Source organism: Bacillus sp. FJAT-26390 (assembly GCF_001682865.1).
Lineage (GTDB): Bacteria > Bacillota > Bacilli > Paenibacillales > Paenibacillaceae > Pristimantibacillus.
The window spans coordinates 346,029-461,371 of record NZ_MAQX01000033.1; the positions used below are offsets into that span (position 1 = coordinate 346,029).

Sequence of the window (115,343 nt, forward strand, 5' to 3'; positions counted from 1 at the left end):
AAAAATTCAATTTAATGGCTATAGCAGGACAAAGACATTTAACAAGAAAAAACCTAATTAATCATTTTAGGAGTAATAGACGAGGTGCGTTCTGATTGAATATCGCTTTCACATTCACATTATGCCTAAATATTTTCAGCGGTTTAGTGCTTCTTTCCTGCTTGTACTATGAATTTAAACAATATCAGATGAACAAAAATTCCAATTATATCGTACATATTCATCATCACACTTTGTTTATAACAAACATGAAGCTAGTTATACTAGTGCTCGCTTACACAGCTGCTATTACAGCATTATGGCTGCTATTTTTCTTTGGCGTAAGCGAGATTATTCATAAACACTGGTTTGCATTTGGTTATCTTTTATTTCTTACGCTAATCATCTCTCGCGATAAAATAACGTTTTCGATTGGGCATGACGGAATATATTTGAATACCAAGCTGACGCCTTGGCACGATATTGTACAGTATCATTTAGAGGAATCTAACCGTTTCGAAAATAAGCTTTCATTAGAGATCAAAACAAAAAATGATGTTTTAAGAGGAACTATCCCCGCCGATTCAAAAACAAAACTGATTGATCTGCTTCAACATATTCCAAGCAATGCTTAATCATTAAACAAGCAATCTTGCCATTACATCCTCAAAAACAAAAAAAACAGCAGCCCCAGGTCCCCCCTCGGTCTACTGTTTTTGCTTTTTACACCCGTCCGCGAATCCCATCTATATAGGCTTTTGACTGTGCCATTTGATGCTCCTTCGCTTCCTCCATAATGATGTGTACATGCGGCTTATATTGATTAAGAAGCTTCATATACAGCTCATAATTCATCTGCCCAAGCCCAGCCGTAACGGTTGCAAGCTCGCCGCTGTCTTGAAGAATACGATCCTTCGCGTGAGCCGCAATGATGCGGCTGCCCAGCAGCTCGAATGCTTCCTCAATGACATGGTCCTGCTCTGCAAAATTAGCGGCCGTCAGCAGATTGCCGGGATCAATCACGACACCGATATTGGAGGATGGAACCTCCTCCAGCATGCGGGCAAGCTCGGGGGCAGATCCAATCAAATGGCCGTGCGCCGCTTCTAAGCCAACAAAGACGCCCCATTTCTCGGCTTCCCAGGCAAGCTCCTCAAGCGTGGCTTTCATGACTGACCAGTCACGTTCGGTGTAATCGTCGCCTTCATTCCGCCCCGTTTCCGCTGCAACCATAGGCGCCCCAAAAAACTTGGCATAGCGCAGAAGCTCCTTGAATCGGTTCACGTTAGCGCGGCGAACCTCCTCGTTGCGATCGAACAAATGCACGTAGCAGCCAAGCACCGATATCGCTACGCCGTTCTTATCGAATTGCTCGCCGATTGCATTTGCAAGGCCCGGACTTATGTTGCCGGGCTTGCTGAAATCAACGTCGCTAATTGCCTTCCATAAAGCAAGCTGCACATGGCTGAAGCCGCTTGCCGCTACTTTTGGAGCAAGCTCCTTATAGGGCAAGCTTCCGAATAAATGGGCCAATACACCGACTGACATCTGATCGTCTCCTTTTAAACGCTGCCTTTAAGCGCAACCTCCACCTTCGGCGAGTACACTCTTTTGGCTAGGTAGGATTGCGCAATCATGAACAAACCGCCTGTTACCCAGTAAAGCGAGATAGCCGCAGGCGCTGACAATGCAAACACACCCATTAGAATCGGGGATAAGTAGCCCATGAAAGCAAGCTGCTTCTGCTGTGCGGCATTTGCGTTCGGCTGTGCCGTTTGCGACACCTTGAATTGGACAAAGTAAACGAGCGCCGCAACAATAGGAAGCACAATATCAGGCGAGCCAAGCTTAAACCAAAGGAAGGAATGATCCGCCAGCTCCGGAGTCAGCTTGATCGCTGAATAGAGACCCATTAATATCGGCATTTGAATGAGCATCGGCAAACAGCCAATCGCAAGCGGATTTACCTGATGCTTCTGGTACAGCTGCATCGTTTCCTGCTGCAGCTTCTGTTTGGAAGCGGCATCCGTTTTGCTTTTGTATTTATCTTGGAGCTGCTTCAATTCCGGCTGAAGAGCCGCCATCTTCGTTTTCATTTGATTTTGCGAGCGATACTGGCGCATCATAAGCGGCAGCAAAATAAGTCTGATAATAAGCGTAATGCCAATAATCGCGAAGCCGTAATTACCGCCGAACATATCGGCGAGATATTGAAGCACCGTTGATAGCGGGTAAATCACATAGTGGTTAAATATCCCTGGCGTGCTGCCGTCAATCGTACCGCTAGCCGTACTACATCCGCTTACCAATAGTAAAACTGCCAGCATCATGCCGGCCAATAACACACGTCCATATTTTAATGAAGGGAATACATTGCTCTTTTGCATAAAAATCCTCCTCGTTTGTTTGAAAGTTTCTGAGCAAACGAGGCGGAGCAATCTGCTATGTCGTCATCGGGTGATTCCTTTCGCTTCACCTTCCTTGCGAGCCAGTGATGCAGCGGAACGGTATGAATCAGAACTTGCGGCAGCGAAATATATAAAACACTGATGACTTGGTTTCGCTCCCAATACTCATAAGCGCCAGTATGCAAGTGAGAAGCATAAGCATAGGCCAAGGAACAAAGGAGACTAATCGAAATCAAATACGGTATGACGTCATGCAGCTCGAGTTCGAACAATGTATTCACCTCCCTTCCTTATTAGCTATCATCCAATACGGCTTGCGAAGAGCACCGTTTCGCCCCGAAGCTATATTCATCTAAAATAGATTTCATTCTATCTGGATATTATAACAGTTATTCTCACTAAGTTACGAATAACCAAATTACGAAAATGTTACAAACCCTCAATAGTTGGTTATTTACAAAGGATAGCGAACACCCTATACTTTCTAATGTTGCAGTCACCAAAGACAATTACAGAAGAAGAAAGAGGACGACATGAATCGAAAAAAGCTAAAAATCATTTATTTATCACTCATAACCGCAACGATTCTGTTTCTTGCCCTTGGACAAGTCTTTCCCATGGGAGCAGACGGCTCTAATTCCGTAAGCGCAGAAAGCGCATCTAATACGGCGAGTGCCGGGCAGAAAAAGAAGCTCATCATGGGCACCTCAGCCGATTATCCCCCTTACGAGAGCGTTGACGCTAAAAATAGCGGCGAAATCGTCGGCTTGGATATCGATATAGCCAAGTATATCACCAGCCAGCTCGGTTATGAACTGGAAATCGCAAACATGGATTTCAATGGTCTTATTGCCGCGCTGCAAACCGGCCGCGTCGACTTTGTGATGTCCGCAATGTCCGCTACGGATGAGCGAAAGAAGAGCATCGATTTCTCAGACAGCTATTACGCAGCCCGCAATACGATCGTATCTAAAAAATCTGCGCCGCTCGAAACGGAAGAGTCGCTCTCCGGCAAAAAAATCGGCACCCAGCTAGGCTCCACGCAGGATCTATATGCGGAAACCATTAAAGGCGCCGTTCTCAAAAAACTCAATAAAATTCCCGATCTCATCCAAGAGCTTAACTCCGGCCGCATCGATGCAGCGATCGTTGAGGACGCCGTAGCGATTGAGATGACTAGCCTTAACCCGGATCTAGTGATGAATTTCCTGCCAGCAGAATCTGCGGAAAACGGCTATGCCATCGCATTTCCAAAGCAATCGGCCATCGTAAGCGAGTTTAACGGCGTGCTTGCCGAAATGAAGCAAAAAGGCGAGCTCGATAAAATCGTGGAGAAATGGTTTCCTGACGGCAAGGATAAGTCCGCTTCCCTTCTCAACATCGACTTCAGCATCCTTAAGGGCTACATTCCCTATATTCTGAAAGGCGTATACGTAACTTTGCTCTTTACACTTGTTTCGGCGCTTTTTGGACTGGTGTGGGGAACGGTTTTGTCATTGTTCAAAATATCCGGCGTTAAGCCGCTCGAATGGTTCGCGACTGCCTATACGTCTGTATTCCGCGGCACGCCGCTGCTTATACAGCTGATGATTATTTATTACGCGACACCGCAGATTTTCAATTATGACATTCCTGCGTTATTGGCCGCCGGCCTTGCTTTCGGCCTTAACTCATCTGCTTATTTATCCGAAACGATTCGCGGCGGCATTATGGCCGTGGACAAAGGGCAGCGCGAGGCTGCCATCGCGCTCGGCATTCCTTATCGGACCATGATGCTGCGCATTATTTTCCCGCAGGCGCTTCGTACGATTTTGCCGGCGCTCGTGAATGAATGTATCGCTTTGCTCAAAGAATCGTCGCTCGTATCCGTCATTGGCGTAGCCGATTTGATGCGGCGTGCAGACGTTGTACGCTCCGATACATTTAGATCGCTAGAGGTTCTCTTGTTTATTGCAGCTATTTATTATGTGCTAGTCCTTATCTTAACTTCGTTTGCCCGTAAGCTTGAAAGGAGGCTGCGTCGCAGTGATTAATGTTACCGACTTAACGAAATCCTTCGGCAAAAACCAAGTGCTAAAAGGCATTACCACTACAGTAGAACGAGGAGAGGTCGTTGCGCTGATCGGACCATCCGGCTCAGGCAAATCCACCTTCCTTCGTTGCTTGAATATGCTGGAGACACCAACCTCCGGCACGATTACGATCGACGGCACGTCCATTACGGACCCAAAAACGGACATTGCAAAGGTCCGCCAGCGGATCGGCATGGTGTTCCAGCATTTTCACCTGTTCCCGCATATGACGGTCATCGATAACATTACGTTTGCGCCAACCCAGGTAAAAGGATTGACTACCGAGGAAGCCCGCTCCAAAGCGAAGGAGCTGCTTGCGCGCGTTGGGCTCTCAGACAAAGCAGACAGCTATCCTTCACGCTTATCCGGCGGGCAAAAGCAGCGGGTGGCGATCGCCCGCAGCCTTGCCATGGAGCCGGACATTATGCTGTTCGATGAGCCGACCTCGGCGCTCGATCCCGAGATGGTAAAGGAAGTGCTGAACGTTATTCGCAGCCTTGCCGACAGCGGCATGACGATGCTGATCGTGACGCATGAGATGAAATTCGCCCGCGAAGCGGCGGATACGATCTATTTCCTCGATGACGGCAAGCTGGTTGAACGGACAAAGCCTGAGCAGTTTTTCACGCAGCCGCAAAGCGAGCGCGCAGCGCGGTTTTTGGAGCAGGTGCTTTGATCATAATCAGTCACATCCAGCATGTAAATTGACAGTGGATGATCCATAATCCAAATAAAGCTCTGCGGCTGCAACAGCCGCAGAGCTTTTTCTTTACATCAGCGACTCCATCTCTGCAGTCCATAATGTATCGAGGAGCTTATCCCTTTTGAACAGCGGCTTGCGCCCGTTATCATGGATCAAACGATCGTCACGATCATCGGCAGCACGGAATCTGATCTGGATGCTTTTCACAATGCCAAATACGCGCTAACCGAACATCTCCAGCAGCAGATTGCGAGCTACCTTCATGTGCAGGCCAGCCTTCACTATAACGCGAACTATTTGAGCAGCGTTTTCCGCAAGGAAACGAACTACTCCTTTAGCGAATATTTGTCGATGTACCGGTTCAAAATGACTAAAAAATGGCTGGCGGAAAGCGAGCTGCCAATCAAGGATATCGCGGCTAAGCTGCGCTACAACAACCCGCAAAACTTTATTCGCTCCTTCCGCAAGCAGGAGGGGATTACGCCGGGTCAATACCGGGAGAAGAAACGCTCTATATAGCTGGAAATAATAGCAATTTATTTTGGAAGAACCTGTGCTATAATCTTCAAAATGAGAGGGAGGCTATGCGCATGCAGCAACGACCATCAAAGGAAGAATATATGCCTTACCATGAGCAATATATTGGACTGGTAGGCGAAGGCTCAGTAACGGAAATTCTTGAACAGCAACTGGCAAGTACAACCGAATTGCTCTCGGATATTCCTGAAGCGCAAGCTGACTACCGCTATGCGGAAGGAAAATGGTCGCTGAAAGAGGTCATCGGCCATATTACGGACAACGAACGCGTGATGAGCTACCGCTTGCTTCGAGCAGCGCGCGGCGACAAAACGCCGCTTGCCGGCTATGATCAGGATGAATTTATGAGCGGCTCTACCTTCCAAGACTGGACGTTCTCCCAAATTATCGAGGATTACATTTCCGTGCGCCGAGCAACGCTTACGCTGCTGCGCGGCTTATCGGAAGCGGCATGGCATCGCTTCGGAGTATCTAACGGATCGGAAATTACGGTTAATGCGCTGGCTTATATCATTGCAGGCCATGAGACTCATCATTTGAACATTATTAAAGATAGATATTTAGTGAAGTAGCGTATTGCCGTTTATCTTTGCCCCATAAAATCATGTATGTAAACCTATTGATGTGATAATATGGTTAACATACATGATTTTTTAGTTTAAGGAGCTGTAAAGGGATGACCATTCGATTGCGCGGGCACCATCTGCTTTGTTTACTCGGCTACCGAGGCATGGGGTATTCGGATGATTTTTGCGTCAATATGACTGCCATATATGAAAAGCTGCGCGTGGAGCCGGAAACCGAGGTTGAGATTATAACAGGTCCCGACGACGTATGCAAAGCATACCCGCCAGATAAAGCTTATCACTGCGAAGGAACGGTATACGGCCTCGATGCGGACGTACTTGCAAAGCTTGGACTAAGAGCAGGCGAGCGCGGCAGCTGGCAGTCCATCTGCGACCGCGTAGCCAAGGTTATGGTGCCGGAAGATATCAGCCATCTCTGCACCACCTGTCCATGGGAGAAATATGGCGTCTGCGCGGAGGGAGTCGGACTGCTTGCAGAGGGCAAGTCGCTTCCGAAAGTAGGCGCGTAAAAAGATGAATGCGGTAAGGAGATGCCTTAGCATTGCTCCTTGCCGCATTTTGCATTTAATGGATAGCTAGCCGCTTCATCCCGTTCATATAAGGCTGAAGCGCCGCTGGAATACGAATCGAGCCGTCCTCCTCTTGATGGTTTTCCAGAAGCGGAATGAGGATGCGCGGGCTCGCCACGGCCGTGTTGTTAAGCGTGTGGCAGAACCGTAACGCGCCGTCCTCGGCACGATACCGGATATTCGAGCGGCGCGCCTGAAAATCAAGCAGGTTCGACGACGAATGCGTCTCCCCGTAGCTCTGGCGGCTTGGCATCCATGTCTCGATATCGTATTGCTTATACGTTTTTTGCGACATGTCGCCCGTACACACCGCCATTACCCGATAGGGCAGCACAAGGCATTGAAGCAGCTCCTCGGCGTTCGCGGTTATTTCCTGCAGCAAAGCCTCCGAAACCTCGTGATCCGCCTTGCACATGATGACCTGCTCGACCTTGGCAAACTGGTGAACCCGGTACAGCCCATGGACGTCTCTGCCTGCCGAGCCAACCTCGCTGCGGAAGCAGACCGATGCGGCAGCAAGCTTGATTGGCGTCTGAGCGTCTACGATTTCATTCGCATAGTAGGTGATCATCGGCACCTCCGAGGTGCCGACCAGCCATTTATCGTCACCCGCAATCCGGTAGCTCTGATCCTCGCCGAGCGGAAAAAAACCCGTATTGCTCATCGCATCGGTACGAACCATTAGCGGAACATCGAGCGGCGTAAAGCCCTTTTGCAGCAGCAAATCAAGCGCTAGCTGCTGTACGGCGCGGTGGAGCAACACGCCCGCTCCCTTCAAGAAGTAGTTGCGGCTGCCCGCAGCCTTCACCCCGCGCTGCACATCCACCATATCGTGCAGCTCGCCGAGCGCCATATGATCCTTCAGCTCGAACGCAAAGCTTGGCGCTTCGCCAACGCGTCTCAGCTCCACATTGTCAGCATCCGAACGGCCGAACGGCGTATCCGGCGATACGATATTCGGAACCATTGCAAGCAGCTCACCGACATGCCGCTCCGCCTCTTCAAGCTCTGCCTCCACCTCATTCAGCTTCTCATTCGTTTCCTTTACGCTTTGCTTCGTTTGTTCCGCTTGTTCCTTAGCCCCTTGGCTCAGCAGCGTGCCGATATAATGCGAGAGCTTATTGCGGTTCTCTCGCAGCCCTTCCGTCTCCTGCAGCAGCAGGCGCTTCTTCTCGTCCCACGACAGCAGCTCTGCAATGGAAACCTTGATCCCCTTCTGATTTGCCACCGTCTGAACCTGCTCGTGATTTTGCCTCAACCATCTCATGTCCAACATGTCACCGCGCTCCTTTTCGTTTAGAAAAACACAAAAAACGCCCTCATCCCATATGGGACGAGGAGCGTTTTTGTACTCGCGGTGCCACCCAAATTGACCAAACAGACAAGCTGTCTGATCCTCTTTGCTCCGCGATAACGGGCGGGCCCGGTAAACTTAGGGGGAAGGCGCTTCCCTCCCCTTGACGAGAACGCCTCCGAGTTGGATTCTCTTCACTGGCGTGATCCGATAATTAATTTTGTAGTAATATAACATATTCAACATGAGAAACACAAGTGTGCTTTTTGGAGGAAAACCGTTTATTGCCGCAGCGGAATGCTTTCCTAGGCGGTCTAAAAAGGTTTTGCCTTGCCCATTCACGAATATTAAAAATACCATAAAGCATAGATCGGAGGAACGGAAGCCGTGACGAATGATCTCCATGTGCAAGAGCTGACCACGCTCAAAACGATAGCGGAAACGTTAAACCAATCCAATGATTTGGATTACATGCTGGACACCGTATTAGGCAGGCTGCTTGAGGTGACGGGGCTCTCCTTCGGTTGGATCTTTTTTGTAAATGAGAACCACGACTATACATGTGTAGCCGACCGCAATTTGCCGCCTGCGCTGCTATTCGAAGAGAAACGGTTCATGAAATGCGGCTCCTGCTGGTGCTTGGACCGCTATCAAGCCGGAAAGCTTAAAAACGCGGTCAACATTTTGAACTGCAAAAGGCTCGAAAATGCCCGAAGGGAAAAAAAGGGAGATACATGCGGCTTTACCCATCACGCCACCGTTCCCCTTCGCATCGGCGGTCGGCTATTTGGCGTCTTAAACGTCGGCTCGCCGGGCAAGGAGCATTTTACGGACGAGGAGCTGGCACTGCTGCAAGCTGTCGCGTTCCAGATCGGCGTAGCCGTCGAGCGAATGAGGCTGCATGAGGCCGAGCAGCGGCGGGCGGAGCTTTTTTCCCGGCTTGGCGAATTCAGCCGTTCGCTCACCATTACGCTCAGCGGAGAAGATGCCGGCGGACAGCTGAACTTGCACGCCATGAAGCTGATCGGGGATCATTTTGATTGGCCGTTCGTTGCTTTATTGGAGCGCTCCGGGGACTATTTTGTTGTCCGCAGCCTGCGCTATGACGATTTGCTGCTTACTCCTAATTTGCGTATTCGGACTGCTGACGCACCATGGCTTGACCAAGCGGGCCGCGCGCAGGGCTATCAAGAGATGGATGCCGCCCATATTTCCGCGCTGATCGAAAGCGGGATGCAGCAGCAAATAACGAAGGCGCTTCAATCCGTCATCGCGGCTCCCGTTACGTTCGGCGGAACCGAGGCTTGCGGCGTCTTGGTCATTGCGCATCCCGCAAGCTGCGGACTCAACCAAGTAGACGGCGCCGTGCTTGAAGCAGTGGCGGAGCATCTGGCTATAGCACTCGAAAATGCCCGGCTAGAGGAGGTTCGCCTGGATCTTGCCCGGCTTGAGGAACGAAACCGGCTGGCGCGTGATTTGCACGACTCCGTATCCCAACTGTTATTTTCCATCAGCATGACAGCTAAGGGCGTCGAATCTTTGCTTGGCGGCGAACAGGTGGCTACGGCCATAAGCGCCGTTAAGGATATGCAGGCATTGTCCCGGGATGCCTTAAAGGAAATGCGCGCGCTCATCATCCAGCTTCGGCCCGCGGGCGTGGAGAAAGGAATCGTAACCGCGCTCGCGGAATACGGCACTAGGCTCGGCTTGCAAGTAAACGGGCAGACGACCGGGAATGCGGCGCTGCCGCAAGGCGCGGAGGAAGCGTTATGGCGGATCGGCCAAGAAGCGCTAAATAACGTCTCCAAGCATGCGGGCACATCCAAGGTCAGTGTGGCGCTTGCGGTGCAAGCAGAGGAAATTTTGCTTACGGTCACGGACTATGGCCGCGGCATGAATACGGGCGGGACGCCCGACGCGTCAAACACGTCTACTGGGCAGCAATCATTTGGGTTATCCAATATGCGGGAACGCGCCGAAATGCTTGGCGGCCGTTTTCGGCTTACGAGCAGAACGGGAAAGGGAACATCGATTGAGGTGATGCTTCCTCTTTCCGCTGATGCAATAAGGAAGGTGCCGGAAAAATGACGATCAAATTGTTATTGGCCGACGACCACGCGATGGTACGGAGAGGCTTGCAGGTTTTTTTATCGACGCAAACGGATATTAAGCTGATCGGCGAGGCGGCTACCGGACAAGAAACGCTGGAACAAGTCACTGCGCTGCAGCCTGATGTCGTATTGATGGATATCAACATGCCCGGAATGAGCGGGATCGAAGCTACGAAACAAATCAAGCTTACCCATCCCGACGTCAAAGTGATCATTCTGACTTCCTTCTCCGATCAGGAGCATGCGCTCCCGGCGATCCGCGCCGGCGCCAAGGGTTACTTGCTCAAGGATATTGAACCGGAGGATCTCGTGCGCGCTATTATAAATGTGCATAACGGCAAGGTTGAGCTTCATCCTGACGTGGCTGGCCAGCTCATGAGCCAATATGCCGAAGCCGATTCTCCCCGGAGTGCCGATCAGGGCATTTCCGAGCTTACAGCCAGAGAGCAGGACGTGCTGCGGCTTATCGCATCGGGCAAAAGCAACCGAGACATCGCAAAGGAGCTGTTTATTTCGGAAAAAACAGTCAAAAGCCATGTTAGCCACGTTTTGAGCAAGCTCGGGATGGCCGACCGCACGCAGGCTGCCATCTACGCCGTGAAGCATGGGCTGGATCAATAGCAGCCCCTTTTTCTCAGACTAAAGTCGTAGAGCATTCAGCCAATGGTTGAATGCTTATTTCATTTTAAAATCAGTCCTATTGTGGACGTCATGCCGTTGCGGAAGTGATACGATTATACCAATCAAATCGCAAGGCGAAAGGAAGATTATTATGAAAGTTACGATTTTAACCGGAAGCAATCGAGATTCTGCAACAAGCACACGTCTAGCCGTCCATGTAGGGCAATTGATTTCAAAAAAAGGGCATAGCGTTCTGCTGCATGATTTATTTCAAACGCCGCTTCCCTTCTACTCACCCGATGAGATCGGCCATGATCATGCAGCCGTCCAGCAATTGCAGCAAGCGATGCGCGAAGCGGACGCCATCGTGCTGGCATCCCCCGAATATCACGGCAGCATTTCGGGCGTGCTCAAAAACGCGCTGGACTTCCTCGGCCAGGACCATTTTCGCGGAAAAGCGGTGCTATCCTTAAGCTCCTCGGGCGGCGCTGTCGGAACAAGCTCCTTGCAGCAGCTCCAAGCCATCGTGCGCAATCTTCACGGAATCAACTCGCCGGAGTGGATCTCCATCGGAGGCGCCCAGCGCAACTTGCTTGCGGACGGATTAGCCGCCTACGAAGGCGGCGGCCACGAGATCCACGATCGCATCCATCGCTCAACTTTGGCGTTTCTGGAGCTTGCTTCGTTGGTTAAGGGAGGTTAAGCAGGCACTGAGCTTACCTCGGCCCTCTCCCCCTCTAAATAGCGGGACCTTTCAAGATAGTGATTGAAACTACTCCAGTAGGTTTAAACTAATAAAGGGAAATGAAAGGTTACCGCAAATTTTAGAGGAGGATCATCATGCTGAACAACATGGCGACGTTTTCGCTAGTGAAACGGAAAAGGAAGAGCTTCGCCGCTTTTGCGGCTTTTGGCATAGCAATGACCTTATTGGCTGGATGCGGACAAACGGGGGCGAGTAACAGGAACGCTGATTCAAACAAAGACGCTTCTGCAATCGCCCCTTCGAATCAAGCTGAAGCAGCGAATGCAATGGCTGAGGAGGATAACCCTTACGCAGCAGCAGGCATTAATGATCCTAAAGCTTTTGAGAAAATGTTCGAGTTAGCGAAAGCAGCAGTTGCCGCCGATGAGAGGAGCGCTGTCGCCGAGCTTATTCTGCTCCCGCTTCAAGTGAATGGAGAAACACCCGTACAGATCAAATCCAAAGCGGAATTCATAGAGAAGTATGACCAGATTATAACCAAATCCGTCAAAGACGCGCTGGCAGCGCAAAAAGTCGACAATCTATTTGTGAGAGACCAAGGCGTTATGGTCGGAAGCGGCCAGCTTTGGTTTGGCGCGTCTGCCGAGGAGCCTCAGGTTTACGGCATCATTGCCGTTAATCCCGACATCGCTCCCGCAACGAAATAACCGCCGAAACGCGGCATTCCATTCCTAACTCGCATCGCTGACAAATAAAAAGGACGCCAGCTCACCGAGCTGGCGTCCTTTTTCCATTATTATTTAGCCGGCAGCCCATTCGCGCTGCGAATCAGCGAGAAATACTGATCGGCGCGAACCGCTGCGTACTCCGGTCCAAGCGAAGCTTGCAGCTCGGCAATATCAGACGGCGTAAGGCTCCAAGCAAGCAGGCCCAAGGAAACGAACAACGGCGATTTCCCGTCCCACTTAGCCTTGGCGTCAGCGAGAATCTTCTGGCCGTCCTGCACCGTACTGATGCCTTGAATCGTCGATACCGGAAGCTTGCCGCCAACAATCTCTACGCCATGGCGGTCTTCCCAGCTTAGGAACAGCCCCTGAGGCTTATATTCCTTGATATAAGCTGCTGCATGGGCGTCACTGAGCGGCACATTCTCACTATTGACGCGGTTCAACACGTAAGGAATCGTCATGCCCGTCTTCTCCATGTACGAATACGATTGTTTCAAGAAGGCGGTAAACGATTCTGCCGGCCATGCGTTCGGGTAGAAGTAACCTGCGCCGGACGGTCCTGCGATCAGCAGGTCATTATCCGTAGCGGTTTCCCTGAAATAATTCAGCATCGCAGGAGCGCCATCATAGAGCAGTGGGCTGGATGTCCAGTTGAGCGGCACCTTGCCGCGGCTTGGGTCATCCCACAGAATGCGCATTTTATGCTGATTGTATTGGAAATTGTCACCTTCGCTGAATGTATACGTGACATAAATCTTGTTTTCCAGCTTCGGCGCCTGCGCCGCTTTTTCTTTGAAAGCATTCGCCTTCGTGCCGGAGAATACAGTCAGGTTGCTGAACCAATCGGCAGCGAGCACGTACACGCCGTGATTGGACGTAATCTCTACGCCGCTGAATTCACCGTCAACGTCATTGCTGAACCACCCTAGGTAAGGCGTGCCCGGCTTCACGTCCGATAAAATTTTCTCAAACAGCGCCTTTTGTTCGGGTACGTTGGAATCAAGCCAGAACACCATCGCTTTGTTCGCAACGGCATAATCACGCAAGTAGCCATAAGGCTCCTTCTGCTCGGAGGATACCGGCTGTTCGTTGCCTGCAGAAACCTTATATTGATTCCACATATCCACGGATGCCGTCAACTGCTTCGCACCAGCTGGAGGCGTGAATTTATAAATAAAGTAACGGTTGTTGTCTGCAAAGCGGTGTCCGCCGTTGCCTTCGGATACCTGCGAGCTTTGCGCGTCATACAAGAAAGGCTTTTCTTCCGGCGTGCCCGGAATGAATTTTGCGATGGTATTGCCGTCCGCCTTGATCGTAACCTCATGTACCGCCGTTCCCCAGCCATCCTGCGCGAACGCATCGTCGAAGCGCAGATATACATCTGATTTGCCAAGGCTTGCGCTCAAATCGAGATCATAGACCTTTCTATTCTTTCCGTCCCGCTCCTGCGTCGTATCTTGCGCGATGACCTTGAACAGATCCCCTTGATTGTCCGGAAGCCTGATCGAGGTGTCCGGGCTAAGGCCAACGAGCATCCGATGCGTCGTCTGGCTCCATAAATTTTCATACTGCCACGTATAAGCGTCCAGCCGATCCTTGAATTTCCCTTGGAGATCATCCAGCACCTTCAAGCTGTAAGGCTCGGCTTGCAGCTTCTTCGCCAGTTCAGGGCTTGCGACCACGGCGCCCTTTAAGCCGGCAAGCGTCGTAGCCACATTGACGGAGTCAGGCACGTTCGGATCGTATACAATCATGCCGTTTATTTCTTTCTTGTAAGTACGGACGATCTGCCAGTAGTCGTCCCTCACCTTGTAAGTCACGTTCAAGTCGTTCAGCCAAGTGAACTTCCCTTCCTCCTTGTTCTCCAGCAAATAGATCCGGGGCTCGGCTCGATTGACAACGCCTTGCAGAGTCGCCATAAGAATCTTTATGTCGCCGGGCGCATCATATATATCCGCCACATCCAGCTGTTTAATCTTCGAGAAGCTTGGAAGCGCTTGCTTTTCTGGCCAAGTAATCGTGCTTGCCTGCGGCTTCTCCTTGGAGTCAGCCGCTGATGCACCAATGGACATGGACAATGTACAGACGATCGCGAGTCCGATAACGGTAAGCTTTCGTATCATGATTACACCTCGGTTTGTATTGGTATGGAGGACAACCTTCTGGCGCTCGCCTTTCCCTGTACCCTCCTTTACTTGGCAGCGCGTCTTCGCTTCCTCACAAATATATATTTATTATATTGATAATACTATTACAACCACTTCGACAAAAGCTCTCATTTTATTCCTTTAAATTGAGTCTCTTTATTCAGATATGAGCGTTATTTTTAGTCATAATATACTACCTCTTAGAACACTCATCACCGCATACAAACTCCATCATTGTATATATTATACATAACAAATAACCATGAATTTCCTTTTCCCTTCCCAAACGCTCCGTGAACGATCTAGATACAAAAAAAACGCCTGCGGCTATGAGCCGGCAAGCGCCTTTCGAACAGCTAAAATATATTTGGATTGGTCCAGCGGATTAACGCCTCGGCGCACCCGCTCCGCCTTCACATCGGGCGGACATTCGCGATAACCCGCGAAGAAGGTTGCCAAAGCACCCCTCCCCTTCGTAAGCGAGCCGAAACGCGCCGGAAAATCGAGCGATGTAGCTACTGGCAGTATGCCCTCGATCTCCATCCTCTCCTGCCTGACAACCGGCGTTTCAAACTCTCCGCGCATAAGTATAAGCTCATTCATCAGCTTGCCGCCTGTCTCCTCTGGTACGGAAATACGGAAGGACAGCATGGGCTCCAGCAGCTTTACCCCTATCCGAGACAAGCCGTCCATAATGCCCATCGGCGTGGCTACCGCAAAATCAAGCGGATGCGTATGCCACACATGATGCTCCCCTTCAACAAGCGTAACCTTCACGTCCGTTACTTCCCAGCCAAAAAGACCCTGCTGAAGCGCCTCGGGAACGCTTCTGGCAACCTCGTTCTGATAGCGGTCGAGCAGCCGCTCCGAGCGTACAACGGAGCTGAAGGCGATGCCGCTTCCGCGCTCCCCAGGCTCAATATGGAACCGCAGAATTGCCCAGCACGGCTTCGGCATCGTATACGCAATGAAGCCCTCGCCCGTCTGAGCCGGCGTCTCTTTATAAATAACCGATGGCTCGCCAAAATCAGCCTTCAACCCATAGCGATTGTGCAGCAGATGCGTCAGCACCTCGATCTGGATCGGCCCCATAACTTTAAGATGCAGCTCGCGCTGCTCCTGCAGCCATTGCAGATCAAGCAGCGGGTCCTCATCCGCCAGCTCTTGCAGCGCCGCGACGACTGCCGGATACTCCGCCTCGTTGCCCCAGCGCACCTGCACCGTCAGGAGCGGCACCGCCAGCCGCGTCTCGCCGGGAACATAATCGCCGCAGCCGATAATATCGCCAATGCGCGCTTGGTTCCAGCCGCAAACGGCTGCAATATCGCCCGCTGCAAGAAGGCCCACATCCTCCGCCTTTTGCCCGTCGATTTTGCGGATTTGCGTAACCTTCTCTTCGATTTGCTGCGTCTCATTCCGAACCGAATCGCGGTTGCGAATAACGCCGCTATACAAACGAACATAAGCGATGCGCCCCATCGCCGCATCACGCTCAATGCGGAATATGACCCCCGATACCGGCCCGTCCGGGACAGCCTCTGGCGGCGGCAGCAGCGCGACCATCGCTTGCATTAACGGCTCGATGCCGATTCCTCTATTCGATGCGCCAAATAAAATCGGAAACAGCTCCCCGCTTCGCGTAAGCGAGGGCAGCATTTGGTTCAGCTCCGCCTTCGGCAGCGTGCCGCTGTCCAAATAATGAAGCAGCAGCGACTCATCCTGCTCAGCCACCGTCTCCTCCAGCAGCTGCAAATAAGCTTTTGCCTCGCCCAAATCACCGGCAGTATCGTCCAGCACGCTCACCGCGCCGCTAAAGCTATCCTCCACGCCAAGCGGCGCCTGCACCGGCGCCGCTTGCGGCGAAAGCAAACGACGAATTTGCTTGATCGTTCCAAGCGGATCGGCTCCGACCCTATCCAGCTTGTTCACGTAAATAAGCGTTGGCATGTTCCGTTCCCGCAAAGCATGCCAGATAACCTCCGTCTGTGCCTGTACACCTTCAACGGCCGAAAGGATAAGCACCGCGCCATCCATCACGCGCAGCGACCGCTCGACCTCGGAGAGAAAATCGACATGCCCCGGCGTATCAACCAAATTGACTGTCGCGCCCTGCCAAGTAAAACGAGTCGCCGCCGCCCGTACCGAAATTCCCCGTGAGCGTTCCACCTCAAGAAAATCCGTTTGCGCCGTTCCCGCATCCACGCTTCCCAGCGACCGAATGCGCCCGCTGCGAAATAATATCTGCTCTGTCGTTGTTGTCTTCCCTGCATCGACATGCGCGAAAATGCCAATATTCCGTATATGTTTTGAATCATTAGGCTCCATCTCGTTTGTCTCCCTCGCTCGCTGTTCCTTTCCTTATCGTACCTCTGAAAGCGCATTACAGCAACAAAAAAGCGGCTCGCCCTGGCAATTGCAAGGTAAGCCGCTTTTATAGGAAGGCTGCCATTAAAAATTAGCCTTGTTGAATAGCTTCGATATCGATGGTGAACTTCACTTCATCGCCGATTAGAACGCCGCCTGTTTCCAGCGCTGCATTATAAGTTAAGCCATAGTCGCTGCGCTTCAGGCTGCCTGATGCGCTAAAGCCCACTTTTTCATTGCCCCAAGGGTCTTTGCCAGCGCCTTCAAAGTTAACGGCGAATTTCTCGGAACGCGTTACGCCATGCAGACTTACGTCGCCAATAACGGAATACTCGCCATCATCGGTTTTTGTAATCGCAGTCGAAGTGAATACGAGCGAAGGATATTTCTCTGTGTCGAAGAAATCAGGATTGCGAAGATGTGCGTCACGGTCTTTGTTGCGCGTATCCACGCTGTTGAGATCAATCGTAAGCTGGATCTCAGCCGAAGTCAGGTCATGCGCGTCAGCGACCACATTTGCTTCGAAAGCGTGGAAAGAGCCTTTTACCTTAGCGATCATCATATGCTTTACTGAGAAATCGATGCTGCTGTGCGTCGGATCAACCGTCCATTGTGATTTTGCCATTTTCATATCCTCCTATAATCGCTCAATTCATAGTTTACTTACTTTTTATAATGTACTAACTTATATTATGTATGTTTATATTCTATTGCGCCGCCCTGTTTTTGTCAATTGCCTTTTTCAACGATTCGGAGAAAATAGCCAAGCTTTTATGCCCGCAAAAAAAAAAGACGCCCCAGAGGCAAAAATAACCTCTTGGACATCCTTATCAACTACCGCAATGCTCGCCCGCTGTCCTGCTACGAATGCAGCACAGCCGCTTTTTCCTTGCTCTCTCGCTTAACCAGCGCATGCTTCTCCCACGCCCTGCTTCTCCAGCGGAAAAACATAATGAATGCGCGCACCCATTCATCTGCCGCAATCGCAAGCCAAATGCCAGCCAAGCCCATATCCAGCGTGAAAATAAAGAAATAACCGAGCGGCAAGCTCATCGCCACCATCGAGCCCATGCCGATCCAGAGCGGATATTTCGCATCTCCCGTCGCCCGCAGCGAGTTGACGAGCACGATGTTAATCGTTCGCCCGGTCTCCAGCACGATGCTTAGCAGCAGGACGCTAACTCCCAGCCGTATAATCTCCTCGTCGTCCGTGAACATGCGCATAAGCGGCTCGCGGAACGCAATGACGAGCAACACCGCGAACAAGGTTACGCCGCTTGCCCAGCGAACGCTCTTCCAAACGCGATGATAAGCTGACGTTTGCTCGCCGGCACCCACAAGCCTGCCGACGATAATCGACGTGCCCATCCCAATGGCGAAAGCGAATAAATACGTAAACATCGAAATGTTATTCGCATAGTTTTTTGCTGCCAAGGACGCCGCGCCAAGATAGGTCGCATAATAGAGGAAAACGATTTGGCATGCCTGGTACATCACCTGCTCAAGCGCAGAAGGAATGCCGATTTTTAAAATTTTAGAGATGTATTCCTTGGTCAATGAGAAATAGTAAAGCAGCTCCACTCTCACCGACATAATTCGGTACAGCAGCCAGAAGAAGACAACTAGCGCCAGCGCCCGGCTAATGACGGAAGAAATCGCCGCACCTTGCACGCCCATCTCCGGAAAACCGAATTTCCCAAAAATAAACAAGTAGTTTCCGATAATATGAACGATGTTCATACCAAGCGATACATACATCGCTTCCTTCGTAAATCCATGTACGCGAATAATGGCGGAAATCGAGTTAATAATCGCTTGCAGGAAGATCATCCCGCCTACGATCGATAGATAGCTTTTGGCATGGACAAGTATCTCGCCTTGCAAGTTCAACACTTGCAGCAAATGACCGCCAAACAGCACGAACGTCAAGCTGATCATCAGCCCGACAACTAGATTGAGCGTTACAGCCAGCGCTGATATTTTGGCAGCTTCAATAAATTTCCTTGAACCTATATATTGCGCGACGACGATGGATGCCCCGTTGCCGATCACTTCTAATAGTAGAATCGCAATATGCAAAAATTGATTCGATGCCCCGACGCCGGATACCGCGTTATCCGAAATCGCGCTCAGCATCAGCGTATCCGCAATACCCATGAGCATAAACAAAAAGATTTCCAAAAATATGGGCCACGTCAGAAAAAATAGATTCAAGCCTTTCTGCTCGCGCTGCCCCTGGTCATTACCGGCCTCTGCCGCTGTCATGATGTCACCTTCTTCTAAATAGGAAAAGTAAAGCACAAGGTATCGTAGCATATTAAGGTATCTATTGCACGCGTGTTTTGCACATTTACATGAACAAAATGTTGGGAAAATCTATGAAAACGCATAAAAAAAAGACCGTGCCAAGGTTCGCCAAAACGACCTTTAGAACAGTCTTCCTCTTTATAATTTAAAATGATAGATATCATTATTGCTCTTCAGACGCTTCCTCTGCAGCTTCTTCCTCAACCGCAGCAGCCGCTTCTTCTACTTCCTCTTCCAATTCAGCCTCAACAGCTTCTACTGCTTCTTCCGCTGGAGCCTCTTCGGAAATCAGTTCTGCGGACTCTTCCGCGCCTTCTTGAACTACTTCTTGTTCTTGGCTCATTTTGTTCACCTCCTACTTCTTAATACCTTAATTGTAGCGCTTTCATAGAACTAAACAAGAGGTGTAAAATGTCGTTTCATAAGAACTATTTCCGCATTTTGTAGCGTTCGAGCCCATTCGCGCTTCTTCGACCAAGGTTCCCCGCCAGAGGTCTAGGACTGCGTTCCGACTTACGGCGGTTTTGCGCAGTTAGTGAACTAGATAAGATGAATAACGACTAGTAACCGGCTTCTCGGACCGCATGCTGAGACATAGACATTCCAACGCACAGGAGGCTTATACGATGTATTCACTGCTTATTAATTTGGAGCTCGGCGCCATCATCCTATTTGTTATTTTCTCGTTTATAGCCGCAGGCAAAGCTTCCAAGCTTGTCTATTTTGACACGGAGAAAATGCTTTACCGCAAAACCCGCAAGCTGCTCTTTTGGTCCGTCAGCCTCAGCCTGCTCGCCGCTGTGATCACCGCAGCCGATACGATGCTCGCCGCAACCGCTCATCCATTATTTTGGATGGATCGACTGCTCGTTCGGACTCCGCTTGCGGCAATCCCTGCCCTTCTCATTTGGCTTGGCTCCTTCCCTAGAATACGCAAGCTCATGCACCGTACCTATGGACGCACGGAGTCGGCTCCTGATGTTGCCCGCCGCCGCCAAGCTTCCGACCCCGCTTTTATCGTTCCGTTCCAGCTTGCTGCACTTTGCTCGTTGGCATTGTTCTACTTTGCTTTTGTTCCGCCAATCCCGTTTCACTGGACGGCTATCACGATGCCTACAACCATTCTTCTATTTATAGCCTGCCTGTTATGGATGCTTCAGACTCACCGCAACCAGCTTGCCGCGCAAGCTCCGCTCGTTTATCGCCCATGGCGGCGCAGACTGCAGCATACCGGCGGGCTTCTCGTTATTGCAGCTATCCTCAGCATCCCTCTGCTCACAGCTATGGAGAACAGCAAACTGCCTGAACATTTGAGCATGATGGCAGGCAATGCCGATTATGGCTTGCCCGCATCCGCATCTCAGCACGAAAAACGGATCGGCCACAAACATAACCAAACCGCGATACCCGCAAGCACAGCCCAGAATGCCGCTGAGACTCCCGTTACAGCGCTAACGGGCCCGCGTGCGGGCGAGCCGGATCGCAAGTTCACCTTAACCGCGCAGCATAAGAGCATCGCCTTAAGCTCTGGCAAGCACATTGATGCATGGACATACAATGGGGAAATACCCGGTCCCGAGCTTCGCATGAAGGAAGGAGAGCTCGTTGAGGTCACGCTCATCAACAAAGACATTGAAAGCGGCGCAACGCTCCACTGGCATGGATTAGATGTGCCAAACGCGGAGGACGGCGTTGCCGGCGCAACACAAGATGCAGTTATGCCGGGAGAGACCTTTACGTACCGTTTTGTAGCGGAGCAGGTCGGCACCTTCTGGTACCATTCTCACCAAGAGTCGAAAACAGCCGTACAAAAAGGGTTATTTGGCGCACTAATCGTCGAGCCTAACGAAGCTGAAGCACAAGCAGGCGAGGATATTACCGTCATCACGCATAACTGGCGCGGAGCCGGCATGTCCATCGGAGCCGATCCATCCGTGCAGCGCAGAGCGATAGCGCCCGGAACGCACGTTAAGCTGCGCCTGATCAATACGGATGATTGGGTTAGGCAATCTTATATTTTGACCGGAGCACCGTTCAAAGTAACAGCCATTGACGGCACCGATCTTACCGGACCAACTGAAATGAGCGATAAAAGCTTGGATCTGCTGACCGGAGGGCGATACGACGTTGAATTCATAATGCCCGAGCATCCGGTCTTCCTTCGCGTTGGAAAGGGCGATTCATTGGGCATATTGATAAGCAAAGACGGCAGCGGGGATATTCCGAAGCTGCCTGCGACGACCACCTTTGATCCGACCCATTACGGGACAGCGGCCGGAGCTGCTCCTTTTGACATAAACAGTCATTTTGACCGGGAATTCACGATGATACTGGATAATCGCTTCGCTTTCTATAACGGGGCATTTGCTGCTTACGATACGATTAACGGCGAAGTCTTTCCGAATACGCCAATGTTTGTCGTGAAGGAGGGCGAGCTTGTGAAAACAACGATCGTCAACCGCAGCGCAACCGAGCATCCGATGCATCTGCACGGTCATCATATGCTCGTATTATCGCGCAACAACGAGCCGGTGACCGGCAGCCTGTGGTGGTCCGATACGCTTGATGTCGCTCCAGGCGAAGTGTATGAGGTTGCCTTCCGCGCCGATAATCCGGGCGTCTGGATGGATCACTGCCACAACCTGGTTCACGCGTCTGCAGGCATGTCCATGCATCTTATGTATGAGGGCGTCACTTCGCCCTTCGAGGTCGGCACGGCCACGATGAACCATCCGGAGTAGATGAAACTGGACTTTAGTCCAGTTCCCCATTTTACCTACAGCAGGAGGACAGTTATTTTCATTGTATGCTATGCTGAATGCAGCTAATAAAACGATGATTGGGGTGCTTTAAAACGATGAATTTAAGAACAATTGGCGGGCTCGTCCTCCTGCTGCTCGGTGCATGTTTATTTCTGAATCAAGGCGAAGCTTTTGGCCCAGGCAAAATATTTGCTTACTTCTGGCCTTCGATTTTCGTCATCCCGCTCGGACTATTTTTCCACTGGCTGTACTTCGTTATGATCGGCAGAAAAGGAATTGGCGTCTTGATTCCGGGAGGCATCTTGCTCATGGCAGGCGTCGTGTGCCAAATCGCTATGCTTTTCAATAACTGGGTTTACATGTGGCCAGGCTTTATCCTTGCAGTGGCTGTCGGCTTGTTCGAATTTTATTGGTTCGGCAACCGCAACAAATGGCTGCTTATTCCGATCAACATTTTAACCGTGCTCTCGCTTCTCTTCTTCGCAGTGTTCTCAATCGGCTCCATCTATAACAACTTCATCCTTAGCCAGCCAATCATCGCCATCGTGTTCATTCTCGCCGGCGCCATCATGCTGCTAATGAAGAAGAAGGATATTTAACAGCTCCCTCCTGCTGTGTGGTATAATCACAAGCATTGCTGCAACTGCTGAGCAAGCCTAGGCTTATGCTTACGAAGTAGTTTGCTACGCAAACTTAAGCTCATGCTTACGGAGTGGTTTGCTTCGCAAACCTAAGCTCATGCTTACGAAGTGGTTTGCTTCGCAAACTTAAGCTCATGCTTACGAAGTGGTTTGCTTCGCAAACCTAAGCTCATGCTTACGAAGTAGTTTGCTACGCAAACTTTTAGGAGGAAAAATCAACCGATGTTATCTTTTGAACAAAAGCTTGCTATAATCGAGTCCTTTCCACAATTGCAGCGTAAGGACGTGTCTCTTGGCCGCACGAACTTCCATTACGAAGAGAGCGCCCATGAGAAGAAATCAGTTGTGCACCATCTGCACCCGAACGGCAACGGTTATGTATTCGCCGGCTTGGTGCGGGGCGTCGCAACCGATGACAAAGGTCTAGTCAATATCCGGGATTACAACGAGGATGAGCTGCGCTCCCTTATCGAGAAGTCGATCAGCTCGCTTGCGATTGCGCCGCCGGAGAAGCCTGAGTCAAAGAAAAAGAAGAAAAACAAAGCTCCGCAGGAGGAGCGCTGGATCGGGCCAAACAATGCCGTGCTAACGCTTCTGTTCGAGGAGGATCTTTGGTATTTGTATGCTGATCTCAATCTGGAATCCGCGTTCGAAACTTACGAGGAAGCGGAGCAGTACTTGGAAGAAGAGCATTTCTCGCGCGAATAATGGAATAAAGCGGGAAGCCTTCACGAAGAGGCGATATAACAGTAAATACCGATGGGGAAACATATTTATGTTTCTCCCTTTTTTATTGCAAACTCATACAGGATTTTTGTCGACCCGTGTCAAATTGTAGTATGTGCACCTTAGATTTTGGGGGGAGATCCTGATGTCCATTAAAGCTAAACTATCTTTTTCAATCTCGGTTATTGTCGCTGTTATACTGGCGCTTTACATATCAATCTATTATGTTTCGTCTAAAGCAGAGGTGCAGTCTACCCTCGAGCAGCAAGTGAACAATATAGCGAAGCAAATCAGCCTCACGCTTGAAGCATCGGAGAGCGCAAGGCAGTCTATGGAGGATACGATTGGCGAGAAGCTGCGGATGGCTGCCATCGCAGCAAAAGAGCAGCTTGATCCCGATATAGACAATGTCACAAACGAGCAGCTGATCGAAATTGCCCGCAAAATCGGCGTCGACCATATCACGTTATGGAAGAAGCTAGACGATGATGTTGTCGTGCTGAAATCATCAGATCCGAACGAAATCAACATGAGCTCCAAGACCTGGGATTACTGGTACCGTGCGTTCCTACAGCTTTTTAAAAATCATAACGTAACCATTCCCGAAGGGCAAAAGCTTGAAAACTATTGGTCGGGACCGTTTAACTTCTCCACCTCCGATCCCAAAAAAATTAGAAAATGGGGCAGCTATTTCGACGGTACGACTAACTACATCATCAATCCTTACGTGAATGCGCAGGTGCTCCTTGATTTTGACTATACGATCGGAACAGATGCCATCGTGAACAAAATCATTGCAGACCAGCAGGATATTCTTGAAATTACCGGCTTTGATCCGCAGTTTTTTGGAAAAAGCCCGATTATAAAAATCAAAAAAGGCATTCCCGTGTACAACTTGGACGTTCGCGACATTCCCTTTGGCCAATACACGTACAAGGATCAAGAGAATGATTCCATTAATATTCAATACGCTTTGAAAAGCGGCAAGGCCGTTAACGTCAAAAGCAATCTAAAGGGCAAGCGCGTCATGAAGACGTTCATCCCGATTACAATCGACAAAACATATGTCATCTGTATTAGCTTCGATCAAAATTCGATTTTGAAGCCGCTTAACCAGCAGCTTATCATGCAATCTGTCATCTCGCTCGGGCTTGTGCTTGTCACTATGATCGCCAGCTATTTCATTGCGGGTTTTATGATACGCGGCTTAAATCAAATTCTGAACAAAGTCAATGCGATCGCAGCCGGAAATTTCGGTGAAGTCATTACGATTCGCAGCAACGATGAATTCGGACTGCTCGCGTCACGGATTGATACGATGGGCAGCAATTTGCACAGCTATACAACGCAGCTTAAGGATGCAGCGGAAGAGCTGCGCAGCACGAAGCAGTATTTGGAGTCGTTCGTGAATCACACGTCCGATGCGATTCACGTAGCGGATTTGAAGGGCGATGTCATTCAGGTTAATCGTGCCTTTGAGACGATGTATGGCTGGTCGGAGAAAGAAGCTTTAGGCAAGCCGCTTGACAATGTGCCAGACGACTATCTCAGCTCTCACCATGAGCTGCAGGCTACCGTACTCCAAGGCGGCTCCGTTACCGACTTCGAGACCGTGAGATATAGCAAGTGCGGCAAGCTCGTTGATCTAAGCATTACGGTCTCTCCCATCCGGGACGAGCTCGGCGAGATCATTGCGATAGCCACTATTTCAAGGAATATTACATCGCGCAAGCAGACGGAAGAGATTATTAGGCGCTCCGAGAAGCTGTCGGTCGTCGGCCAGATCGCAGCAGGCGTCGCGCATGAGGTGCGCAACCCGCTTACGACGCTTCGCGGCTTCGTGCAGCTGCAGCAGCAGACCGGCTCGCTGTCTCCGGCCCACCTCAAGGTCATGCTTGGGGAGCTTGATCAAATCAATATGATTGTGAGCGAGTTTCTCGTATTCGCCAAGCCGCAAGCGAACCTGCATCAGCCGATAAATGTGCTCGGCATCGTTAGCGACATTATGATGCTGCTGGATTCCGAAGCAAAAATGAGCAATGTTCAGCTTGCCCTGCTCGCTGACGCCAATCTTCCCGAGGTTATCGGCGAAGCCAACCAATTAAAGCAGGTTTTCGTAAATGTGATGAAAAACGGAATCGAAGCAATGCCGGGCGGCGGCGTATTAACCGTGAAGCTTGAGTACAGAGTAGACCATATGCTAACCTTGCAGTTTATTGACCAGGGCTGCGGCATCGCGGAAGAAGATGTGCTCCGCCTAGGGGAGCCCTTCTTTACGAAAAAAACGAACGGCAACGGCCTTGGCCTCATGGTCAGTCAACAAATTATAGCCGCACATAAGGGATCCATCGTCTTCCGCAGCGAAGTTGGCAAGGGCACCTGCGTCGAAGTTTCGCTACCTACGGGCAGCTAGGGAAATTTCCCAAGCTGCCTTTTTCATAATATTTTGAAGAAGAACAAGCTACTATGGTAAAATGTGTCCGTAGCCTTTGTTCTTTTACTTCAAGAAGAACCAACTAATTCCGCTACACCCGGGAGCCGCTTATGCCGATGACCTTTAATTCCCCTATTTCCCAGTATATTATTATTGTCGTTATTTCCGGCGTTCTTAGCGTGCTGCTTGCCATATATGCTTACTACAACAAGACGAATTTCACAGGCATGAAAGTATTTATGTGGTCGACTATTTTATCCGCCGTTTATACCTTTGCTTTTGCTTTCGAGCTGGCAAGCGATTCGCTTAGCGAAATCCGTTTCTGGTTAAATATCGAGTATATCGGCATGCCATTTATCGCCCCCTGCAGTTTGCTGCTGATTATGCACTACGTTGGGCTTGATAAGTTCATCGCTCCCAAAAAAACTTGGGGGTTGTTCGTCATTCCAGCCATCACGCTGCTGATGGTCACGACCAATGATTATCATCATCTGTTCTATAAGGCGCTTATTTTGAGGCCGCATGTGCCAACGCCGATGGTTGACGTGGTGCCGGGCCTCTGGTATTACGTCCATGGCAGCTATACATCCGGATCGATGTTCGCCAGCTTATTTATTTTGGCACGCCATTGGAAGAAGACGAAAGCAGTCTATCGCAAACAATTGATTACGCTTGCCATCGGTATCGCACTCCCTATGCTGGGTGCGCTCTCTTATGTGCTAGGGCTTACGCCGCTTGGGATGGATCCCGTTCCGATTCTGATGTGCATAACGTCAGCGCTGTACCTTGTATCCATCTTCTCGACGTCGCTCTTAACCGTAGCACCCATCGCGCGCGAGCATATCTTCGAGAGTATGCGCGACGGCGTGCTGGTGCTCAATTTAGAAAATCAGATTATGGACTTCAACGGAGCCGCCACGCAGATCATTCCGTCGCTGACGCCCGCGGCAATCGGCCAGAGGCTTGAGGACATATGGAAGCGCGGAGCCGAATCCGGCGCGTTCTCGTTTGGCGTAGACCCTTCCATTTTGCATGAGCAGGAGCTTAAGTGGATACGGGGCGGGGAAACGTACTATTACCGAATTAGAGCATCGAACCTATTAAAGCCTAACGGGCAGCTAGCAGGCAAAACGATCGTTATGATCGACGTGACGGAGCATACGCTGCTTCAGAACAAGCTGCGCCATCTCGCCGAAATCGACGGGCTGACGTCCATTTATAATCGTACTTTTTTTATGGAAAAAAGCAGGAAGCTGCTTAGCACCGCCCATCAAACGGGTGAGCCGATCTCCTTTATTTTGTTTGATATCGATTATTTCAAACAGATCAATGACCGCTATGGCCATAGCGTCGGTGATTTTGCCCTTCAGCATGTCGTCTCGATTTGCCAACAAACGCTGCCGGGCAGCGCACTGCTTGGACGCTACGGCGGAGAGGAATTCGCCATCTGCCTGCCGGGAGCAACTCTTGCCGACGGCGGACAAGCCGCGGAGAAGCTTCGCATGGAAATAGCCGGCAATCCGTTGTACAGCTCTGCCAAAGCGATTACGATTACGGCCAGCTTCGGGGTTGCGCAGGCCAAATCGGCGGATGTGCCGCTGGAAGTGCTGCTAAGCGAGGCGGATATCGCCCTCTATCGTTCCAAGCATAGCGGACGGAACGCCGTCCATCTTGCAACGGACGACCAAGTACAAGCAAACGAAGAAAAATAACCATACTAGCACGAAAGAGATAGGTGGAGTTGATGCTATGCTAAAGATAGCTTCCCTGCGCAACAAATTGCGTTTCCGACCAAGCCCGCCGCAGGTGATGACCTTCGGCTTTATTTTAATCATCTTTATTGGCGCTCAACTGCTATCACGGCCAATCGCGTTTACCGATGAAAGATCCATTTCCTATATAGACGCGTTGTTTATGTCTGCCAGCGCCACTTGCGTCACAGGCCTGACAGTCCTTAGCACGGGCGAGCATTTCTCCACCTTTGGTCAAGTCGTTATTATCGTACTCGCCCAAGTCGGCGGACTGGGATTTATGACGATGGCGACCTTATTTGCGCTTCTGTTCCGTAAACGGATTTCGTTTCGCGAGCGGCTTGTGCTTCAAGAATCGATGAACTATGGCTCAACCGAAGGCATTGTGCGCCTAATTCGCAAGGTGTTGATCTATGCCCTAGTCATCGAGCTCTCGGGAGCCCTATTGCTGAGCAGCTATTTCATGCTGGAAATGCCGATCGGGAAGTCGATATATTTTGGCATATTCCATAGCATTTCGTTCTTTAATAATGCGGGCTTTGATTTGTTCTCCCAATTTCCGGACAGGGCAAGCAGTCTCATTCATTACGTAGAGGACCCGTTCGTCAATATCGTATCGATGCTGCTGATCTTCTTCGGGGGGATTGGCTTCATCGTCATATCCGAGATCGTAACCTTTCCAAAAAACAGAAAGTTCAGCTTACATAGTAAAGTCGTATTATCCGTAACGGGTTTCCTTACTGCTTTTGGCGCGATCGTTATTTTTGCGCTGGAGTTTTCCAATCCGAACACGCTCCAGTCGTTATCTGGCATCGGCAAAATTTTGAGCTCGTTATTTCAGTCGGTTACTGCCCGTTCTGCCGGTCTAAGCACTGTCGATCCGAGCATGCTGAGAGAGGTTACGCAGTTCTTCCTTATCCTGCTAATGTTTATCGGTGCAGGTCCAGGCTCTACAGGCGGCGGCATACGTGTGACGACCTTCGCGATCCTCATCGGGGCGATTATTGCGATGATGCGCGGAAAAGACGACGTCGTCCTGTTCCGTTACCGCATTGCCAAGCAGCAAATTCATCAGGCGATTATGTTTACGATGATTGCCTTCTCGATTATTTGCGGGGCGACCATGCTGCTCTCCATAACCGAGACAGGCTCGTTTTTGGCTATCCTATTTGAAGCAACGTCTGCTTATTGTACGGTGGGCATGTCGGCAGGCTTAACGAATCATCTGAGCGAGGCAGGCAAAATCATCATTATATTGCTTATGTTCGTCGGACGTTTAGGACCGGTTACGCTCGCTTTCGCGCTCAATACGCGATCGAAGAAAGAGCTGTATCGTTACCCTGAAGGCAAAATCACGATCGGCTAACGTCATTTGCATCCGCAATCTAGCGAGTGATACGATAGATAAATGCAAGCTGATAGGTTACAAAAGGAGATTACGGAATGATGCCATCACATTCACATAATGATTCTGTCCACATGACTCATGAACGCGAACAGCGTGTTTTGATCGTTACCGCTGTTGACGCTGAGCGGGATGCCGTCCTTCGCGGACTGCAAGGGCTAGCAGGCGTTGACGTCATTGCGGCTGGCGTAGGCGTGGCAGCTGCGGCAGCAGGCACTGCCTTTGCGCTTGCCAAATCAGCTGCCGATTACCGCCTCGCCATAAGCGCCGGAATCGGCGGCGGCTTTGTCCAAAGAGCTGCGATCGGCTCGCTTGTCGTTGCCGATCTTATCGTTGCCGCCGACTTAGGGGCGGAAACGCCGGACGGGTTTCTCAGCGTAGACGAGCTCGGATTCGGGTCGACTTACGTTACCGCAAGCGCCGATTGGAATAAGCGTCTGCTTGAAGCCATTGAATCGGCTGGTTTACCGGTTAGCAGCGGCGCTATTCTGACCGTCACGACGGCAACCGGCTCCGCTGAGACTACCGCTGCGCTCGAAGAGAGGATTAGCGGCGCTGCAGCCGAAGGAATGGAGGGGCACGGCGTTGCAGTCGCCGCCTCCAGCCTCGGCATCCCTGTCGCCGAAATCCGGGCGATCTCGAACGCGGTTGGCCCGCGTGATCGCGCCGCGTGGCGAATAGGCGAAGCATTAGCTGCATTAGAAGCAGCAAGTAAAGCTATACGGGAGGTATTACAATGAATATTGCTTACTCACCATGCCCGAATGATACATTTGTCTTCCACGCTTGGGCGCACGGACTTATCCCCGGCGCGCCCGAACTGGATGTAACCTATGCGGACATCGACATTACGAATAATTGGGCCGCCAAATCCAAAGGCCCCGAAGTGATGAAAATTTCATATGCAGCGCTTCCTTGGGTTTTAGACGATTACAAGCTGCTGCCTTGCGGCGGCGCTCTCGGCAGAGGCTGCGGCCCGCTCGTACTAACGAACAGCAGCGAGGAAGGAGCAAGCAATCCCGCTGCTCTTTCCGGCAAACGGGTAGCGGTTCCTAGCGAACGCTCAACCGCCTATCTTTTGTTCCGCTTGTGGGCTGCCCGCCATGTACCAGGCGGCGTTGGCGAAATTGTCGTCATGCCTTTCCACGAGATCATGCCTGCCGTGCGAGATGGCCAGATCGATGCCGGGCTCGTTATTCATGAGGCCCGGTTTACTTATCCATCCTATGGACTCAGCATGCTCACGGATCTGGGAAGCTGGTGGGAGTCCGATACGGGCCTGCCTATCCCGCTAGGGGCAATCATAGCCCGCCGCTCGCTGGATACGGATGCGATTACCGATTGGATCCGCGCATCCGTCGACTATGCGTGGACGCACCCTGAGGAATCCCAAGCTTATATTATGATGCACGCCCAAGAGCTCTCGCCAGAGGTGGCTCAGGCGCATATCGATCTCTACGTCAATGAATTTACAGCGAACCTAGGCGACGATGGTTACGCCGCGATTACCGCTCTACTTGGCCGCGCGGCAGACGAAGGCCTAGTGCCAAGCTTCGACCTATCGCTGCTGCGGTGAATGACAAACAAGAACGAGCCTTCAGAAGCGTCGCTTCTAAGGCTCGTTTTCGTTTAATCGGAGTCGTGAATTTCGTAGAACAGCGTCCTCACATATGAAATAACAGGAAAATATCCAGCTAATTTTCTGCTGTAGGTGATGGCTAAGCAAGTTAGCTGGAAAAACTCGCGTTATATGCAGCATTTTCGCCCAATCCGACTTGGAAATCGAAAATTAGCGGGAGAAATTCCAGCTAACTACGGATTCCCGCTCGAAATTTGTTATAATAACGGGAGTTTTTCCCGTTAAGTTTGCTAAGCTCGCTTCAATCGCACCTTCGGCAAATTTGGACGGCATCTGCGTTTGGTCGAATGTATGCACTAGTAAGCTTCCTCACGGACCAAATAATAACGTTCCAAAGAGCATAAAAACGAAATATAAGAAGAAGACGAAAATATTGAGCATGACAAGCCATAAATCCGTATTCGAATCTGTCTTTCTTAGCGCTAGGATAGCGAAAACGATACCGATTGGCGGAATGATAAACGTAGCTGAAATGCCAAAATTATCGAACCAATGACCATCATGAACAAATAAACCGTCCAGCACAAACAAAATAATCGTTATAACAACTGTTCCTATTGCAATCATGCGACTCTTTTGAAAACTCAGCTTATCAACACCTCCAACTTGTTTTCAATCCCAAATATTAATTTTACCATTTATCGCCAAGAGATTTCTATCTCAATAGCATGCTCCACAACAGTTGCCGCATTGCGTCTATTTTCTACGCCTTTAACCGACAAAAAAAGCAGGAGCCGCCCTTCAAGGCTAACAGCCTTGCAAGACTACTCCTGCTTGATTCGTAAAAGGATATCTCACCTAATCGCTTGAATCCCGATCTCGATCTGCCAACGAGAGCAGGCCAAATGATTCAACGCCTTCGGCATCCCCATCCGCTTCGACAAAACGTTTAAGTGCAAATAATTTATTTTCCCAATAACGCTCGTAATAGGCGAGCCATCGCTTGAGTTCAAGCAGCGGCTCCGGGTCCAGCCGGTAGCGCGTTTCCCGTCCAACCTTGCGATCCTTGACTAGCCCGGCATCCGCCAATACGCGCAAATGCTTCGATACCGCCGTGCGGCTCATCGTAAAATGCCCGCTTATAACGGTGACCGGCAGCTCCTCGTCGCCAAGAAGATGCAGCAGCTTCCGCCTGGTCGGATCGGCAATGGCCTGAAACACATCATGCTTTGGTGCGGCATCTGCCATCTTAGGCCTCTACATACTTGCCGAGTCTTCCCACAAGACCGGTCCAGCCTTCCGACATATGCTTGCGAATCTCACCATGCGGCTGCCCGAATTCAGTAACCTTGGCTGCATCCCAACCTGCATGGATAAGCGTAAATTCTGTTTTGCCTTCCAAAGCGATAAGCTCGAATGTTAATGACCAATCCTTGCCCCATGCAAAAGTGAGACGGTTGGGAGGATCAAGCTCCGTTACCTTGCATGGTGATTTCCCGAATGGCCCTGCCTCTAGATGAAACTCGTAGCCAAGCTCAGGCTGAAAATCATTTGGCATAAACCATGCTGCGATGCCGTCAGATGTCGCCACCGCATCCCATACCTTTTGAATCGGCGCGTTAAGTACAATCGTTTGTCGGATATCCGGCAAAGTCTCTTGCGTATTATTGGTTCCCATTTGATGACCTCCATTTTATGTTTCCGTGCCGTCTAATTGCGATAATACGAAACCTTTTGGTTTCACATCGCTATTATATGACACCTTTAGGTTTCGTGTCAAATGGCATGGCAACCGCATCCGCTAGTCATCCCTTTTTCCGGTACCCTATGCCATTACGCTTATCCCTTATTGAAACCCTGGGAACTGCGCCAGTTCTCCGTATTGAATGATGAATATAACGGCAGCAAGGATAAATAACACGACGGATGGCATCGTTTCCTTCGCTTTGTCCTTCAGGCGAATATGAACAAGAATAGCGCCAATCATCGTTACGCCGAGCAGCAAGCTGCCTGCAGCAGCCCAGCTAGGCTTCCAAATGCCAAGAATTAACGCCGCGGCTCCGATTAACTCAACTAAGCCAGTGACGACGCGAAACCATTGCGGCAAGCCCCATAGCTTAAAGTGATCGACATGCATTTTCAAGCCGCCAACCTTTCCGATTCCCGCCATTAAAAATGCTAAGCCAAGCAAGCCTTGCAGTACAATCGTTACGATATCCATTATGATTCCTCCCTCATTCATTAACTGAGCTTGTTCCAAGCACAGTATGTCTCAAAAAAAATCGCATCCCCGCTAGATAAATGCAATCTTTATAAGCACATATTAGCCCGCCGCCTTTTAAAAGTCAATCGTTTCCAACGTACCCACGGTATAATTTCATTCCAGCTCCTGAGCCATGCAAAAAAAGGGCTGGCAAGCGCCAGCCCCTACTTAACGTCTTATACACGAACGTCGAATGTCCGGTCTGAATTAGCGACTGCACCGGTTACCGCTTTAGGCGTGCCAACACGCGAAGCAGCTTCTGGCCGACTAGCTTCATCGGCGCCAGCTTTCGCTTTCTGCTTTGCAATCTCCTGCTGCAACTGCTGTATTTGCTGCTGAATGGCCTGAGCCTTCTTCTCCGTTGTTGCTTGGTCGTCTTTGCTGTCATTCACCTTTTTGAGCTCAGCCTGCAGGCTGGTCAATTGCTTCTCCAGGCTAGACGTATCCGCTGGTCTAGATGAGTAAGATGAATTGCTGCTTGATACAGATGATAGGTTCACGGTTTTTCGCCCTCTCTATGATCGCTTTATGCTTGAAAGCCAATCATAGAAAAGAAATGAACCCAGCATGAACAAGCATGCCGGCCGGCTTAAATCATTAAGCCGGCATGGTCAGCCTTCGGCAGCGCCTCTGCCCATTTGCCGCCTGCAAGCTTGCCGCTGGAGAAAGCAGCTTCGCGGACAGGTGCGGATGCCATGGCGTGTTTCGTGTTCACCGCCGATACGAGCATAAAGCTGGCCGTGTCGCCCACCTCCGGCGTAAGCTTGCCTGCTGAAATAAGCGGATACGTTTGCAGCAGCGCTTCATCTAGTATCCAGCCGAACTTCTCGGCAAGCTTCGCTCCTCTAGCAAGCAAGTCCCCGTTGCCAAACGGGCTCCACGCATCAAGAATATTATCCGAACCGACATGCACCCGCACCCCTTCGGCTACTAGCTGGTCAACGCGCGGCATCGGTCTATCGAGCGGAACGCTCGTAATAATCGCTACATTGCTATCTTTAAGCTGCTTGGCCAACTCTCCTGACTCTGCCTCCGTTACTTGCCCCAAGCAATAAGCATGGCTGACCGCCGTTCTGCCGCCCTTGCCCGCTTGGACCGTTAAGTCCGCGAACCGGCTAATCGTGTACAAGCCCAAATGTCCGGGGTCATGCAGATGGAGATCAACGCCCGCATTAAACTCCGCGCTTAGCTCAAACATCGTCTCCAGACTGCGATCGACCTGGCGATCAAGTCCAGCCGGATCAACGCCGCCAACATACTCGGCTCCCGCGCGCAGCGCTTCCTTCATAACGCCCAGCGAATCCGATCGCAGCAATCCCTGCTGCGGGAATGCGACGATCTCGATTTCCATGATGCCGCGATACTCCTCACGAACCTGCAAAACATGCTCCAAATGCGAAATGCCGATTTGCGGATCAACGTCCACATGTGTCCGAATTTTGGTCGTGCCGTGGGTGAGCAGCAGATCAATAAGCCGGCGTGCTCGCTCGGATACCGTTGTCGGCAGCGATGCTAGCATTGCTTTTTCAAACGCTAATTGCCCGGGCAATGTTATAAACGGCTGCAGCGGCTTCCAAGGCTCGCCCAAAAAATGTTTGTCCAGATGGATATGCATATCGGTCGTTGCCGGCAAATAAAGCAAGCCTTCGGCATCCTTGACTCCAGCCGATTCACCGGCTGAGCTTTTGTCGCTAGGCGCTATATGTGAAATAATACCCTTCTCTGCATCCAACGTGAGATCAAATAAGCTGTCATTTATACGAATTCGGTTAATTTTTGTGATGGTCACGTTCTTCACCCTCTGCTTCAACTTTTTGTTAATGTGCTCCTAGATAAGCTTTAATCATACGGTCGTCATTCAAAAGCGCAGTGGACGATCCATGCAAAGCGATGCTTCCATTATCTACAACGTATCCGCGCTTCGCAATCGACAGCGCTTTATGCGCCATCTGTTCAACTAGCAATATCGAAGTTCCGTCATAGGCCAGCTCTTTTATAGTAGCAAATATTTCGTTCACGATAATGGGCGCAAGACCGAGGGACGGCTCATCAAGCAACAGCAGCTTTGGTTTGCTGATCATCGCCCGCGATAAAACCAGCATCTGCTGCTCGCCGCCGCTTAGCGTGAAGGCAAGCTGGTTTCGCCGCTCATGCAAACGGGGAAATCGTTCAAACACCAGCTCCAGCTCCTTCTCGAACTGCTGCCTCGAAACCGAGCCAATCTTTCTTTTTAGCCCCATCCGCAAATTTTCGACAACCGACAGCGTGCCGAAAACCTCACGCCCTTCCGGTACGAGCGATACGCCAAGATTCGACGTTTTGTTTGCAGACAGATGGGTGATCGGCTTGCCATCCAGCTCAATGACGCCTGCGTTTGGCCGAACAAGGCCAAGCACCGATTGGAGAAGCGTCGTCTTGCCAGCGCCGTTCGAGCCGATGACCGCTACAATCTCGCCCTCCTGAAGCTCCACGTCTACTCCTTTTAACGCGTGGATCGCCCCGTATCGAACGTCTAGCCCTTTAATGCTCAGCACTGGCAGCCACCTCCTCTCCGCCTAGGTAAGCCTGGATGACTCGTGGATCGCTTAGCATCTGCTCCGGACTTCCGGTACCGATAATTTTGCCAAAATCGAGCACCGTAACCGTATCGGAGACACGCTGCACGAAGTCCATATGATGTTCAATTAGAATGACCGTCATGCCATGCTTAACCAGCTTGCGAAGCAGCTCCTCCAGCTGCTCAATCTCAGCCGCCGTCATGCCTGCCGCCGGCTCATCAAGCAGGAGCAGGCTTGGCGCGGTCGCTAGCGCCCGGGCAATCTCCACCATCCGCTGATGGCCGTAAGGCAATTGGCTTGCCGGCATGTGCCGGTCACCTTCATAGCCGATCAGATCCAGCAGCGCATGGGAGCGTTCCTCCATGACCCGCTCCGCACGAAGCTGCTTAGGCGTTCGAAGCAGCGACGATCCAAACCCGCTGCGCTCGCGTTTCGTCATGCCGGTCATCACATTCTCAAGCACGGACAGCTCCTTGAATAACCGGGAGTGCTGGAACGTGCGTGCAATGCCAAGCTCTGCAACAGCAGAGAGCGAACGCGGCACCAGCGTCTTCCCATGAAGCGCAAACGAGCCTTGATCAGCGCTGTACAGCCCGGAGATGACGTTAAGCAGCGTTGTTTTACCGGCGCCATTTGGCCCTACCAGCGAATGGATCGTGCCGGATGCCACGGTAAGACTAACGTCCTTCAGCGCATGCAGCCCGCCAAAATGCTTATTGATGCCATCGAGCACCAGCATATGCTTCTCCCCCGCTCGCAGGGATGCGGAGAATAACCCTTTTTCAAGACCAGAAATGGCTATTGTCCTTCTATCGTCCTTGCCGGCGAACTTGCTCAGCCGCGGCGAGAGCCAGCCGGCTAGCGTACCGACGATCCCTTTCGGCAGAAAGAACAGCACCGCGAACATAATACCGCCGTACAAAGCCATCCGAAGCTTCTCCATATCGAGTACCTCAGGCAAAAATACGATAATGGCCGCTCCGATGACCGGGCCAAGCACTCGCCCCGCACCGCCTAAAATAACGATAAGCACCAGCTGCACGGACGTTTGGAAGTTATACGTATCCGGGCTAATAAAGCTATTCGTATGCGCGTAAATCGCGCCCGATAAACCCGCCAGCACAGCGCTTATCGCAAACCCTGCGTACTGTACGGTAAACTTGCGGATACCAAGCGAAGCTGCGGCAATTTCGTTCTCCTTCGTCGCGATCATCGCCCTGCCCCATGAGGAGCGGCGCAGGTTGCGTGCAAGCAGCAGCGCGATGACGGCAAGGGCAAGCACGAACAAATACATGCCTTTTAGATCGAATGTATAAGCGGCGACTTGCGGCTTCGCGATGCCAGAGATGCCCAGCGGACCGCCCGAGAAGGCGTCCCACCGAATAAGCACCTCATGAATCACGACGCCAAAGGCGATTGTAATCATCGATAGGTAAACGCCACCCGCCCTAATGGTCGGGATCGCAATCAAGCTCCCAATCAGCAGCGAAACAAGCATGCCAAGCAGAGCAACGGTCCAGAAGGATAAACCATACTTGGTGCTGAGAAAGGAGGACATATACGCGCCAATCGCCATCACCCCTGCATGCCCGATGGAGACAATGCCGCAATAGCCGATCAAAATATTCATGCCCGTGCAGGTGATTACAAAAATCCCGATCATAAACAATAGATTCAAATAATACGTATCGACCATCCAAGGCCCTGCGGCAAGCAGCCCGATCGCTGCAAGGCCGGCAATCCATCCCGCAGCCGCGCGATAGCCAAAGCTTTGTCTTATAAGTTGATTCATCTGCGCACCCCCTGACGATCCGAAATTACACTTTAACGATAGTTTTGCGTGCATTAAAGAGACCCATCGGCTTCCAATACAGCACAAGAATAACTAAGCCGTATACGAACATCTCCCGGAATGCCGTCGAAATGTACTGTCCGATGAACGCTTCCGATATGCCCAAAATAAGTCCCGCGGCAACGATGCCCTTCGGATTGTTCACTCCCGCGAGAATTGCCACCGATATTGCCTTAAGCCCGAGCGGCAGCCCGATATCGACGGAAACCGCGTAATTAGTAGACATCAAAGCGCCGCCGATTCCGGCCAGCAGACCGCTAAGCACGTAAGCGACCGCCACGATTTTGTTGCTGCTGACGCCCATAATCTCTACAGCCGTCCGGTTGTCCGCCGTCGCCCGGAGCCATAAGCCCCAATGCGATTTTTTGTAAAATAAAATAAGCAGCAGAAGCAATACACCGACTACCGGAAGAAAAACAAACTCCTTCCAATAAATGCCCGCTCCAAAGATCCGCAGCATCTGGTCGCCCGCCGGGGAAGGCGTTACGCCCTCGTCCGGGCCGTTAATGTAGAGGGCAACGTCTTGAATAATAATGCCGACCGCAATCGTGCTGAGCACCCACTCGATCGAATTGGCGCCCTTGTCGAACTTGCGGATCGCAAGCCGCTCAATTCCTAAATTCAACAGCCCAACGATGAGCGCGGCCAGCGCGAAAGAAGCGAAGAAGGGGAGGTGCAGCAGTTCGGAAAAACCGAACATCAGCACCCCGCCAAGCATGACCAGCTGTCCCTGCGACATATTCAGCGTCCCATTCACTACAAACGTCAAGCTGTAGCCAAGCGCGATCAGGGCGTATAGGCATCCAACCGAAAGCCCGCTTATGACGAGCTGAAGTATAATCGACATGTCCATCCTTCTTTCCTTTATTGTGACTTATTGCTTGTCGGAAATAACGAGCTTGCCGTCCTTCCAAACGCACATGAGGTACGAGTTCACATCAACCGCATCGTGATTTTCTGGCGTGAACGCTTGCTCCCAATCCTTAATCACGCCGCTATACGTGCCCAGATTCGTCTCCAGCGTATTTTTGATTGCCTCGCGATCCTTCGCAAGATCACCGCTGAGCCCTGCCTTCTCAATTGCTTGGAACAGCATCATCGCGCCGTCATAGCCTTGTGCCGCAGATGCAAAGGTCGTAGGGATATGCCCGAATTTTGCCGTAAAGTCTGCCAAAAACACCTTTGCCGTCTCGCGCGTTTGGTCCACGTTGAAGTTAGCCGTTTGAATCGCATACGTGCCTTCCGCCAGCTCCTTGCCTACCTCTTGTGCGCCTTTGTTCGCCATGCCGTTCTCGCCGACAATCGGCACCTTCCAGCCGAGCTTATCCATCGCTTGCAGCACGTAGCCATTCGCTGCGCCTTGGCCGAACAAGTAAATGACCTCTGCTCCCGCTTCCTTCGCGCGGTTTACCTGTGCCGTCATATCCTTATCCTTCGCGTTATCAAAAGACTCCACCGCTACCGGCTTCAGCCCTTCCGCTTCCAGTACCTTGGTCATCGCTGCCGCAGCGCCCTTGCCATATCCGCCATTCTCGTGCAGTACCGCAATATTTGTCGTTTTAAAATGTTCTTTGATGAACTTGAGCGCATACTGCGCCGTAATGTTCGCATTCATCCGTACGCCGAACGTCCAAGGCATGCCGGATTCAACCGAAGCTGGAACGTTCGAGGTCGCAACCATAAACGGGAACTTTTCCTCCATAATGATTGGGGATTGCGCCAGCATAACCGTGCTGTGAAAGCCGCCGATAGCGGCAAGCACTTTTTCCTTCTGGCTAAAATCACGAATGATGCTGATGCCGCGCGTCGGATTTTGCTCCGTATCGCGCACGACAAGCTCGACTAGACGGCCGTCGATGCCGCCTTTCGCATTCACCTGATCAACCGCCACTTGCACGCCTTGGTAGAGATTGACCGAGTTCATCGCGTTATCGCCTGTCGCTTCCGTAGACATCCCGATCAGAATCGGTTCCTTGCTTTCGGCGCCTTCACTGGCAGCAGGCGCATTCGCTGCCGTTGACTTCGCATCGTTATTGCCGCCGCCACAAGCCGCCAGCACCCACGTCATGACAATAACCAGCAATCCTAACGTCCATTTTTTCCCCGAATGCTCTCTCATCTCAAAACCCACTCCTCTATTTGGTCTTTTATAAAAGCCCTTGCAAGCTGCTCGCAACATGCGTCTCCGCTACTTTAACGCCACGCTTCCATACCGTTCTCTGCTCTGGCTTATCCAGCAGAATGTCGCGCTCGGACGCTACCGCGAACAGCACCATATCCGCTTGCGCCCCTATTTGCAGCCCGTAATGCTGAATGCCTAGCGCTCTTGCCGCTCCATCCGTCAGCATCTCTATCAATTGGCGAGCGTCGGCTTCGCCTCCCATATAAGCGGTAACCGCAAGCAGCCAAGCCGTCTCAAGCGGGTCCGCTTTGCCAAACGGCGTAAACGGGTTGCGCACGTTGTTGACGCCGATGACAACGTTCACGCCTTTCTCCCGCAGCAAGCTGATCGGCGCAAGCCCTCGCCGCTGCTTCTCCTGATCGCCCCTGCCGTTAATGAACAAATCGGTAGCCGGCAGGCTCATAATATGAAGATCGGCTTCCTTGATCAGCTCGGCTGCCTTAGCCGCTTGCCCACGCTCGAGCGAACCTAACGAGGTTACATGCCCCGCCGACACTTGCCCTTGCATGCCTGCCGCGATCGTTCTTCGTGCAATCTCAGCGATCGCCAGCTGCTCGGGGTTGTCTGAGAAGTCAGCGTGGAAGTCGATCGGCTTGCCGTATTTGTCCGCCAGATCGAACACGAACTGCAAATGAGCGGATAAGTCCAAGTCCTGATACGTAATGCCGCCCACGACATCGCCGCCAAGCCGCATCGCCTCCTCCATGAGCTCGGCCGTACCAGCGCTTTTGCTGATGCCCTCCTGTGGAAATACGACGATTTGCAAATCGAGCGCGTGCTTCACCTTCTCTTTCAGCTCAATGGCAGCCTCGAATGCGGATAAGCCCAAAATCGGATCAACCTCCGCATGGCAGCGCATATGGGTGACCCCGCTGCGGACCGCTTCGCGTATGACCGCCATGGAACGCGCCGACATATCCTCTTTGGTGAAGCCTTGCTTCATATCGGCGGTCATCCGGATCGCATCCTGCAAGGATGCCGCCTCCTGCTCCATCCGCGATAGCAGGTACGCCTTATCCAAATGAATATGCGGCTCTACAAATCCCGGGAGCAGCATCCCCCCATTGCCTTGCTGGGTCCTATGCGCTTCTGGCAAATGCTCGCCGCCGCTCGGCGCAAGGTATACGATCGTCCCCTGCCGTATGCCGACGTCCATGAGCCTTGTTTCCTTTTGCAGCCGTACCTGTGTAAGGAGTAAATCCAGCATTGCTCTCACCTCTGATTAAGCATTTTGATATTCGGCTTAGGACGGAAACTATCATCCAGTGCGCCCTCACATTTATGTGATGTTATCTAACATTGATTCCCTTGAAAAAATCATAACTGCTCGCAGACTCGCTGTCATTGTTCGATAAGTCCAAAGGTTACTATTACATTTGGATCTTTCGTCCAGCATACTCTTTACAGCAGCTTTAATCGGTGTTAATTTTTATATCATCATAATGATTGAAAGGATGGACAACCATGCTGCTTGAGCAATTGCTTTCCAACGCCATATTTGCCAAATCGCAAATTATTGCCGGCCACAGCGGCTTATCGCGCAACGTTCAAACCGTTAACATTATGGATGCTCCCGACATCATTCATTTCTTGCGGCCAGGCGAGCTGCTGCTCACGAACGGCTATTTTATGAAGGAGAATCCCGGCGCGCTTCTTGAGCTTATGACCAAGATGGATCAGCTCAAATGCTCGGGCCTGGCGGTCAAAACCAGACGGTTTGCGCTCGACATTCCGCAGGAGGTCATGGATGAAGCGAATCGGATTCATTTTCCGATTATCGAGATTTCTTCGGTGGAGCATTCGCTCGGGGAAATTTTGCAGCGCTCGACTAGCGTTATTTTGGATAACAGAAACGATGAATTACAGTACTCGCTAACGATCCATAAGCAGTTCTCGGCGATGATTATGAAAGGTAACGGTATCCCGGAGATTATTACCGCGCTTACGCAGCTGCTGTCCTCTCCCATACTGCTGTTAAGCAGCAAGCTGCAGGTTACCGCCCACTCCCATCATTTCATGCAGCCAAGCATGCAATCGCTTATCTCTGCCGCGGAGTCGGTGTTACGTGGTATTCCCGCCATTCAAGCCCCGGCACAGCTCTGTTTGCTTGATGAAGCGCTTCGAAAATATCGCCATATCGAGCTGTATCCCATATTCACCTATCGGCACGAGGGGTATCTCATCGCCTTCCAGCCCAAGCAGGCGGCATCCAACCAGTATGGCTTAACGCTCGAGCAGGCCTCCAATGTTATTGGCATGGAGATGACCAAGCGACAGGCGGTTAAGGAGCGGTCACGCCGCTATAAAAACGAGTTTTTCTCCGATTTGATCGATGGCTTTATTGGCTCCGAACACGAAGCGCTTCATCGCGGCAAAAAGTACGGCCTCAAGCCGCAGGGCACATGGCTGCTATTAGCCGCGCGCAAGGACGAGCAAACAGGCTTAACGGGAGGCATGACAAAAAACGCTGCATCTGCCGATGAGCGGTTAATTTCCGAGCGAGATGTGCAATATGAGCTGATTAAGCGCCATTTCCTGCAGCTCGGCGCAGACTTTGTCATGTTTACGAAAAATGATTTGTTCGGCATGCTGTTGTTCATTCAAGAGCCCAAGTGGGAAGAGAGCGCGTTTTTGAAGCAGCTCGCCGCCATGTCGGATCAGCTTCACGAGCAATCCCAGCTCAGCATTTCGCTTGGCATCGGCAATCCCGTTACGAATGTGCTCGACATCGGGCTCTCCTACAACGAGGCGGTCAAAGCGCTGCAAATCGGCTATCAAATGAAAAAAACGAGGTTTATTCAATCGTATCAATCCAAGGATATCAGCTATCTGTTCCGGATGATTCCTTATGACGAGCTGAAGCAGTTTTACGAGGAAACGTTCCAATGCTTCTCTGGGGCGGATGAAAACGAGCAAAAAGAGCTGATGCGCACGCTGAATATTTATTACGATACCCAGTGCCAGCTCGTCGAGACGTCCAGGCAGCTTTTTGTACATCGCAATACCGTTATCTACCGTTTAGACAAATGCGAGAAGCTGATGTGCATAAAGCTCAAGGATCCCGTTGCCAGCCTCCGCTTCCGCATCGCCTTTGCGATCGAGCCTCTCTTGCGAGTGGGCAAAAGCGATTCCAGCCACCGCGAGCCGGGCTTTTTGGGGAGATAGCATGCCGCTTCGCCGAAAGATTAGGCGCCCCTATCGCGGTATTTTAAGGCCAAATAAGTTCGTTTGCGGTTGGATGCTTTAATTTCAGCTTTTTACTTTGCAGTTTGCTTATCCGTGCTTGCTGCAACGCCGCGTGCCCTATTATCGCCAGCCTGGAATCTTGCGTAGGTCGCCGTCGCATATTCGCCATTTGCTTTCTACAGCCATATTGGCTGGCGAAGTTTCCGTATGCAGGTAACAGCCGTCGATGCCAACAAGGCGCGCGCCTTCCATATCCGTACGGGGATCGTTCCCAATCATAAGCGCCGTCGACAAATCAATATGGTGCCGCTCGCATAAATACGAATAGAAAAGAGGATCGGGCTTGCTTACGCGGGCAACCGATGATATGGCAATCCCGTCAAAATAGTCATAAATACCGAGCGAGTTCAGCTCCATCTCAATAAACGTTTTCTGTCCATTGGATAGAAGGTAGATGCTTTTGCCTTTGTTTTTTAGACCCGTGAGAACATCGATGGTTCCGTCATACAGCGCCAGCTTGCGCATCGACAATATGCGGAACCAACGTACCGCCTCTTGCAGCCATGCCTCAGTGGCATTTCCCTTTAGCTTCCGGACTACATCAGCCAGCACATCCTCCATCACGAAGTCGGGAAACTCGCAAAACTTGCGGCCTTCTGCCATATGCTGCTCGACTTCGCTAAGTATAAGCGCTTGCAGCGCTTTTTTCGACACCGTCATCCCGTTATAGCGAAAATATAAGGCCATGCTCTTCCAAAGCTGCGGACTTTCCTCATCCGTTTTGATATCAACTAGCGTTCCATATAAGTCAAAAATATAAGATTGATACAGATTGCTTCCTCCTCCAGCATTTATGCAAACGATTGCATTAATATGCATATCGATTTTCTTCGGTTCTCTCGAAAAAAACTTTCCTCTGATATTACCACAAATATTGTCATTTTGGTCAACAACAATTCGCAGCAAAAAACTCAGCCATTTTATGTTGCCGTTTGTGCAGCAGCCAATCCAACTCTGCGAACGATTCTATTGCACAAACTGCAACGCAGCGCGCCAAACTCCACATGATCGCTCTATTCCCTCTATGTCGCCTCCATTTAAACCTTCTCCATAACAGAAAAAAACTGCACGACAAGGCTAATCACCTTATCGCGCAGCCGCAGCACCTTATTGCCGCTTGCAAACTCGCCAGCCAGCACGCTCAGAAAAAAAGAGACGTGCCCGCGGTCATTCTGACCAACCTCAGGCATCGTCTCTTCAGCGTCTATGACCGATTATTCCAAATTCGCATGATTGCCATACATCGCATTGCCGCTTAGCTCCTGCTTCTCCATTAGCCGCAAAATAACAGCATCGCATACAAGCAGCAGCATTTGCTCAAACAGCGAGCCCATCGGCTGGATCGTTGTGGCCGCTTCGCCCGCCCGATCCTTTGGCGCTCCCGGCAGCTTCACCACGATATCCGCTAACCCGCCGATTGTCGAGGCTTGCGAGAGCGTCAATGCGCCTACCTTCGCTTCAAGGCTTCGAGCCTTCTCCGCCATCGGCACAAGCGACTTTGTCTCGCCTGAACCGGAGCCGATCAGGAGCAAATCACCCTCGCGCAAGCTTCGGGTAACCGTCTCGCCTACGACATAGACGTCGAGCCCCAGATGCATGAGCCGCATAGCGAACGCCCGCATCATCAGCCCGGAGCGTCCTGCCCCGGCCACGAATACGCGTCCAGCCGAGCTGATCGATTCAGCCAACTGCACAAGCTGGTCTTCCGAAAGCTGATCCGCTGCCTGATTTAGCTCATTCAATATTGCAGACAAAGTATGATTGCTTGGCATCATCCTTAACCCTGCTTGATCAATTGCTGCATTTCAGATGCCGCTGCTTTGATGTCCGCTTGTCCGGTAATGCCTCCGCCAACGATAATTAGATCAGGCGCCACAGCAATAACCTCGGGCAAAGTGCTTAGCTTGATCCCGCCAGCTACGGCTACCTTCGCATTTTTGACAACGGCTTTGATCGTACGAAGATCCTCGAAGGAGTTTTGTCCTTCCGCTTGAAGATCGTAGCCTGTATGCACGCAGATGTAATCAACGCCAAACGAATCAACCTGTGCAGCGCGCTCAGCTAGATTTTTTACGGCAATCATATCGACCAAAATTTGTTTCCCTTGTTTTTTGGCTTCTTCAACAGCGCCCTTGATGCTCGCGTCCTCTGCTACGCCTAGGATCGTCACGATATCCGCGCCGGCTTCAGCAGCCTTCATAACTTCATATCCGCCTGCATCCATGATTTTCAAATCCGCAAGGACAGTCAGGTTAGGAAAAGCTTCCTTAAGCGCCTTAACCGCATGCAAACCTTCGTTAATCACGATCGGCGTGCCAATTTCCACTACATCAACAAAAGGCTCCACTTGCTTCACGACTTCAATGGCTCCCGGAATATCAACAAGGTCTAACGCTAATTGCAATTTCATTTATCGTTCACTCCTCATAGGCTTGGTTTGACTAACAACCCCTATTCTAGACACTCATAGTCAAAAAGAATAGTACGCACTTTGATGTAACGTAGTACCCATTTGGGAACTATGAGGAGCTTTTTTTATCATTCCGGATGCTGCTTCGCATACCTTTCCTGATGCTGCTCGCCCCATTTTGACATGACGTTAAGCAGATCCTTTACCGTTGCTCCGTACTCCGTTAACGAGTATTCCACTTTAGGAGGCACCTGCACATAAACCTTCCGATCAATGATGGCGTCATCCTCTAATTCGCGCAGCTGCTGCGTGAGCATTTTTTGAGTAATGGCCGGCATTTCCCGTTTCAGCTCGCCAAAGCGATGCGTTCCCTCGGTTAAATGACAAAGGATGACCGGCTTCCATTTGCCGCCTATTACCTTTAAGGTAAGCTCTACCGTCTCTTTGAAATGCTGATCTCCCAACACAAACGACTCCTTTAGTATAAAAATGATACTATCTTACTAAAAAGTTGGTACTTGCTATAAGTATGGTGTAGCATAATAATAAGACATAATGGGTTTGATACCTTAATAAAAGGATATCATACCTGTGTCGCATCACACGAATCAAGAAAACAGCTTCAAGCAGAGGAGAGATTAGTTTGGAATTAAAAAATAGATCAGCGATCATTACCGGTGCTGGAAAAGGGATCGGCAAAGCGATTGCCGTCGCGCTTGCTTCAGAAGGTGTTAACCTTGGATTGGTCGCTCGTACAAGCTCCGATTTAGAAGCTTTGCAAGCTGAGCTTGCGAACAAATACAGCATTAACGTTTATATTGCAAAAGCTGACGTATCCGTAAAAGCGGATGTTGATCAGGCCATTGCGGCGCTGAAAGAAAGCTTAGGCTCTATTGATATTCTTATTAACAATGCAGGAATCGGCACATTCGGCACCTTGCTCGATATGGACCCGGATGTGTGGGAGCAAATCATTCAAACGAATGTCATGGGAACTTATTATGTGACCCGCGCCGCGCTTCCAACCATGCTTGAGCAAAGCAGCGGAAGCATCATCAACATCGCTTCGAGCGCAGGCGAGCGCGGTTTTGCAACCGGCTCCGCGTACTGTGCGTCCAAGTTCGCCGTTATTGGCATGACCGAGGCGCTGATGCAGGAGGTTCGCAAATCGAACATTCGTGTCACCGCTTTGACTCCAAGCACAGTGAACACCGAGCTTGCTTCCAATGCCGGTCTCAAAATCGGCGACGAAGACCGGATGATGCAGGCGGAGGATTTGGCTGAGCTGGTGTTAGCAGCACTCAAGCTGCCTGATCGCGTATTCATCAAAACAGCCGGCATCTGGACAACAAACCCGCAATAAACGCTATTATCCGCAGCCCCTCGCCCTTAGCTGGCGCTGGGGTTTTACGTTTAGGCTCGGTCTTTTTAGGTTTGCCGGCGCTACCCTGTGAATCCATTAACGCGAAACGAGCACCTTCTCGTTTACGCTTTCCTTAGGAGGTATGATTCGTTATGTCTATTCCTAACATTCCCTTTTCGATATTAGATCTTGCGCCAATCGTTACCGGCAGTACGCCTGCGAGCTCGTTCCGCAACACGCTAGATCTTGCCCAGCACGCCGAGAAATGGAGCTACAATCGGTTCTGGCTTGCGGAGCACCACAATATGCCCGGCATCGCCAGCTCCGCAACCTCGGTTGTCATCGGTTATGTAGCCGCAGGCACGGAGAAGATCCGCGTCGGCTCAGGCGGCATTATGCTGCCAAACCACGCTCCGCTCGTCATTGCCGAGCAATTCGGCACTTTGGAGTCCATGTATCCGGGGCGGATCGATCTTGGCCTTGGAAGAGCGCCTGGCTCTGACCAGGTTGCGGCACGTGCGCTGCGGCGCGGACTCGGCAGCAACGGCGAGGATTTTCCTGAGCAGCTAAACGAGCTTCGCCATTACTTTAATCCAAGCGCAGAATCCCGCGGCGTCCTGCCAAGAGCCGTTCCGGGCGAAGGCTTGGACGTGCCGATCTGGCTGCTTGGATCAAGCGGCTTTAGCGCTCAGCTAGCCGGGCATCATGGCCTGCCGTTTGCGTTTGCGAGCCATTTTGCGCCGGACTTCTTGCTCCCGGCTTTGAAGCTGTACCGCGATAACTTCAAGCCCTCTGACGTGCTCGACAAGCCTTACGCCATGGTTGGGCTAAACGTCATTGTCGCGGACACGGATGAAGCCGCAGCCTTTCTTGCCACCTCGCAGGAGCAAGCGTTCCTGAACCTTATCCGCGGACGGATGGGACAGCTGAACCCGCCTGTCGACAGCATGGACGGCCTGTGGAACGAGCAGGAGAAATTGATGGTGCAAAAGCAGCTCAGCTTCACGATTGCGGGCACGAAAGCAACCGTCAAGGAGAAGCTAAGCTCCATCATTGAGCAAACGGAAGCCGACGAGCTCATCGTCGTCAGCCAAATCTACGATCACGCAGCACGTCTTCGCTCCTTCGAGCTGCTTGCTGAGATTGTGAACGAGAATCGTTCGGTGTAAATAAACAATAAGCAGCAGCTCACGGAAAAACCGTGCACTGCTGCTGCTTTCTTTTTTCTATATTCCCATTCCAGCTTCCCACCCCCTCCAGCCGAATTTCTACGCTTGCTTTAACAATTCCGTGGTGTAGATTTCCGCTTATTCAGCTATACTAAGAAAAACATTTTTTGGGAGTGGGAGAACATGGGACATATCTGGGCCATTTACAGCAAGGATCTTCGCAATATTTCTCGAAACAGCGCAGCTGCCATCATCATTCTAGGGCTCGCCTTCCTACCTTCCCTATACGCGTGGTTTAACATTAAAGCGTCTTGGGACCCGTACGGGCAGACCGGCTCACTCGCCATTGCCGTCGCGAACAATGATGAAGGCGCCGAGCTTCGCGGTACGCCTATTCATGTCGGGGATGAAATTATAGCCTCATTGAAGGAAAACAAAAAGATCGGCTGGGTTTTCGTTGAGGAGAAGAAGGCGATAGAGGGCGTCAAACATGGCGACTATTATGCCAGCATCACGATTCCCGCCGATTTCTCGGCAAAAATGGCAACCGTGCTGACGGACAAGCTGCAGCAAGCGGAGCTCGACTATGCCGTAAACGAGAAGATCAATGCGGTATCGCCAAAAATTGCCCAAAAAGGGGCGAGCGGCATTATTGAAGAGGTTCGTGCCAGCTTCGTCAAAACCGCCAACGAAACGATTTTTCGCATTTTCAATCAAATTGGCGTAGAGCTGGAGGCTAATAAACCTGCCATTGAGCAGGTTCGCAATACGGTGTTCAAGCTGGAAGCGTTGATTCCGCAAATTAACGAGGCCGTAGCCCTTGCGTCCACCGATATCGACAAATCGAAAAAAATCGTCGCGACCGTACAGACAGAGCTGCCAAAAGCAGCCGAGCTTGCCAAGGACGGCGAGGCATTTACGAAGCAGCTTGGTCATTTTTTTGACCAAAGCGGAGCGACGCTCGATACCGCAGGTCCGCTCATCAAGCAGGATTTGCAGCTGCTGCTTGAAACCTCCAATTCGATTGGGGCGCTCACTGGCATCTTGCAGGACAGCTCGATTGATCCGGAGGTAGTGAAATCAGCCGTCGCCCTTGCCGAGAAACGGTTAACGAGCGCGGTTTCGGTTACGGGAGGCATGATCAATCTGCTTGAGCGTTTAAACGAAACGGTTGATGGCAAGCTGTTGACGTCTACAATAGACCGGCTGAAGCAGATGAACAGCCGATTTAAACAGCAGCTTGCGCTCGTTCAGCAGATCCGGTCGGCAATCGATAAAGGCGAGAAGCCTGCCCAGACTCTTATTGACCGTCTGGGCACCTTATCCAAGGAAACCTCACAGATTCTAACCGATGTGCTAAGCCGGTACGATAGTGAAATACTGCCGCGCATTAAGCAAGCAGCCGGTAAAGCGAAGCAGGCGGCAGCAAAGGCGCAGTCGGTCTTAGCGGAGGCTAACAAGCTGGTTCCGAGCGCCGTGCAGGTAGTAAATGATGCGGCGAAGGGGCTTGAGCTAGGCAGCAAGGAGCTGGCGAAAATCCAGAAAAACCTGCCTGCCGCGGAGCGAAAGATTAAAGATTTTGCAAAGCGTATCCGAGACCTTGAGAAGGAAGGCAACTTGAATGAGCTTGTTGATTTGCTCAAAAACGATGCCGAGCGCGAGGGCGCATTTTTTGCAGAGCCTGTCGTATTGAAGGAAAACCGGCTGTTCCCGATACCTAATTACGGGTCGGCGATGTCCCCCTTCTTCACAACGCTGTCCTTATGGGTTGGAGCGCTGCTGCTCGTTTCGCTGCTTACCGTGGACGTTCATCGCCCGGAGAATACGTACCGGAGCTATCACATTTACTTTGGCCGCTATCTCACCTTCCTTACGATTGCCATCGTGCAGTCGCTGCTCGTGACATTAGGCGACATTTATTTGCTTAAGGCGTTCGTTGCCGACAAAATGTGGTTTGTGCTGTTTGGCGTCGTTCTTAGCGCTGTATTTATGCTTATTGTGTATACGCTCGTATCCATATTTGGCAATGTCGGCAAGGCGATGGCAATCGTCCTGCTCGTGCTCCAGCTGGCTGGATCGGGCGGTACCTTCCCTATTCAAGTGACGCCGCCGTTTTTCCAAGCGATTCATCCCTTCCTGCCGTTCACGTATGCGATTAGTATGATGCGGGAAGCTGTTGGCGGTATTTTATGGGACATCGTTGCCAGAGATCTGGTCGCTCTTGCGATCTTCGCCGGCGTGGCGCTGCTTCTGGGGCTTGCGCTGAAAAAATGGATTAACCGTTATTCTGTCAAAATGGTCGAGAAAGCGAAGGAAAGCGGATTAATTCACTAGAAGAATATTTGACTAGTCAGCTGTTTCTATGAATAATAAAATAAATAGATATAGCAAACTCGATAGGAGGAAATTATATGTCCATCGTTCCCCGCATGTTGGAATTTAATAAGCAATTTGTAGAAGAGAAACAATATGAAGCCTATCTAACCGACAAATTTCCCGATAAAAAGGTAGCCATTCTTACCTGCATGGATACGCGGCTCGTCGAGCTGCTGCCCAAAGCGCTTAATTTAAAGAATGGCGATGCCAAATTCATTAAAAATGCCGGCGCCATCCTGACTCAACCGTTCGGAAGCGCGATGCGCAGCATTCTCGTTGCCGTCTATGAGCTTGGCGCGCGCGAGGTGCTTGTCATCGGGCATCACGGCTGCGGCATGACCAATCTTGATACAGCTGGCATGGTCAGCAAATTCGCTGATCATGGCATCGACCCGCTCGTACTTGAGACACTCGAAAACTCAGGCATAGGGATGGAGAAGTTTTTGCGTGGATTCTCAAGCGCCGAAGAAGGCGTCATGCACAGCGTGAAGCTCATTCGGAAGCATCCGCTATTTCCAAAGGATATTCCGGTTCACGGCTTAATCATCGACCCGGTGACGGGCGAGCTGGAGATTCTCGTTCAGGATTACCGCGAGGAATAGTTATAGGAAGCACTTCAACTTTGGTTGGAGTGCTTTTTTTATTTGAATCGCTTGAAAAAACGCTATAAAATGAATATAAAAGAACAAACATGAAGTTTATAGTTTGACAAAACGGAATAAAACGGAATAAACTAGAAGTATCATCGATGATAAGATGAATGTGGAGGCGATCAATATGTTCTCTGACGAAAGACGCGACAAAATTTTGGAGCTGCTTGAAAAGGACGGACGCGTGCTTGCCAAGGAGCTGGCTGATCAATTTGATTTATCCATTGACTCCATTAGACGGGACTTATCTATCATGGAGGAGAAAGGGCTGCTCAAGCGTACGCACGGCGGAGCTATTCCGGCTGTAAATGTTAGGCAAGCCCCGCTTCCGCCAAGCTTGCGTTATCAAGGCGGAGCGCCGCACCAGAACGCTATATCGAAAGTGGCCGCATCCTTTATTAAGGAAGCGAATACCGTCTTCATCGGCAGCGCCGGCATACACTTCGGCATGCTTTCCTATTTGCCCAGCTTCCCTTTCACGGTGGTGACTAACTCCATTACGATTGCGGATGCTCTAAAGGAAAGTGATACGATTGACGTCTATCTTCTCGGCGGTAAGATCAAGCCATCAGGTAATGTAACGGACACGCTTGCTAACGAGTTTTTAAAACAATTCACACTTGACCTCTGTTTTGCTACAGGAGGCGGCATTTCGCAAAACGGCATAAGCACCACGACTCCTGAGGTGGCTTCCCTTATCCGCACGGCAATGGCGATCTCCAGAAAAACGATATGCCTAGCCCCTCATGAGAAGCTTGGCGTCGATTTTTTTGCCAGATCGGGCGCTGTAACCGATATCGACCTGCTCATTACCGATAACGAAGCCAATATCGAAGCGATTGAAGCGATAGAAAGCAAAGGGGTTAAGGTGCTTATAGCTAATACTGATGGGTAAATGACGCCATTGCCGTCAGTTAAAAGATTTCCCCATCATAAAAAAAACGGCAGTCACGCAAAGCTCGACTAAGCCTTGCGTGGCAGCCGCCACCGTACGTATTATTTTACCGCGATATAGATGTCGACCTCTGCGTCGGCTGGATTAAAATCCCGGCCATCATACAGCTCAAAATCGCCTGTGTAGGCTCGTTTGATCGGCGAAGTCTCGAAGTAAGCCCAAATCTCTCTCCATGCTTGCAGCACAACCTCGAATACGGGGCCCCTCTTCGTTTTAAAAACCATATATTGAGCTTCAGGAATCGCCGCCTGCTCTAAGCCGCTCGGTACCGCCGCCTGGGCATCTACTCGCTCATGACCAATAACTACGGTGTAAGCACCGCTAGCATCGCTCTCGTAATCGGTATATAGCGCGTATATCAAATGGCTGTTGCTCACCTGTGTCTGCTCGGCGATTCCGCTAGCGAAATAGGTGTTCCACAGCGCGCCCAAACGTCCGTTAGGTCCCGCTTCCTCGGCATTTGTCGTACGCACAGCAACCCCAATGAGAGAAATTGCCGGCTTTGTAACTAGATCCGTGTTCATCTGTCGTTCCCCATTTCCTTGGTTATGCTCTTATTGTACTTGGGGAAACTGGACAGCTGTCTGTCCTAGTTCTCATAACGGCCGATTATATTTTTGGCGCGCCTAACCAACTGCTCGGCAATATAGGACGGCTGCTCGATCTTCACTTGGTCGCCATAGCTCAGAAGCATGCCAAAAAACCATTCATCCACCGTTAACTTTCCTTTGACGCGCAAGGACCCATCGTCCAAAACCGTCACTTGATCAGAATGGAACGAATCACCGACGCGATGACGAACCTGCGGGCGGAAAACTAGCGTTACCTCGGTATCGGCGGTGTTTTTCGACCAGTCCAAATCCCAAGCATAACCATCTAATGACGGCACTTGGCGGCGCTCGAACGAATCCGCTAACGATTGAAGCTGCTGCACGCGTGACATCCGAAATACGCGAAACTGCTCGCGAAGCAAGCAATAAGCCTGCAAATACCACACGTTTCCCTTTAAAAGCAGCGCATAAGGCTCAACCTCTCTCTCGGTCTCGGATCCGTTCATATTGACATAGCTAAACCGAGCCTTCCGGGTTTCATCGATGGCTTCCTTAAACAAATTAACCTTTTGGCGTGCCTCCGGCCCCTGGCCCCACGGGTTGAGATCGAAGACCAAACTGTCCCCACGGACGCCTTCCTGGTGCTTCTCCGATTGATGAAGCAGCGTTTTGACCTTCTCATGGAGGTTCGCGTACGCGGCATCATCAACGGCCGTCCCTATCCCCTTCACAGCCGCTATGATCGACGAGATTTCTTCTAATGATAAATATTGACGCGATATCGTGTACTGCTCCATAATCTCGAACCCGCCGGTTGTACCTTGGTGAGCTAGAATAGGCACGCCCGCTTGGCTTAACGTATCCATGTCGCGATAGATGGTTTTGGTCGACACCTCAAAGCGGTCAGCCAGCTCCTTCGCACTAATACGTCCTCGATTAAGCAGCAGTACGGTCATCGCTAATAAACGATCGATTTTCAGATGGTTTCCTACTTTCCGCGAGCTTTCTACCGAAAACGAATTTCGGCAATGGGTCCACTCTCTACGAAGCCTACATTTTTGTATACCTTGTTAGAGGCTGGATTTTTGGTGTCTGCGTACAGCATCGCCTCCCGGTTCTCTTCCTCCAAAATCGAGCAAAGACCAGCTACAATCGCGCTGGCATATCCGTTTTTCCGCAGCACCTGCGGCGTGTAAACGGCATTAATCCTTCCGTGCCGGGGAGAGCGGTGGGCGATGTTCGCCATCGATACCGGAAGCTCGTCAACGGTCCAAAAATATAAATTGCCTCTCATGATCATACCCTCTGCTGCCGGTAGCTGGCTTGCAGGTATAACCGCTGCGCCGTAAGCATCCTCGGAGAATCCCGCCAAAAATTCGGCGACAAGCTCCAAATGCTGCCGGGTAGCTTGTATCATTTTCCCCTTAACCTTGAGGGGTTTAATCACCTTTGGGCACGAGTAAGCCTCCATCAGCATATACGCATGATACTCCAGCTGATTCGCTTCCGCATAAAGCTTCGCGAACAGCTCGGCCGTAGGCGGTGCTCCGCAAATGCCGGGCATATCGGTTCCTTCGTAATAAGCGATAAGCTCCTTCATCAGCTTTGTCTGATGTTCATCGGCAATGTCATCCGACAGCCACAGCCAAGCATTGTGTCCTGGCGAACCTGCAAACAGCATGCGGCCGTCAGGTGTTTTTAAGCTGGTTGCTCCTTCAATCGCGGAAATCAAATGAATCAAATTATATTGCAGCTCATCTCGCATAAACGGATACTGGTTTAAAACATAATCATCAGCATGCAGCTTCTCCAACATATGATCTCTCCTCCTACCAATGGGTAGAGCACTCTACGGATTGTAGAACAGTCTGAATATTTTCGTCCATCACCAATACCCACAAAGCGAACCGCTGTAACAACCAAGCTCAAACCACTCATTCTCCCTGTAGCAAAAAACCACCTCGACTAGGTGGCCATTTGTACAAATATGCCATGCAGGCGGAGCATAGTGCAACTAAAATCCAAAATCCTGCTGTGTCATGTCCGTATTGGCGCCGATTGCCGCTTTGCTGCCCTCTCCGGCGGCAACAACAACCTGCGCAGGAGCAATTATGGAGGTATCGCCGGCAGCATATACGCCTCTGACGCTTGTTCGGCCATAGTCATCTGTGACAAACCCGCCATCCGGTGTCACCGCGCAGCCCAGCCTTTCACCGAAGGAAGCCGCCTGATCCCAAGACGGAGAAACGAAGCCGCCCATACGCCTTGCTTCGGTGTTATTTTCAAAAACAACACGGCTAAGCAGTCCGTTCTCGCCATGAAGCTCTTTAATCCGGTGCGCGCTTACTTGAATGCCCTTTTGCCGCAGCTTGCCGAGTTGCTCCGCGTTTAGGTTATTCGCTCCATTCGAGCATAGAAGCAAGTCCTTGCTCCAGTTGTAGACGATTTTAGCCAAATGAAAGAGATTGGAGCCCTCTGAAATGACGATCAACGGCTTATCCCGCAGCTCCCATCCGTCGCAATAAGGGCAGCTGAACAGGCTTTTTCCATAATAATGATGGATGCCCGGCACCGTCGGCAAAACTTCCTTCAGCCCAGTCGCCAAAATAATGGTGCGCGCTTGGTACATAACGCCGTTGCTCGTCGTCAGTTGAAAACCCGCAGGATTAGCCGATACCTCTGTCACCTTGTCTGGCTTAATGGTCACCGACGGGTACTTCGCAATATCCGCATGGGCAAGCCTGCGAAATTCGCGCGGCTCTACGCCGTCACGCGTAATGAACCCGTGCGACTCATGCGTCACTGCGTTTCTAGGCCTGTTATGATCGAACAAAATAACGGTCCTCCGTGACCTGCCAAGCACGAGCGCGGCATTTAAGCCCGCCGGCCCGCCGCCAATTATGGCTGTATCCATCCACATCTCTGTGTCACTCCTCTATATTTCGGATATGTAATTTCGCTTGCCGATCTCTCTTCTGGTTAATAAAATGATTGCTTATCCTTATTCATACATTGGATATTGAATGCCACTAGATTAGCCATTAGCTCCACTTTCCTCGGAACTTGCTCATTCATGTAAAAATATTGTCGAAAAAAAGGTATTTTGAACCATTTTTATAGTACATAATGACAAGTCATGCTAAGATAAAAGGACTACGGATAGGCTCGGACAACTTGAAAGCAGTGACTTTTTTTTGCAAAGACAGGCTTGTTATCATAGGAGGAATTCCCTTGGCGAATAGTCCATTACAGAAGAAGCAGTCGTCTTCCCGCGAATCCATTAAATCAACACCTGGTCAGCCTTCAATTACGGCAGAAAAGTCGCCAAACGCAGCCGCACCCTCGAATGTGCTGCAGCTGCAGCGAACGGCAGGAAACCGCGCTGCACAAGCGAGCGTCAAACAGCTGGCAGGCGGCGAGGCACCTGCGGCAGGCGGCTCACAGGCGATTGTCAGCTGGCTGAAGGCGGAAGCATCAAAGGACAAGAAATCGGATTTGTTCAGCTTTTTTGAAGGACTCAGTGTCATGGAACAGAAGATTGCGACCAACTTATTCGCCGGCGGCAACGGGCCTCCATCCTTAAGCAAAGCCAAAAAGCATATTACCGGCTTTACGGGACGAAGCGTGGACTGGGACAAGTTCTCTACCATCGTACGTACGGTCAAAGGGCAAAAACCGAAGGATTACAACGCAGATACGGATCGTGATTATGCGACCTATGCTACGACTGGCGCGGCTGCTTCGATAGGAGCCTCCAGCGCTGCAGCAACAAGTGTCGGGGAAGTCCAAGGCTTAGCTAGCGCATCGAATACGGGCGCCCTCGGAGCCGTCACTGATCTCGGACCAGCATCGGCGATGCTGAGCGGCGTAACGGCCGGCATGCAAATCTATAACGCGACCCAGAATCATGAAGAAGCGCTAAGCACGCATGACAAAGCCCAGAACATCGCAGTCGAGGGCGGCGGCGGTCTTGCCGACTTGGCACGCTTCGGGGCAACCAGCGTCGTCAATACGCAAAAGTTTATGGGCGCTGCGGTGAGTACGGCAGCAACTGCGGCAGCTGGCGCAGCCGGCGTTGTCGGCGGTGCAGCCTACTTAGCCGGCGGCGTTGCCGGAACATATAAACATACGAAACAAAGAAATAATCTCCAAGAGCTTGAGAAGCAGACGGCCGGCAAAGACGAAAAACTCAATCTCGCAGCCAATATAGGTGCAAGCACCCAAGATATAAATCGCAAAAAGAGCGCGGCTACTGCGCTTAAAGGCGCGGCTATGATCGTCGGCGGCGGGCTTCTGCTTGCAAGCGCGGCAACTCCTGTCGGCTGGCTTCTGCTTGGTGTTGCCGGTGCGATCGGCGGTATTGCTGCCATTTATAAATTTTACAAGAAACGCGCTCGCAAAGAGGAAATCGTTGATCGCTTCCTAGGAGTCGATAAGAAGGTTGCCGAGCTGCAAGCGGCCGATCCGCAAGCTAAGCCGGATAAGTCCGTCATCCGAAGTTCTCTGCTTCAGCAAAACGGCTTCAATTCCGTCGGTCAATGCTACAGCCAAATCATTACCGATCTGGCGCATACGATTTACAAAAAAGGCGTGCTAGAATCAGATCCGCAATACGTTACGTTAATTACGAACATCGGATTAAAGCCAGATCCGAAGAAGAAGACGCCAAAGGTCGAGCTCATCGCGAAGAAGCTTCATACTTAGCAGCATAAGGAGAGGTAACTATGACGAATTTTTCAGCTGGTCCGAATCGATTGCTTAATCTACTAGAGACCGACTACAAGGCCGAAGGGTTTCAAACCGGGTGGGCGGAGCCTACTGATGAAGATCCGTTCCGCTCGCTTATTGTTCTGTTTGACGGTATCGGCGAGGAAGAAAGAGACATTCAGCTTGAGCTCTGCTTTTTGCCGAATATGGAGGATGCCGAAGCTGCTGGCATATGTATCTTGCAAGCCTTCGCCACGATTGCCGAGGACGTTTCCCCTCTTTACCACGGCGAGCTGCTTCGCTTGACGGCTAAGCTGAACACGACGCTGCCGCTTGGCGCTTTTGGACTATTCGAGGACACAGGTGTCGTCTATTACAAGCACAACTCGCTTCTGCTGCTGGCAAACGAGGATGCGGCAAACGTTAAAACGATCGATACGCAAAATGGGCTTATTCTCCATTTTCTTCATCTCTATTTGGAGGCATTTATGAAAGTGGCTTCCGGTAAAGCATCTGCCGGTGAGATGCTGGAGACGCTGCCGCTATAAAGGTACATTCAAGGCAAAAAATTAATATCTTCTCACATGAGTTTCTCCTAATCGACATTTTTCTTCTCGAACTGTATAATTTTGTTGTTCGTCCATTACGTATCGGTGGTGACAACTATTTTATACGCGTTTTCTTTACTATTGTCCTTTGCTATCGTTTATTTCTTAATTCCGCCGTTCGGCAGGCTGGCTTTCCGTCTTGATTTTGTGGACAAGCCTCGCAAGGACGTCGAGCGCAAGCTCCATCGAGAGCCGATTCCGCTAACGGCAAGCTATGTTATTTTCATCGGATTTTTCCTGACTTATTTGCTTGTGACACAAGACTTTTCTCTACAGACCGGCGCTATATTCGCAGGCGGTGTTTTGCTGCTCATCATTGGCACGATCGATGATTGGTATAAGACGAAGGGCAAAGACTTCCCGTCGCTTCCTAAGTTTATCGTGCAAATATCCGCAGCGGTTCTTGTGTACGCCTCCGGCATAGCATTTACCGGATTTTACAACCCGTTCTCGGGCGAGTATGTCGTGCTTCCGGTCATTTTGCAATTTTCACTTACGATTTTGTGGATTTTTGGCGTTACGACGGTCATTAACTTTACCGATGGCATGGACGGGCTCGCTGGCGCTCTTTCCGCTATCTCTGCGGTTACGCTGTTCGTTGTTGCCATAGCGAAAGGACAATCCAACTCCGCCATTATGGCTATTATTTTGGTCGGCGTAACGATTGCTTACTTGCGATACAACAAGCCTCCCGCCAAAATTTTCATGGGCGACGCCGGAGCAACTTTCCTTGGGTTCATTCTGGCCGTTATTGCGCTGGATGGCGCATTCAAGCAAGCTACGGTCATGTCATTATTCATTCCGATCCTCGCGCTGGGCGTACCGATCTTCGATAACTTGTTTGTTGTCGTGAGAAGAATGCTGCAGGGCAAAGCGATCTATCAGGCCGATGCCAGCCAGGCGCATTATCGACTCCTGCGTGCCGGGCTCAGCCATAAGCAAGTCGTCATGTTCCTTTGCTTGATCAGCACATGCTTATGTTTATCGTCGATCATATTGCTGCTTGTACAGATTTAAATGTTGAACCGAGACTTGTGTCTCGGTTCTTTTTTATTTTGGGATGGCTGTAAGCGCCTATACGTGTTTACAGCACATTAATCCCTCCCATAAAACGCCAGCACCTCGCCCCAACGCCACTGCCCATAGTAGGAGTCTGCGATGTCGATGCCTTTAATCCATTCCGCCGCATGATGTCCGTTCGCATCTGCTACGATAACGCTGGCTGTTGATGGGTCACTTTCCACCCATGCCAGCTTCGACTTTAGCGCAACAGGATTGTATTCGCCGTGCTTGCCGGAGGGTCTTGTTATGGCCGTTTGTTTCCCGCTCTCCAGCTCCACCCTCATCAAATAAGGGTTGGCTGGCGCTGATTGGCCCGCGTCCTGCTTAGACTCTTCTGCTCTCGACACGACGATATGCTGCAAGCCTTGCCATGCAAATGCTTGATCTACATAACCTTTTGGGGTGTACTGGGCCGATTTTTCCGATGTTACTGCAATCACTTTAAGCTGCTTGTTGCTCGTCGCCTCGCGCCCGACACCGGCAATATACGCCAGCCGGTCGCCGCTCGACGCCCATTCAAACCACTGCTCGTTGCTGACCATTTCGTCTAACGTTCGAAAAACAACACCATCCGTTGTAATGACGCAAAGCGTGTTGCTATCGGCCGATAAGGAAGCGGTTGGCTTCGCCAGAAAGGCGATCCATCGTCCATCCGCCGACCATTTGAATACGCTGGTATCCACCGCAAAAAAATCATCCGATGGACTCGGCAGCACGTGTACGGTCACATACTTGCTCGGATCGGACAATCCGGCAAGCGGTATTTGCAAAAGGCTGATTGGCGTCCAGCCGTCTGGCATCAGCTCCGATTGCGAAGAAGCAAAAAATCCCTTGCCATCCGGCAGCCATGAGTAATTTCCGATTCCTTTGGCGGCACCCAGCGGCTTGTCCGGCTTTTTCGCATCGACATATTGCAGCAGCTCCTTCGTTTGATAGGCAAGTCTCTCCGCATTCGGCGCCCATTGAAAATTTCTCCCGCCCTCCGCCGATACAAGGCTGCTTCGGCCAGAACGCAGCTCCAGCACCCAAAGCTCTTGCCCTGCTTCCCCTTTTGTAAAAGCAAGCCACTTTCCGTTAAATGACCATTTTGGATGAAGAACAAGAGGTCCGTTAACCAGCTTCTTCTCTTGATTGCCTTCCTTAAGCCAAAGTTCGCCTTTGCGAACAAAAGCCGCCTTTAGCGAGCTATCCCGCTTCGCCGCCAGAGCAGCTCCTGAAGCTCCCATCATCCCGATAAGGATAACGGTCAGCATGACACTAAGAAGCTTTATTTTCATCAAAGATCTCCTCCAAAGTTTGCGAATGGACCTGCCGCGTGAACACAAATTCAGGCTCAAGCAGCTGCGTCTGACGCCTCTTTTCTCTCTATGGTTACAGTTCCCTTTAGCCGTTTATACATACTCCATCCGAGCTTGTAACTTTTCGTTTCTGTTGTTTCCGGTTTGATACCGGATTGTAACTGTTCTGTTACGAATTTTTAAAGACTGCGCCCTATAATTGCTTATACAACGATTTAACATCCAGAGGGGCTGAACATCATTTTTACCATCCGTATCGTCGCTAACCATCGCTTGTCTCACCATCTTCGTCAAAGCAACCTTGCCGCAAAATCCCTTAGCCCAATACATGAAGGAGGACATCGCCGTGCCTAAGCCAATTGGCAGCAGCAGCAGCCGTTATATGCCAGGACTTGATGGCTTGCGTGCGATTGCCGTCCTTGCCGTCATCGCCTATCATTTGAATTTAGACTGGGTGCCCGGCGGTTTGCTTGGCGTGAGCATGTTCTTCGTCCTCTCTGGATATCTCATCACGGATATTTTACTAAAGCAGCTTGGCCAGAAAAAAACACTCGACTTAAAAACGTTTTTTATCCGCCGCGCCAGGCGGCTGCTTCCTGCTATGTTCATCATGATTGCAGTCGTTTCCTTATGGCTTTGGATGAGCGATTCCGCCCGCCTCTTTGCTCTCAAAGGGGATATCGGATCGGCGTTGCTCTATATAAGCAATTGGTGGCTTATTTTTCATGAGGTCTCCTATTTTGAGAGCTTTGGCCCTGCCTCGCCATTCGGCCATTTGTGGTCGCTCGCGGTCGAGGAGCAATTTTATCTGCTCTGGCCTTTGCTGCTCTTAGCCGTCATTCGTTTTGTCCCAAAACGCGGACAGCTCGCATTATGGACTCTGGCGGCGGCTGCCGTGTCAGCAGGCTTAATGGCGCTCCTATATGAACCGGGAACAGACCCAAGCCGCGTGTATTATGGTACGGACACCCGAGCATTCGCCCTTCTCATCGGGGCCGCGCTTGCGATCGTCTGGCCGAGTTGGAAGCTAAGCGAATCACTATCCTCCCGGAGCCGCCTTACTCTGGATACGGTTGGCACAATAGGGTTCATCCTTATTTTGCTCATGATCGGCAGAGTAGGCGAATATGATTCCTTCCTCTATCGCGGCGGAATGGTGCTGCTCGCTATCGCAACCGCTGCGGTCGTCGCCGTGCTTGCCCACCCCGCAAGCAGGCTGTCCCGCATCATCGGCAGCAAGGCACTTACATGGATTGGCGTTCGCTCCTATGGCATTTACTTGTATCATTATCCAATCATCGTATTGACTACGCCAACTGCCGAGAGCGGAGATTTTAATCCGGTACGCGCACTGATTCAAGTTATTTTGACGCTTGTTCTTGCCGAGCTGTCCTGGCGCTTTGTTGAAGAGCCGATTCGGCACGGAGCAATTGGGAAACTACTCGCATGGCTTAAACTGCAAATGCCCAGCAGAATCTACACGCCTAGTTTCAAAAAATCATCCGCCTATTTCGCGATGATCGTAATTATCGTATCCAGCGTATCCTGCGCAAGCAGCGCCGATTTACAATCGGCAAGCGGAAACAGCAGCAGCAACACATCAAGCTCTGCCACTGAGAAGCCGGACACTTCCGTTGAAGCAACATCCCCGCCTGTAATTAGTAAGCCGGAAGCGACGCCGCAGCCGGATAAAGCCGTAACGGGCAGCACGAACGGGAACCATACGAATGCCGACAAGCCAGCAAACAATGGCTCTAAAGACAACGGGACGCCCAAACCCGAGCCCACGCCTAAACCCGAAGAAACGCCCGCTGTTTCCATCGACCAAGATAGCGTAACGGCTATCGGCGACTCCGTTATTTTGGATGCTGGCCCCTACTTAGAAAAGCTGCTGCCCGGCATCGTTATCGACGGTAAAATAGGAAGGCAGTTCTCCCATGCCGCAGATGTCATTGAAGAATTGAAAAAAAACAACAAGCTTGGCGCCACGGTCATTATTGAGCTTGGAACGAACGGCTCGTTTACAACCAAACAGCTGAGCAAGCTTCTTGACGCTATCGGTCCAGATCGCGAGATTCTGATGGTGAATACACGCGTTCCTCGCAAATGGCAGGATTCCGTTAACAAAATGCTGGCTGAAACTGCCGATAATGCAGACAATGTAACGCTAGTCGATTGGTATACGGCAAGCAAAGGAAAAAAAGATTTCTTCTATGCGGACGGCGTCCACCTCAAGCGCCACGGCGCGGAGTTTTATGCGAATATGTTGGCGGAAGCCATTTAATCCAACCAATCGAATAGACATAAAAAAGAGTGCTTCCGAGACCCCGGCGTCTCCAAAGCACTCTTTTTTGCAACACGATTTGCCAAGCAGCCTGACTGCATCGCTCATCTGTCCGCGCATCGAAATGGGGTCCTCTCTAATCCAATCCGCCGATACCCGGCATTGAATTCAGCCTAATAACCTAGATAATTCAGCCGCCTATACCAGGTAATATCGACTTCCGTTTTTTTATTGAGCGTCAATAACAACCCGCCAGTTGTCGTTGCAAGTTGCCTCAACCACGCCATGCTTCTGCAAATACTGGGCGGCCAGCTCCGCCATGTCGATCTGAACCTCGCGTACGGCCTGCTTGCCTTGATACATCTCGTAATCTCCTCCGCCGGCTGCACGGTAATTGTTCATGACGACATCCAGCAGCTCGTCATCCAGCACAGGCTGCCCATTCCGCAGCAGCTTCGTAACCCGCTCCCCAATAGGCTTCGCCGCGTTCAACTCGTATTCGATGCCTTCCCACATATCGTAGTTATAATGCTGCGGCTTCGGTTCCATGTAAGCAGGATTGACGTCTAATTTGCCATCCTCGTTCACTTGGAAATAAGCCGCCGTCAGCTCAAGCGCTGCCCTAATATCCGCTCCGCTAAGCCTTAGCACGGCCAGCGTGTTCGGATACATAAAGTTGGTCAAAATATCCCGCATCGTCACCTCCCCGCTGAAGCCTTCCGACTCGTTGTTCAGCAGAGCCGCATTTGAGACATCTACGCCAGCCGCATCCATCTGCACCTTATTCATGAATTCGATAAACGGATGGTCGGCGCTGCGGCAGAGCAGCGGATTCGATATGGTCATATCGCCGGACACTTGCCCGATTGGCTGATCAAGCCAGTTCTGTGTCCTCTCCTCCACTTCCTGCGTCAGTGCCAGAATGCCGGAGTCAGCGGCTATGGTTTCATCTATTCGCAGCAGCGCCGCCTTCTTCTCGGCAATGACCCAGCCGCTCTGCCCTCTCTCGAACGTAATGCTGATTTTGCCTACAGCTTGTCCGTTGCTGCCCGGTTGAATGACCGTTACGCCGCCAAGCTCGCTTGCGATAAAACGATGCTGATGCCCGGTAATAAGCACGTCTATTCCTTCCAATTCCGTACATATGGCGTAGCCCTGATTCTCCCCGGTAAGCTTCTCCGCTGGCTCGCCGGTTGCCAGATCGCGTTCGAAGCCGCCGTGATAAGCGACGACGAGCAGATCCGGTTTTTCTTCCTTGCGAATATGCGCGGCCCACTCCTTCACCGTATCCAGCGCATCATGGAAGGTTAACCCGTTAATATGAGCAGGGTTTTCCCAATTGGGGATGTAGTGGGTCGTAACGCCGAGCAGCGCTACTTTAATGCCCGGATTCAATGTCTTTATCACGTATGGCTTGCCGAATGCAGGCTTATTCGTCCCGCTGTCAACAATGCCTGCCGACAGCCATGGGAAGCTTGAATCGCTCACCGCTTTGCGTAGCAGCTCCAATCCATAATTGAACTCATGATTGCCGAGCACCGCCGCATCGTAATTCAGCTCGTTCAGCACCGCAATGGCAGGATTCAGCTGCTCCTTGCCCGCCGTTGCTGAGAAATAGGAAAATGGCGTCCCCTGCAGCAAATCCCCATTATCGACGAGCAGCAGCTCCGGCGCTTGCTGCCTTGCCGCTTTCACTAGTGTTGCTATTTTGGCAAGCCCCGTATGCCGCTCCTCGCGCGTGCGGTAATCGACGGGCTGAATATGTCCGTGTATATCGCTTGTCACCATAATTTCACATAGGAATTTTTCATTTATTTTCATTCAATAAATACCTCCAACTTCCGTTATATTCCGTTAATCCCTCTATTTTAACAGCTCATCCAATAAAAATAGACCAATTACTCCCACTTTTACAAAAGCTTATTCCCTATTTTACGGTCTGATAATAAACCGTCCGTATAGTTAACCAAGTACCTTAAATTAGAATATTTGGAGGGTTATTGTTTGAAAAAAATCGCTAAGTTTGTTTTTCCGTTACTATTGTCCGTATCCTTGCTGAGTGCCTGTGGCGCTAACAAAACAAACAATGAAGCTGCGGCGACAAACAACGCTGCTACCAACGCTCCGGCTGCAACGGAGCAGGCAGAGGGTTATGTGCCAGAGAAGCTGACCGTGCAATTCGTCCCTTCACAAAATGCAGATACGCTTGAAGCAAAGGCAAAGCCGCTTGAGCAGCTGCTCTCCGATAAGCTTGGCATCCCTGTAGAAGTAAGCATCTCCACCGACTACAACACGATTATCGAAGCGATGGCTTCCAAAAAAGTAGACGTGGGCTTCCTTCCTCCAACTGCTTATGTACTCGCTAAGGACAAGGGCGCGGCTGAAGTTATTCTTCAAGCGCAGCGCTTTGGCGTTCAAGACGATACGGGCGCTCCGACAGACCAGCTCGTTGATTTCTACAAATCGATGATTATCGTGAAAAAAGATTCCCCTATTAAATCGATTGAGGATTTGAAAGGCAAAAAAATCGCTTACCAAAACGTGACTTCATCCGCAGGTTTCGTATGGCCGGCAGGCAAATTGATCGAGGCCGGTATCGATCCGCTTAAAGATGTAACGGCTGTTACTGTAAAAGGCCATGACCAAGGCGTTATAGCCGTATTGAACGGCGACGTCGATGCAGCTGCTATTTTCCAAGACGCTCGTACGCTCGTGTCGAAGGATTTCCCGACTGTGTTTGACGATACACGCGTATTGACGTATACCGAGAATATTCCAAACGACACGATTACTGTTCGTTCCGACATGAACGCAGAATGGGTTGCAAAAATTCAGGATGCCTTCATTGCGCTTGGCAACGACGAAGCTAGCCGCAAAATCATTTTTGACATCTACTCGCACCAAGGTTACGTGAAATCCGAAGACAGCATCTTCAACATCGTTCGTGAATATGGCGAGAAAGTTAAGACGGAATAGTCGTTCCCTTTCTATCCCTGCTAAATAAGAGTACCCATATTAACGTATCGAAAGCCAGTTCGCGTGCATTTGCGCCCGGACTGGCTATCCTTTATTACTACGATATTAAGCAAAGGAATGATTTTCCTGTGATAGAGCTTCAGAATGTGTCAAAAAGGTACCCAAACGGGACAAAAGGCTTGGACAACATTAACCTAACGTTTGCAAAAGGCGAATTTATCGTCATCGTCGGATTGTCCGGCGCCGGAAAATCGACGCTGCTGCGGTCGATTAACCGCCTTCACGATATTTCAGAGGGTGATATTCTTATCGATGGTCAGTCTATTACAAAAGCCAAGGGGAAGCAGCTGCGCTTAATACGCCGCAATATCGGCATGATTTTTCAAAGCTTCAACCTCGTCAAGCGTTCATCCGTGCTGCGCAACGTGCTCGCGGGCCGCGTCGGCTACCATTCCACATTAAGAACGTTAGCGGGAAGATTTCCCGAGAAGGATATGAACATTGCGTTCGAAGCGCTGGATCGCGTTAATATCGTCGAGAAGGCTTATTCACGCGCCGACGAGCTGTCCGGCGGCCAGCAGCAGCGGGTAGCGATCGCGCGCGTGCTCGCGCAGGAAGCAAAAATGATTTTGGCGGACGAGCCCGTTGCCTCTTTAGATCCGCTTACGACGAAGCAGGTTATGGATGATCTCAAAAAGATCAATGTCGAACTAGGCATTACAACGATTGTTAACCTTCATTATGTGGATTTGGCGAGGCAATACGCTACGCGTATCATCGGCTTGCGCGCTGGACAAGTCGTATTTGACGGCCCTGTTGCTGAGGCGACCGACGAGCGTTTTGCAGAAATTTATGGACGGCCGATTGAGGAAGACGAGCTGCTGGGAGAACGACGCGCATGAGCACACAGACGGAGCTGAAGCGTCCGAAGGCGCCGAGCAAACTCAAGCATTATCTAACGGCATTCATCATTATTTTGCTTCTATGGGGAAGCTCCGTTCAGACCGAAGCTACGTTTGGGGAGCTTATCGAAGGTTTTCCGAATATGTTCGACCTGCTTAAGGAGATGTTTCCGCCAAAATGGACCTATTTCGACAATATTGTCGGCGCGATGCTGGAGACGATACGAATGGCGCTCATCGGCACGACAATCGGCGCTATATTGGCAATTCCGGTCGCTTTGCTTAGCGCCAGCAACTTAACGAAGGGCAGCTGGCTTCGATACCCCGTACGCTTCTTGCTCAATTTGATACGTACCATACCTGATTTGCTGCTCGCAGCGATCTTTGTGTCCATCGTTGGCATCGGTCCGCTTCCGGGCATGATGGCGCTGTCGGTCTTCTCATTAGGATTAATCGCGAAGCTAACCTATGAGGCTTTGGAGGCGATTGACCGCGGGCCGCTTGAAGCGATGACCGCTGTCGGAGCAACCGGGCCGCAGCGCATTCTGTATGCGGTCATCCCGCAAATTCAGGCTCATTTCATGTCCTTTACGCTTTATACCTTTGAGATCAACGTTCGCGCAGCGGCGGTTCTTGGACTCGTAGGCGCCGGGGGCATCGGTCATTATTATGAAATTACGTTAGGGTTTTTAGAATACGACAAAACGAGCGTCATCATTATATTTACACTAGCCATCGTCTTGCTCATTGATTATTCAAGCACGAAGCTGCGGGAGAAGCTGCTATGACAAAACCATGGAATACAATCGTTCGCAAACCAAAAAACAACCGTTACCGCTGGCTGATCTATGCTGCTCTGGCAGCCGTTTATATTTGGGCGTTTGCTGGCATCCCGTTCACGGGCATTAAAGAAACGGCCGTTCAAATTACGAAGGCAATCGTGACCGGCATCTTCTCGCCGGACTGGGATTTCGTTTATTTGCCTGAAGGCGAGGATCTGCTTAGAGGTTTGCTGGAGACGCTCGCGATTTCGATTTTGGGCACCTTTATTTCTGCGCTGCTCTGCCTGCCGCTTGCCTTCTGGGCCGCGGTTAATATGAGCAATTCCAGCATGGTGTCAGGCTCAGGCAAAATCGTGCTCAGCGTCATTCGCGCCGTCCCCGAAGTCGTGCTCGCGCTTATGTTCATTAAAGCCGTGGGCCCTGGCTCCTTCGCTGGCGTGCTGGCGCTGGGCTTGCATTCGGTCGGCATGCTGGGCAAGCTGTTCGCCGATGAAGTGGAAAATATGGATAAAGGCCCTGTGGAGGCATTGCTCTCCTCCGGAGCAAATCGGCTGCAAATTCTGTGGTATGCCGTCATTCCGCAGGTGCTTCCCGGTTTCATATCGTATATGCTGTACCGCTTTGAGATCAATATGCGCTCTGCGACCATTCTCGGCGTCATCGGAGCAGGCGGCATCGGCACGCCTCTCATCTTCGCCCTTAGCACCCGCAACTGGGATCGCGTCGGCATTATTTTGCTTGGCATCGTCATTCTGATTACGATTATTGATCTCCTTTCCGGCGCAATCCGCAAGCGTCTTATCTAACCTAATAGATAAATAGCCCGTACCGGTAAATGTTCACGCGGTACGGGCTGTTTTGTATGAATTTGCATCCTGCTTGACTCTTAAACGGGACGCTCAATCGAAAACTGATCTCCCAGCTTCGCATAATCGCTGCCGGCTAGCCGGCTGACTGGTTTCAAGGCCTCGGCATTGATCCGGCCGTTCTCGTACAGCGCTTCATCGACATGAAATCGGACAACGCGCCCAATGAGAAGGTCGCAGGCTGGCGCCCCTTCGGTGCCGCCAAGCGGGAGCGATTGCTCCAATACGCATTCCATCCGTATTCTCGCTTCGGCTACGCCGGGTACGCGGATGTGTTCACTCGCAATCGCCGTTAGTCCAGCTAAAGCTACTTCGCTCTCCTCAGGCGGTACATTCGCGGCCGTCGCATTTATCGCTTCAATGTAGCTCTCGTCGGAAATATGTACGACGAACTCGCCGCAAGCAGCCGCATTACGGGCGGTGTCCTTCTGAACACCGCCCGGCTTGCGCTGCACGGACACCGCAACCATCGGCGGGTTAGCCGTTACGATATTGAAGAAGCTAAAGGGCGCTGCATTCAGCACGCCCTCGCTCGTTAGCGACGTGACGAAAGCGATAGGCCTTGGCACGATGCTGCCGATCAGCAGCTTGTAATTGTCCTGCACGCTTTGGCTCGATGGATCAATGGATAACACAGCCCGCTCCCCTTTCACAGCTTTATCATTGCTTATATCCGCTTGCTTCTATTAGACCTTGAACGTTTCCTTATACCAAGCGGCAGCGGCTGCTACCTCTGAGCTAGTCAGCTGATGCCCATGCTGCTCCCAGTGAACGGTCACGGACGCCCCTGCCGCTTGCAGCATGCGGTCCAGCTCTTCTGTCTCCTGCGGCGTGCAAAGCGGATCATTGGAGCCTGCGCCGATGAAGATAGGCGCAAGAGCCAGGCTTGGCAATTCCAAGCCGCGGATCGGCACCATCGGATGATGCAAAATCGCGCCGCGCAGCGTTCCTTCATAATGGAACAGCAAGCTTCCTGCAATATTGGCGCCATTGGAATAGCCGATCGCTACGATGTTGCTGCGGTCGAAGCTGTACTCGGCTGCCGCGTTGTCTAGAAAATCATTCAGCTCCTTCGTCCGGAACACCAAATCCTCAAGATCAAAGACGCCTTCGGCTAGTCTTCGGAAATAACGCGGCATGCCATTCTCCAGCACATTCCCTCTTACGCTAAGCACAGATGAATCCGGCGATATGAGGTCCGCGAGCGGGAGCAAATCCCGCTCGGTTCCTCCCGTGCCATGCAGAAGCAGCAATACGGGCGCGGATGGGTCGGTTCCTTGTTTAAAGATATGTTTCATTATTTATCCTCCTCCAATACCCTTATTTCAAATGGCGTCAATAATTGTTCAATTTGCGTACGGTGCTCTTCATACCATGCTGGAAGCATCAGCTTCTCGCCGAGATGAGCAGGCTCTTCATCGCGGGCAAAGCCCGGAGGATCCGTAGCAATCTCGAATAAAATGCCGCCTGCTTCACGGAAGTAGATCGCGTTAAAATATTGGCGATCGACGATCGGCGTAGGCTCAAAGCCGTTGCTCTCGACATGGCTTCTCCAAAGCGCATGCTCCGCGTCGTCTTTCGCCCGCCATGCAATATGGTGGACGGTGCCGGCGCCGCCATGGCCCTGCTCCATGCTCTCCACATTAACGTCGATCAGGTTGCCCAGATCTCCCGTTGCTTGAAAGCGGGCGTAACCGCCCTCTTCTCCAACTTTCACAAGCCCCATCACGTTTACGAGAAGCTCAGCGGTTTGGGCTGGAGCGGTGCTGTACAGAATCGCGCCGCCGAACCCTTTAATCGCTTTATCAGCCGGAACGCCGCCGAACGTCCATTTGCTTAGCGCCCCTTCCTCACGGGCAACGATTTCGAGCTTTAAGCCATCTGGATCAACGAATTGCAAATACTGCTCGCCGAATCTCGACGTTTGTACGGCATCTACGTTCAGCTTTGCCAGCCGCTCCTTCCAGAAATTAAACGCATCAGCAGGTACGACATAGGTCGTGTAGCCGACTTGGCCGCCGCCAATTTTGCCTTTGCGAGAGTTTGCCCATGGGAAAAACGTAATGATCGTGCCCGGGCTTCCGATTTCATTGCCAAAGTACAGATGATAAACCTCAGGGGCATCAAAGTTAATCGTCTTCTTAATCAAGCGCAGGCCAAGCACCCCTGCATAAAAATCTGCCGTAACCTGAGGATTTCTAACAAAAGCAGTTATATGGTGAATTCCAGCTGTTTGCGTTGTCATATCGTCCACTCTCCCTATTTTATATTAATTTAAAAAGTATTGTAACTAACCCAATCACAGATTAACGGATAAGCGCATCAATCGAATAGTCGCCGGCGCCTGTTAAAGCAATACCTATAGCAATGGCTACTAAGACCAGATTATATTCATAACCGTTAGCAGTCGCCCAAAGCCCGTTCTGACCATGAACCTTCACGATAGCGCCCAGCATCGCAAGCACGATAAGCGCTGCGGCAAGCGGCGTAAGCAGCCCTGCTGCAAATAACAGTCCGCCAACCAGCTCCATAAGACCGGCGGCGACAGCCATCGCTACTCCCGGCTTAATACCGATCGACTCCATCCAGCCGCCCGTTCCTTTTGGACCGTAACCGCCAAACCATCCGAACAGCTTCTGCGCGCCATGCCCTACAAACAACAAACCTACGACCACACGAACAACCAACAATCCTAATGCCAAACTCATTTTAATTCCTCCAATTATTTTTTGTTTTTATCGTGATTTAAAGAATCTCTAATTTAAGATATGGGACAAGCGCGAACGGCTGCTGCCGCCCTAGCTGTTAAACTCCGTTTCGCTTTGATCAAGCAAACTTCCGCCGCTCATTTCAGGAAACAACCCAGCTACTTGTAATTCTCCTGCGCAAACTTGCCAAGCTTCTTAAGCAGCTTGCTTGCCACCTGCTTCTCTTCTGGCGTAAGCCCGTTCACTGCTTGCTCAATCGTTGCTTGATGGCCGGGGAACACTTCCTCCACGAATTGCTTGCCCTGGTCGGTCAGCTCGGCGTAGATAAGGCGTCTGTCCTCGGTTGAGGCTCTTCGGCGCACCGCCTGCTTCTTCTCCAGCTTATCGACCACATAGGTAATGTTGCCGCTGCTCATCAGCACCTTCTCGCCAATCTGCTGCAAGGGCTGCGGCCCTCTATGATACAGCAGCTCAAGAACGCCAAATTCCGTCCGGTTCAAGCCGTTTTTGCGTATATCGCGATCCGCATGCGCATTCACCCATTGGGTCGCTCTAGACAGCGCGATGAAGAGATCTAATGAATCATTTTGTTTTTGGTTTTGGTTTTGGTTTTGGTTTTGGTTTTCGTTTGTCATGATTATCACTCCCTTCTGCGCTGCATTTATCTTTAAGTTAATTATCTTGAATTAAAGATAACTCAATTTAAAACAGTTGTCAACTGCTTTTCTGAAGTTTTTTAGCAAGAATGGATTACAACGGGTTGAATATTGAAGCTCGGACATCATAAATGGCTGCGTGCGAAAACCAATGATCTGAATCAGAGAAAAGCTGTACATGAAACTAATCAGGCACGAGGGCGGTGGTGTATATGAGAGCATAAGCGGACAGAGAATCCGTTATATTGCTAATTCATCGATTATTGTGGCGTTTGCGGACTCAGGTTCCGCTATTCACTCAAAAAAACTAATTTTAACCTCGTTTAAATGGAGATAACGGATCTCCTGTCCACCTAATACGCCTAAATGGTCAAAATGCAAAAATAACGGAACTACAGTCCTCTCATTACACATTCATGTGCTGAGATTCATTAGAAAGAAGATGATCTTCCACGTTCGGACTGATCAACCATGGTTATCCATTCATTTCAACAAACATTAAAAAAGTGTCTGACACAAAACCGAAATACGGAATAAGACGTTCTCAACATGAATTGGAAAAGCCTCCAACCACACCTTGAAAGTGTAGTTGGAGGCTTAGCTTTCTTATGATTCGCACTTCAACGGTGGACGAAAGAAACGATGATAAGGCTGTGGGACAGCCTCCCCTCTCCGTTCCGTTCCTTTCCTTCCTGCCGTCATGTTTTTACTTAACCGCTCTGACTGAATTTCCTTTGATTAGCGTCACATATATCCGTTCATGCTCCACGGCATCTCCGCTTATAAGCTTAATGAGCTGCTCGGCAGCAAGAGCGCCCCATTTGCGCTTCGAATAATCAATCGTGGATAGGCGCGGCTGCGTATAAGAAGCCAGCTCCATGTTATCAAACCCTACGATATGAATATGCTCGCCAATCCGGATGTCCGGATGATTCGCCGCCAAATAATTAAACATGCCAATCGCCATTTCATCATTGAAGCAAAATACAGCCGCAGAGACGGAGCCGCCGCTGCTATCTGCCATAATTCGCGCCGCTGCCCGTTCGCCTGCCGACTTATTGAAGTCGCCCTCAATGACGGTAAGCTTAACGCCCGCTGTCCGCTCCGCTGCTTGCGTAACCGCCTGCAGCCGCTGCTTCGAATCATACGAGCCGCTAGGTCCTGTTACCGCATAGAGCGTCCGATGGCCTTGCTCGATTAGATATTCCGCCGCAAGCCTTGCTCCCGCCTTATTGTCGAGCAGCACCTGATTGATGTTCGGATGCAAAAGCTCTCGGTCCAGCACAACGAGCTTATGCCCGCGATCCGCGTAGCTCATCAGCTCTTCGCTGCCGAATGTCTCGTCCAGTATAATGGCACCGTCGATCATTCGCTCAGGCAGCATCCGATGGGATTGCTTGCCGCTGCATACAATGAGGTCGTAGCCCTTTTGCGTCAGAATCTCCTTCGTTCCTTGCAGGAGATCGCCATAGAACGCTCCGCTGAAGTCGGTAAGAAAGACACCGATAATTTTCGTTTCTCTCGTCTTGAGCGATCTTGCAGCAGCGTTCGGGACATAATCCAATTCCTTGGCGATTGCAAGTATTCTTGCAGTCGTCTCGTCCGTCACCTTGGGGCTGCCGTTAAGCGCGTAAGATACCGTCGAGATCGAGACCCCCGCTTGTTTAGCGATATCCTTAATACTAACCACAGCACTCGCTCCTATCTATCATTGTTCCTTCACTATATCACAAAGACTGGCGGTACTTGGATACCGCCAGTCAGCTTCTTACATAAAAATTTCTATCCGGTTGGATTCCGTATTCAGGCTTGCTTTCAATAGCTCCTCGGAGATTTGAACGCCCCCTGTACGATAGCGGTTAGCCGAGTGCTTAAGCGGCGTATCCTTGCCGTTAATTGTCACTTTTGTTACCTGCTTCGCATCGCTTAGCCGGTAGACGAAGGTGATCGGCAAGCCATTCCACATAAAGTCGAATAACATGCCGTCAAGCTTGGACGGCAGAATCGGATCGATGACCAGCTCGCCCTCTAACTGGCGAATGCCGAGTGCGTTGGAAATCAACTGATTCATATAAATGCCGGGGCCGCTTGAATAAATCCGCCAGCCGCCTTTAACCGGCACCGTGCCGTCACGTAATTCCCCGAAGCGATCTTGCGCTTCATAACGGTTATTGAACTTGCCGTCAGAGCTGCTGAAATACGAGTTGCTCTGGCGCAGCTCTGCATTTGGAACGACTTCGCTAAGGCCAACTGGATTAATCATGAGCAGTCCTTGCCATACTTCATCCGTCTTGCCAAGCTTCGCCATCGCCTCTACGTAGCGGATATGGGCATGTACGTATTGCAATCCAACCTCACGACCGAAGTTTGCCGCCTGCTCCGCCCGCTTGAAGTTCGTGCTTACGCCGCCTGCATACTGCGCAGGACGATCCATCAGCCGCACGCCGTCCGGGCAATACAGCTGTTCTTTAATAATGCGGTAATGCTCAGCCGCTTGCTCTTCTGTAAGCAGTTCGCTGATCATGCTGCGCGTCATTGGGAGCAGACGGTAATGAATGCCTGTAGTCGTATCCGTAGGGTGAAGCATCAGCTTCGCATCCCCCGGCTCCTCCATGTAAACGAAGCCCGGAATAACGTCCTGCTGAAGCATGTATCGGTTGAAATCCTCTTTGATCGCAGATGCCAGCTGTGTAAGCTCGGCTGCCTGCACCGCATCAACGGCTTCCATTACGCGTCCAAACTGCGCAATCACCTGATACGTCAGCGCTACCGTCCAGCTGCTGATCATAAATTGCTTCAGCTGCGCATTCGCCGGTTGAAGCGTATCGTCCCAATCGCCGTCGCCATACGAAGACAAATGCGTATCGTGCAGGAAGTGATCCTTCATATAAGCGATTTCCTTCAGCGCATGTTCGAGCAGCGTCGCCGATTCCGTCGTGAAATCACCCTTATGGCGAACCGTGTATGGTACGCGCTCCTGCAAAATGCTGTAATCCTTCGTTGCGGCAAGGTAATCGCCCAGCACCTTCAGAGGCCAAACAATAATATCGCCATGGCTCTCTTCCTGCTGAATGCGGAAGTAACGGTCGAACATGAACCATTGCGGCCAGTTGCCGTCATCTTCATATTGATGCGAATAGACCGTTTTGAGAATTTCCGCAACCTGCTCATATTTGCGCATCGCCATGAAGTATTCCGTTGGGCCCTGGCAAACATCGCGCGTTCCCCATGCCGCGCCGCCGTATTGCTCCAATCCGTGAGGGACGGAATAATGGACGAGCATATTGTGCGTGTACCACCATGCCAGCGCGTTTACTTTGTCCAGCTCGGCTGAAGACTCTTCGGCACCCTCTTTGGAAAGCTGGAAGCCATTCATGACATGACGGAAAAATTCACGGTAACGCTCGATTTCCAGCTCCGATTTCCGTTCTACGATCGGCAGATCCTCACCATGCAACAATCCCTGCATCGTAATCGTCCACTCTGCGCTGTCGCCAAGCTGAAGCACAACTAGCGATGCTGCACCAGGCTTAACGCCGCTGATAAGCAAGCTTTCATCGCCTGCTGTCATATCCGCCCCGTCTACCGTCATCCGGTATTGCAGATCAGGGAAGACGGATGTGCTCATCGATTGACGGTCTGCCTTAAACGTAAGCACGCCATCCGCTTGCTCCATATGGAATGGAAGCTCATATTCATTGTTGTTCATCGACACTTGGTTCGTCACGAGGAAGCGATAAGCTTTCCCGTTAACCGAACGCAGGTGGAGCCGCACTTCCGGCGTATCGACTGTCGTGTAATTCGTAATAATAATCGTGTCGTCTGCCATTTTGTAATACCAACGGGCATAGTTGAAGCCGATCTCGAACATCGATGGCATCGTAAGCAGCCGATACTTGCCGTCCAATTCCACGTAAATGCGCTGGCCCGACGTCTTGAGCGTATTCAAAGCGCTGCGTGCATTCGTGAACAGCTTGTGGAAGTTCGTATTGCCTGCTAGCAGCTGCGAGTTGAAAATCCCATACATATATGAAGTGGTTGTCATGACGTTCTCAGTCATCTTGTCATTGCCGCCGGACATGAGAATATGGCCATGCGGACGTTCAACAAGCATTTCTTTTTCCTTCAGCACGACATGCTCATGGCTATCGGTGAAGAAGGAGAGCAGCTTGCCGCCTTGCCATTCTTCCTGATGCCGGAAAGGGAAGTAAGCGATAATTTCCGCCTCAGTCATAGCTGTAGCAGATAATGGCGAACCGATTGCAGCTGCAACTTCAACTTTCGCTGCCGGCTCAGTTGCCGATGCTAGATCAGCCTCCCTCGAGCGCTCACTTTCTTCCCAAGCCTGCTGAACCTCCGCACCAAACTCTAATGCATCGACTTCGGAAGGATGATTGGGCTTGAACAAGCCGTAAAATACGAAACGCGCTTCACCCTCTAGCAGGGTAAGCTGCGATTGCAGCGCCGCATATCCGAATTCGTATTGGTATACTTCATTCGCAAGAGCAGGCTTGCCAAGCGCTTCCGGCACATCCGTTTCCTTATAGCTGAGGCCGAAGAACTGGAAGCCGTCCGTCGAATAGCCAGCCGAACCCGTAAGGGAGCCATGCTGCATATATGGGAACGCGCCGCCCTGCATCGGCTGATTCTGACGGAAGCAAAGCACATAACCTTGCTTCTCGTCTTTGAACGCCTTATGGTCGACATACTGCGACATATATGCCTCGTTAGTCCGTACCGCGCCGATATCGGCAAGTCCGATGTCTTGCCCGTAGATGATGTCGATCTTCGCTTCGCTTCCATTCGAATCAACGGTTACATCCCAGAACCAGATGCCCTGTTTTGTCGCGGTGAAAAGAACACGGTAGGAGATGCCGCCAAACGCAGTTCCCTCCCATAATAAACGTCCGCCCGCTGCCGACATGCGGCTGGATGAACGAATACCGAGGAGCGGCTCGTAAGAAATCCCTTCCGCATCATGTTTACGCATATAAAGGTTATTAAGCGATCCCTCAACCGAGCTTGCCACCACTTGATTCAGCATCGTTCCTTGATGAACGGCTTTTGCAAGATCTCCGCTGCTTAGAAAGTCAAACGTCAGCTCTCCCGCCTTGATTTGCACGGCATCCATCGCTTTGGACGCATCGATTACAGCTTTCATTCTTATCACTGCCTTTCTACTTGCTTAATTTGAATTTGAGCGCCGTTACATCCCGGCTATTAGGCCCGATATAAAGTTCAAAGTCGCCAGGGTCGCTGGCAAAGGTAAGATCAGCATGATAATAACGCAGCTGTTGTTCCTCCAGCGCGAAGGAGATTTCCTTGCTCTCACCCGGCTGCAGCATCACCTTGCGGAATGCCTTCAGCTCCTGCAGCGGACGAACGACATCGCCCGCCATATCTCGCACATACAGCTGCACGATATCCTCGCCTGCGCGAGCGCCATTGTTCGTTACGGTTATTTTTACATGGAGCGGCTCCGAAGCACTCATCGTATCCGCTGACAACTCCGCACCCGTGTAGGCAAAGGTCGTGTATCCAAGCCCGTAGCCAAACGGCAGCAGCGGTTCATTCGGAATGTCCAAATATTGCGATACGTATCTTACTTGGGCATCCGGTGCGCCTTGCGGGCGTCCGGTATTGAAGCGATTATAATAAACAGGCACTTGGCCTACCGAATAAGGAAATGACATCGTCAGTCTTCCCGTAGGCTCAGCATCGCCGAACAGCAAATCCGCAATGGCTGCGCCGCCTTCTGTTCCCGGGAACCAAGCTTCCAGCACCGCGTCGGCTTGATCAATAACGCCGTGCAAATCAAGCGGCCGCCCGTTAAACAAGACAGCGACCATCGGCTTGCCAAGCTGCTTCAGCTTGGCAACCAGCTCCAGCTGCACCTGCGGCAGCTGGATATTGGATCTGCTGCCCGCTTCGCCGCTCATGTCGGAATGCTCGCCCAGCGCCAGAACAAGGATATCCGCTTCGCTCGCCGCCGCAAGCGCCGCCTGCATCTGCTCGTCCGTCGCGGCTTCAATGCCGCAGCCTTCGACCACAGAAAGCAGGGACGCATCTACCTTGCCGCCGATGCCCGCAGCCAGCTGAATTGCCTCGTCCTTGGAGCCAAGCCAAGACCAAGGACCAAGAATATCGCCGTTAGCCGCAAATGGGCCGATTAACGCTATTTTCTGTTCACGTCCAAGCGGCAGAACACCGTTGTTTTTTAAGAGAACGCATGATTTAAGCGCCAGCTCCCGCGAAGCTTCACGATGGGCTGCCGAGCCTACGATTTCCTGCTCAAGCTCCGCATTCGCCCCGCGGTATGGCCGTTCGAACAAGCCAAGCTTTTGTTTAAGCTCTAGAATACGCAGCACCGCTTCATCAATCAGCGCAATGTCAATCTCATTCGCCTCGATAAGGCGCTGCAAATGGTCGGCGTAACAGGTCGTCATCATCTCGATGTCCACGCCCGCTTTGATCGCTTTCATCGCCGCTTCTGCCTCATCTGCCGCAACGCCGTGCGGGATAAGCTCTTTTACCGCGCCCCAGTCGGAGATCATGACGCCGTCAAAGCCCCATTCGCCGCGAAGCAGATCACGCATTAGCCATTTGTTCCCCGTAGCGGGAATGCCGTCTACCGTATTGAATGCCGTCATGACCATCTCGCAGCCTTCATCAAGCGCTGCTTTATAGGAAGGCAAATAAAACTCGCGAAGCTGACGTTCCGATAAATCGACCGTATTATAGTCGCGTCCGCCCTCCGCAGCTCCATATGCGGCAAAGTGTTTCACGCAAGCAGCGACGCGGCTGATGTCATTCGCGAGGTCCTTCCCTTGGAAGCCTCTTACGAACGCTCTCGCGAACTCGCTGTTCAAATAAGGATCTTCGCCTGTCGATTCCATCACTCTGCCCCATCTAGGGTCACGCACAAGATCGACCATAGGCGCGAACGTAACGTGTGCGCCGGCCGCCGCTGCTTCCTTGGCAGCAATCTCAGCGCTTTGCTCTGCCAGCTCCAAGTCCCATGAGCAGCCTATCGCCAGCGGCACGGGAAAAATCGTTTTGTAGCCGTGGACGATATCGGCCATTACTAATAGAGGTATCCCTAGGCGATTGGTCTCCAAATGCTGCTTCTGGACGTTAATGACATCACTCGCGCCTGTTAAGCCGAGCACCGAGCCCGTATTGCGCACCGTTTCCTCCGTTATGCCCATCTCCGCCATCGGTCCGGTTATTTGACCATCCGCACCTTGAAAGAATGGCGCTGCCAGCTGAAGCAGTTGGCCGATCTTCTCTTCAAGCGTCATGAGCTTTAGAAGCTCAGCGGGTTGCTTTTTCATATCCGTGTTCCTCCCTCGTTGTAGCCGATCAGATCCATCATGCTTATCGTTAATGTTTGCAGGTCTGTCTATCTTTACAACACAACTCTATTTATTACCCTATGTTTTATGCAATCGAAACGTTTCTATTGACTCCTAGTTTGGATTATAAACAATTCAAAAAGAGTCGTCAATGACTGTTTCAAATAGGATAGAAACGTTTATATTACCAATAACCGCCTATTTTCGTTCAATAAAAAAGGCTTGAATACGATTTCAGTTTGATCTATAATGATGTCGAAACGTTTCGAATATGTGTGGCAATCGGCTTTAAGAGTTTTACATGGGGATTTATTTTGTCAATAGAAACGTTTCACCACATTCAAAAAGAAATCATATATACATGTGGCGAACGTTTTTGCTTCAGAGGATGTGTGCAGCATCTTGCTTGTCAGATTCAGCATTGTCGCTGAAATCGGCAACCGCCCTTGTGCATAACTTGCACTTATTCACTGCATAGTACTAACTAGAATCATTTACACGGGAGGAATATTTTATGTTTAAGAAGTCGGTAACCGTACTAACCAGCTCCGTGCTGCTTGTCGGAGCGCTCACTGCTTGCGGCGGCAATAACACGGATAAAGCAGAAGGCAAAGTTACGATCAATGTATGGGGCATGGGTGAAGAAGCCAAGGCCTTGCCAAAAATTGCTGAGCAATTCGAAAGCGAGAACCCTAACATTAAAATCAATGTACAGGCGCTTCCTTGGGATACGGCGCATGATAAGCTGCTAACGGCTGTCGCTTCCAAAAAAGGCCCGGATGTCCTGCAAATGGGTACGACATGGATTCCTGAATTCGGCTCTGCTAAAGCGCTTATGGACCTGACTCCTTACATTGAGCAATACCCTGAGCTGGCTGAAGAGAACTTCTATCCCGGATCAATTACAACGACTAAATATGACAATGCGACTGTCGGCGTTCCTTGGTATATCGATACCCGCGTTCTTTACTACCGTACAGACCTGTTGAAGGATGCTGGCTATGATCAGGCTCCACAAACATGGGACGAGCTGAAGGATGCAGCAACGAAGCTTAAAGCTCGCGGCAAAAACAAATACGGCATCAGCCTTGATGTGAAAGAGCAATCGCTTCTATTCATGTTCGCGCGTCAAAACGGCTCGAAGCTTATCGAGAACAACAAGCCGCTGTTCAACCAACCAGAGTTTGTTGAAACCGTCGACTATTTGAACAGCTTCTTTAAAGACGGTTCTGCTCCAATCGATCTTGGCATGGACATCATCCCTGCGTTTAAGGGCGATGGCATTCTGCCAATGTTCATTAGCGGTCCTTGGATGATTAAATTGATCAACGACCAAGCGCCTGAGCTTAAAGGCAAATGGTCTACAGCCGTGCTTCCTAAGAAAGAAAACAACCTTTCTTCGCTTGGCGGCTCTAACCTATCCGTATTCCAATATACCGAGCACAAAGAAGAATCTTTGAAATTCCTAGCTTACATGAGCAAGCCTGAAACGCAGCTGAAATGGCTGGAATTGTCGAACTCCCTTCCTTCCACGAAAAAAGCTTGGGAAAACGAAGCTTTGACTTCTGACCCTAACTTGAAAGTGATTGGCGAGCAAATGAATAACTCGGAGCCAATGCCGATGATTAAACCTTGGGAAGAAATTGCTCAAAACGTTCTATCTACGTTCGAGAAGATTTACCGCGGTAATTCAGACGTGAAGAAAGAACTGGATAACTTCAATACAAAGGCTGAGCAAATACTGAATAAATAATGATCGCCCCTGCCGGCAGCGCTTCTGAAACGGATTCGCTGCCGGCTCCATTAGGAATGGATGAAGCCAGGCGCTCATAGCAAAGGAAGGGTCGTATATGAAAGGGATCTCTCAGAGCAAGGCACCGTATTTCTTTATCGCTCCAACGCTTATTTTACTTACCTTATTCTCATTGTTGCCGATCCTAGTAGCCTTGATAATAAGCTTTACGAATATGGACTTGGCGGGCCTCGCAGACTGGTCCAATATTTCATTCGTCGGATTCAAAAACTATGTAGAAGTGCTGGCCGATCCTATTTTTGTAAAAGCCATATTGAATACGTTGTTTTACGTGATTATCGGGGTTCCCCTCGTTATCCTATGTTCGCTAGCTATTGCGATCATGATTAATTTTGGCGCGAACCGTGCATTTAAATTGTTCCGTGTCGTCTATTACATGCCGTCGGTTACGAACGTTGTTGCCGTTGCGGTCGTATGGGGCTTTCTCTACAACCCTGCTTTTGGTCTACTCAACTATGTACTCGATTCGATCAATCTGCCTACCGTTCCTTGGCTGCAAGATCCGATTATGGCCAAGATATCACTTATTCTGATGGCGGTATGGAGAGGGATCGGTCTAAATATGATCATCTTTATCGCTGCTCTCCAAGGCATTCCGAAGTCTTACTACGAGGCAGCGCAACTGGATGGAGCTAGCACTTGGAAGCAGCTTATCCACATTACGATTCCGATGCTTCGCTTCGCGATCTTCTTCGTATCCATTACGACGATGATCGGCTGGCTGCAATTTTTCGAGGAGCCATTCATCATGACAAACGGCGGCCCGCTCGACAGCACGACTTCCGTGGCGCTGTTCATTTACCAGAACGGCTTCCAGCTTAGCAACTTCGGATATGCGGCAGCAGGATCGTTTATTCTGTTCATCGCAATCATTATTATCACGCTTGTTCAATTCAGATTCCAAAGCAAAGAAACGGATCTATAATCTAACGGAGGTGTAATGGATGAGTTCGCAAACAAAAGCGTCAAGCGCCTCAAGCGGCGAAAAAGCGCTCAAGTGGATACTGGGCATTTGCCTCGCGGTCGGCGGGGTATTGGTCATCCTTCCTTTCGTATGGATGATCCTTTCTGCCTTCAAGCCGGAGGGCGAGATTCAAAATATCCCGCCTACCCTGCTGCCTGAGCGTTTTACAACGGAAAACTTTAAAAATTTGTTCGAGAATATGAACTTTGGCGTCTATTTGAAAAACACGCTAATTATCGTCTTCTTCTCCTTTATCGGCTTGTTCCTGAATGCGATGGCCGGATTCGGCTTTGCGAAATATAAATTCAAGGGCAGCAACAAATTGTTCTACATCGTGCTCGCTACGATGATGATCCCGGGACAGGTTACGATGATTCCGGTCTACCTGATTCTAAACGAGATGCATCTCACGAATACGATGATCGGCGTTGTGCTTCCAGGTCTGGTCGGGGCGTTCGGCATATTCCTGTTCCGTCAGTTTATGTCCACCATACCGGACGAGCTGCTCGAAGCAACCCGTCTTGACGGTGCAAGCGAGTTCCGTACCTTTCTGCAGATCGTGCTTCCGATCTCGAAGCCTATTCTCGCGGTACAAGGCATTCTTGCTTTCATCGGCGGATGGAACAGCTTCCTGTGGCCGCTCATTATCGCCAACGACGAGAAGCTGTACACCCTCTCGGTGGGTTTGTCCTTGCTGAAAGGACAGTACGGCGGCAACTATGCGCTGCAAATGGCTGGCTCTACCTTTATGGTCGTGCCGATTATTATCATCTTCATCTTCTTCCAGAAGCATATTATCGAGAACTACGCGATATCAGGCATTAAATAATAACAGCAGGGGCTGTCCTAATGGGTCTGTTTAGACCTTTGAGGACAGCCCTGCTTCGTTTCATGGCAAACTGGTTGCAATCAGGCTTGTTTTCCTCCAAAATCAACCTATAAAGGAGGCGGGTTGATGCTTCATATTGTTAACGGTGATTCTGTGGGCACCACGCTCAAGGAGAGCGGCGCTTTAGGGGATATTCTCGTTTGGCGAGAAATCTATACGGCAGGTCCTGTATTTGCGCAGCCTGAGCTGCCGGCTAATCGTGCTGCAAGAGGACAATATTTGGAGGAAGCGCTCGGCATTCCGCAGCAGCTTTGGCGCGAGGGCTCGGAAGAACAAGAGAAACGATTGGCAAACCTCCAGCAATACGACGATGTGGTACTGTGGTTCGAGCATGATCTGTTCGATCAAACGATGCTCTGCTGCTTGCTCCATAGTCTTGCAGGGCAAGACCTTGGCGATACGAAGCTTCATCTGTTAAGCATCAATCAATACCCGGGCATTCCGATCTTTCATGGCCTCGGCCAGCTATCCGCTGGGCAGTTGTCAGGCCTGATCGGCACTTGGCAAGAAATAAGCAGGGAGCAGCTTCATCTTGGCAAAAAAGCATGGGAGGCCTATACGTCCTCGTCTCCCGAGGCGATCGCTGAGCTGCTTCAAGAGGATACGTCGGCCCTTCCCTATCTGCATGATGCCCTGCAGCTCCATTTGGCACGCTTCCCTTCAACCCAGAACGGCCTTGGCATCGTGGAGCAAACTACGCTAGAGCTGCTCTTAAGCGGCAGCGAGACGCCCCTGCAGCTCTTCTCAGAGACGACTGACAAGCTTCATGCGCTGGGCATGGGCGATATCGAATATTGGCTATGCTTGCGGCGCCTCTCGCAAGGCTCTCACCCGCTCATTACAATGGAGGGCAACGCAAAGATCCCAACGCTAAATGACTCGCCGCAAGCATTCTTGCATGTAAAGGTTGGCTTAACCAGTCTAGGTGCTGACGTTGCTGGTTGTCATGCCGATTGGATAAAGATAAGCGGCATTCATGGATGGTACGGCGGCGTGCTGCTTGAGGGCAATAGCCCGCTGTGGCGCTGGGACAACCGGCGATCCACAATCGTATGCTGCTAAGCGGCAAGAAGAACAGCCTGCCGGTTTCATCCGGCAGGCTGTTCTTCTCTTATAGATACGCTCTAGCGCCACCAAGCCGAGGATGGATATGCCGCTGCCTGAATGAACACAGTCTCGCCTATTTTTGGAGTGGAAATGCGCGCATTACGTTCCTTGGCTGCCTTCATGGCGCGTTCCACCGGATCGGTCCAATCATGCATCGCCAGTGTAAAAGCGCCCCAGTGGATCGGAATCATTACCTTCCCCCGTACGTCCAAGTGAGCTTGCACCGTCTCTTCGGGCATCATATGGATCGCAGCCCAGCGCTCATCGTATTGACCGCATTCCATCAAGGTCAGATCAAACGGGCCGTATTTATCGCCGATTTCCTTAAAGTGAGGACCATAACCGCTGTCGCCGCTAAAAAAGATTTTAGTTGCGCGCCCTTGAATAACCCAAGAGCACCAAAGCGTAGCATCGCGATCCGTAAGGCTTCTTCCAGAGAAATGTCTGGCTGGCGTGCATGCCAGCTGCAGTCCTCCATACGAGAACTCGTCCCACCAATCATGCTCATCTATTATTGCGGGGTCGACTCCCCATTTGACCAAATGCGGCGCAACGCCAAGCGGAACGATAAACCGTTTCACCTTGTCCTTCAGCTTCACGATAGAGCCATAATCCAGATGATCGTAATGATCATGCGATATGAGCACGGCATCGATCATGGGCAACTGCTCGATTTCAAATGGCAGCTTGTCGCTGTACCTTTTTCCGCCAAACAGAGGAAACGGAGAGGGGACGCTGCCAAACATGGGATCAAGCAGCAGCGTATGGCCCTCCAGCTGAAGCAGCGCGGCGGAATGGCCGAACCACGTCAGCTTGGGCTGCGGCTCCTTGCCGAAATACACCTCGCTAAGCGGCTCAATCACAACCGGCTTGCCCGGTCTAGCCTTTGGATTTCCCTTTACGAACTGGACAAGCATCTTCAGCTTCTCGCTTGTCGTTGTCTCCATCTTCGTAGGAACCGGATTTATAAACTTTTTGCTGGCATATTGCCTCGAGAGGCTAAGCTTCTGCCTGCGCTCCTTCGACTGGCTTGCGCCAAGAGCAGGATAATAGCGCAGCATCAGGTAAACAAAAATGACAAGAGCAGCGATGAGACTAATGATTATAAGCATTTCTTTCGACCTCTTTCATCTCAGCTTTTGAACGCAGAAAAACCGCTATCGAAGTATACGTTACACCTTCGACAACGGTTTTATCAAGTTTACATTGCGTAAAGCTGTTGTCTAAGCTCTTCTTACCCCGCGCATAATGGCGCTTAATAGAAGAACGACTACAATTGCTCCAATAATTGCCGGGATTAAAGCAAAACCACCCATCGTCGGACCCCACGAGCCCAAAAGAAGCGTACCCAGCCAAGCACCGATGAAGCCGGCGATAATGTTGCCGATGATACCTCCCGGAATGTCACGGCCTGCAATCAAGCCGCCTAACCAGCCAATTATACCGCCAACGATTAATGTCCATAAAAGTCCCATATTTATTGCCCCTCTCTGTACTGTTATATAGCTATGATTAACCTCTTATGACCGTTTTGAAACAAAGCGGCGAGGTGTAATTTGTGGTAAAAGAGGGGAAGGTTTTTCTTTAGGCGTTATCGCTTACTTTGACATATAAACGGCTGGCAGCGTCACCTCGAACATAGAGCCGCTGTGCAGGCTGCTCTGTACCTGAATCTCGCCATGATGCAGCTCGACGATTTTTTTGACGATAGACAGCCCAAGCCCGCTGCCATCTGCCGTCCGCGTACGCTGCTTATCGCCCTTGTAGAAGCGCTCGAACATCCGCAGCTGATCCTCCGGCGCAATGCCAATGCCGGTATCTGCAACTTGTACCTTCATTTGATCTTCCGTACGCTTAAGCACAACCTTCACATTGCCACGGGCAGGCGTAAACTTGATCGCATTATGAATGAGATTGACCCAAACTTGGCTAAGCATCTCTTCATTCGCTACGATCTCCGCCTCCTCCAGCTCGAGCTCCAGCTCCAGCTCCTTCTCCAGCCACTGCGGCTCGCACGCCAGCACGATGTTCTCCAGCTGCGTATCAAGGCGATAGCGCTTCGGATCAACCTGCTGCTGCTCGGATTCAAGCGTAGTCAGCTTGAGCAGATTATCGCTGATTTTGGATAGCCTTGTCGTTTCCTTCTCGATAATCGACAAATAATGCTTTTGCTCATCAGGGCTGAGGCCCTCGCGCTGCAAAGTGCTCGCGAAACCGCGAATCGAAGTCAGCGGCGACTGAATCTCATGCGATACGTTAGAGATAAACTCCTGACGAAGCATCTCCACCTGCTTCAACTCATGCGCCATATCGTTAATCGATTGGATAAAGTCGCCGATTTGGCCGTGATACTTCTTATCGCGGTCGAGCATAATATTGAAATCGCCTTTGGCCATCCGCTTCAGCGCATCCATCATTTCGATCCAAACCGCCCGCTGCTTCGGGCGAGTCAGCAAATTAATGATTGCGATCAGCACGAACAGAAAGAAAACGCCCAATCCCCAGTTGATGAGCTGCAGGATGTACTCAGGCAAGATCACGTCATGCCTTGCATAAAACCATTTTGTGAGCCAGAAGGCCAGCGAGAACGCGAGCCCGCTAACTACAAATATCATCGCCAGCGCGCCTACGAAACGCAGCCCAATCTCAAATTTCGTTAAATGCCGCTTCATTGGAGCGCCTCCAGCCGGTAGCCGAGCCCGCGAATCGTACTGATCTTAATCGAAACCTGCCAAGTCTCGAAGCGCTCCCTTAAACGGTTAATATGCACGTCGAGCGTCCTCTCGTTGCCGTCAAAATCATACCCCCAAATCGCTTCGATCAGCTGACTCCGCGTAAGCGTGCGGCCCAGATGGCTGACGAGCATGAACAGCAGCTCAAATTCCTTCGGAGGAAGCGTCATATAATCCGCGTGAACTTTCACTTCGAACGTCTGCCGATCCAGCATCAGCTCCGCTACGGACACCTGCTGGGAAACGGCGATCCGGTAACGTTTGAGCAGCGCCTTCACCCGGACGGTCAGCTCGGCTGGATCAAACGGCTTCACCAAATAATCGTCCGTTCCCAGATTGAAGCCCTTCACCTTATCGCCCATCTCGCCCTTTGCTGTCAGCATGAGCAGCGGAATGTCATAATGTTTGCGAAGCTCCTGGCATAGCTGCCAGCCGTCCATGTTCGGCATCATAATATCCAAAATGACCATGTCCGCAGGCGAGGCTTCCATCTGGGCAAGCGCCGATTTTCCATCCGGCGCCTCCTGTACGAGTAATCCTTCCTTCTGCAAAATAACGCACACAAGCTCCCGAATATGCGGATCATCGTCCACAACAAGCACATAGCCCATCCCTGCACCCTCTTCCGCTGCTTAAGAAGCTGTTTTGTTCATGCGAAGCTGGCCGTTGGCGAATTCCCGGTACATCGTATGGCTCGCATACAGCTGCTCATGCGTTCCGGCGCCAGTAATGACGCCCTTCTCTAGGAATACGATGGAATCGGCATCCACGACCGTCGACAAGCGATGTGCGATTACGACCGTAGTCCGCCCGACCATCAAGTTTTTCAGCGCATCCTGCACGACTTCCTCCGACTTGCTGTCCAGATTCGATGTCGCTTCGTCCAGCATAAGAATATGCGGGTCTCGCAGCAGCGCCCTTGCAATCGCAATCCGCTGCCGCTGGCCGCCTGAGAGCTTAATGCCGCGCTCCCCTACCTCTGTTTCATAGCTATTAGGCAAATCCTCGATAAAGCCGTCTGCATAAGCCATTCGAGCAGCTTGCTCGATTTCCTGCTGGGAAACTTCATGGTCCAGCCCGTAACACAGATTCTCTTTAATGGTTCCCGCGATGATCGGGCTCTCTTGCGAAACGTACCCGATCTGGCTTCGCCATGAACGAAGCGAAGCATCCTTAATATCCTTCCCCCCAAGCCGTATCGCGCCGGAGGTTGGATCGTAGAATCGCTCCAGCAGCGAGAACAGCGTCGTTTTGCCGCTGCCGCTCGGGCCGACGAGCGCCGTTACTTTTCCCGCTTCAATCGTGAGGCTCACATCCCGAAGAATCGGCTCCTCCGGCTTGTAAGCGAAGGATACGTTATCGACCTGCAGCGTTTGGTTCATTTCGGTAACGACGTTGCCGCTTTCTTGATCTTCCTCATCCGCTTCCAAAATGCCAATGATGCTCTCGGTAGCTCCCATCGCCTTCTGGAATTGCGTAAAGAACTGGGCAATTTGCGTAATCGGCAGCATGATTTGGAACAGATACATGATGAAGGCGACCAGCTCGCCGGCCGTCATTGCGCCAGACGACACCTGAACGCCCCCAAAGCCGATTAGACAGACGAGCAGCAAGATAATGATAAACGATACGAGCGGAGATATAAGCGCCTGCATGCGCGCTTCCTTTAGGCCAAAGCCGAACAGATTTTGGATGCCCGTACGTCCTTGTTCATATTCGACAGGCTCGGAGCCGGATGCCTTCACAAGGCGAATTTCGGATACGACGCGGTTGACGACAGAGGTAAAGCGCGCGTTCTCCGCCTGCGTGTCTTTGGAGATGCGGTACATTTTACGGCCGATCGGCACCATAATTAAAGCGGCGACCGGGAACACGGTCAGCATGATAAGCGTCATCTGCCAGTTCATATAGAACAAGATCGACAATGCGCCAAGAATGGACAAAATCCCTGTAAAAAATCCAGTCACATGCTCGGTAATGAGACCCTTCAGCAGCGCTGTGTCATTCGTTAGCCGGCTAATCGTATCGCCTGACGCTTTGTTGTCATAATACGGAACTGGCAAGCGCAGCATTTTGTTCCACAGCCGCTCGCGAATGGACGATACGATCTTATTGCCGCTGTAGTGCAGCAAATAAACGGATACGCCGCCGGACACCACCTGGGCAATAAAGGCGACTGCCATTCCGACGACCTGCGCTGTGCTTAATGAACCTAACGAAAAGCCGTTCACCATATTTTTTGTGAACAAGGGGATCGTGAGTCCGACAAGCGTCGTAATGACGCTAAGGACAATGGCTATCGTTAACATGACCTTGGGAGGATTTGTCTCCATAATTAGGGCAATGAACCGCTTTACATTGCCGTTCTTTTTATCCTTCATCGGTATTCACTCCTATTTCTATTCTCTATTCTCTCCACCACGCTTCCTACTTTACCTTGCCTGTTTAAACGCAGTTTAAACGATGGCGAAAAGGAGTGCACGGCAAGCCATCTACACGCATTTGGGAAATTGAGGTAAAATAAAACAATTACGGTTCGGCGATTCGGCGGTTCGGCGGTTCGGCGCTTCGCCGTTTCGCTGCAATGCCGTTCCATCATACCACCATTAGCGGGAGGGCTTCACATGAATGCGGAGCATGTTGTAATCGGAATAGACGGCGGCGGGACGCATACCCGCGTCATGATCTGCGACCTTTGGGGCCATGTTCTTGCATGCGCGGAGCGAGGCTCAGCTTCGATTTATAAAGATAAGCAGGCAGCCCAAAATGTACAAGGAGCTATAACAGACGCGCTGCATCTGGCAGGCAGAACGACCGAGCAAGTGCTTGCGCTTGTTGCCGGAATTGCCGGCTATGACGCGCCGTCCGATCTCGATTGGATCGCTCCTCTAACAAAGCTGCCGGGGCTCACATGTCCAATACGGCATGTGAATGACGCGGTATCCGCACACTCCGGGGCATTGATGGGAAGAAGCGGCATCATCGTCATTGCAGGAACCGGCTCGATCATCGTAGGGATTACAGAGGACGGTCAATTCATACGCAATTATGATTTTCATCATTATGCAGCCAGCGCAGCTAGATTTATCGCCTATGATGCGGTTTACGAGATGCTCGCCGGCAGCTTCGACGATACGGATCATCATCTTCTTCAGGCAATGCTTGCGCATTGGAGCGTGCCCACCGTTAGTGAACTAGCAGCGATAGCCAAAAAAGGGTTTACCGAGGATCGCCGTGAACGCGACAAGCAATTTGGCGAGTTCGCCCCTGCCATTACGGAGGCTGCAGCGCAAGGCAGCACCGCTGCGATCCGCGTTTGCAATCGCGCCGTAGACCAGATCAAGGTCGGCATCGAGCTGATTGCCGCCTCCTTCGCTGGCGTTGAGGTGGAGGTCGCCTTCATCGGCAGCGTAGCGAACAGCCCTTACTTCTTGCAAGAGCTTGGCGCACAGCTCCGGCAGGGAAATAATAAGCGATATTCCGTCGTGGAGCCAAAGTTCTCTCCCGTAATCGGCTCCGTGCTGTTAGCGCTAAAGCATATCCATATTCCTATAGACGATGCTCTTATCGACAATCTTCATGCTTACAATAAACCGTGGCAGAATCAATAACGCTATACACAAAGGCCTGTCGAACTCTGCCGGATTGGTGGATTTCACAGGCTTTTTGCATGCGACAGAACCACAAATTATTTTCTAAAATAAACCATCTTACCATATTGACATGATATATATCGGAATGATATATTCTGTATCGAGATAAGTACTTGAAAGAAAAAAACCGAAGAGCATTCTTCTTCGGAAACAAACTCGGAGGTCGCTTCAATGAACAGTCAGGATGTTATTTTAGGCATGCTTATGAAACGCCCGTTATCAGGCTACGAGATCAAACAGTTGTTCGAGGATATATTCTCTTATTTCTACAGCTCCAGCTACGGGACGATTTATCCGATGCTGCATCGGATGGAAAAGGAGGAGCTGATAACGAAGGAAAATGTGCTCCAAGAAGGCAAGCCGAATAAAAATGTATTTACGATTACGGATAAAGGAAAAGGCCAGTTCAACGCCTATCTTCATAGTCCTGTGGAAACCGATGCGATCAAGTCTGATTTTCTGATGCGGCTTTATTTTGGCCAATTTGTAGATAATGATGTGGTTATTCAGTGGTTAAACAAGGCGCAGGGGCAGACACAGAAGCAGTTGGATGAGCTGAGCAAGAAGTATGCCATTTATAAAGACGACATGCATCCGGCACATATGATTTGCATAGAAATTGGGATCAAGGAGTATCGCGCCAAGCTGGAAACGATTCAAGAAGGATTGGTGCGTCTGGAGCAACTATAAACAGGAGAGAAGGTTTTAAATGGCTGGAACGCGTTCAAACAATAAGCTCGTCATTCTTGCGATGGCGCTCGGTCTATTGATGTCATCGCTGGACAATACGATTGTCGCGTCGTGCATTAATAAGCTAAGCGAGGATTTTAACGTTTTTGACAAAGTAAGCTGGGTGTTTACCGCCTATATGCTCGCAGCTACCAGCACCATGCTCGTCTTCGGCAAGCTATCTGATTTATTCGGCAGAAAAATGTTCTATTTGATCGGAATCGGCATGTTTCTGCTTGGTTCTGCCTTGTGCGGACTTGCGCAAAGCGCCGACCAGCTCATTTGGTTTCGCGTCATCCAAGGCATTGGCTCAGGCGCCTTGATGCCGATCAGCTTCACCATTATTTACACGATTTTTAATGATCCGAAGGATGCGGCAAAAATGTCCGGCGTGTTCGGTGCGATCTTTGGCCTCTCCTCTGTTGCGGGCCCGCAGCTTGGCAGCTTCATTGCCGAGCATCTCGGCTGGAGATGGAATTTCTATATCAACGTGCCCATCGGACTCGCATCCATGATCGTATTAATGATTGCCTTAAAGGAGACCCGTTCGGACCGCAAGCCCAAAATCGACTATTTGGGAACGTTATTTCTGATCATCACCACGGTTTCTTTAATGCTTGCGCTTGAATGGGGCGGCAAGACGTACGCTTGGGGCTCATGGCAGGAAATCAGCTTATTCGCAGCATCCGCGGTGATCGGCACCTTGTTCATTTTGGTTGAGCTGCGTGCCGCTGAGCCTGTACTTCCCCTTAGCATTTTTAAAAATCGGATGGTCCTCGGCACCAGCATCATTTGCTTCTGCCAAGGCGTCATCATGTTCTCGGCCATTACGTATCTGCCCAGCTTCACTGTCGGCGTATTGGGCCACGCCAACTCCAATGGCGTGTTGACGCCTATGATGGCTTCGCTCATTGCCGGAGCGATTCTATTCGGCTACTTACAGTCCAAGTTCGCCTTCCGCACGCTGATGCTGTTCACGATGCTAATGACGATCGTAGCCGCTTCGCTGCTGTCGGTCGTCAGCGTTCACGCTTCCAACGGGTATATGATTGCCCTAATGATCTTGCTTGGCTTTGGCGCTGTCGGGCCTTTAATGAGCGTGGCGCAAAGCGCGATTGCCGCAAACGTTGATCCCAAATATATGGGCGTCAGCTCCTCCATCGTCGGCTTCTGGCGCAACATTGGCGGCATATTGGGCGCTACCATCATGGCGACGATCGTAAACAACAATTTGCATCGATTAATTACGGAGGGTGCGGATAAGGCCGGCATTCCATCCGATAAAATCAATACGCTGGCGAATCCCGAGCTGCTCATGCGGGCTGGCGGGCAATTAGATCCCCAGATCCGCAGCTTCCTTCAACAGGCGCTGGGCACCGCTATTAATCACGGTTTTATTCTCAGCATTTGTATCGGCGGCATTGGCCTCGTTACGGCGATGTTTGTAGGGGCGAGCAGGCTTAGCTCCACGAAGAAGCAGCAAGCAGGCGCTGCGCATATCTAGATCAAAATAGGGAGGCAGCGCTCATCATGGCGCTGCCTCCCTATTTTTAGGTGCCGATTATTGGCTCCTGCGTTGATCAGAAAGAATAAGCAATCTATCCTTATAGGTTTCGCCCCAATGCTTCATTTGGAGGATAAGCGGCTTCAACGTTTCCCCAAATTCGGTCAGCGAATACTCCACCTTCGGCGGTACCTGCCGATACACCTCGCGATGAACGACTCCGTCATTCTCAAGCTCTCTAAGCTGAAGGGTCAGCATCCGCTGCGTGATGTTCGGGCATATTTTGCGGAACTCATTGAACCGCTTTGTTCCATCGATCAAATGATAAAGAATGACGCCCTTCCACTTCCCGCCGATTACATCTAACGTGAATTCCACAGGACAGCCTTCGCTTGGCGAACACTCGGTATATTCTTTTATACGATCACTCATAAAGCCGTGTCGCCTCCCCAATAGTATACAAACTGATACTACAATACAGAAATGTGCGTACTTACATAACCGTATGTTAACACTTATACTGGGGCTGCGGCTAGCAAATTAGAGAGGATTGATAAACATGACACAAATGAAAGCGATTGGCTTCCACCGTTATTTACCGATTGAACACGCGGAAAGCCTTTTGGATTTGCATATAAATAAACCTGCTCCTACAGGGCGAGATCTGCTGGTGAGAGTCAAAGCCATTTCCGTTAATCCGGTAGACGTGAAAGTACGTTCGCCCAAAGAGAAGGTCGAGCCGGATGCGCGCGTCATTGGCTGGGATGTCGCTGGAATCGTCGAATCGGTTGGCGACGCAAGCTCGCTCTTCCAGCCTGGAGATGAAGTCTATTATGCGGGCAGCATTACGCGTGCTGGCGGCAACAGTGAATTCCACCTCGTGGATGAACGCATCGCCGGCAAGAAGCCGCGATCGCTCGACTTCGCGCAGGCAGCAGCGCTGCCGCTTACCGCGATTACCGCATGGGAAGGCTTATTCGACCGTCTGGGCGTAGCACACAGCCGCGAGCAAAACGAGGGCAAGTCAATACTGATCATCGGCGCCGCAGGCGGAGTCGGGTCCATTGCAACGCAGCTCGCAAGCGCAGCAGGCCTCACCGTTATCGGCACCGCTTCGAGAAAAGAATCAGCGGATTGGGCTAAGGAATACGGAGCTGCTTATACGATCAATCATCATGAGCCGTTTGTGCCCCAGCTTCAAGCGCTTGGCTTTTCTTCCGTCGATTATATTTTTTGCTTGAACCAAACCGATCAGCACTGGGCGAATATGGAGAAGGCCATCATGCCCCAAGGCAAAATTTGCTCCATCGTGGAGATGAGCACGCCAATCGATTTAACGCTGCTGAAGAACAAAAGCGTAACCTTCGTCTGGGAGCTTATGTTCACCAGATCGATGTATGAAACGCCAGATATGGATGAGCAGCATAAGCTGCTGAATGAGGTGGCTAAGCGGATCGATCAAGGAGAGCTGCGCACGACAATCGCCAAACGCCTATCGCCGATTAACGCCGCCAATCTGCGCGAAGCCCATAAGCTGGTCGAGTCCGGCAGTATGGTCGGCAAGGTTGTTCTCGAGGATTTTGAATAAGCAGAATAAGCAGCTATTCCGCCTTCTGAATACACCAAGTTGTCATACAGCGCTTGCCTGATACGATGACGGTTTTGAGCGGCTCGAATAATTGGCCCTTCAGCCTCTCGGTCAGAGCCAGAAGCCGGTCATCATTAACGAGAAAACGTCTGCTTCCGTCAGGAAGCAGATAACGCTCGTTCCCAATCGGCTGCATGCTGGATGCCATGCCAGTCGAAGAAGCAAGGCGCGCGAATAAACGTCCGCCGGGCTTCAGAACTCGCCAAAGCTCTTGAACCATTTGGTCAAAATGCTCTTCATTCTCCGCAAAATGCAGCACCGCGCTGCTAATAATAAAGTCAAAGCTTTCATCCGCATAGCTCATTTGCTCAACCGCTTCTATGCGTGCCCGCTCCGCAGGCCAAGCCGGCGCAATTGCCGCTGCAAGAGCCTGTACCTGTTCAATGGCAGCCTCCGAGCGATCCGTCGCATACACCTCATAACCGCTGCGCAGCAAATAGGTTAAGTTTCGGCCCGAGCCGCAGCCCGCATCAAGGATACGCATCTCCTTCGTAATTCGTCCCTTAAGCAGTTGATCGAACAAATAAATATCGATATCGCCAAACTGCTCCTTCAAATCCTCAAGCATCAAGTCAACCCCCTTCACGCGAAGCATCTAAGCAGCGTAAATATAAACCTTAGTACGGTAGAAATCGCGGCAAGTAATGACCTGCTGTGGCTCCCAATCCGGAAGCGCAAAGCATACGCTTATGACATGGGAGCCGGGCGTTAGCTGGCTCCGCCAAATTACGCTTAAACGCCGCATCGCCCCCGGATACAGGTAACACACAACCATATCCACATCCCGGTAACAATATGTGTATAAATCGCCCCGAATGAACGAAACATTCGCCTGATTATTGAGTTTTGCCGCGAGAGAAGATATCCACATGGGGATAACTGAATTTTCGATGCCGATCATTCGCCAGCCCTTGAAGGCTCTTCCTGCTTGAAGCGCGAGCGTCCCCCAGCCGGAGCCGGCTTCCACCATGACGCCGCGGCTTGGCAGCTGTCTCATGGCTGAAACGACCGCCCGCCGCACCGGTGCGGATGAAGGCATCGGCGAGATGCCGTTTCGCCAGCTTGCATAAACGATCAAAAGGACGGCGACCAGCACGAATGCGGCCACCGCCATCAAGACGACCTGGTAGATGAGGCTTTCCATGATGCTCCCCTCACTTGTTCACGGTTTAAGCTTTGTTCCCTCTGCGAACCTTCAGCTGCTTGCCCTTAACGGTCGTGTTCTTCATCACTTCAAGCACGAGCGACCCTTTGCCGTTCAAAATCTCCACATCCGTCACGTTATCGAGGATCGTGATAATACCGATATCATCTGCGGATACGCCTTCGATCTTAGCGATTGTGCCGACAAAATCGACCGCCCTCAGCTTCTTCTTCTTGCCGCCGTTGAAATTAAGATTCATGATCTGCTTATTCAGCTGCTCGCGCTTGTCTTTTTTGAGGACAGGCCCAACATTGATCTTCTGCTCAAAATCTTCCCTGCGAAGGTCAACCGCCTCCTCCGAGGGAGCTTTCGCCTTCTGAATGCTAAATCCGATGTAGCCCTCAATTTCAGCGAGCCTTCTTGCATCCTTTGGCGCAACGAAGGTGATCGCTTTGCCCGTCTTGCCTGCTCGTCCCGTTCTGCCCGTCCGGTGGACGTAGCTTTCCTTCTCAAGCGGGATATCGAAGTTGATGACATGGGTAATGTTCGTAATATCGATGCCTCTGGCTGCAACGTCGGTAGCGACCAAATAGCGGAATTGCCCTCTGCGGAACGCATTCATGACTTCAAAGCGCTCGTCCTGCTCCATCCCGCCGTGAATGCGGTCGCACGGATACTCCTGCTCGGCCATTTGCCTGAACACCTGATCCACGTTCTCCTGCGTCCGGCAAAAAATGATGCAGCTGTCGGGATTTTCGACGACCATGACATCCTGCAGCAAAGCGAACTTGTCCGATTCCTTCACTTCGATAACCGAGTGCTCGATCGTTGCCGTCGTCAGCCCAGCAGCCTTGATCTCCACCTGTACCGGCTCATTCATGTACTTGCGCGATAGCTTAGCCACATCCTCCGGGAATGTAGCGGAGAACAGCATCGTCACTCTATCCGCCGGAAGCTGCTGAATAATCGCCTGCACTTGCTCGATAAAGCCCATGTTCAGCATCTCATCCGCTTCATCAATGACCAGATATTTGATGCGCTCCAGCGCAAGCGTTCCCCGCTCGATATGGTCATGCACCCGTCCCGGCGTGCCTACAACCATATGCGTTCTCTGCTTAAGCTCTGCCTTCTGGATATGAAAAGGCGCCTTTCCGTAGACGGCCATCGATTTGATCCGCTTGAACCGGCCGATATTCGTAATATCTTCATTCACTTGCAGGGCAAGCTCCCTAGTTGGCGTTAGGACGAGCACCTGCGGCTTGTTTTCATTCCAATCGACCAGCTCGCATAGCGGAATGCCGTAAGCCGCCGTCTTGCCGCTCCCGGTTTGTGATTTTACGACCAAATCCTTCTGCTCAAGCGCAACAGGAATAACCTCGCGCTGAACCTCGGTCGGCGTTTCATAGGACAAGCTTTCGAGTGCCCGTACGATTTCACTGCTTAAAGCGTAATCCGAAAATGTTGTTTCACTCATCTATAGACCTCATTTGCATTTTTATGGTTCATTCATTCGTACCCTTAAGAATAGCACACTACCTTGCCTTTTGATCTATAAACCTTATTGCTGCGCTTCCTCCCGCTTAAAAACATGGGTACCAGGGTACAAGTTATAGATCACGGTACTACAAAAAGTGAGTACTAGTTGGCAATCGAATAGGTCATTATAATACAAGACATACCAACAAGAAAGGCATGTGAGTGCAATGCTTCGGTTAAACGTTACGCGTGTCGGCTTCCTCATGGGCGTGTCCCTGCTGCTTGCTGCCATCATCTACTTCTTCGCAGCCAATTGGGGCGGCCTTGCCCGCGCCGATAAAATTTTAGCTTCCGCTGGAATCATGGTTCTGTTCTACGGCGTAAGCTACATCTTCTCCAAAATGAAACTTATGCTTGGACACCATTCCTTTCTGTCCGCTATCTTTCTCGTCGGCGGCTGCATATCGTTTGGCGCTGCTGTGGCGCTTCTCAATCAAATTTATAATTCGCATGCCGACAACTACGAGCTGTTTCTCGTATGGTCGATCCCGGCGCTGCTGTTTTCTTTGATTACCCGCTTCAATCCGTTTTATTTGCTAGCCTATGCGCTTGTTCATTTAACCTTGTGGCAGTATTTTTTCCCGACCTCCCTTAATGTCGTTCATACCGATAGCGAGCTTCTGATGATAGGCTGCCTGTTTGCCCTAATCAATCTCATCCTGTTCGTGCTTCTTGAAGCAAAGGTCATCCTATCTGCCCCGCTCAAGTACGTAAGCTTCATTGTTTTCCATATCTCCTTGCTCGTTTTAACGAATTCCACGCTGTACGAGCAATATGGACCGTGGATGAATATCCTTTGCGTAGCTGCCATCGCGTTTGGATTTTTCTTCTTTACCCGCATGCGTTTGAACAAAGTCATGCTGACGCTTAATGCGCTTGCCGCATCCGCGTACGCGGTATTCAAGTTTTTCGAGCTGATGTCGGAGCATACTTCCACCACATTTTTTGTTTTGGGATTGGTCTTTGTCACGATACTGCTGACAGGCAACGTCTTTTTCTTCCGCTATTTGAACAAGCTTGGATCTCAAGCACTTTCGACGGAGAAGCAGGCAGACGGAGCGGAAGCAGAAGAGCATACAAGCGTGCTCGTTGGCAAAATCGTCTCCACGATCGTCACCATCGTAGGCGTAGTAATCGGCAGCATCTCGTTAATCGGCCTCGTGCTTATGGCAGCAGGCTCGGTTCCGCCAGAGAACGTATTGCTGGTCATCTCCTTCTTATTCGTTCTTCCCGTTCTAGTGTTGCGCCGCCTAAATGCCGTTATTCGCTATACGGTGCTAACGATCGGATACGCTGCGGGATTGATTGCTATCGCATGGATTGATACAGCAGGCTTATCCTTGGTCTTCTTAGCCGTGACGATTGCCGGCTGGTTCAGCCTGCACGGACGTGCACAGCATCTATTCATCTATTCGCTGATTAATCTCAATGCCGCGATCCTGCTGTTCCAGCTGTTCGGACCGGTGCATCACGCCGCTTCCTTCATCGTGTTCATTATGGCAAGCCTGAATGCGCTCATCTATGCAAGCCACCTTCTCATGAGGGAAAGCCCCCTAAAGCAGCATTTGCGGGAATGCGGCCTGTTCTTCACGCTGCTCCTGCTGTTCTGGCTTACATTTATGGATGATATCTTCCCTAATTCGTATGAATGGTTCAATATTTTGAACTTCATTGTCGTAACAGCCTTAGCTTTCCTCTATGTTCGAAGAAACCGCGTGATGGAAGCAACGGTAAGCTTAGTATTCTGGTTTGTATTTCTCGCATTCAAATATTACGACTTGTTCTGGACGCTGCTGCATAAGTCGATTACGCTTGCTCTGCTCGGCCTCATTGCAATTGCGGTTACTTATGTTTTTGCTTACCGCACGCGGTCTGCCGTACCTGAGGGTGCGGACGAGTACAGCCGATTGCTGCGCAGAAGCCCTATTCTGATAGGCATCGTCATCGTGCTTCAGCTAGGCTATGTCGGCTACCACGCCGCAACGAGCGAAGCGCTGCTCGCGAGCGGTACATCCATTAAGCTGGCGATCGAGCCAATTGATCCTAGATCTATTTTGCAGGGCGATTATGTAAGGCTCGGCTACAGCATTTCAACACCGCCAGAACATCTCGCCAAGGAAGTCGAGTCGCGCCGCAGCCTGAGCCGTATCAAGGTTGTGCTTCGCGAAGGCGACAACGGCGTTTACGTATTTGACCGTTTGTATGCAAGCGGAGAAAAGCTAGCCAGCAAGGAGATCGTCATTAACGGCTCGTCCAGCGGCTGGCGAACCATTAACTACGGCATTGAAACGTATTTTGTACCCGAGGGCACCGGAACCGAAACGGAGCAAAACGCCCGCTTCGCGTATGTAAAAATAGGCAAGAAGGGCGATGCGATGCTGGAGCGTTTAAGCAAGGAGTAGCTCGAAGCCTTAAGCCGCAATAGCAAAAAAATAGCAGGACATATGCCGCAAACCATGCTGCATGCGTCCTGCTATTTTTATTAATTCGCCAGCTTGCTTAGCTCAGGAAACTCCTCTAGATAGCCGTTGCGCTCAAGCTCCATCAATGCCTTCCGAATGCTTTGCTCGTCCTCGCCCGATTGGTCAGAGAGCGCCAGCAGCTCGGGCAAAGTAATGTCCTTATGCTCTTTGCAATAAGTTAACAGCCCCTTCGCCGCCCATGATAGACGGTCATCCTGGAACTCTCCGATCATTTTGCGGAACAATTTATGTGGGATTAGCTGCTCATCAACTAAGGCTTGCATCGCTTTTATTGCATTTTTGGTTGTCATACGGCCTTTCTTGGCAACCTCATCAATGGTAAGTGATGCAGAATCTGCTGTGCTCGAGCTAAGCACGATGTAAATCATTTGCGAATAGATGTCTAGGCTCGGGTTGTAAAAAATTTCAGTAGAAACGGTAAAATTGCGTACATTGCTTGGTGAAAGTTCTGTTGTCATGATGATGCTCCCTTCCGATTGGTCTATACCATAATAAAGGTTCGGATACGGGGTTTCAAATCAGGCTTTATTAAAAAAAGTTAATTTCCTCAAAAAGCCAAATTACCAGCCGCGTTACATTTTCAACGTAACATCCGTCTTCCATAAAAGTAGTCGGCTACACCCGTTCTACAAGCGAAGAAAGGATGCTGCTCCATTGATAACAATAAAGAATTTATCCCATCAGTTTCATATCGGAAAAGCAGGCACCGAAAAAACAGTTCCCGTACTTAGCCAAGTCAATCTCGAAGTCGCTAAAGGGGAAATCGTGTCCGTGCTCGGGCGAAGCGGCTCGGGCAAATCGACGCTGCTTAATCTCGCTGCCGGCTACATTAAGCCGTCAAGCGGCAGCATTAGCATCAACGGAACCGATGTCACCTCTTATTCTGAGGCGCAATGGGCAAAATTCCGCCTAGCTCATATGGGCTTTATTTTTCAAAGCTTTCAGCTCATGCCGAGCATGACCTCCTTCCAGAACATTGAGCTGCCGCTCACCCTTAAAGGGATAGACGAGAAGGAGCGCGGGAAGCTGGTGAAGGAAACGATGGAGCTCGTCGGCATGAGTGAATACGAGCAGTACTACCCAAGCGAGCTGTCAGGCGGCCAGCAGCAGCGCATAGGTATTGCCCGGGCAATGGTGCTGCGGCCTTCCCTTATTCTCGCGGATGAGCCTACGGGAAGCCTCGACAGCGAGACGGAGCAGACGGTGCTTGATTTTATCCGTCATTTGAATCAGCAGCGGGGCACAACGTTTCTAATGATTACGCATGATGCCGAGGTTGCCTCGATTGCACACCGCTCGGTGACCATTCATAACGGACAATTGGCGATATAGGAGCGATGGACAAAGATGAAATGGAAAGATAAATACCGTTTTGTGAAGCAAAATATGAAAAAAAATAAATCGCGGCTGTTTATGACGATTTTGGCAACGGCTATGGGCTGCTGCTTTCTTGTGGTGCTGGCATCCATCGGCTTCGGCTTTCAACAGAGCTTAACCGAGCAAATTACGTCTTACGGCAAGATAACAGAAATATCGATTTACGGCAAAACCAATCAGGCGGAGTCGGCTAATTACGCAAGCTCGCTATACTCGAAGGAGCAGGTTGCTTTTTTCGAAAGCCTTCCTCATGTGGAGGCAGTCGTCCGGCAAAATGACGTTAATCTCACCTCCAAATATGCGGTTGGTGATTATGCCTTCGAGATCGACCGCTCGCCTGTCTTCACTTTTATGGAGACGGAGAAGAACGGGAAGCTTGAGCTGTCTGAAGGCCGATTTCCGGAAAACGAGCATGAGGTCATAGTCGGATATAACTTTGCGGAGTTCCTCCTTATGCCGTCAAAGCCGGAGCAGCCCTATCAAGGAAGTCTGCTGAATCAAAAGATCGACATTACGCTGCTGCAGCCTGTGAACGCCAATCAGAAAGCAGCTCAGCAGTCCGTACAGCTTCATGCCACGGTCGTAGGCGTGCTAAAGCAGCCGCCAAAGGAATGGTTGAAGGACAAAACCGTTGTCATGGACGAAAAAGCGCTCCAATCATTCGTACCTATATTGTCCGAGGAAGACAAGCTATTATCTGACCGCTACCAGAACGTTCTGGTGTACGCCGATGATATGCAAAATGTGAGCGGAATCGCTGATAAAATTAGGGAAGCCGGCTACAATGTCTATTCGGTGGTCAACGAGCTGAACAAAGTCGACGCCATCTTCATGTTCGTTAAGCTAGGGCTATTATTCGTAGGCGCGATAGCCGTCTTGATCGCCGCAATCGGCATTTATAACACGATGACGATGGCGGTAACGGAGCGGACGCAGGACATCGGCATTATGAAAGCAATTGGTGCTTCACCCTCCTCGATTCGCAGCATTTTTCTGCTGGAGAGCAGCTTTATCGGCGTGGTTGGTACGCTAATCGGCACTTTAGTCGCTTTCTTAGTGAGCTATGCGGCGAATAAAATAATCCCTGTCATTCTAAGCAGCCAAAATGAGAATAAGGAAGAAGCGTTCAACTTCGTATTCAGCTACATACCGTTCACCCTGATCTGGGTATCGGCGGCGATCAGTATCGGCATCGCTATTTTGTCCGGCATGCGCCCTGCCCGCCGCGCGACGGAGATCGACGTCCTTCAAGCGCTGCGCCGAGACATTTAACGGTATTGTTTTGACGCTAGCAAAAAAAGCCGATCTCAAAGTTAGAGATCGGCTTTCTTCTTTTTGACGATTATTGTTTAGGCTTAGCTGCATTGTCATCGGAAGTGACGATTACAATTTCAGCATTTGTAATGCCTGGAAGCGATTTTGTCATTATTTTGGAATGGTAAGCGACAATTTTAGTTCCTGCTCTAAGTACGGTTTCTCCGCCAAGCGCCGGAATCACTTTTGTGTCCTCGGAGATGTTTAGAATGACATCATTGTCTGTCGATTGGTCAGAGCCTACATTGACGTAAACTTGGCCTTCCGTAGTGCGGTCCGAAGCGACGACCGTGCCTTCGATTTTGTTTGTTTCCGTTTCTTTCACAACGATTTTGTCAGCTGTCGTTTGTGCTGGGTAGATCATCGTCATGACTTCGCCGTAGTTCACTTCGACGCGTACATCATTTTTTAATGCGTCTAGCGTCAAAGGCTTGCCGTCAAGCCCGACAATTTGAGTTTCCTCGTCTACGGTTAGAATCACATGATCCACTCCGCCTTTAGCCATCGGCTTGCCAATTACCGTAATTTTATTGTCAGCCACGCTTGTAATGATCCCGTCTGTACCTACAGCGTTTTGCTCGGTTTCGTCAGCCGTCGTATTCACCACCACGTATTTTGTAGTTGATTGCGGCGGAAGGCTCATCGTAACGGCCGGACCGTAAAATGCTTTTACGCTCATGCCAGCCTTGATCGCGCTGGCTTCAATAGCCTTGCCATTTTGATCCAGAAGCTGTGCTTTGTCGGCAAAATGCAAAACGATGGTTTCCTCGATTGAAGTGTAAATATCTTTGCCTTTTACGACGATCCCGTTTTCCTGCACTTCAGATACGGTACCGTCAATTGCCGTAAAGCTTTGGTCTTGAACAACAAGCGTCAAAGCTGTTCCTTGTGCTGGTATGCTTTTCGTTATCGCACCGCCGTAGAATGCTTTAACTACCTTTTTCTCATCAATAATGGTTTTTAATGGAACCGTTTTCCCTTTAGCGTCCACAATCTTCGTATCTTTGGTGATCGAAAGAATAATTTGGCTCTGGTCGCCCACAGCAAGGCTGCGGCCTGTTACGGTAATGAATTTGCCTGTTTTATCATTAACGAAATCCGTTATTTGACCCATCGTTCCCGGTACAATTTTAAATTGATTTTGGATAGGTCCTTGTCCGTTATGGATCGTCGGCTGCGGAACGTCCTGTGCACTCGCTGCCATCGGCATAGCTGCCATCGCAAAAATAGATGCTGTTGCTAGTACTTTGTACATTTTGTTCATCTGTCATTCCTCCAATTCTGAATCATGCTTCGTGTATGTTTATCGAAATGGCCTACAGTTTTTAGACGAGGAGGATTTTGGAATGTTGCACAAGCATCATTTGTATATGGTAAAAATTAACTTAGTTGTGTGTATTGTGTGAACATAATTTCTTATTCATGCGGATAAAAATCTTCTTCCCCCGCATGGGTGTGATGTCGGTATTTGTCCAAATCGACACGTCCATCCTTGCTCGTTTCTACACCTTCTTCATTCAAATAAAACGACTGCATATAACGGGCTTCCTCATCCCGTATAGCGATTTCGCCCTTGGCATTCACCACCCGGTGCCAAGGGAGCTGATGGATGCTGCTTAGCGAATGAAGAATCCGAACGACCTGGCGGGCGCCTCTGCGGCTTCCCGCCTGCTCCGCGATTTGCCCGTATGTCATGACGGTGCCTTTTGGAATAGCTTTAATGATTTCAATGACTCTTTTTGTAAAAGGCTGCATATAGATCTCTCGCTTTCTATAGGGATAATTCGCGTAAAATCGACAAAAAATAAACTGCTATCCGTTTATGATAACGCATCGAAATATTTTTTTGAAAAAAGTTATAAATTTCTTTTTAACTTTTGGTGAAAACGATGTAGAATAGAAGCAAAGGGTTCAAATCCGATTTCGTCTACTCGCTATCTTATCCCTTCTTCAAGTGGGGATTAAACCGTTACGTGCACACAGACATTTTTTCGGAAAACTATGTGAAAAGTGTAACAATCTTTTTGGGTGCATCCTAACCTCTAGCGGCTGACACGATTGCGACTAAAACTTACTTTCAAATTTACGCAAAGGAGGACATTCTATTATGTCACAATCATCTGCAGGACAAGAGGTTGCAGCTAGCCTCGCCGAAGAAAAACAAACGTTAGATGTACTTGATCAGTTATTGAAGCCGGAGGTTCAACAGTCGTTGACTGTGCTTGTCGACAACCTTCCAAAGCTGGCTGAAATGGTTACTCTGATGACCAAAGCTTATGATTTCGCACAAAACATCGCTACAGACAAAGTGTTGATCAACGATTTCGCTCAAGGTATCGGTGAGTTCGTCAAACCGGTTCAAGAGAAAGCAAAAGGTATCGCAACAGCTGCAATCGAAGCTGGCGAGCGCTCGCAGGAAGCTGCTGGCTCCTCTGTTGGCCTATTCGCTATGTTGAAAATGCTGAAAGATCCGGAAGTTCAAAAAACGCTACGCTTTGCGCAAGCTTTCCTTAGTGTGCTGTCTGAACGCAAAAACGATAAAGTATAAACACTGAATACGTATAGAACGAACGGAGGATGAACATGTCGAAGCAAATTTTAATTCTTGGTGGCGGTTATGGCGGTCTACTTACTGCTCTAACAGCTCGCAAACACTTGTCAGCAGCAGAAGCTAGCATCACAATCGTTAACCGTTTCCCAACTCACCAAATCATTACCGAGCTGCACAGACTTGCAGGGGATACTATTGCAGAACAAGCGGTTGCTCTTCCGCTTAGCAAGCTTCTTGGCGACAAGCAAGTTAACATCATCGTTGACTCGGTGAAAGAGATTAAACCAAACGAGAAGCAAGTTCTTCTTGCAAGCGGCCAAGTACAAAAGTACGATACGCTCGTTGTTGCACTAGGCAGCGAAACGAACTACTTCGGTATCCCAGGTCTGGAAGAGAACAGCCTTGTTCTTAAATCCGTTGCAGATGCTAACCGCATCCGCAAGCATGTTGAAGATCGTCTTGACGCTTACAAAAAATCAGGCAACAAAGCTGACGCAACAATCGTTGTTGGCGGCGGCGGCTTGACTGGCGTTGAGCTTGTTGGCGAATTTGCAGACAGACTTCCTGAAGTCTGCCGCAGCAAAGGGATCGACTTCAATGATATTTCGCTTTATTGCGTAGAAGCTGGTCCAGCTGTTCTGCCAATCTTCCCGAAAGTATTGATCGACCGCGCTGTAACAAGCCTTGAGAAACGCGGCGTTAACTTCATTACTAGCGTTGCGATTACAGAAGCTACAAAAAGCTCCGTATCGCTTAAAGACGGCCGTACAATCGAGTCCAGCACCATCATCTGGACTGGCGGCGTAAAAGGCAACCCTGTTGTCGGAAGCAGCGGTCTTGCAGAAGATCGCGGCCGTTCACTCGTGACGCCAACGCTGCAATCGACATCGCATGCTGATGTTTTCCTTGCTGGCGACTGCGCGGTTGTATTCCCTGAAGGCAGCGAACGTCCTTACCCTCCAACAGCTCAGCTTGCTTGGCAAATGGGCGAAACGGTAGGCTACAACCTAGCGGTTCAAATCAAAGGCGGCGTTATGGATAAATTCGTGCCCGTATTCTCCGGAACGCTTGGCAGCCTTGGCCGCAAAGACGGCGTAGGTACAATCGGCGGCAACGCGACACAATTGAAGGGCTTGCCTGCATCCTTGATGAAGGAAGCAAGTAACGTTCGTTACCTGTCGCATATCCACGGTCTATTCGCACTTGCGTACTAATATATGAAAAAAAGAAGAAGGAGGGCAATTGCCCTCCTTCTTTCTTTTGTTTATATGTGGATACTCAACTCATTCAATTGGCGCTGCTCGCGTGATCCTGTTTTTTCCCGCGTTTTTTGAGACATACAAAGCTTTATCTGCTTGCTGAAACAGCTCCTCAAAGGTTATGCCGTCTCTATTCGCGCTCACTAGCCCTCCGCTGGTTGTTACCGAAATCGTTTTCTCCTCGTTAATCCAGGTTTCACTGCCTTCTATCATCCTGCGCAAGCGCTCCGATCGCTCATCGCTATCGCCGGCGAAGCGCTCCTTCAGAAATATAGCAAATTCTTCGCCGCCTACCCTGCCTACAATGCCGTAATCCGCATATACCTTGGCTAACAGGCTTGAGAAGGTAATCAGCACCTTGTCGCCCGCCAAATGCCCGTGTACATCGTTAATCCTCTTAAAATCATCGATATCCAGCAGCAGCAGGGAACAGCCCACGCTTGTCTCATTCAACTGCTCTCCCACTCTTTCGACAAAATGTCTGCGATTGAATACGCCAGTCAGATCATCGATTGTCGCTTGCGCGTACAGCTTCTGTCCGGTTGCTCTCGCGTGCTGCGCCTCCTGGATTTTATAATCCATCGCTTGTCTTAGCCGGTGGAAGACATACACGATTGCAATCAAACTAGACATAAATAGCAATAAAACAAAGGTGTGAATGAGCATCGTCGTCGTAAATTGATTATAGGCTTCTTCGCCGATTTCAAGCTTGTTAACATGAATGAATTTGTTCGCAATATATATGCCATTTAGCAGTAATACTAAGGAGCAAACGATGATCATGAACCATCGATCGACGTACAGGCAAAATAAAGTAACGAGCGGGAACACAAAGGTAAACGTAACGGGCGTCGTTGCCGACAATAAAGTGAACACGTACATGAAGAAGAAGCCGCTAAAGGTGGCGTATCTCACATATCTTGTGAGCGGATTTATTTTGTAAAAAATCGTGCCGGCTATAACGGACAGAAATCCCACCGTCAACATAGGAAGCACAAAAACAAGCGATCGTGTTCCTTTCTCGAATTCGATCAGAAAACCCGCCGATAAGATAAACACCATAACCCAGCATATGATGATCACTATAAAATTTACAGCGCTTTCATAATAAAAAGCTTTCTGCTCTTTTATATCGAATACTCCTCTCTGCGGACCTCCATTTATACTCATATCGTACAAGGAAATGGTTGCCTTGTCACTGAAATGGTCGTACGGGCAATCCCGATTATTCATCGTTCCACGCTCATCATAACACAAAACAATGCCAAGCATCATTTGATAATGCTTGGCATTGTTTTGTGTTATTAAATATAACTTTGTAATACTAAGTATTACTCTGCATTGCTAAAATAGGCTGAAAACGGCTTTAAAATGGCCAGAAATACCTAAAATATGTCATTAACTCCATGCTTCAATGTCATCATCATCTATTTCTTCCTCAGCTACCGGCTCTGGAGCAGTCGCAGAAGGTGCTTTTTCGACTTCCTCAACTGCTTCTGATGCTGCTGCCATTTGCTCTATGCCGGCTGCATAGGGACGATATTCGCTTGCTGCTTGCTGCAAAGCGGGTGTGCCCTGCAGCATATTTCTTTCCGTCGGAACGAAGGCCTGCAAGTTGCGAACACCGTTCAATGCAATTTCATTCTCCACCAAATAACGCAGAGAATCCATTAGGTTGGATTGCGAGTTGAGCCATTGCATCACTAATGGATCTTCTGTTTTTTTGGTTTTCAAGCTGATGTTGTCACCGGGAAGCTTAGTCTTTTTCATATCAATCACCTACCAGAATCCGTTAGATTATGCCCAAGCTTGCGTTATGCAGCTTATGCAGGCTGTACCGCTTTGTTTTTGAGCGCTTCGTAAATTTTGCCGCGCACAAAAGCATCGAGCCCCATTGCATTAAGCAGAACGGCATATTCGGCCGGAATATATAGCAGCTGCATTTCTCTTTCCGAGCACAACTCTTTCAGCTGCGGATATAGAACTGAACGCATCAAAATGCTTCCGCCGCCATATACGCAGATAAGATCAATCTCATTGCGAGCTTTCGTGAGCTGTTTTTTGACATGCTGAACGATTTGCCTAACTTGGCTTTCAAGCGGTCTCTTTAATGTTTTCAGAGCTCTCGCATGGTATTTATGCTTCGGATTTTTGATTACATCGCTGAAAAACTGCCTTGGGCTATCCGGTAAATGGATGAGTCGGTTGAACTCCTGCAAAGCTTCTTCAATCGCATAACCAGCGCCGTGGTGGCTGCCGTGAACGAATTGACGCAAAAACTTATTGCCCTCGGTAATCGGATACTCCGTGGAGCCATCTCCGATATCGATATGAAGAATACGCTTGTCTTTGAAGAAGCTGCCGTTAAATTTCTTCTCGATTCCATAGGATTGCAGGAAATCTTCAAAGATTTCGCCTTCTCTCCAGCCGCCAGCGGAATCCTTCTGAAGCGTGAAAATAACCGGCGTCGCTTCCGGTACAACCTTAGCGAACGGGAATACGATTTTTACAGCTACGCGTTGAATGCCTAAATGAACGGTCACATGATGCGTGCCGGAAGTGAACCGTTTCTCGAATTTCGCAGATGTCTCGTCCGTATGCTGAGTAACCGGCAGCGCCGTAGCCATATCCACCTCCACGTCGATTTGCGCGGGGATTTTTTTCTCTTCGTCATACGCCTTTTGAACTGCCATCGCCGCGATTTGAGCGAGCGTATTGATGACCGGAAGGTCCATGTCGCTTTTTAGATCGATGCCGATTTGAAGGTTGTCCAATATTTCTCCGCTCTCTAGAGCGAACTTCCCTACATAGTACATGCCCGGTCTAGCTGCAGGCGAATCAATCGTAACAACCAGCTGGTCCTGCAAGTTTTTCACAAAACTTTCCGGCGTTTGCTCTTCGCTCCATGGAAGCTCGTCCACCGTACAATTCACATTTGGCTGCTGAATCAGTTTACCGTCGATAATAAGATCATGCTCACTGTTTCCGTTATCGTTGCCTACAAAGAAATGATAATTCATAATTGCTCTCCTCCTAGAAAAGGTTTTAGGAAACAAAATTGGCTATTGTTGTATGGTCGCTAACGCAACGCATCCCTTGGTATTACTTTGCCATACAAAGTGTTAGTATACATCAAGCTAGAGTCCCAGTCCCCATTAATCTTTTCTAATCAACTTTTGTCGGAAAATGAGTGTATGGAGCGGTTAGACAGTGATGCTGTCGGTTCTGACCATTTGAACAGCAAAAAAAAGCTAACCCGTCATTGACAGATTAGCTTTTTTGGAGTGCTTATTTCATTAGTTGAACTGCTTTGGAAATTGCTTGATTACGCCATCCGAGAGGATATCCGCGAACATGATCATATGGTCCTCGCCTTTATCGAGCGCTACAATATCAGCTTTCCAGTCCTTCGTAAGCCTGGCCATCATCGTGTCGGTTACAAGTTGAAGATGGACGTAAAACATCTCTTGCAGCTGCTTGTTCGTCCAATTCGGATTGGCGCTGCTTAAGAATGCCGCAATATCGTCACCGTTTTTGTGCCAGACTTTATTGAACTTATCGGCATCTGCTTGATTGCCGCTCTTCATTGCCGTCAATAATTGGCCAGCAATCGAAATATGCTCCTTCAGGAGCTCAGCAATCTTATTGCCTGCTGCTTCGCCATAATACGGCTTGAACGCATTTCCGATGTCCTGCTGGTTTTTGAGCAGCCGATCCAGCACAACCTGCTGATCTTCAAGCCCGGCTACCGCACTCACTATGTAATTTCTAGTCAAAACTACATGGTCAATCCATAGCCTTCTCAAGTCTTCCTTAAGCTTTACAGCAGCAGGGCTTAAATAGCCCTCATGCCCATTTCGGTGATGGTTGCTGCTTGCATCAGCACTTATGGGCGCAGCACTAATAGCCAAAATCATGCATACTAGCGTGACGATGAGTAATCTGCTTTTCATAGATACCTTCTCCTTTAGTGACACGAATGGAATAGCCTATCATAGTGTCTGCTATTCCGCTCGTTTCATTCATAGAGATTTGCCCAGAGGCGTAGGCATCCCATCGATGCTTTTCGTATTTTTCTCTTTCCAGTATTCCTTCAAGCCTTCCTCGCCCTTTTGGACCGACCAACGCTGAAGCGTTTCTCTTTCTCCTTCATAGGACATGAACGGAATGGAGTAGCCGCAGGAGGTTTGTACCTTGTGAACTTCGATGTCAATGATCTGTCTTGCGCCCGGAAGCGGCGAGAACAGCGGATACAAGGCGTCCCACTCCGCTGTTGCTGGCAGCACAACCTTTCCGGTGCCATACAATCTCAAAATATTAGGAGCCCCTTCAAATGCGCAAAACATGACCGTTATTCTTTTGTTCTCATCAAGATGCGCGCTTGTTTCATTCCCGCTGCCTGTCAGATCCAAATAGGCTACGCGATTAGGGGACAAAATGGTTAGGCAATCATGTCCCTTCGGAGAGATATTGACATGCCCTTCCTCCGATAACGGTGCCGATCCTACGAAAAAAATATGCTGCTGACGGATAAACGCCTCATGCTGCGGAAGCATCGCATCAAATTGCTTTCCCATACTGCCCACACTCTTTTCTTATTGAGATTATTGAGATGTCCGTTCCATGATCCGATGGCTTACTGTTGTTGCTATTAATGTAAAAGCAACCGTCCCCTCTTGTCAATTCGCTCCCAGATGCAATAGCGTTGGCGATGAAGTAGAGGGGCTATATGTGCGCTTATATGTGGGTGGAGTGGCTGGGCTGGTGCATCGTGCTGCGTTTGAGGATGAGGATGAGGATGAGAGTAACTAGATAGATGCAAGATTAACGGGAGATTTTCCCGCTAAGCGCTCTAAATCGGCTTCATATCGAAAAATTAGCAGGAGATTTTCCTGTTAATTGGTTTTGGAGCGCTTCGCGAAACCGTTTGCGGTTAGCAAAAGGCAAAAGGGATCCGTTCTTGATTAGTTCGTTATTAGGTTGGAGTCCGTGAGTTTAGGTTGTAGGATCGTTTGCGGCTGGCTAGAGGCGGATCTAGTCGTATGAGCAAGGCTTTAAGCACGCTAGCGTTGACCTTAAAACTCCCGCACGTCAAACGAGCCTTAGAGGGAACTCTAAAGGCTCGTTGTTTTTCGCAGAATATGTTTAGCCTACCGCAAGCTGAGCATGCTCGACTTGGAGCTCGCCGGTTCCGCGGATTATTTTCACATTGGACGTTTCGGTTGGCTCCAGGAACGCCAGCATCGCCTTGATCGCGACGTCTGGATCGACCGCTGTTCCGCATGTATAACAGTCGAGCGCGGCGAAGCCTTTCTCTGGATACGTATGAATCGACATATGGCTCTCGGATAACAACAGCAGCACGGTAGCCCCTTGCGGCTCAAACTGCTTAACCTGCACGGACAAAATGCTCGCTCCGCTTGATTCCGCAGCTTGTACCATTTGGGCGCTAAGCTTGTCTGCCTGATTCAAATGATCAAACGCAATTCCCCATGCGTCAACTGCAACATGGCGGCCATATGTGGAATATTCCATCGCTCAGCACTCTCCTAGAAGTAGTTTTACGGGCTCGTATTGATATAAAGACGGTCGGCGGTCATAAAAAGGGGCCACCACGCCATGCTCGCGGTTCTCCTGCAGCATCGCAAAATCAAGCTCCGCCAACGCCATGCCGCTCTCATTCACAACGCCAACTTGAAGAATGCCCTGCTCGGAAAACGGATAATCGCAAGGAGAAAACACGCCAGCCTGGCAATAGCCCTGATCGACCTGAAGCAGACCTTCAGGCAGCGAGCCAACCATGCCGCTCAGCACAACAAACAGCTGATTCTCGATCGCTCTAGCCTGCGCGCAGTGGCGAACGCGGTAATAGCCGAAAGCTGAATCCGTATAAGAAGGGCATAACAGCAGCTGCGCACCCTGCTCCGCCGCCATGCGGGCAAGCTCTGGAAACTCAATATCATAACATGTCGTGATCGCGAGTTTGCCCCATTTCGACTCGATCATGTTCAGCCTATCTCCTGCCACCAAGGACCAGCTATTGCGCTCCTCTGGCGTGAGATGCAGCTTAGTCTGTACCTCTACCCTTCCATCAGGGAAAAATAAGTAAGCATTGTTAACAAACCCGTCTTCCTCATGGCAAATATGGGTGCCGCCAAGAATGGTGATGCCAAATGCCCGGCTGCTCTGCAAAAAAAAGTTCATATACTTCGCTGTATAATTGCTTAAATAATGGCATGCCTCTTTATGAGACATCGCCGGCTTCAAGCTGAGCAGATGGGCCGTCATATATTCCGGAAAAACAACAAGCTCCGCACCCTGCTCCGCCGCCTTGCTAATCGTTGACGTTAATCCCTTCCAAAACTGCTCTTCGGATTCGATGAACGTCAATTCATACTGAATGGTTGCGACGCTTAAAACGTTCATATATGCAGCCAGCCCCTTCTCTAGGAACGAATTTGCAAGGAGTAAATATCCGTTCGACGGTCACGGAACGTTAACACCTCTTTGGATTTGCGGTGCCGCTGCAAAATTTCCATATCTACCTCGGCCATAATGACCGCCTCCGTATTTTCACTGCATTCCCCTGCTATTCCGTCACGCGGGAAGGAGAAATCCGTCGGCGTATAGACGCCTGACTGCGCATATTGAATATCTACATTATCCACATGCGTCAGGTTGCCGACCGTTCCGGAGGTGACGGTAAACACTTGGTTTTCGATCGCGCGCGCTTGCGCGCAATACTTCACCCGAAGGAAAGTCTGTCGATCCTCCGCGCAGAACGGCACAAATACGATCTGCGCCCCCTCCTCTGCAACGATTCTGGAGATTTCGGGATATTCGATATCGCTGCTGAGCTGAATCGATATTTTGCCGCAATCGGTATCGAATACCTCCAGCTTCGAGCCGCCGTTAATGCCCCACCACATGCGCTCGTTCGGCGAAATATGCAGCTTGTATTGCTGTTCGATCGTGCCGTCGCGGCGGAATAAATGGCCGACGTTATAAATCCGATTATTTTGCTCAATAAAGTGAGAGCCGCCAATGATGTTCACGTTGTATTTAACCGCTAGCTCCGTAAACAGCTCCACGTATTGCTTCGTAAAGGTGCTTAGCTTCCGTACCGCAGAGCTGGGTGAGCGCTCCTCGAGATAGGACAGCAGCTGCATCGTCAAATTTTCAGGAAAAACAACAAAATCCGATTTATAATCAGCCGCTACATCGACATAATGCTCGCACTGCATGGCGAATTCCTCAAAGGAATCAATCTTCTTCATCATATATTGAACGACGCAGATGCGAACGGGAAAAGAAAGCTTATAATGCGTCTTGCTGTTGCTTAGCTTGTACTCGATGTTGTTCCACTCCAGCAGAGCCGCATAGTTCATCGAGTCATCGTCATCCGACAAATAATTCGTAATGATCCGCTTCAAGGTAAACCCGTTCATCATCTGGAACGTGAGCACGGGGTCATAGATGTTTTGCTGCAATACTTCCTCCGCGTACTCTCTCGGAGACATTTCATTGCTATGCTTGTGGTAGCCGGGAATTCGCCCGCCAACGATGATGCTTTTCAGATTCATCTTCTCCGCAAGGCGCTTGCGCGCTTCGTAAAGCCGCCTTCCGATCTTCATTCGGCGGTAATCGGGATGCACCATGACTTCCATCCCATATAGGCTCTCGCCACGCGGATTATGATTGCGGATAAAACCTTTATCCGTAATTTCGGAATAGGTATGCTGCTCCAAATAGTCGTCAAAGTTAACGATAAGACTCGAACAGGAGCCGATAATATCGCCATCAAGCTCTACGCATATTTGCCCTTCCGGGAAAATGCGAATATGGCTTTCCATTTGGCTGATCTTCCAAGGATGCATATTGGGGAAACAGACAAGCTGCAAGGCAATGATCTTCTCGATATCTGCGTTTTCAATATTTCGAATGATCATCTTTTTCTCGAATTGGGAAATTTGGTCCGATGTCATAGAGGCTCCTCGTTTACTTGTTTTGCCCCATTATACAGCCGGACTTTTTCTCCAGTATTAGTGTGCCGTAAAAGATTTGTAAACTTTTTTAAATTTTAACTGATATATGCAGGAGGAAAAAAAAGGCCGCAGCGGCTTAGTCCGATTCGACTTTACCGCTGCAGCCCCTATTTGAGGAAGAATGATTACGTAGCTTTAATTTCTAGCAGCTCATATTTAATGACGCCCATTGGCGCGTTAACGCTGACGATGGTGCCGACTTGTTTACCTAGAAGCTCTTTGCCCAGCGGGCTCTCGTAAGAAATTTTATTTTCGGCTACGTCCGCTTCTTCCGTACCTACGATTTTATATTCAATTTTCTCCGAAAATTCAATATCGTTTAGGATAACCGTCAAGCCGATGCTGACCTTCGATAGATCCAGCGCTTCCGATTCGATGACGCGAGCCTTCTTCAGCATTTTATCCAAAATAAGAATGCGCGTCTCCATAAACGACTGATCGTTTTTGGCCGAATGATATTCGCTGTTTTCCTTTAAATCGCCGTAGCTAATCGCGAGCTTAATCCGTGCGGCAAGCTCCTTGCGCTTTACATATTTAAGATCGTCCAGCTCGGCTTGCAGCTGCGCCAAGCCTTCTTTGGTCAAAATCACTTCGTCTTTCGACATTTAAACAACTCCTATTTGCTTTCTTGCTTTAATCTTACCCTAAATTCGGAAAATAAGCGAAGAACGATCACTTCCAGCATCACCGTTTATTATAGCGATCCAGCGCCGTTTTCTGAATTTCGATGGCACGCTGAATTTTCAGCGCCTTGATCTGAGCGACATAATCGTCAAAGCTCTCCACCGGCTCGATGCCTAAAATGATTTTCAATGACATTTCGTCTACAAGCGTCGTGACATCCAGCATAATCGCCGAAAGCTCCGTGCTCTCCATCTCTGTCTTCGGTATTTGCGGCAGCATGTTTTTGTCCGCATCGGTATTTGACCAAATTTGGATCGCGTCCTTCTGCTCCTGCAGCAAATAATATTGCTCAAGGTAACGGGTGTCTTGGACGAAGGAACCAAAGTAGCTCGCACGGCTGTACATCGCAAGCGCTTGTGATGGCGCAAGCTTATCGGGATTACGCATAATCAAGTCGGTATAGGTCGGATAGCCGTCTTTCATGACATAGCTGACGCCTTCAATGCCGAAGTTAAAAAACAAATGCCCCTCGGGGCTATAGCCAAAATCAAGCATGCGCACCGCTTCCTCTACGTTCGTGCTTTTGCTCGAAATCGCGACGCCGCCGCTGCCCATATACATATAGCTTCTTTGCCCGAATTTCGGTTTCTCGCCCTTGTGCAGGACCGGATAAGGAGCCGGCACGAACTGTGCTTGCGGCGTCTTCTCCTTAACGATCGGCTGCCATGTGCCGATGCCCGCGCCCGCATTCCATATGCTCGCTCCGCTTCTGCCTGAGATCATATTGGAATCAAGCGTTTTCGTGTCGACTGTCGCAATATTTTTATCGATCAGCCCTTCGGCGTACCATTTGCGGAACAAAGCTAGAAACGTTTTGTAGCCCGCTTCGAGCGGTCCGTATTTCACCTCGCCTTGATCGAGATAAAACCCTTTTTTAATGCCATAAGCACCGACGAACCCCCCGCTCTCAATGCCAAATAGCGGGTTAGGCACGCCCAAGAAGGTCAAAGGCGCTTCAATGCCCTTCTTTTCCTTGAATGCCTTCAATACGATATACCAATCATCGATCGTCACCGGCACTTCAAGTCCCAGCTCATCCAGCCAATCCTTGCGGATAATCGGCCCTTGATAGGTGCGCAGCAGATCATCCCCTTGAATGAACGGGAAGACATAATAGCTGCCGGCATCCGTTTTAATTTGCTTATCGATCTCGGGATGCTCGCTCAAATATTTTTTCAAATTCGGCGCATATCGGTCAATGGCATCGTTCAGCCGCAAAATATAGCCGTCGCTAATCGCCTTCTCAGGCCCGCCCGGAAAGCTGGCCCATTCGTATTCGAGCATGTCCGGCAGCTCGCCTGACGCCAGCAGGACATTGATCGCCTCCCTTGCCTGATTCGCCGGCGGCTGAATGAAATCAAGCTTCACGCCTGTGCGGCGCTGCCACTCTTGGAAGAAGGGCACCTCCTGAAAGCCCGGCTTAATGCTGCCGGCATTGCCGTTCAGCTCCGCCCAGTACGTCAGCGTCTTATCCGTCTGAATCGGATATCCATTTGCAGCGTGGTTACCCTCGGTTTGCCGCGGCTGTTCCGCATCCGGCGCTTCCTCTTCCGAGCGATTCGTTTCCGATTTGGCACATGCGGAGCAGAGAAGCGCTAATATCAACAACAGCCATAAACCGGATGCGAGCGCGCTCTTCTTTCTCATCGCCATGACCTCCTTCACTCTTTGATCCATTAATTCATTTCTTTGAATTTGCCC

At 50.4% G+C, this 115,343-nt stretch carries 106 protein-coding genes and 1 pseudogene (2 of these 107 cut by a window edge); 46 read left to right on the top strand and 61 right to left on the bottom strand.

The features are described from left to right. Both A7975_RS25795 and A7975_RS25800 read left to right on the top strand, forming a co-directional pair. A protein-coding gene (locus A7975_RS25795) for a response regulator transcription factor (RefSeq protein ID WP_065387032.1) crosses the window boundary here: on the top strand, positions 1 to 61 show its final stretch. The gene continues 431 nt to the left of window position 1, outside the view; the window shows 61 of its 492 coding nt (coding positions 432–492); its start codon lies off the left edge, out of view; the stop codon is at positions 59 to 61. Between the two features lie 34 nt (positions 62 to 95). Beyond that, positions 96 to 614: a DUF5673 domain-containing protein gene (locus A7975_RS25800; protein WP_053373629.1), complete on the top strand. Its 519-nt coding sequence runs from the start codon at positions 96 to 98 to the stop codon at positions 612 to 614. 88 nt (positions 615 to 702) lie between these two features. Here A7975_RS25800 and A7975_RS25805 read toward each other — a convergent pair whose 3' ends face one another. Both A7975_RS25805 and yidC read right to left on the bottom strand, forming a co-directional pair. After that, positions 703 to 1,527 (bottom strand): sugar phosphate isomerase/epimerase family protein, encoded by an 825-nt coding sequence (locus tag A7975_RS25805; RefSeq protein ID WP_065387033.1) that lies wholly within the window; start codon positions 1,525 to 1,527, stop codon positions 703 to 705. 14 nt (positions 1,528 to 1,541) lie between these two features. Next, entirely contained in the window at positions 1,542 to 2,366 is an 825-nt protein-coding gene (yidC, locus tag A7975_RS25810; RefSeq protein ID WP_053373627.1) for a membrane protein insertase YidC, read from the bottom strand. A 554-nt stretch (positions 2,367 to 2,920) separates the two neighbouring features. Between yidC and A7975_RS25820 the strand changes: the two genes are divergently transcribed. From A7975_RS25820 to A7975_RS25840, 5 genes and pseudogenes are all read left to right on the top strand, one after another. Then, positions 2,921 to 4,420 (top strand): ABC transporter substrate-binding protein/permease, encoded by a 1,500-nt coding sequence (locus tag A7975_RS25820; RefSeq protein ID WP_065387035.1) that lies wholly within the window; start codon positions 2,921 to 2,923, stop codon positions 4,418 to 4,420. Next, positions 4,413 to 5,135: an amino acid ABC transporter ATP-binding protein gene (locus A7975_RS25825; protein ID WP_053373624.1), complete on the top strand. Its 723-nt coding sequence runs from the start codon at positions 4,413 to 4,415 to the stop codon at positions 5,133 to 5,135. Before A7975_RS25820 ends, A7975_RS25825 begins: the two co-directional genes overlap by 8 nt. A gap of 300 nt (positions 5,136 to 5,435) precedes the next feature. Next, a pseudogene (locus tag A7975_RS25830) lies at positions 5,436 to 5,681 on the top strand (helix-turn-helix domain-containing protein); the annotation flags it as partial. A 71-nt stretch (positions 5,682 to 5,752) separates the two neighbouring features. Beyond that, positions 5,753 to 6,271 (top strand): DinB family protein, encoded by a 519-nt coding sequence (locus A7975_RS25835; protein WP_053373622.1) that lies wholly within the window; start codon positions 5,753 to 5,755, stop codon positions 6,269 to 6,271. 104 nt (positions 6,272 to 6,375) lie between these two features. Further along, on the top strand, positions 6,376 to 6,795 hold the full coding sequence (locus A7975_RS25840; protein ID WP_065387037.1) for a DUF1284 domain-containing protein: 420 nt from the start codon (positions 6,376 to 6,378) through the stop codon (positions 6,793 to 6,795). A 55-nt stretch (positions 6,796 to 6,850) separates the two neighbouring features. Here the strand turns inward: A7975_RS25840 and serS are convergent, their stop codons facing one another. After that, positions 6,851 to 8,131: a serine--tRNA ligase gene (serS, locus tag A7975_RS25845; RefSeq protein ID WP_065387038.1), complete on the bottom strand. Its 1,281-nt coding sequence runs from the start codon at positions 8,129 to 8,131 to the stop codon at positions 6,851 to 6,853. Positions 8,132 to 8,536: 405 nt separating this feature from the next. On the opposite strand from serS, the gene A7975_RS25850 reads away from it, so the two are divergent. From A7975_RS25850 to A7975_RS25865, 4 genes are all read left to right on the top strand, one after another. Then, entirely contained in the window at positions 8,537 to 10,237 is a 1,701-nt protein-coding gene (locus A7975_RS25850; protein WP_065387039.1) for a GAF domain-containing sensor histidine kinase, read from the top strand. After that, positions 10,234 to 10,881, top strand: a complete 648-nt coding sequence (locus tag A7975_RS25855; protein ID WP_053373618.1) for a response regulator — start codon at positions 10,234 to 10,236, stop codon at positions 10,879 to 10,881. The genes A7975_RS25850 and A7975_RS25855 overlap by 4 nt, the downstream gene beginning before the upstream one ends. 151 nt (positions 10,882 to 11,032) lie before the next feature. After that, positions 11,033 to 11,584 carry an NADPH-dependent FMN reductase gene (locus A7975_RS25860; RefSeq protein WP_065387040.1) on the top strand — a complete coding sequence of 184 codons (552 nt, stop codon included), beginning with the start codon at positions 11,033 to 11,035 and terminating at the stop codon, positions 11,582 to 11,584. Between the two features lie 137 nt (positions 11,585 to 11,721). Further along, complete coding sequence (locus A7975_RS25865) at positions 11,722 to 12,294, top strand: hypothetical protein (RefSeq protein ID WP_065387041.1); 573 nt, start codon at positions 11,722 to 11,724, stop codon at positions 12,292 to 12,294. A gap of 89 nt (positions 12,295 to 12,383) precedes the next feature. On the opposite strand, the gene A7975_RS25870 is transcribed toward A7975_RS25865, so the two are convergent. From A7975_RS25870 to A7975_RS25890, 5 genes are all read right to left on the bottom strand, one after another. Further along, positions 12,384 to 14,438: a GxGYxYP domain-containing protein gene (locus A7975_RS25870; RefSeq protein ID WP_065387042.1), complete on the bottom strand. Its 2,055-nt coding sequence runs from the start codon at positions 14,436 to 14,438 to the stop codon at positions 12,384 to 12,386. 351 nt (positions 14,439 to 14,789) lie between these two features. Next, positions 14,790 to 16,787 carry a GTP-binding protein gene (locus tag A7975_RS25875; protein WP_065387043.1) on the bottom strand — a complete coding sequence of 666 codons (1,998 nt, stop codon included), beginning with the start codon at positions 16,785 to 16,787 and terminating at the stop codon, positions 14,790 to 14,792. Positions 16,788 to 16,917: 130 nt separating this feature from the next. Continuing rightward, positions 16,918 to 17,451, bottom strand: coding sequence for a YceI family protein (locus tag A7975_RS25880; RefSeq protein ID WP_065387044.1), 534 nt, complete (start codon positions 17,449 to 17,451; stop codon positions 16,918 to 16,920). 236 nt (positions 17,452 to 17,687) lie between these two features. Further along, positions 17,688 to 19,142 (bottom strand): MATE family efflux transporter, encoded by a 1,455-nt coding sequence (locus A7975_RS25885; RefSeq protein WP_082198462.1) that lies wholly within the window; start codon positions 19,140 to 19,142, stop codon positions 17,688 to 17,690. Positions 19,143 to 19,296: 154 nt separating this feature from the next. Further along, complete coding sequence (locus A7975_RS25890) at positions 19,297 to 19,476, bottom strand: hypothetical protein (protein ID WP_065387046.1); 180 nt, start codon at positions 19,474 to 19,476, stop codon at positions 19,297 to 19,299. Positions 19,477 to 19,759: 283 nt separating this feature from the next. Here A7975_RS25890 and A7975_RS25895 point away from each other — a divergent pair, with 283 nt between their 5' ends. The 8 genes from A7975_RS25895 (at position 19,760) to A7975_RS25930 (ending at position 30,428) form a co-directional block, all read left to right on the top strand. Further along, the gene (locus A7975_RS25895) at positions 19,760 to 21,874 is read left to right on the top strand and encodes a multicopper oxidase family protein (protein ID WP_065387047.1); all 2,115 of its coding nucleotides are present in this window, start codon (positions 19,760 to 19,762) and stop codon (positions 21,872 to 21,874) included. 116 nt (positions 21,875 to 21,990) lie between these two features. Beyond that, positions 21,991 to 22,494, top strand: coding sequence for a hypothetical protein (locus A7975_RS25900; protein WP_053373609.1), 504 nt, complete (start codon positions 21,991 to 21,993; stop codon positions 22,492 to 22,494). A 264-nt stretch (positions 22,495 to 22,758) separates the two neighbouring features. Further along, positions 22,759 to 23,244 (top strand): hypothetical protein, encoded by a 486-nt coding sequence (locus tag A7975_RS25905; RefSeq protein ID WP_053373608.1) that lies wholly within the window; start codon positions 22,759 to 22,761, stop codon positions 23,242 to 23,244. 163 nt (positions 23,245 to 23,407) lie between these two features. Next, positions 23,408 to 25,675, top strand: a complete 2,268-nt coding sequence (locus A7975_RS25910) for a PAS domain S-box protein (protein WP_065387048.1) — start codon at positions 23,408 to 23,410, stop codon at positions 25,673 to 25,675. A 137-nt stretch (positions 25,676 to 25,812) separates the two neighbouring features. Continuing rightward, complete coding sequence (locus A7975_RS25915; RefSeq protein ID WP_065387184.1) at positions 25,813 to 27,408, top strand: histidine kinase N-terminal 7TM domain-containing diguanylate cyclase; 1,596 nt, start codon at positions 25,813 to 25,815, stop codon at positions 27,406 to 27,408. A gap of 37 nt (positions 27,409 to 27,445) precedes the next feature. Then, on the top strand, positions 27,446 to 28,813 hold the full coding sequence (locus A7975_RS25920) for a TrkH family potassium uptake protein (RefSeq protein WP_065387049.1): 1,368 nt from the start codon (positions 27,446 to 27,448) through the stop codon (positions 28,811 to 28,813). Between the two features lie 80 nt (positions 28,814 to 28,893). Then, positions 28,894 to 29,592, top strand: coding sequence for a futalosine hydrolase (locus A7975_RS25925; RefSeq protein ID WP_483295932.1), 699 nt, complete (start codon positions 28,894 to 28,896; stop codon positions 29,590 to 29,592). Continuing rightward, on the top strand, positions 29,589 to 30,428 hold the full coding sequence (locus A7975_RS25930; protein WP_053373604.1) for a 1,4-dihydroxy-6-naphtoate synthase: 840 nt from the start codon (positions 29,589 to 29,591) through the stop codon (positions 30,426 to 30,428). The genes A7975_RS25925 and A7975_RS25930 overlap by 4 nt, the downstream gene beginning before the upstream one ends. A gap of 372 nt (positions 30,429 to 30,800) precedes the next feature. On the opposite strand, the gene A7975_RS25935 is transcribed toward A7975_RS25930, so the two are convergent. The 11 genes from A7975_RS25935 to A7975_RS25985 form a co-directional block, all read right to left on the bottom strand. Next, positions 30,801 to 31,058 carry a hypothetical protein gene (locus A7975_RS25935; protein ID WP_065387050.1) on the bottom strand — a complete coding sequence of 86 codons (258 nt, stop codon included), beginning with the start codon at positions 31,056 to 31,058 and terminating at the stop codon, positions 30,801 to 30,803. A 231-nt stretch (positions 31,059 to 31,289) separates the two neighbouring features. After that, a complete protein-coding gene (locus tag A7975_RS25940; RefSeq protein WP_065387051.1) occupies positions 31,290 to 31,679 on the bottom strand; it encodes an ArsR/SmtB family transcription factor in 390 nt (129 codons plus the stop codon). Position 31,680: 1 nt separating this feature from the next. Beyond that, positions 31,681 to 32,109 (bottom strand): SRPBCC family protein, encoded by a 429-nt coding sequence (locus A7975_RS25945; protein WP_065387052.1) that lies wholly within the window; start codon positions 32,107 to 32,109, stop codon positions 31,681 to 31,683. Positions 32,110 to 32,277: 168 nt separating this feature from the next. Further along, complete coding sequence (locus A7975_RS25950) at positions 32,278 to 32,652, bottom strand: DoxX family protein (RefSeq protein ID WP_065387053.1); 375 nt, start codon at positions 32,650 to 32,652, stop codon at positions 32,278 to 32,280. Between the two features lie 218 nt (positions 32,653 to 32,870). Continuing rightward, positions 32,871 to 33,194, bottom strand: coding sequence for a FlxA-like family protein (locus A7975_RS25955; protein ID WP_063845978.1), 324 nt, complete (start codon positions 33,192 to 33,194; stop codon positions 32,871 to 32,873). 89 nt (positions 33,195 to 33,283) lie between these two features. Beyond that, positions 33,284 to 34,483 carry an amidohydrolase family protein gene (locus tag A7975_RS25960; protein ID WP_082198483.1) on the bottom strand — a complete coding sequence of 400 codons (1,200 nt, stop codon included), beginning with the start codon at positions 34,481 to 34,483 and terminating at the stop codon, positions 33,284 to 33,286. Positions 34,484 to 34,511: 28 nt separating this feature from the next. Further along, positions 34,512 to 35,228, bottom strand: a complete 717-nt coding sequence (locus tag A7975_RS25965; protein ID WP_197286054.1) for an ABC transporter ATP-binding protein — start codon at positions 35,226 to 35,228, stop codon at positions 34,512 to 34,514. Then, positions 35,215 to 37,044, bottom strand: a complete 1,830-nt coding sequence (locus A7975_RS25970) for a branched-chain amino acid ABC transporter ATP-binding protein/permease (protein WP_065387054.1) — start codon at positions 37,042 to 37,044, stop codon at positions 35,215 to 35,217. Before A7975_RS25970 ends, A7975_RS25965 begins: the two co-directional genes overlap by 14 nt. 25 nt (positions 37,045 to 37,069) lie before the next feature. Further along, positions 37,070 to 37,951, bottom strand: coding sequence for a branched-chain amino acid ABC transporter permease (locus tag A7975_RS25975; protein WP_053373596.1), 882 nt, complete (start codon positions 37,949 to 37,951; stop codon positions 37,070 to 37,072). Positions 37,952 to 37,978: 27 nt separating this feature from the next. After that, positions 37,979 to 39,223 (bottom strand): ABC transporter substrate-binding protein, encoded by a 1,245-nt coding sequence (locus tag A7975_RS25980; protein ID WP_065387055.1) that lies wholly within the window; start codon positions 39,221 to 39,223, stop codon positions 37,979 to 37,981. Positions 39,224 to 39,251: 28 nt separating this feature from the next. Next, a complete protein-coding gene (locus A7975_RS25985; RefSeq protein WP_065387056.1) occupies positions 39,252 to 40,493 on the bottom strand; it encodes an amidohydrolase family protein in 1,242 nt (413 codons plus the stop codon). Positions 40,494 to 40,750: 257 nt separating this feature from the next. Here A7975_RS25985 and A7975_RS25990 point away from each other — a divergent pair, with 257 nt between their 5' ends. Next, complete coding sequence (locus tag A7975_RS25990; RefSeq protein WP_065387057.1) at positions 40,751 to 42,451, top strand: PucR family transcriptional regulator; 1,701 nt, start codon at positions 40,751 to 40,753, stop codon at positions 42,449 to 42,451. Between the two features lie 141 nt (positions 42,452 to 42,592). Here the strand turns inward: A7975_RS25990 and A7975_RS25995 are convergent, their stop codons facing one another. The 5 genes from A7975_RS25995 to A7975_RS26010 form a co-directional block, all read right to left on the bottom strand. Continuing rightward, entirely contained in the window at positions 42,593 to 43,351 is a 759-nt protein-coding gene (locus A7975_RS25995) for an HAD family hydrolase (RefSeq protein ID WP_231637348.1), read from the bottom strand. Positions 43,352 to 43,569: 218 nt separating this feature from the next. Further along, on the bottom strand, positions 43,570 to 43,722 hold the full coding sequence (locus A7975_RS34330) for a hypothetical protein (protein ID WP_157265706.1): 153 nt from the start codon (positions 43,720 to 43,722) through the stop codon (positions 43,570 to 43,572). 24 nt (positions 43,723 to 43,746) lie between these two features. Next, entirely contained in the window at positions 43,747 to 44,304 is a 558-nt protein-coding gene (gene hxlB, locus A7975_RS26000; RefSeq protein WP_065387187.1) for a 6-phospho-3-hexuloisomerase, read from the bottom strand. Between the two features lie 5 nt (positions 44,305 to 44,309). Continuing rightward, a complete protein-coding gene (hxlA, locus tag A7975_RS26005) occupies positions 44,310 to 44,942 on the bottom strand; it encodes a 3-hexulose-6-phosphate synthase (protein WP_053373592.1) in 633 nt (210 codons plus the stop codon). Positions 44,943 to 45,070: 128 nt separating this feature from the next. After that, positions 45,071 to 45,406, bottom strand: coding sequence for a winged helix-turn-helix transcriptional regulator (locus tag A7975_RS26010; RefSeq protein ID WP_053373591.1), 336 nt, complete (start codon positions 45,404 to 45,406; stop codon positions 45,071 to 45,073). A 179-nt stretch (positions 45,407 to 45,585) separates the two neighbouring features. Here A7975_RS26010 and A7975_RS26015 point away from each other — a divergent pair, with 179 nt between their 5' ends. The 5 genes from A7975_RS26015 (at position 45,586) to A7975_RS26035 (ending at position 51,395) form a co-directional block, all read left to right on the top strand. Further along, positions 45,586 to 46,305: a 3-ketoacyl-ACP reductase gene (locus tag A7975_RS26015; protein WP_065387058.1), complete on the top strand. Its 720-nt coding sequence runs from the start codon at positions 45,586 to 45,588 to the stop codon at positions 46,303 to 46,305. Between the two features lie 152 nt (positions 46,306 to 46,457). Further along, complete coding sequence (locus A7975_RS26020) at positions 46,458 to 47,474, top strand: LLM class flavin-dependent oxidoreductase (protein ID WP_065387059.1); 1,017 nt, start codon at positions 46,458 to 46,460, stop codon at positions 47,472 to 47,474. A gap of 183 nt (positions 47,475 to 47,657) precedes the next feature. After that, complete coding sequence (locus A7975_RS26025) at positions 47,658 to 49,808, top strand: YhgE/Pip domain-containing protein (protein WP_065387060.1); 2,151 nt, start codon at positions 47,658 to 47,660, stop codon at positions 49,806 to 49,808. Between the two features lie 77 nt (positions 49,809 to 49,885). Next, positions 49,886 to 50,452, top strand: coding sequence for a beta-class carbonic anhydrase (locus A7975_RS26030; RefSeq protein WP_053373587.1), 567 nt, complete (start codon positions 49,886 to 49,888; stop codon positions 50,450 to 50,452). Positions 50,453 to 50,627: 175 nt separating this feature from the next. Further along, positions 50,628 to 51,395 (top strand): DeoR/GlpR family DNA-binding transcription regulator, encoded by a 768-nt coding sequence (locus A7975_RS26035; protein ID WP_065387061.1) that lies wholly within the window; start codon positions 50,628 to 50,630, stop codon positions 51,393 to 51,395. A gap of 101 nt (positions 51,396 to 51,496) precedes the next feature. On the opposite strand, the gene A7975_RS26040 is transcribed toward A7975_RS26035, so the two are convergent. The 4 genes from A7975_RS26040 to A7975_RS26055 all read right to left on the bottom strand — a co-directional run bounded on the left by A7975_RS26040 (position 51,497) and on the right by A7975_RS26055 (position 54,926). Further along, positions 51,497 to 51,979 (bottom strand): GyrI-like domain-containing protein, encoded by a 483-nt coding sequence (locus tag A7975_RS26040; protein ID WP_053373585.1) that lies wholly within the window; start codon positions 51,977 to 51,979, stop codon positions 51,497 to 51,499. Between the two features lie 65 nt (positions 51,980 to 52,044). After that, complete coding sequence (locus A7975_RS26045) at positions 52,045 to 52,962, bottom strand: helix-turn-helix transcriptional regulator (RefSeq protein WP_369688962.1); 918 nt, start codon at positions 52,960 to 52,962, stop codon at positions 52,045 to 52,047. 50 nt (positions 52,963 to 53,012) lie between these two features. Continuing rightward, positions 53,013 to 53,822 carry a GNAT family N-acetyltransferase gene (locus tag A7975_RS26050; RefSeq protein ID WP_053373583.1) on the bottom strand — a complete coding sequence of 270 codons (810 nt, stop codon included), beginning with the start codon at positions 53,820 to 53,822 and terminating at the stop codon, positions 53,013 to 53,015. 198 nt (positions 53,823 to 54,020) lie between these two features. Then, a complete protein-coding gene (locus tag A7975_RS26055) occupies positions 54,021 to 54,926 on the bottom strand; it encodes an NAD(P)/FAD-dependent oxidoreductase (protein WP_065387063.1) in 906 nt (301 codons plus the stop codon). 311 nt (positions 54,927 to 55,237) lie between these two features. Between A7975_RS26055 and A7975_RS26060 the strand changes: the two genes are divergently transcribed. The 3 genes from A7975_RS26060 to A7975_RS26070 all read left to right on the top strand — a co-directional run bounded on the left by A7975_RS26060 (position 55,238) and on the right by A7975_RS26070 (position 58,338). Continuing rightward, positions 55,238 to 56,710: a hypothetical protein gene (locus A7975_RS26060; protein ID WP_053373581.1), complete on the top strand. Its 1,473-nt coding sequence runs from the start codon at positions 55,238 to 55,240 to the stop codon at positions 56,708 to 56,710. Between the two features lie 20 nt (positions 56,711 to 56,730). Next, positions 56,731 to 57,261 (top strand): type III secretion system chaperone family protein, encoded by a 531-nt coding sequence (locus A7975_RS26065; protein ID WP_065387064.1) that lies wholly within the window; start codon positions 56,731 to 56,733, stop codon positions 57,259 to 57,261. Positions 57,262 to 57,369: 108 nt separating this feature from the next. Beyond that, positions 57,370 to 58,338: an MraY family glycosyltransferase gene (locus tag A7975_RS26070; RefSeq protein ID WP_082198484.1), complete on the top strand. Its 969-nt coding sequence runs from the start codon at positions 57,370 to 57,372 to the stop codon at positions 58,336 to 58,338. 77 nt (positions 58,339 to 58,415) lie between these two features. Here the strand turns inward: A7975_RS26070 and A7975_RS26075 are convergent, their stop codons facing one another. Further along, a complete protein-coding gene (locus A7975_RS26075; RefSeq protein WP_082198467.1) occupies positions 58,416 to 59,660 on the bottom strand; it encodes a TolB-like translocation protein in 1,245 nt (414 codons plus the stop codon). A 367-nt stretch (positions 59,661 to 60,027) separates the two neighbouring features. On the opposite strand from A7975_RS26075, the gene A7975_RS26085 reads away from it, so the two are divergent. After that, positions 60,028 to 61,965 carry an acyltransferase family protein gene (locus A7975_RS26085; RefSeq protein WP_065387066.1) on the top strand — a complete coding sequence of 646 codons (1,938 nt, stop codon included), beginning with the start codon at positions 60,028 to 60,030 and terminating at the stop codon, positions 61,963 to 61,965. A gap of 228 nt (positions 61,966 to 62,193) precedes the next feature. On the opposite strand, the gene A7975_RS26090 is transcribed toward A7975_RS26085, so the two are convergent. Continuing rightward, complete coding sequence (locus A7975_RS26090) at positions 62,194 to 63,786, bottom strand: bifunctional metallophosphatase/5'-nucleotidase (protein ID WP_065387067.1); 1,593 nt, start codon at positions 63,784 to 63,786, stop codon at positions 62,194 to 62,196. Positions 63,787 to 63,969: 183 nt separating this feature from the next. On the opposite strand from A7975_RS26090, the gene A7975_RS26095 reads away from it, so the two are divergent. The 4 genes from A7975_RS26095 to phnE (A7975_RS26110) all read left to right on the top strand — a co-directional run bounded on the left by A7975_RS26095 (position 63,970) and on the right by phnE (A7975_RS26110) (position 67,431). Next, positions 63,970 to 64,941, top strand: coding sequence for a phosphate/phosphite/phosphonate ABC transporter substrate-binding protein (locus A7975_RS26095; protein WP_053373575.1), 972 nt, complete (start codon positions 63,970 to 63,972; stop codon positions 64,939 to 64,941). Between the two features lie 128 nt (positions 64,942 to 65,069). Beyond that, complete coding sequence (phnC, locus tag A7975_RS26100) at positions 65,070 to 65,843, top strand: phosphonate ABC transporter ATP-binding protein (protein ID WP_053373574.1); 774 nt, start codon at positions 65,070 to 65,072, stop codon at positions 65,841 to 65,843. After that, positions 65,840 to 66,631, top strand: coding sequence for a phosphonate ABC transporter, permease protein PhnE (gene phnE, locus A7975_RS26105; RefSeq protein ID WP_065387068.1), 792 nt, complete (start codon positions 65,840 to 65,842; stop codon positions 66,629 to 66,631). The genes phnC and phnE (A7975_RS26105) overlap by 4 nt, the downstream gene beginning before the upstream one ends. Continuing rightward, positions 66,628 to 67,431, top strand: a complete 804-nt coding sequence (phnE, locus tag A7975_RS26110) for a phosphonate ABC transporter, permease protein PhnE (protein ID WP_065387069.1) — start codon at positions 66,628 to 66,630, stop codon at positions 67,429 to 67,431. The genes phnE (A7975_RS26105) and phnE (A7975_RS26110) overlap by 4 nt, the downstream gene beginning before the upstream one ends. A gap of 80 nt (positions 67,432 to 67,511) precedes the next feature. On the opposite strand, the gene A7975_RS33810 is transcribed toward phnE (A7975_RS26110), so the two are convergent. The 8 genes from A7975_RS33810 to A7975_RS26150 all read right to left on the bottom strand — a co-directional run bounded on the left by A7975_RS33810 (position 67,512) and on the right by A7975_RS26150 (position 78,189). Continuing rightward, positions 67,512 to 68,126, bottom strand: coding sequence for a flavin reductase family protein (locus A7975_RS33810; RefSeq protein WP_065387070.1), 615 nt, complete (start codon positions 68,124 to 68,126; stop codon positions 67,512 to 67,514). A gap of 51 nt (positions 68,127 to 68,177) precedes the next feature. Further along, positions 68,178 to 68,789: an alpha/beta hydrolase gene (locus A7975_RS33815; protein ID WP_053373570.1), complete on the bottom strand. Its 612-nt coding sequence runs from the start codon at positions 68,787 to 68,789 to the stop codon at positions 68,178 to 68,180. Beyond that, positions 68,789 to 69,736: a ring-cleaving dioxygenase gene (locus tag A7975_RS26125; protein WP_065387071.1), complete on the bottom strand. Its 948-nt coding sequence runs from the start codon at positions 69,734 to 69,736 to the stop codon at positions 68,789 to 68,791. Before A7975_RS26125 ends, A7975_RS33815 begins: the two co-directional genes overlap by 1 nt. A gap of 61 nt (positions 69,737 to 69,797) precedes the next feature. Further along, positions 69,798 to 70,199, bottom strand: coding sequence for a DoxX family protein (locus A7975_RS26130; protein ID WP_053373568.1), 402 nt, complete (start codon positions 70,197 to 70,199; stop codon positions 69,798 to 69,800). Positions 70,200 to 70,357: 158 nt separating this feature from the next. After that, positions 70,358 to 70,834 carry a MarR family winged helix-turn-helix transcriptional regulator gene (locus A7975_RS26135; RefSeq protein WP_065387072.1) on the bottom strand — a complete coding sequence of 159 codons (477 nt, stop codon included), beginning with the start codon at positions 70,832 to 70,834 and terminating at the stop codon, positions 70,358 to 70,360. A 727-nt stretch (positions 70,835 to 71,561) separates the two neighbouring features. Beyond that, positions 71,562 to 72,545 carry a LacI family DNA-binding transcriptional regulator gene (locus A7975_RS26140; RefSeq protein ID WP_053373566.1) on the bottom strand — a complete coding sequence of 328 codons (984 nt, stop codon included), beginning with the start codon at positions 72,543 to 72,545 and terminating at the stop codon, positions 71,562 to 71,564. Positions 72,546 to 72,623: 78 nt separating this feature from the next. After that, positions 72,624 to 76,016 (bottom strand): GH36-type glycosyl hydrolase domain-containing protein, encoded by a 3,393-nt coding sequence (locus A7975_RS26145; protein ID WP_065387073.1) that lies wholly within the window; start codon positions 76,014 to 76,016, stop codon positions 72,624 to 72,626. Positions 76,017 to 76,032: 16 nt separating this feature from the next. Then, positions 76,033 to 78,189: a glycoside hydrolase family 3 N-terminal domain-containing protein gene (locus A7975_RS26150; protein WP_065387074.1), complete on the bottom strand. Its 2,157-nt coding sequence runs from the start codon at positions 78,187 to 78,189 to the stop codon at positions 76,033 to 76,035. 535 nt (positions 78,190 to 78,724) lie between these two features. Here A7975_RS26150 and A7975_RS26155 point away from each other — a divergent pair. From A7975_RS26155 to A7975_RS26170, 4 genes are all read left to right on the top strand, one after another. Then, positions 78,725 to 79,963, top strand: a complete 1,239-nt coding sequence (locus tag A7975_RS26155; protein ID WP_065387075.1) for a sugar ABC transporter substrate-binding protein — start codon at positions 78,725 to 78,727, stop codon at positions 79,961 to 79,963. 97 nt (positions 79,964 to 80,060) lie between these two features. After that, positions 80,061 to 80,948, top strand: a complete 888-nt coding sequence (locus tag A7975_RS26160) for a carbohydrate ABC transporter permease (RefSeq protein ID WP_053373562.1) — start codon at positions 80,061 to 80,063, stop codon at positions 80,946 to 80,948. Between the two features lie 19 nt (positions 80,949 to 80,967). After that, a complete protein-coding gene (locus tag A7975_RS26165; protein ID WP_065387076.1) occupies positions 80,968 to 81,816 on the top strand; it encodes a carbohydrate ABC transporter permease in 849 nt (282 codons plus the stop codon). Positions 81,817 to 81,942: 126 nt separating this feature from the next. Further along, the gene (locus A7975_RS26170) at positions 81,943 to 82,938 is read left to right on the top strand and encodes a DUF1835 domain-containing protein (RefSeq protein ID WP_065387077.1); all 996 of its coding nucleotides are present in this window, start codon (positions 81,943 to 81,945) and stop codon (positions 82,936 to 82,938) included. Between the two features lie 62 nt (positions 82,939 to 83,000). Here the strand turns inward: A7975_RS26170 and A7975_RS26175 are convergent, their stop codons facing one another. The 5 genes from A7975_RS26175 to A7975_RS26195 all read right to left on the bottom strand — a co-directional run bounded on the left by A7975_RS26175 (position 83,001) and on the right by A7975_RS26195 (position 88,096). Then, on the bottom strand, positions 83,001 to 83,930 hold the full coding sequence (locus A7975_RS26175; protein WP_065387189.1) for an MBL fold metallo-hydrolase: 930 nt from the start codon (positions 83,928 to 83,930) through the stop codon (positions 83,001 to 83,003). A gap of 276 nt (positions 83,931 to 84,206) precedes the next feature. Continuing rightward, complete coding sequence (locus A7975_RS26180) at positions 84,207 to 84,458, bottom strand: GlsB/YeaQ/YmgE family stress response membrane protein (protein WP_053373559.1); 252 nt, start codon at positions 84,456 to 84,458, stop codon at positions 84,207 to 84,209. A 123-nt stretch (positions 84,459 to 84,581) separates the two neighbouring features. Further along, the gene (locus A7975_RS26185; RefSeq protein ID WP_065387078.1) at positions 84,582 to 85,655 is read right to left on the bottom strand and encodes a sensor histidine kinase; all 1,074 of its coding nucleotides are present in this window, start codon (positions 85,653 to 85,655) and stop codon (positions 84,582 to 84,584) included. Further along, positions 85,652 to 86,326, bottom strand: coding sequence for a response regulator transcription factor (locus A7975_RS26190; RefSeq protein WP_065387079.1), 675 nt, complete (start codon positions 86,324 to 86,326; stop codon positions 85,652 to 85,654). The genes A7975_RS26185 and A7975_RS26190 overlap by 4 nt, the downstream gene beginning before the upstream one ends. A 21-nt stretch (positions 86,327 to 86,347) precedes the next feature. Continuing rightward, a complete protein-coding gene (locus A7975_RS26195) occupies positions 86,348 to 88,096 on the bottom strand; it encodes an ABC transporter ATP-binding protein (RefSeq protein WP_065387080.1) in 1,749 nt (582 codons plus the stop codon). Between the two features lie 243 nt (positions 88,097 to 88,339). Between A7975_RS26195 and A7975_RS26200 the strand changes: the two genes are divergently transcribed. The 3 genes from A7975_RS26200 (at position 88,340) to A7975_RS26210 (ending at position 91,601) form a co-directional block, all read left to right on the top strand. Beyond that, entirely contained in the window at positions 88,340 to 89,326 is a 987-nt protein-coding gene (locus A7975_RS26200; protein WP_065387081.1) for an N-acetylglucosamine kinase, read from the top strand. Between the two features lie 213 nt (positions 89,327 to 89,539). Next, positions 89,540 to 90,058 carry a helix-turn-helix transcriptional regulator gene (locus A7975_RS26205; protein WP_065387082.1) on the top strand — a complete coding sequence of 173 codons (519 nt, stop codon included), beginning with the start codon at positions 89,540 to 89,542 and terminating at the stop codon, positions 90,056 to 90,058. A gap of 19 nt (positions 90,059 to 90,077) precedes the next feature. Beyond that, complete coding sequence (locus A7975_RS26210) at positions 90,078 to 91,601, top strand: DHA2 family efflux MFS transporter permease subunit (protein WP_053373553.1); 1,524 nt, start codon at positions 90,078 to 90,080, stop codon at positions 91,599 to 91,601. 57 nt (positions 91,602 to 91,658) lie between these two features. Here A7975_RS26210 and A7975_RS26215 read toward each other — a convergent pair whose 3' ends face one another. Beyond that, positions 91,659 to 92,033, bottom strand: coding sequence for a winged helix-turn-helix transcriptional regulator (locus A7975_RS26215; protein ID WP_065387083.1), 375 nt, complete (start codon positions 92,031 to 92,033; stop codon positions 91,659 to 91,661). A 127-nt stretch (positions 92,034 to 92,160) separates the two neighbouring features. Here A7975_RS26215 and A7975_RS26220 point away from each other — a divergent pair, with 127 nt between their 5' ends. After that, a complete protein-coding gene (locus tag A7975_RS26220) occupies positions 92,161 to 93,189 on the top strand; it encodes a zinc-binding alcohol dehydrogenase family protein (RefSeq protein WP_053373551.1) in 1,029 nt (342 codons plus the stop codon). Positions 93,190 to 93,202: 13 nt separating this feature from the next. On the opposite strand, the gene A7975_RS26225 is transcribed toward A7975_RS26220, so the two are convergent. From A7975_RS26225 to A7975_RS26235, 3 genes are read right to left on the bottom strand one after another with little or no spacing between them, the layout of a single operon-like run. Further along, positions 93,203 to 93,817: a class I SAM-dependent methyltransferase gene (locus A7975_RS26225; RefSeq protein WP_065387084.1), complete on the bottom strand. Its 615-nt coding sequence runs from the start codon at positions 93,815 to 93,817 to the stop codon at positions 93,203 to 93,205. 27 nt (positions 93,818 to 93,844) lie between these two features. Then, positions 93,845 to 94,393 (bottom strand): class I SAM-dependent methyltransferase, encoded by a 549-nt coding sequence (locus tag A7975_RS26230; RefSeq protein ID WP_065387085.1) that lies wholly within the window; start codon positions 94,391 to 94,393, stop codon positions 93,845 to 93,847. Between the two features lie 25 nt (positions 94,394 to 94,418). Next, a complete protein-coding gene (locus A7975_RS26235) occupies positions 94,419 to 95,867 on the bottom strand; it encodes a DEAD/DEAH box helicase (protein WP_065387086.1) in 1,449 nt (482 codons plus the stop codon). A gap of 229 nt (positions 95,868 to 96,096) precedes the next feature. Between A7975_RS26235 and A7975_RS26240 the strand changes: the two genes are divergently transcribed. Further along, complete coding sequence (locus A7975_RS26240) at positions 96,097 to 98,331, top strand: GDYXXLXY domain-containing protein (RefSeq protein ID WP_176707822.1); 2,235 nt, start codon at positions 96,097 to 96,099, stop codon at positions 98,329 to 98,331. Positions 98,332 to 98,411: 80 nt separating this feature from the next. Here the strand turns inward: A7975_RS26240 and A7975_RS26245 are convergent, their stop codons facing one another. Next, a complete protein-coding gene (locus tag A7975_RS26245; RefSeq protein ID WP_053373547.1) occupies positions 98,412 to 98,870 on the bottom strand; it encodes a hypothetical protein in 459 nt (152 codons plus the stop codon). A 196-nt stretch (positions 98,871 to 99,066) separates the two neighbouring features. On the opposite strand from A7975_RS26245, the gene A7975_RS26250 reads away from it, so the two are divergent. Both A7975_RS26250 and A7975_RS26255 read left to right on the top strand, forming a co-directional pair. Continuing rightward, entirely contained in the window at positions 99,067 to 99,744 is a 678-nt protein-coding gene (locus A7975_RS26250; protein ID WP_065387088.1) for an ABC transporter ATP-binding protein, read from the top strand. Between the two features lie 15 nt (positions 99,745 to 99,759). Continuing rightward, positions 99,760 to 101,061: an ABC transporter permease gene (locus A7975_RS26255; RefSeq protein ID WP_065387089.1), complete on the top strand. Its 1,302-nt coding sequence runs from the start codon at positions 99,760 to 99,762 to the stop codon at positions 101,059 to 101,061. A 70-nt stretch (positions 101,062 to 101,131) separates the two neighbouring features. Here A7975_RS26255 and A7975_RS26260 read toward each other — a convergent pair whose 3' ends face one another. Beyond that, entirely contained in the window at positions 101,132 to 102,367 is a 1,236-nt protein-coding gene (locus A7975_RS26260; RefSeq protein ID WP_065387090.1) for a peptidase, read from the bottom strand. 152 nt (positions 102,368 to 102,519) lie between these two features. After that, positions 102,520 to 102,858 carry an MGMT family protein gene (locus A7975_RS26265; RefSeq protein WP_065387091.1) on the bottom strand — a complete coding sequence of 113 codons (339 nt, stop codon included), beginning with the start codon at positions 102,856 to 102,858 and terminating at the stop codon, positions 102,520 to 102,522. Between the two features lie 352 nt (positions 102,859 to 103,210). On the opposite strand from A7975_RS26265, the gene A7975_RS26270 reads away from it, so the two are divergent. Both A7975_RS26270 and A7975_RS26275 read left to right on the top strand, forming a co-directional pair. Further along, entirely contained in the window at positions 103,211 to 103,651 is a 441-nt protein-coding gene (locus tag A7975_RS26270) for a DUF1641 domain-containing protein (RefSeq protein ID WP_053373542.1), read from the top strand. 35 nt (positions 103,652 to 103,686) lie between these two features. Then, a complete protein-coding gene (locus A7975_RS26275; protein WP_053373541.1) occupies positions 103,687 to 104,868 on the top strand; it encodes an NAD(P)/FAD-dependent oxidoreductase in 1,182 nt (393 codons plus the stop codon). Positions 104,869 to 104,937: 69 nt separating this feature from the next. On the opposite strand, the gene A7975_RS26280 is transcribed toward A7975_RS26275, so the two are convergent. From A7975_RS26280 to A7975_RS26335, 11 genes are all read right to left on the bottom strand, one after another. Next, positions 104,938 to 106,146, bottom strand: coding sequence for a GGDEF domain-containing protein (locus A7975_RS26280; protein WP_065387092.1), 1,209 nt, complete (start codon positions 106,144 to 106,146; stop codon positions 104,938 to 104,940). Positions 106,147 to 106,311: 165 nt separating this feature from the next. Further along, positions 106,312 to 106,683 carry a hypothetical protein gene (locus A7975_RS26285; protein ID WP_053373539.1) on the bottom strand — a complete coding sequence of 124 codons (372 nt, stop codon included), beginning with the start codon at positions 106,681 to 106,683 and terminating at the stop codon, positions 106,312 to 106,314. 53 nt (positions 106,684 to 106,736) lie between these two features. Then, positions 106,737 to 107,933, bottom strand: a complete 1,197-nt coding sequence (locus A7975_RS26290; protein ID WP_053373538.1) for a ParM/StbA family protein — start codon at positions 107,931 to 107,933, stop codon at positions 106,737 to 106,739. A gap of 276 nt (positions 107,934 to 108,209) precedes the next feature. After that, positions 108,210 to 108,866, bottom strand: a complete 657-nt coding sequence (locus tag A7975_RS26295; protein WP_065387093.1) for a glycosyltransferase — start codon at positions 108,864 to 108,866, stop codon at positions 108,210 to 108,212. A gap of 69 nt (positions 108,867 to 108,935) precedes the next feature. Next, the gene (locus A7975_RS26300) at positions 108,936 to 109,490 is read right to left on the bottom strand and encodes a pyridoxamine 5'-phosphate oxidase family protein (RefSeq protein WP_065387094.1); all 555 of its coding nucleotides are present in this window, start codon (positions 109,488 to 109,490) and stop codon (positions 108,936 to 108,938) included. Positions 109,491 to 110,058: 568 nt separating this feature from the next. After that, entirely contained in the window at positions 110,059 to 110,448 is a 390-nt protein-coding gene (gene speD / locus A7975_RS26310) for an adenosylmethionine decarboxylase (protein ID WP_065387095.1), read from the bottom strand. Positions 110,449 to 110,451: 3 nt separating this feature from the next. After that, on the bottom strand, positions 110,452 to 111,339 hold the full coding sequence (locus A7975_RS26315; RefSeq protein ID WP_065387096.1) for a carbon-nitrogen hydrolase family protein: 888 nt from the start codon (positions 111,337 to 111,339) through the stop codon (positions 110,452 to 110,454). 20 nt (positions 111,340 to 111,359) lie between these two features. Beyond that, positions 111,360 to 112,898, bottom strand: a complete 1,539-nt coding sequence (locus A7975_RS26320) for a bifunctional GNAT family N-acetyltransferase/carbon-nitrogen hydrolase family protein (RefSeq protein WP_053373531.1) — start codon at positions 112,896 to 112,898, stop codon at positions 111,360 to 111,362. A gap of 185 nt (positions 112,899 to 113,083) precedes the next feature. Next, positions 113,084 to 113,563, bottom strand: a complete 480-nt coding sequence (gene greA, locus A7975_RS26325; protein ID WP_053373530.1) for a transcription elongation factor GreA — start codon at positions 113,561 to 113,563, stop codon at positions 113,084 to 113,086. A 79-nt stretch (positions 113,564 to 113,642) separates the two neighbouring features. Further along, the gene (locus A7975_RS26330; RefSeq protein WP_065387097.1) at positions 113,643 to 115,289 is read right to left on the bottom strand and encodes an extracellular solute-binding protein; all 1,647 of its coding nucleotides are present in this window, start codon (positions 115,287 to 115,289) and stop codon (positions 113,643 to 113,645) included. A 29-nt stretch (positions 115,290 to 115,318) separates the two neighbouring features. Then, positions 115,319 to 115,343 carry the 3' end of a helix-turn-helix domain-containing protein gene (locus A7975_RS26335; RefSeq protein WP_065387098.1) on the bottom strand. It continues 2,333 nt past the right edge of the window, so 25 of the gene's 2,358 nt are visible here — the last part of the coding sequence; the start codon falls outside the window, past its right edge — the gene reads right to left on this strand; it ends in the stop codon at positions 115,319 to 115,321.

Bases quoted from the DNA above. Each gene is read 5' to 3' on its own strand.
- A7975_RS25930 (WP_053373604.1), top strand. From the start codon at position 29,589: ATGAATATTGCTTACTCACCATGCCCGAATGATACATTTGTCTTCCAC.
- A7975_RS26185 (WP_065387078.1), bottom strand. From the start codon at position 85,655: ATGAAGCGGCATTTAACGAAATTTGAGATTGGGCTGCGTTTCGTAGGC.
- A7975_RS25820 (WP_065387035.1), top strand. From the start codon at position 2,921: ATGAATCGAAAAAAGCTAAAAATCATTTATTTATCACTCATAACCGCA.
- A7975_RS25855 (WP_053373618.1), top strand. From the start codon at position 10,234: ATGACGATCAAATTGTTATTGGCCGACGACCACGCGATGGTACGGAGA.
- A7975_RS26210 (WP_053373553.1), top strand. From the start codon at position 90,078: ATGGCTGGAACGCGTTCAAACAATAAGCTCGTCATTCTTGCGATGGCG.
- yidC (WP_053373627.1), bottom strand. From the start codon at position 2,366: ATGCAAAAGAGCAATGTATTCCCTTCATTAAAATATGGACGTGTGTTA.
- A7975_RS26205 (WP_065387082.1), top strand. From the start codon at position 89,540: ATGAACAGTCAGGATGTTATTTTAGGCATGCTTATGAAACGCCCGTTA.
- A7975_RS26145 (WP_065387073.1), bottom strand. From the start codon at position 76,016: ATGAAAGCTGTAATCGATGCGTCCAAAGCGATGGATGCCGTGCAAATC.
- A7975_RS26280 (WP_065387092.1), bottom strand. From the start codon at position 106,146: ATGAATAATCGGGATTGCCCGTACGACCATTTCAGTGACAAGGCAACC.
- A7975_RS25880 (WP_065387044.1), bottom strand. From the start codon at position 17,451: ATGGCAAAATCACAATGGACGGTTGATCCGACGCACAGCAGCATCGAT.
- A7975_RS26240 (WP_176707822.1), top strand. From the start codon at position 96,097: ATGCTTCGGTTAAACGTTACGCGTGTCGGCTTCCTCATGGGCGTGTCC.
- phnE (WP_065387069.1), top strand. From the start codon at position 66,628: ATGACAAAACCATGGAATACAATCGTTCGCAAACCAAAAAACAACCGT.
- A7975_RS26160 (WP_053373562.1), top strand. From the start codon at position 80,061: ATGAAAGGGATCTCTCAGAGCAAGGCACCGTATTTCTTTATCGCTCCA.
- A7975_RS26330 (WP_065387097.1), bottom strand. From the start codon at position 115,289: ATGAGAAAGAAGAGCGCGCTCGCATCCGGTTTATGGCTGTTGTTGATA.
- A7975_RS26065 (WP_065387064.1), top strand. From the start codon at position 56,731: ATGACGAATTTTTCAGCTGGTCCGAATCGATTGCTTAATCTACTAGAG.
- A7975_RS26285 (WP_053373539.1), bottom strand. From the start codon at position 106,683: ATGAAAAAGACTAAGCTTCCCGGTGACAACATCAGCTTGAAAACCAAA.
- A7975_RS25885 (WP_082198462.1), bottom strand. From the start codon at position 19,142: ATGCTACGATACCTTGTGCTTTACTTTTCCTATTTAGAAGAAGGTGAC.
- A7975_RS25925 (WP_483295932.1), top strand. From the start codon at position 28,894: ATGCCATCACATTCACATAATGATTCTGTCCACATGACTCATGAACGC.
- A7975_RS26225 (WP_065387084.1), bottom strand. From the start codon at position 93,817: ATGCTTGAGGATTTGAAGGAGCAGTTTGGCGATATCGATATTTATTTG.
- A7975_RS26030 (WP_053373587.1), top strand. From the start codon at position 49,886: ATGTCCATCGTTCCCCGCATGTTGGAATTTAATAAGCAATTTGTAGAA.
- A7975_RS25890 (WP_065387046.1), bottom strand. From the start codon at position 19,476: ATGAGCCAAGAACAAGAAGTAGTTCAAGAAGGCGCGGAAGAGTCCGCA.
- A7975_RS26180 (WP_053373559.1), bottom strand. From the start codon at position 84,458: ATGGGACTTTTATGGACATTAATCGTTGGCGGTATAATTGGCTGGTTA.
- A7975_RS26165 (WP_065387076.1), top strand. From the start codon at position 80,968: ATGAGTTCGCAAACAAAAGCGTCAAGCGCCTCAAGCGGCGAAAAAGCG.
- A7975_RS26260 (WP_065387090.1), bottom strand. From the start codon at position 102,367: ATGAACAAAATGTACAAAGTACTAGCAACAGCATCTATTTTTGCGATG.
- A7975_RS25835 (WP_053373622.1), top strand. From the start codon at position 5,753: ATGCAGCAACGACCATCAAAGGAAGAATATATGCCTTACCATGAGCAA.
- A7975_RS26320 (WP_053373531.1), bottom strand. From the start codon at position 112,898: ATGACATCGGACCAAATTTCCCAATTCGAGAAAAAGATGATCATTCGA.
- A7975_RS26295 (WP_065387093.1), bottom strand. From the start codon at position 108,866: ATGAAAAGCAGATTACTCATCGTCACGCTAGTATGCATGATTTTGGCT.
- A7975_RS25970 (WP_065387054.1), bottom strand. From the start codon at position 37,044: ATGAATCAACTTATAAGACAAAGCTTTGGCTATCGCGCGGCTGCGGGA.
- A7975_RS26290 (WP_053373538.1), bottom strand. From the start codon at position 107,933: ATGAATTATCATTTCTTTGTAGGCAACGATAACGGAAACAGTGAGCAT.
- A7975_RS26265 (WP_065387091.1), bottom strand. From the start codon at position 102,858: ATGCAGCCTTTTACAAAAAGAGTCATTGAAATCATTAAAGCTATTCCA.
- A7975_RS26215 (WP_065387083.1), bottom strand. From the start codon at position 92,033: ATGAGTGATCGTATAAAAGAATATACCGAGTGTTCGCCAAGCGAAGGC.
- A7975_RS25875 (WP_065387043.1), bottom strand. From the start codon at position 16,787: ATGGAGCCTAATGATTCAAAACATATACGGAATATTGGCATTTTCGCG.
- A7975_RS26155 (WP_065387075.1), top strand. From the start codon at position 78,725: ATGTTTAAGAAGTCGGTAACCGTACTAACCAGCTCCGTGCTGCTTGTC.
- A7975_RS25940 (WP_065387051.1), bottom strand. From the start codon at position 31,679: ATGGCAGATGCCGCACCAAAGCATGATGTGTTTCAGGCCATTGCCGAT.
- A7975_RS25900 (WP_053373609.1), top strand. From the start codon at position 21,991: ATGAATTTAAGAACAATTGGCGGGCTCGTCCTCCTGCTGCTCGGTGCA.
- A7975_RS26200 (WP_065387081.1), top strand. From the start codon at position 88,340: ATGAATGCGGAGCATGTTGTAATCGGAATAGACGGCGGCGGGACGCAT.
- serS (WP_065387038.1), bottom strand. From the start codon at position 8,131: ATGTTGGACATGAGATGGTTGAGGCAAAATCACGAGCAGGTTCAGACG.
- A7975_RS26245 (WP_053373547.1), bottom strand. From the start codon at position 98,870: ATGACAACAGAACTTTCACCAAGCAATGTACGCAATTTTACCGTTTCT.
- A7975_RS26090 (WP_065387067.1), bottom strand. From the start codon at position 63,786: ATGAAAATAAATGAAAAATTCCTATGTGAAATTATGGTGACAAGCGAT.
- A7975_RS25905 (WP_053373608.1), top strand. From the start codon at position 22,759: ATGTTATCTTTTGAACAAAAGCTTGCTATAATCGAGTCCTTTCCACAA.
- A7975_RS25945 (WP_065387052.1), bottom strand. From the start codon at position 32,109: ATGGGAACCAATAATACGCAAGAGACTTTGCCGGATATCCGACAAACG.
- A7975_RS26050 (WP_053373583.1), bottom strand. From the start codon at position 53,822: ATGTTGGAGAAGCTGCATGCTGATGATTATGTTTTAAACCAGTATCCG.
- A7975_RS26175 (WP_065387189.1), bottom strand. From the start codon at position 83,930: ATGGAGACAACGACAAGCGAGAAGCTGAAGATGCTTGTCCAGTTCGTA.
- A7975_RS26075 (WP_082198467.1), bottom strand. From the start codon at position 59,660: ATGAAAATAAAGCTTCTTAGTGTCATGCTGACCGTTATCCTTATCGGG.
- A7975_RS25935 (WP_065387050.1), bottom strand. From the start codon at position 31,058: ATGATTGCAATAGGAACAGTTGTTATAACGATTATTTTGTTTGTGCTG.
- A7975_RS25980 (WP_065387055.1), bottom strand. From the start codon at position 39,223: ATGAGAGAGCATTCGGGGAAAAAATGGACGTTAGGATTGCTGGTTATT.
- A7975_RS25995 (WP_231637348.1), bottom strand. From the start codon at position 43,351: ATGCATATTAATGCAATCGTTTGCATAAATGCTGGAGGAGGAAGCAAT.
- A7975_RS25985 (WP_065387056.1), bottom strand. From the start codon at position 40,493: ATGCTGGATTTACTCCTTACACAGGTACGGCTGCAAAAGGAAACAAGG.
- A7975_RS26150 (WP_065387074.1), bottom strand. From the start codon at position 78,189: ATGAAAAAGCAACCCGCTGAGCTTCTAAAGCTCATGACGCTTGAAGAG.
- A7975_RS26025 (WP_065387060.1), top strand. From the start codon at position 47,658: ATGGGACATATCTGGGCCATTTACAGCAAGGATCTTCGCAATATTTCT.
- A7975_RS26300 (WP_065387094.1), bottom strand. From the start codon at position 109,490: ATGGGAAAGCAATTTGATGCGATGCTTCCGCAGCATGAGGCGTTTATC.
- phnE (WP_065387068.1), top strand. From the start codon at position 65,840: ATGAGCACACAGACGGAGCTGAAGCGTCCGAAGGCGCCGAGCAAACTC.
- A7975_RS26170 (WP_065387077.1), top strand. From the start codon at position 81,943: ATGCTTCATATTGTTAACGGTGATTCTGTGGGCACCACGCTCAAGGAG.
- A7975_RS26230 (WP_065387085.1), bottom strand. From the start codon at position 94,393: ATGGAAAGCCTCATCTACCAGGTCGTCTTGATGGCGGTGGCCGCATTC.
- A7975_RS26125 (WP_065387071.1), bottom strand. From the start codon at position 69,736: ATGACAACGCAAACAGCTGGAATTCACCATATAACTGCTTTTGTTAGA.
- A7975_RS25860 (WP_065387040.1), top strand. From the start codon at position 11,033: ATGAAAGTTACGATTTTAACCGGAAGCAATCGAGATTCTGCAACAAGC.
- A7975_RS26035 (WP_065387061.1), top strand. From the start codon at position 50,628: ATGTTCTCTGACGAAAGACGCGACAAAATTTTGGAGCTGCTTGAAAAG.
- A7975_RS25975 (WP_053373596.1), bottom strand. From the start codon at position 37,951: ATGTCGATTATACTTCAGCTCGTCATAAGCGGGCTTTCGGTTGGATGC.
- greA (WP_053373530.1), bottom strand. From the start codon at position 113,563: ATGTCGAAAGACGAAGTGATTTTGACCAAAGAAGGCTTGGCGCAGCTG.
- A7975_RS34330 (WP_157265706.1), bottom strand. From the start codon at position 43,722: ATGCCTGAGGTTGGTCAGAATGACCGCGGGCACGTCTCTTTTTTTCTG.
- A7975_RS26040 (WP_053373585.1), bottom strand. From the start codon at position 51,979: ATGAACACGGATCTAGTTACAAAGCCGGCAATTTCTCTCATTGGGGTT.
- A7975_RS26270 (WP_053373542.1), top strand. From the start codon at position 103,211: ATGTCACAATCATCTGCAGGACAAGAGGTTGCAGCTAGCCTCGCCGAA.
- speD (WP_065387095.1), bottom strand. From the start codon at position 110,448: ATGGAATATTCCACATATGGCCGCCATGTTGCAGTTGACGCATGGGGA.
- A7975_RS25805 (WP_065387033.1), bottom strand. From the start codon at position 1,527: ATGTCAGTCGGTGTATTGGCCCATTTATTCGGAAGCTTGCCCTATAAG.
- A7975_RS26315 (WP_065387096.1), bottom strand. From the start codon at position 111,339: ATGAACGTTTTAAGCGTCGCAACCATTCAGTATGAATTGACGTTCATC.
- A7975_RS26235 (WP_065387086.1), bottom strand. From the start codon at position 95,867: ATGAGTGAAACAACATTTTCGGATTACGCTTTAAGCAGTGAAATCGTA.
- A7975_RS26195 (WP_065387080.1), bottom strand. From the start codon at position 88,096: ATGAAGGATAAAAAGAACGGCAATGTAAAGCGGTTCATTGCCCTAATT.
- A7975_RS26220 (WP_053373551.1), top strand. From the start codon at position 92,161: ATGACACAAATGAAAGCGATTGGCTTCCACCGTTATTTACCGATTGAA.
- hxlB (WP_065387187.1), bottom strand. From the start codon at position 44,304: ATGCCAAGCAATCATACTTTGTCTGCAATATTGAATGAGCTAAATCAG.
- A7975_RS26190 (WP_065387079.1), bottom strand. From the start codon at position 86,326: ATGGGCTATGTGCTTGTTGTGGACGATGATCCGCATATTCGGGAGCTT.
- hxlA (WP_053373592.1), bottom strand. From the start codon at position 44,942: ATGAAATTGCAATTAGCGTTAGACCTTGTTGATATTCCGGGAGCCATT.
- A7975_RS26130 (WP_053373568.1), bottom strand. From the start codon at position 70,199: ATGAGTTTGGCATTAGGATTGTTGGTTGTTCGTGTGGTCGTAGGTTTG.
- A7975_RS25865 (WP_065387041.1), top strand. From the start codon at position 11,722: ATGCTGAACAACATGGCGACGTTTTCGCTAGTGAAACGGAAAAGGAAG.
- A7975_RS26275 (WP_053373541.1), top strand. From the start codon at position 103,687: ATGTCGAAGCAAATTTTAATTCTTGGTGGCGGTTATGGCGGTCTACTT.
- A7975_RS33815 (WP_053373570.1), bottom strand. From the start codon at position 68,789: ATGAAACATATCTTTAAACAAGGAACCGACCCATCCGCGCCCGTATTG.
- A7975_RS25870 (WP_065387042.1), bottom strand. From the start codon at position 14,438: ATGATACGAAAGCTTACCGTTATCGGACTCGCGATCGTCTGTACATTG.
- A7975_RS26255 (WP_065387089.1), top strand. From the start codon at position 99,760: ATGAAATGGAAAGATAAATACCGTTTTGTGAAGCAAAATATGAAAAAA.
- A7975_RS25950 (WP_065387053.1), bottom strand. From the start codon at position 32,652: ATGGATATCGTAACGATTGTACTGCAAGGCTTGCTTGGCTTAGCATTT.
- A7975_RS25840 (WP_065387037.1), top strand. From the start codon at position 6,376: ATGACCATTCGATTGCGCGGGCACCATCTGCTTTGTTTACTCGGCTAC.
- A7975_RS26045 (WP_369688962.1), bottom strand. From the start codon at position 52,962: ATGACCGTACTGCTGCTTAATCGAGGACGTATTAGTGCGAAGGAGCTG.
- A7975_RS25915 (WP_065387184.1), top strand. From the start codon at position 25,813: ATGACCTTTAATTCCCCTATTTCCCAGTATATTATTATTGTCGTTATT.
- A7975_RS25990 (WP_065387057.1), top strand. From the start codon at position 40,751: ATGCTGCTTGAGCAATTGCTTTCCAACGCCATATTTGCCAAATCGCAA.
- A7975_RS26055 (WP_065387063.1), bottom strand. From the start codon at position 54,926: ATGTGGATGGATACAGCCATAATTGGCGGCGGGCCGGCGGGCTTAAAT.
- A7975_RS25920 (WP_065387049.1), top strand. From the start codon at position 27,446: ATGCTAAAGATAGCTTCCCTGCGCAACAAATTGCGTTTCCGACCAAGC.
- A7975_RS26020 (WP_065387059.1), top strand. From the start codon at position 46,458: ATGTCTATTCCTAACATTCCCTTTTCGATATTAGATCTTGCGCCAATC.
- A7975_RS25910 (WP_065387048.1), top strand. From the start codon at position 23,408: ATGTCCATTAAAGCTAAACTATCTTTTTCAATCTCGGTTATTGTCGCT.
- A7975_RS25895 (WP_065387047.1), top strand. From the start codon at position 19,760: ATGTATTCACTGCTTATTAATTTGGAGCTCGGCGCCATCATCCTATTT.
- A7975_RS26135 (WP_065387072.1), bottom strand. From the start codon at position 70,834: ATGACAAACGAAAACCAAAACCAAAACCAAAACCAAAACCAAAAACAA.